The sequence below is a fragment of the Arthrobacter sp. 01T414 genome, assembly GCF_056398965.1.
The window spans coordinates 228895-344237 of record NZ_JBFTQK010000003.1 but is presented as its reverse complement, the minus strand read 5'-3'; the positions used below and the strand labels follow the sequence as shown (position 1 = coordinate 344237).

104 protein-coding genes, 1 tRNA gene, 1 pseudogene and 1 riboswitch (2 of these 107 only partly in view) are annotated in these 115343 nt (G+C 67.9%); of the genes and pseudogenes, 65 read left to right on the top strand and 41 right to left on the bottom strand.

The genetic code is table 11. The annotated features are described in order from the left end of the window. The 7 genes from AC1DK9_RS10000 to AC1DK9_RS09970 all read right to left on the bottom strand — a co-directional run. Positions 1 to 73, bottom strand: partial view of a serine/threonine-protein kinase gene (locus tag AC1DK9_RS10000; RefSeq protein ID WP_476861915.1) — the beginning only. It extends 1220 nt beyond the left edge of the window; only the first 73 of its 1293 coding nucleotides appear in the window; it begins with the start codon at positions 71 to 73; its stop codon lies off the left edge, out of view. A 494-nt stretch (positions 74 to 567) separates the two neighbouring features. Next, complete coding sequence (locus AC1DK9_RS09995; protein WP_476915810.1) at positions 568 to 1860, bottom strand: hypothetical protein; 1293 nt, start codon at positions 1858 to 1860, stop codon at positions 568 to 570. Between the two features lie 115 nt (positions 1861 to 1975). Next, on the bottom strand, positions 1976 to 3046 hold the full coding sequence (locus AC1DK9_RS09990) for a Gfo/Idh/MocA family protein (RefSeq protein WP_476915809.1): 1071 nt from the start codon (positions 3044 to 3046) through the stop codon (positions 1976 to 1978). 98 nt (positions 3047 to 3144) lie between these two features. After that, positions 3145 to 4245, bottom strand: a complete 1101-nt coding sequence (locus AC1DK9_RS09985; RefSeq protein ID WP_476861871.1) for a substrate-binding domain-containing protein — start codon at positions 4243 to 4245, stop codon at positions 3145 to 3147. 64 nt (positions 4246 to 4309) lie between these two features. Then, positions 4310 to 5578, bottom strand: coding sequence for a multiple monosaccharide ABC transporter permease (gene mmsB / locus AC1DK9_RS09980; RefSeq protein ID WP_476861870.1), 1269 nt, complete (start codon positions 5576 to 5578; stop codon positions 4310 to 4312). Positions 5579 to 5623: 45 nt separating this feature from the next. Beyond that, on the bottom strand, positions 5624 to 7180 hold the full coding sequence (gene mmsA, locus AC1DK9_RS09975; protein WP_476861869.1) for a multiple monosaccharide ABC transporter ATP-binding protein: 1557 nt from the start codon (positions 7178 to 7180) through the stop codon (positions 5624 to 5626). 130 nt (positions 7181 to 7310) lie between these two features. Then, positions 7311 to 8501, bottom strand: a complete 1191-nt coding sequence (locus AC1DK9_RS09970; RefSeq protein ID WP_476861868.1) for an ROK family transcriptional regulator — start codon at positions 8499 to 8501, stop codon at positions 7311 to 7313. 332 nt (positions 8502 to 8833) lie between these two features. Here AC1DK9_RS09970 and AC1DK9_RS09965 point away from each other — a divergent pair, with 332 nt between their 5' ends. Next, positions 8834 to 9643, top strand: coding sequence for a nitrilase-related carbon-nitrogen hydrolase (locus AC1DK9_RS09965; RefSeq protein ID WP_476915836.1), 810 nt, complete (start codon positions 8834 to 8836; stop codon positions 9641 to 9643). On the opposite strand, the gene AC1DK9_RS09960 is transcribed toward AC1DK9_RS09965, so the two are convergent. Further along, positions 9622 to 11340 carry a PucR family transcriptional regulator gene (locus AC1DK9_RS09960; RefSeq protein WP_476861867.1) on the bottom strand — a complete coding sequence of 573 codons (1719 nt, stop codon included), beginning with the start codon at positions 11338 to 11340 and terminating at the stop codon, positions 9622 to 9624. The two genes, AC1DK9_RS09965 and AC1DK9_RS09960, sit on opposite strands and share 22 nt — an antisense overlap. Positions 11341 to 11485: 145 nt before the next feature. Between AC1DK9_RS09960 and AC1DK9_RS09955 the strand changes: the two genes are divergently transcribed. Further along, complete coding sequence (locus tag AC1DK9_RS09955) at positions 11486 to 13027, top strand: amino acid permease (RefSeq protein WP_476861866.1); 1542 nt, start codon at positions 11486 to 11488, stop codon at positions 13025 to 13027. Continuing rightward, positions 13024 to 14733 carry a flavin monoamine oxidase family protein gene (locus tag AC1DK9_RS09950; protein ID WP_476861865.1) on the top strand — a complete coding sequence of 570 codons (1710 nt, stop codon included), beginning with the start codon at positions 13024 to 13026 and terminating at the stop codon, positions 14731 to 14733. The genes AC1DK9_RS09955 and AC1DK9_RS09950 overlap by 4 nt, the downstream gene beginning before the upstream one ends. 25 nt (positions 14734 to 14758) lie before the next feature. Here the strand turns inward: AC1DK9_RS09950 and AC1DK9_RS09945 are convergent, their stop codons facing one another. From AC1DK9_RS09945 to purU, 3 genes are all read right to left on the bottom strand, one after another. After that, complete coding sequence (locus AC1DK9_RS09945; protein ID WP_476861864.1) at positions 14759 to 15277, bottom strand: gamma carbonic anhydrase family protein; 519 nt, start codon at positions 15275 to 15277, stop codon at positions 14759 to 14761. Between the two features lie 440 nt (positions 15278 to 15717). After that, positions 15718 to 16131, bottom strand: coding sequence for a methyltransferase domain-containing protein (locus AC1DK9_RS09940; protein WP_476861863.1), 414 nt, complete (start codon positions 16129 to 16131; stop codon positions 15718 to 15720). A gap of 52 nt (positions 16132 to 16183) precedes the next feature. Next, entirely contained in the window at positions 16184 to 17044 is an 861-nt protein-coding gene (gene purU / locus AC1DK9_RS09935) for a formyltetrahydrofolate deformylase (protein WP_476861862.1), read from the bottom strand. Positions 17045 to 17075: 31 nt separating this feature from the next. Beyond that, positions 17076 to 17161: riboswitch (ZMP/ZTP riboswitch) on the top strand. Between the two features lie 171 nt (positions 17162 to 17332). Between purU and glyA the strand changes: the two genes are divergently transcribed. From glyA to AC1DK9_RS09880, 11 genes are all read left to right on the top strand, one after another. Then, positions 17333 to 18634, top strand: a complete 1302-nt coding sequence (gene glyA / locus AC1DK9_RS09930; protein ID WP_476861861.1) for a serine hydroxymethyltransferase — start codon at positions 17333 to 17335, stop codon at positions 18632 to 18634. Positions 18635 to 18638: 4 nt separating this feature from the next. Continuing rightward, on the top strand, positions 18639 to 19583 hold the full coding sequence (locus AC1DK9_RS09925) for a bifunctional methylenetetrahydrofolate dehydrogenase/methenyltetrahydrofolate cyclohydrolase (RefSeq protein WP_476861860.1): 945 nt from the start codon (positions 18639 to 18641) through the stop codon (positions 19581 to 19583). Positions 19584 to 19738: 155 nt separating this feature from the next. After that, positions 19739 to 20707, top strand: coding sequence for an ABC transporter ATP-binding protein (locus AC1DK9_RS09920; protein ID WP_476861913.1), 969 nt, complete (start codon positions 19739 to 19741; stop codon positions 20705 to 20707). 10 nt (positions 20708 to 20717) lie between these two features. After that, positions 20718 to 21584, top strand: a complete 867-nt coding sequence (locus AC1DK9_RS09915; RefSeq protein ID WP_476861859.1) for an ABC transporter permease — start codon at positions 20718 to 20720, stop codon at positions 21582 to 21584. Further along, complete coding sequence (locus AC1DK9_RS09910) at positions 21581 to 22453, top strand: ABC transporter permease (protein WP_476915808.1); 873 nt, start codon at positions 21581 to 21583, stop codon at positions 22451 to 22453. The genes AC1DK9_RS09915 and AC1DK9_RS09910 overlap by 4 nt, the downstream gene beginning before the upstream one ends. A gap of 46 nt (positions 22454 to 22499) precedes the next feature. Beyond that, positions 22500 to 22856, top strand: coding sequence for a VOC family protein (locus AC1DK9_RS09905; RefSeq protein WP_476861857.1), 357 nt, complete (start codon positions 22500 to 22502; stop codon positions 22854 to 22856). 63 nt (positions 22857 to 22919) lie between these two features. Then, entirely contained in the window at positions 22920 to 23492 is a 573-nt protein-coding gene (locus AC1DK9_RS09900) for a hypothetical protein (protein ID WP_476915807.1), read from the top strand. Between the two features lie 10 nt (positions 23493 to 23502). After that, entirely contained in the window at positions 23503 to 24336 is an 834-nt protein-coding gene (locus AC1DK9_RS09895; protein ID WP_476915806.1) for an exodeoxyribonuclease III, read from the top strand. A 20-nt stretch (positions 24337 to 24356) separates the two neighbouring features. After that, positions 24357 to 25400 (top strand): tryptophan--tRNA ligase, encoded by a 1044-nt coding sequence (trpS, locus tag AC1DK9_RS09890; protein WP_476915805.1) that lies wholly within the window; start codon positions 24357 to 24359, stop codon positions 25398 to 25400. A 4-nt stretch (positions 25401 to 25404) separates the two neighbouring features. Continuing rightward, on the top strand, positions 25405 to 26085 hold the full coding sequence (locus AC1DK9_RS09885; protein ID WP_476915804.1) for a 2'-5' RNA ligase family protein: 681 nt from the start codon (positions 25405 to 25407) through the stop codon (positions 26083 to 26085). Further along, positions 26030 to 27193: a YihY/virulence factor BrkB family protein gene (locus tag AC1DK9_RS09880; protein WP_476915835.1), complete on the top strand. Its 1164-nt coding sequence runs from the start codon at positions 26030 to 26032 to the stop codon at positions 27191 to 27193. Before AC1DK9_RS09885 ends, AC1DK9_RS09880 begins: the two co-directional genes overlap by 56 nt. Here the strand turns inward: AC1DK9_RS09880 and AC1DK9_RS09875 are convergent. The 5 genes from AC1DK9_RS09875 to sdhC all read right to left on the bottom strand — a co-directional run bounded on the left by AC1DK9_RS09875 (position 27150) and on the right by sdhC (position 31586). Beyond that, on the bottom strand, positions 27150 to 27920 hold the full coding sequence (locus tag AC1DK9_RS09875) for an alpha/beta hydrolase family protein (protein ID WP_476915803.1): 771 nt from the start codon (positions 27918 to 27920) through the stop codon (positions 27150 to 27152). The two genes, AC1DK9_RS09880 and AC1DK9_RS09875, sit on opposite strands and share 44 nt — an antisense overlap. Before the next feature lie 94 nt (positions 27921 to 28014). Beyond that, on the bottom strand, positions 28015 to 28797 hold the full coding sequence (locus tag AC1DK9_RS09870; RefSeq protein WP_175323589.1) for a succinate dehydrogenase iron-sulfur subunit: 783 nt from the start codon (positions 28795 to 28797) through the stop codon (positions 28015 to 28017). 1 nt (position 28798) lies between these two features. Then, complete coding sequence (sdhA, locus tag AC1DK9_RS09865; RefSeq protein WP_476915802.1) at positions 28799 to 30598, bottom strand: succinate dehydrogenase flavoprotein subunit; 1800 nt, start codon at positions 30596 to 30598, stop codon at positions 28799 to 28801. Positions 30599 to 30719: 121 nt separating this feature from the next. Next, positions 30720 to 31202, bottom strand: a complete 483-nt coding sequence (locus AC1DK9_RS09860; protein ID WP_476861850.1) for a succinate dehydrogenase hydrophobic membrane anchor subunit — start codon at positions 31200 to 31202, stop codon at positions 30720 to 30722. Between the two features lie 3 nt (positions 31203 to 31205). Then, a complete protein-coding gene (sdhC, locus tag AC1DK9_RS09855; protein ID WP_082575171.1) occupies positions 31206 to 31586 on the bottom strand; it encodes a succinate dehydrogenase, cytochrome b556 subunit in 381 nt (126 codons plus the stop codon). Positions 31587 to 31855: 269 nt separating this feature from the next. Here sdhC and AC1DK9_RS09850 point away from each other — a divergent pair, with 269 nt between their 5' ends. From AC1DK9_RS09850 to AC1DK9_RS09730, 25 genes are all read left to right on the top strand, one after another. Next, the gene (locus tag AC1DK9_RS09850) at positions 31856 to 33013 is read left to right on the top strand and encodes a mannose-1-phosphate guanylyltransferase (RefSeq protein WP_476861849.1); all 1158 of its coding nucleotides are present in this window, start codon (positions 31856 to 31858) and stop codon (positions 33011 to 33013) included. 81 nt (positions 33014 to 33094) lie between these two features. Further along, entirely contained in the window at positions 33095 to 34300 is a 1206-nt protein-coding gene (locus AC1DK9_RS09845; RefSeq protein ID WP_476915801.1) for an amidohydrolase, read from the top strand. Between the two features lie 264 nt (positions 34301 to 34564). Beyond that, positions 34565 to 34957, top strand: a complete 393-nt coding sequence (locus AC1DK9_RS09840) for a MarR family winged helix-turn-helix transcriptional regulator (RefSeq protein WP_476861911.1) — start codon at positions 34565 to 34567, stop codon at positions 34955 to 34957. Positions 34958 to 35009: 52 nt separating this feature from the next. Beyond that, entirely contained in the window at positions 35010 to 35441 is a 432-nt protein-coding gene (locus AC1DK9_RS09835; RefSeq protein ID WP_476915800.1) for an organic hydroperoxide resistance protein, read from the top strand. Next, positions 35438 to 36469: an NADP-dependent oxidoreductase gene (locus AC1DK9_RS09830; protein ID WP_476861846.1), complete on the top strand. Its 1032-nt coding sequence runs from the start codon at positions 35438 to 35440 to the stop codon at positions 36467 to 36469. Before AC1DK9_RS09835 ends, AC1DK9_RS09830 begins: the two co-directional genes overlap by 4 nt. A gap of 301 nt (positions 36470 to 36770) precedes the next feature. Then, complete coding sequence (locus AC1DK9_RS09825; protein ID WP_476861845.1) at positions 36771 to 37880, top strand: BMP family lipoprotein; 1110 nt, start codon at positions 36771 to 36773, stop codon at positions 37878 to 37880. Positions 37881 to 38049: 169 nt separating this feature from the next. After that, entirely contained in the window at positions 38050 to 39663 is a 1614-nt protein-coding gene (locus AC1DK9_RS09820) for an ABC transporter ATP-binding protein (RefSeq protein WP_476915799.1), read from the top strand. Next, complete coding sequence (locus AC1DK9_RS09815) at positions 39656 to 41092, top strand: ABC transporter permease (protein WP_476915798.1); 1437 nt, start codon at positions 39656 to 39658, stop codon at positions 41090 to 41092. The genes AC1DK9_RS09820 and AC1DK9_RS09815 overlap by 8 nt, the downstream gene beginning before the upstream one ends. Continuing rightward, on the top strand, positions 41089 to 42429 hold the full coding sequence (locus AC1DK9_RS09810; protein WP_476915797.1) for an ABC transporter permease: 1341 nt from the start codon (positions 41089 to 41091) through the stop codon (positions 42427 to 42429). Before AC1DK9_RS09815 ends, AC1DK9_RS09810 begins: the two co-directional genes overlap by 4 nt. Positions 42430 to 42431: 2 nt before the next feature. Then, positions 42432 to 42872 carry a cytidine deaminase gene (locus AC1DK9_RS09805; RefSeq protein WP_476861841.1) on the top strand — a complete coding sequence of 147 codons (441 nt, stop codon included), beginning with the start codon at positions 42432 to 42434 and terminating at the stop codon, positions 42870 to 42872. Next, positions 42869 to 44191, top strand: a complete 1323-nt coding sequence (locus tag AC1DK9_RS09800) for a thymidine phosphorylase (protein WP_476915796.1) — start codon at positions 42869 to 42871, stop codon at positions 44189 to 44191. Before AC1DK9_RS09805 ends, AC1DK9_RS09800 begins: the two co-directional genes overlap by 4 nt. 149 nt (positions 44192 to 44340) lie before the next feature. Beyond that, positions 44341 to 44958 (top strand): DedA family protein, encoded by a 618-nt coding sequence (locus tag AC1DK9_RS09795; protein WP_476915795.1) that lies wholly within the window; start codon positions 44341 to 44343, stop codon positions 44956 to 44958. A gap of 218 nt (positions 44959 to 45176) precedes the next feature. Then, positions 45177 to 45893 carry a DedA family protein gene (locus AC1DK9_RS09790; protein WP_476915794.1) on the top strand — a complete coding sequence of 239 codons (717 nt, stop codon included), beginning with the start codon at positions 45177 to 45179 and terminating at the stop codon, positions 45891 to 45893. A gap of 32 nt (positions 45894 to 45925) precedes the next feature. Beyond that, positions 45926 to 47089 (top strand): adenosine deaminase, encoded by a 1164-nt coding sequence (locus tag AC1DK9_RS09785; protein ID WP_476915793.1) that lies wholly within the window; start codon positions 45926 to 45928, stop codon positions 47087 to 47089. A gap of 76 nt (positions 47090 to 47165) precedes the next feature. After that, a complete protein-coding gene (locus AC1DK9_RS09780) occupies positions 47166 to 47852 on the top strand; it encodes a MazG nucleotide pyrophosphohydrolase domain-containing protein (RefSeq protein ID WP_476915834.1) in 687 nt (228 codons plus the stop codon). A 128-nt stretch (positions 47853 to 47980) separates the two neighbouring features. Further along, positions 47981 to 49261 carry a phosphopyruvate hydratase gene (gene eno / locus AC1DK9_RS09775; RefSeq protein WP_476915792.1) on the top strand — a complete coding sequence of 427 codons (1281 nt, stop codon included), beginning with the start codon at positions 47981 to 47983 and terminating at the stop codon, positions 49259 to 49261. A gap of 98 nt (positions 49262 to 49359) precedes the next feature. Beyond that, a complete protein-coding gene (locus tag AC1DK9_RS09770; RefSeq protein ID WP_476915791.1) occupies positions 49360 to 50094 on the top strand; it encodes an FtsB family cell division protein in 735 nt (244 codons plus the stop codon). A gap of 93 nt (positions 50095 to 50187) precedes the next feature. After that, positions 50188 to 50913 carry a DUF501 domain-containing protein gene (locus AC1DK9_RS09765; protein WP_476861909.1) on the top strand — a complete coding sequence of 242 codons (726 nt, stop codon included), beginning with the start codon at positions 50188 to 50190 and terminating at the stop codon, positions 50911 to 50913. Further along, entirely contained in the window at positions 50910 to 51860 is a 951-nt protein-coding gene (locus AC1DK9_RS09760; protein ID WP_476915790.1) for a Ppx/GppA phosphatase family protein, read from the top strand. The genes AC1DK9_RS09765 and AC1DK9_RS09760 overlap by 4 nt, the downstream gene beginning before the upstream one ends. A 119-nt stretch (positions 51861 to 51979) precedes the next feature. Next, entirely contained in the window at positions 51980 to 53461 is a 1482-nt protein-coding gene (locus AC1DK9_RS09755) for a S8 family serine peptidase (RefSeq protein ID WP_476915789.1), read from the top strand. Between the two features lie 38 nt (positions 53462 to 53499). Then, positions 53500 to 54957, top strand: coding sequence for an NAD(P)/FAD-dependent oxidoreductase (locus tag AC1DK9_RS09750; protein ID WP_476915788.1), 1458 nt, complete (start codon positions 53500 to 53502; stop codon positions 54955 to 54957). A gap of 137 nt (positions 54958 to 55094) precedes the next feature. Beyond that, positions 55095 to 56072 (top strand): N-acetyltransferase, encoded by a 978-nt coding sequence (locus AC1DK9_RS09745; RefSeq protein WP_476915787.1) that lies wholly within the window; start codon positions 55095 to 55097, stop codon positions 56070 to 56072. Positions 56073 to 56118: 46 nt separating this feature from the next. Continuing rightward, positions 56119 to 56192, top strand: a tRNA-Leu gene (locus AC1DK9_RS09740). A gap of 286 nt (positions 56193 to 56478) precedes the next feature. Then, positions 56479 to 57831 carry an ABC transporter substrate-binding protein gene (locus AC1DK9_RS09735; protein WP_476915786.1) on the top strand — a complete coding sequence of 451 codons (1353 nt, stop codon included), beginning with the start codon at positions 56479 to 56481 and terminating at the stop codon, positions 57829 to 57831. 395 nt (positions 57832 to 58226) lie between these two features. After that, a complete protein-coding gene (locus AC1DK9_RS09730; protein ID WP_476915785.1) occupies positions 58227 to 58472 on the top strand; it encodes a hypothetical protein in 246 nt (81 codons plus the stop codon). Positions 58473 to 58680: 208 nt separating this feature from the next. Here the strand turns inward: AC1DK9_RS09730 and AC1DK9_RS09725 are convergent, their stop codons facing one another. From AC1DK9_RS09725 to AC1DK9_RS09705, 5 genes are all read right to left on the bottom strand, one after another. Beyond that, positions 58681 to 58971 carry a hypothetical protein gene (locus AC1DK9_RS09725; RefSeq protein ID WP_476915784.1) on the bottom strand — a complete coding sequence of 97 codons (291 nt, stop codon included), beginning with the start codon at positions 58969 to 58971 and terminating at the stop codon, positions 58681 to 58683. 253 nt (positions 58972 to 59224) lie between these two features. Beyond that, entirely contained in the window at positions 59225 to 59998 is a 774-nt protein-coding gene (locus AC1DK9_RS09720) for an ABC transporter ATP-binding protein (RefSeq protein WP_476861827.1), read from the bottom strand. Further along, the gene (locus AC1DK9_RS09715; RefSeq protein ID WP_476915783.1) at positions 59995 to 61116 is read right to left on the bottom strand and encodes an ABC transporter ATP-binding protein; all 1122 of its coding nucleotides are present in this window, start codon (positions 61114 to 61116) and stop codon (positions 59995 to 59997) included. The genes AC1DK9_RS09720 and AC1DK9_RS09715 overlap by 4 nt, the downstream gene beginning before the upstream one ends. Continuing rightward, on the bottom strand, positions 61113 to 62081 hold the full coding sequence (locus AC1DK9_RS09710) for a branched-chain amino acid ABC transporter permease (RefSeq protein ID WP_476861825.1): 969 nt from the start codon (positions 62079 to 62081) through the stop codon (positions 61113 to 61115). The genes AC1DK9_RS09715 and AC1DK9_RS09710 overlap by 4 nt, the downstream gene beginning before the upstream one ends. A 9-nt stretch (positions 62082 to 62090) precedes the next feature. Then, positions 62091 to 63386, bottom strand: a complete 1296-nt coding sequence (locus AC1DK9_RS09705; protein WP_476915782.1) for a branched-chain amino acid ABC transporter permease — start codon at positions 63384 to 63386, stop codon at positions 62091 to 62093. A 508-nt stretch (positions 63387 to 63894) separates the two neighbouring features. Here AC1DK9_RS09705 and AC1DK9_RS09700 point away from each other — a divergent pair. Beyond that, positions 63895 to 64749: pseudogene (locus tag AC1DK9_RS09700) on the top strand (Bax inhibitor-1/YccA family protein); the annotation flags it as partial. A 48-nt stretch (positions 64750 to 64797) separates the two neighbouring features. Here AC1DK9_RS09700 and galK read toward each other — a convergent pair. Next, positions 64798 to 65958: a galactokinase gene (gene galK, locus AC1DK9_RS09695; protein ID WP_476915781.1), complete on the bottom strand. Its 1161-nt coding sequence runs from the start codon at positions 65956 to 65958 to the stop codon at positions 64798 to 64800. A gap of 130 nt (positions 65959 to 66088) precedes the next feature. Here galK and AC1DK9_RS09690 point away from each other — a divergent pair, with 130 nt between their 5' ends. The 4 genes from AC1DK9_RS09690 to AC1DK9_RS09675 all read left to right on the top strand — a co-directional run bounded on the left by AC1DK9_RS09690 (position 66089) and on the right by AC1DK9_RS09675 (position 70372). Beyond that, positions 66089 to 67072 (top strand): aldose 1-epimerase family protein, encoded by a 984-nt coding sequence (locus AC1DK9_RS09690; RefSeq protein WP_476915780.1) that lies wholly within the window; start codon positions 66089 to 66091, stop codon positions 67070 to 67072. Positions 67073 to 67182: 110 nt separating this feature from the next. Next, positions 67183 to 68529 carry an AI-2E family transporter gene (locus tag AC1DK9_RS09685; protein ID WP_476915779.1) on the top strand — a complete coding sequence of 449 codons (1347 nt, stop codon included), beginning with the start codon at positions 67183 to 67185 and terminating at the stop codon, positions 68527 to 68529. Positions 68530 to 68532: 3 nt separating this feature from the next. Continuing rightward, positions 68533 to 69771 carry a threonine ammonia-lyase gene (ilvA, locus tag AC1DK9_RS09680; RefSeq protein ID WP_476915778.1) on the top strand — a complete coding sequence of 413 codons (1239 nt, stop codon included), beginning with the start codon at positions 68533 to 68535 and terminating at the stop codon, positions 69769 to 69771. A 10-nt stretch (positions 69772 to 69781) separates the two neighbouring features. Then, on the top strand, positions 69782 to 70372 hold the full coding sequence (locus AC1DK9_RS09675) for a rhomboid family intramembrane serine protease (protein WP_476915777.1): 591 nt from the start codon (positions 69782 to 69784) through the stop codon (positions 70370 to 70372). Positions 70373 to 70432: 60 nt separating this feature from the next. On the opposite strand, the gene greA is transcribed toward AC1DK9_RS09675, so the two are convergent. Both greA and AC1DK9_RS09665 read right to left on the bottom strand, forming a co-directional pair. Then, positions 70433 to 70927 (bottom strand): transcription elongation factor GreA, encoded by a 495-nt coding sequence (greA, locus tag AC1DK9_RS09670; RefSeq protein ID WP_476915776.1) that lies wholly within the window; start codon positions 70925 to 70927, stop codon positions 70433 to 70435. 180 nt (positions 70928 to 71107) lie between these two features. Then, on the bottom strand, positions 71108 to 71566 hold the full coding sequence (locus AC1DK9_RS09665) for a DUF4307 domain-containing protein (RefSeq protein WP_476861816.1): 459 nt from the start codon (positions 71564 to 71566) through the stop codon (positions 71108 to 71110). A 95-nt stretch (positions 71567 to 71661) separates the two neighbouring features. Between AC1DK9_RS09665 and mca the strand changes: the two genes are divergently transcribed. The 4 genes from mca (at position 71662) to AC1DK9_RS09645 (ending at position 75838) form a co-directional block, all read left to right on the top strand. After that, the gene (gene mca / locus AC1DK9_RS09660) at positions 71662 to 72567 is read left to right on the top strand and encodes a mycothiol conjugate amidase Mca (RefSeq protein ID WP_476861815.1); all 906 of its coding nucleotides are present in this window, start codon (positions 71662 to 71664) and stop codon (positions 72565 to 72567) included. Positions 72568 to 72649: 82 nt separating this feature from the next. Next, on the top strand, positions 72650 to 72982 hold the full coding sequence (locus AC1DK9_RS09655; protein WP_476861814.1) for a hypothetical protein: 333 nt from the start codon (positions 72650 to 72652) through the stop codon (positions 72980 to 72982). After that, positions 72960 to 75164 carry a thioredoxin domain-containing protein gene (locus AC1DK9_RS09650; protein ID WP_476915775.1) on the top strand — a complete coding sequence of 735 codons (2205 nt, stop codon included), beginning with the start codon at positions 72960 to 72962 and terminating at the stop codon, positions 75162 to 75164. Before AC1DK9_RS09655 ends, AC1DK9_RS09650 begins: the two co-directional genes overlap by 23 nt. Continuing rightward, on the top strand, positions 75161 to 75838 hold the full coding sequence (locus tag AC1DK9_RS09645; protein ID WP_476915774.1) for an HAD family hydrolase: 678 nt from the start codon (positions 75161 to 75163) through the stop codon (positions 75836 to 75838). The genes AC1DK9_RS09650 and AC1DK9_RS09645 overlap by 4 nt, the downstream gene beginning before the upstream one ends. 128 nt (positions 75839 to 75966) lie before the next feature. Here the strand turns inward: AC1DK9_RS09645 and trhA are convergent, their stop codons facing one another. Then, complete coding sequence (gene trhA, locus AC1DK9_RS09640; RefSeq protein ID WP_476861811.1) at positions 75967 to 76710, bottom strand: PAQR family membrane homeostasis protein TrhA; 744 nt, start codon at positions 76708 to 76710, stop codon at positions 75967 to 75969. A gap of 152 nt (positions 76711 to 76862) precedes the next feature. On the opposite strand from trhA, the gene AC1DK9_RS09635 reads away from it, so the two are divergent. Next, positions 76863 to 77624: an isoprenyl transferase gene (locus tag AC1DK9_RS09635; RefSeq protein ID WP_476861908.1), complete on the top strand. Its 762-nt coding sequence runs from the start codon at positions 76863 to 76865 to the stop codon at positions 77622 to 77624. Between the two features lie 235 nt (positions 77625 to 77859). Continuing rightward, positions 77860 to 79302: a PhoH family protein gene (locus AC1DK9_RS09630; protein WP_476915773.1), complete on the top strand. Its 1443-nt coding sequence runs from the start codon at positions 77860 to 77862 to the stop codon at positions 79300 to 79302. A 506-nt stretch (positions 79303 to 79808) separates the two neighbouring features. On the opposite strand, the gene AC1DK9_RS09625 is transcribed toward AC1DK9_RS09630, so the two are convergent. After that, the gene (locus AC1DK9_RS09625) at positions 79809 to 80456 is read right to left on the bottom strand and encodes a GNAT family N-acetyltransferase (RefSeq protein WP_476915772.1); all 648 of its coding nucleotides are present in this window, start codon (positions 80454 to 80456) and stop codon (positions 79809 to 79811) included. Positions 80457 to 80550: 94 nt separating this feature from the next. Here AC1DK9_RS09625 and AC1DK9_RS09620 point away from each other — a divergent pair, with 94 nt between their 5' ends. Then, positions 80551 to 81075, top strand: coding sequence for a prepilin peptidase (locus AC1DK9_RS09620; protein ID WP_476915771.1), 525 nt, complete (start codon positions 80551 to 80553; stop codon positions 81073 to 81075). Between the two features lie 9 nt (positions 81076 to 81084). Continuing rightward, positions 81085 to 81555: an NUDIX hydrolase gene (locus tag AC1DK9_RS09615; protein ID WP_476915770.1), complete on the top strand. Its 471-nt coding sequence runs from the start codon at positions 81085 to 81087 to the stop codon at positions 81553 to 81555. 109 nt (positions 81556 to 81664) lie between these two features. Here the strand turns inward: AC1DK9_RS09615 and AC1DK9_RS09610 are convergent, their stop codons facing one another. The 5 genes from AC1DK9_RS09610 to AC1DK9_RS09590 all read right to left on the bottom strand — a co-directional run bounded on the left by AC1DK9_RS09610 (position 81665) and on the right by AC1DK9_RS09590 (position 86904). Beyond that, positions 81665 to 83293 (bottom strand): MDR family MFS transporter, encoded by a 1629-nt coding sequence (locus AC1DK9_RS09610; RefSeq protein WP_476915769.1) that lies wholly within the window; start codon positions 83291 to 83293, stop codon positions 81665 to 81667. Next, positions 83290 to 83955, bottom strand: a complete 666-nt coding sequence (locus tag AC1DK9_RS09605; protein ID WP_476915768.1) for a TetR/AcrR family transcriptional regulator — start codon at positions 83953 to 83955, stop codon at positions 83290 to 83292. Before AC1DK9_RS09605 ends, AC1DK9_RS09610 begins: the two co-directional genes overlap by 4 nt. A 121-nt stretch (positions 83956 to 84076) precedes the next feature. Continuing rightward, positions 84077 to 85513, bottom strand: a complete 1437-nt coding sequence (locus AC1DK9_RS09600) for a class II fumarate hydratase (protein ID WP_476915767.1) — start codon at positions 85511 to 85513, stop codon at positions 84077 to 84079. 61 nt (positions 85514 to 85574) lie between these two features. Beyond that, the gene (locus tag AC1DK9_RS09595) at positions 85575 to 86192 is read right to left on the bottom strand and encodes a carbonic anhydrase (RefSeq protein WP_476861805.1); all 618 of its coding nucleotides are present in this window, start codon (positions 86190 to 86192) and stop codon (positions 85575 to 85577) included. A 10-nt stretch (positions 86193 to 86202) separates the two neighbouring features. Further along, positions 86203 to 86904, bottom strand: a complete 702-nt coding sequence (locus AC1DK9_RS09590) for a DUF4245 domain-containing protein (RefSeq protein WP_476915766.1) — start codon at positions 86902 to 86904, stop codon at positions 86203 to 86205. Positions 86905 to 87095: 191 nt separating this feature from the next. Here AC1DK9_RS09590 and glpX point away from each other — a divergent pair, with 191 nt between their 5' ends. Further along, positions 87096 to 88118: a class II fructose-bisphosphatase gene (gene glpX / locus AC1DK9_RS09585; protein WP_476861907.1), complete on the top strand. Its 1023-nt coding sequence runs from the start codon at positions 87096 to 87098 to the stop codon at positions 88116 to 88118. Positions 88119 to 88232: 114 nt separating this feature from the next. Continuing rightward, on the top strand, positions 88233 to 89207 hold the full coding sequence (galE, locus tag AC1DK9_RS09580) for a UDP-glucose 4-epimerase GalE (protein WP_476915765.1): 975 nt from the start codon (positions 88233 to 88235) through the stop codon (positions 89205 to 89207). A gap of 86 nt (positions 89208 to 89293) precedes the next feature. Here the strand turns inward: galE and AC1DK9_RS09575 are convergent, their stop codons facing one another. The 5 genes from AC1DK9_RS09575 to AC1DK9_RS09555 all read right to left on the bottom strand — a co-directional run bounded on the left by AC1DK9_RS09575 (position 89294) and on the right by AC1DK9_RS09555 (position 95058). Next, positions 89294 to 90253: a lipid II:glycine glycyltransferase FemX gene (locus AC1DK9_RS09575; protein WP_476915764.1), complete on the bottom strand. Its 960-nt coding sequence runs from the start codon at positions 90251 to 90253 to the stop codon at positions 89294 to 89296. Positions 90254 to 90256: 3 nt separating this feature from the next. Then, entirely contained in the window at positions 90257 to 91540 is a 1284-nt protein-coding gene (manA, locus tag AC1DK9_RS09570) for a mannose-6-phosphate isomerase, class I (protein ID WP_476915763.1), read from the bottom strand. Positions 91541 to 91609: 69 nt separating this feature from the next. Continuing rightward, the gene (locus AC1DK9_RS09565) at positions 91610 to 93253 is read right to left on the bottom strand and encodes an LCP family protein (protein WP_476915762.1); all 1644 of its coding nucleotides are present in this window, start codon (positions 93251 to 93253) and stop codon (positions 91610 to 91612) included. A gap of 9 nt (positions 93254 to 93262) precedes the next feature. Next, a complete protein-coding gene (gene purE, locus AC1DK9_RS09560; protein WP_476915833.1) occupies positions 93263 to 93787 on the bottom strand; it encodes a 5-(carboxyamino)imidazole ribonucleotide mutase in 525 nt (174 codons plus the stop codon). Positions 93788 to 93861: 74 nt separating this feature from the next. Beyond that, on the bottom strand, positions 93862 to 95058 hold the full coding sequence (locus tag AC1DK9_RS09555) for a 5-(carboxyamino)imidazole ribonucleotide synthase (RefSeq protein ID WP_476915761.1): 1197 nt from the start codon (positions 95056 to 95058) through the stop codon (positions 93862 to 93864). A 225-nt stretch (positions 95059 to 95283) separates the two neighbouring features. Between AC1DK9_RS09555 and AC1DK9_RS09550 the strand changes: the two genes are divergently transcribed. Beyond that, positions 95284 to 95850 (top strand): GtrA family protein, encoded by a 567-nt coding sequence (locus AC1DK9_RS09550; RefSeq protein ID WP_476915760.1) that lies wholly within the window; start codon positions 95284 to 95286, stop codon positions 95848 to 95850. 49 nt (positions 95851 to 95899) lie between these two features. Here AC1DK9_RS09550 and AC1DK9_RS09545 read toward each other — a convergent pair whose 3' ends face one another. Then, positions 95900 to 96628, bottom strand: a complete 729-nt coding sequence (locus tag AC1DK9_RS09545; RefSeq protein ID WP_476915759.1) for a TIGR03089 family protein — start codon at positions 96626 to 96628, stop codon at positions 95900 to 95902. 374 nt (positions 96629 to 97002) lie between these two features. Here AC1DK9_RS09545 and AC1DK9_RS09540 point away from each other — a divergent pair, with 374 nt between their 5' ends. The 3 genes from AC1DK9_RS09540 to AC1DK9_RS09530 are packed head-to-tail and all read left to right on the top strand — an operon-like array spanning position 97003 to position 102756. Then, positions 97003 to 97548: a WhiB family transcriptional regulator gene (locus tag AC1DK9_RS09540; protein WP_476915758.1), complete on the top strand. Its 546-nt coding sequence runs from the start codon at positions 97003 to 97005 to the stop codon at positions 97546 to 97548. Between the two features lie 29 nt (positions 97549 to 97577). Continuing rightward, entirely contained in the window at positions 97578 to 101024 is a 3447-nt protein-coding gene (locus tag AC1DK9_RS09535; RefSeq protein WP_476915757.1) for a glycosyltransferase family 2 protein, read from the top strand. Beyond that, entirely contained in the window at positions 101017 to 102756 is a 1740-nt protein-coding gene (locus AC1DK9_RS09530; RefSeq protein ID WP_476915756.1) for a DUF5719 family protein, read from the top strand. Before AC1DK9_RS09535 ends, AC1DK9_RS09530 begins: the two co-directional genes overlap by 8 nt. Positions 102757 to 102799: 43 nt before the next feature. Here the strand turns inward: AC1DK9_RS09530 and AC1DK9_RS09525 are convergent, their stop codons facing one another. Then, positions 102800 to 103300, bottom strand: a complete 501-nt coding sequence (locus AC1DK9_RS09525) for a metallopeptidase family protein (protein ID WP_476861794.1) — start codon at positions 103298 to 103300, stop codon at positions 102800 to 102802. 101 nt (positions 103301 to 103401) lie between these two features. Here AC1DK9_RS09525 and AC1DK9_RS09520 point away from each other — a divergent pair, with 101 nt between their 5' ends. The 5 genes from AC1DK9_RS09520 to AC1DK9_RS09500 all read left to right on the top strand — a co-directional run bounded on the left by AC1DK9_RS09520 (position 103402) and on the right by AC1DK9_RS09500 (position 108405). Continuing rightward, on the top strand, positions 103402 to 103791 hold the full coding sequence (locus tag AC1DK9_RS09520; protein ID WP_476861793.1) for a DUF3499 domain-containing protein: 390 nt from the start codon (positions 103402 to 103404) through the stop codon (positions 103789 to 103791). An 82-nt stretch (positions 103792 to 103873) separates the two neighbouring features. After that, positions 103874 to 104122: a Trm112 family protein gene (locus AC1DK9_RS09515; RefSeq protein WP_476915755.1), complete on the top strand. Its 249-nt coding sequence runs from the start codon at positions 103874 to 103876 to the stop codon at positions 104120 to 104122. Between the two features lie 111 nt (positions 104123 to 104233). Continuing rightward, positions 104234 to 105712 carry an adenosylhomocysteinase gene (ahcY, locus tag AC1DK9_RS09510; RefSeq protein WP_476861791.1) on the top strand — a complete coding sequence of 493 codons (1479 nt, stop codon included), beginning with the start codon at positions 104234 to 104236 and terminating at the stop codon, positions 105710 to 105712. 153 nt (positions 105713 to 105865) lie between these two features. Next, positions 105866 to 107092 (top strand): L,D-transpeptidase, encoded by a 1227-nt coding sequence (locus AC1DK9_RS09505; protein ID WP_476915754.1) that lies wholly within the window; start codon positions 105866 to 105868, stop codon positions 107090 to 107092. Positions 107093 to 107157: 65 nt separating this feature from the next. After that, positions 107158 to 108405, top strand: coding sequence for a L,D-transpeptidase (locus AC1DK9_RS09500; RefSeq protein ID WP_476915753.1), 1248 nt, complete (start codon positions 107158 to 107160; stop codon positions 108403 to 108405). A 48-nt stretch (positions 108406 to 108453) separates the two neighbouring features. Here the strand turns inward: AC1DK9_RS09500 and AC1DK9_RS09495 are convergent, their stop codons facing one another. Then, positions 108454 to 109260: an RDD family protein gene (locus AC1DK9_RS09495; protein ID WP_476915752.1), complete on the bottom strand. Its 807-nt coding sequence runs from the start codon at positions 109258 to 109260 to the stop codon at positions 108454 to 108456. A gap of 115 nt (positions 109261 to 109375) precedes the next feature. Between AC1DK9_RS09495 and AC1DK9_RS09490 the strand changes: the two genes are divergently transcribed. Continuing rightward, positions 109376 to 110368: a stage II sporulation protein M gene (locus tag AC1DK9_RS09490; RefSeq protein WP_476915751.1), complete on the top strand. Its 993-nt coding sequence runs from the start codon at positions 109376 to 109378 to the stop codon at positions 110366 to 110368. 124 nt (positions 110369 to 110492) lie between these two features. Continuing rightward, positions 110493 to 111893 carry a TIGR01906 family membrane protein gene (locus tag AC1DK9_RS09485; protein ID WP_476915750.1) on the top strand — a complete coding sequence of 467 codons (1401 nt, stop codon included), beginning with the start codon at positions 110493 to 110495 and terminating at the stop codon, positions 111891 to 111893. A gap of 95 nt (positions 111894 to 111988) precedes the next feature. Here the strand turns inward: AC1DK9_RS09485 and AC1DK9_RS09480 are convergent, their stop codons facing one another. Together AC1DK9_RS09480 and AC1DK9_RS09475 are read right to left on the bottom strand one after the other, a co-directional pair. Next, positions 111989 to 113818: an AMP-dependent synthetase/ligase gene (locus AC1DK9_RS09480; protein ID WP_476915749.1), complete on the bottom strand. Its 1830-nt coding sequence runs from the start codon at positions 113816 to 113818 to the stop codon at positions 111989 to 111991. A 62-nt stretch (positions 113819 to 113880) separates the two neighbouring features. Beyond that, positions 113881 to 115343, bottom strand: the 3' portion of a protein-coding gene (locus AC1DK9_RS09475) for a dolichyl-phosphate-mannose--protein mannosyltransferase (protein WP_476915748.1). The gene runs 295 nt beyond the window's last position; the window shows 1463 of its 1758 coding nt (coding positions 296-1758); its start codon lies off the right edge, out of view; the stop codon is at positions 113881 to 113883.

Sequence of the window (115343 nt, the reverse complement as noted above, 5' to 3'; positions counted from 1 at the left end):
CGATGACTTCGCCCAGACGGTAGCGGCCGCTCAGAATCTCGGTCGTGACCTCACTGGGTAAAGCGTCCACGATGTTCCCGTCTTTCGTCCTGGCGCCGCGGTGGCGTCCCTAAAGAATAATACGGGTGCGGGTATCGGGTTCCGGCACGGGGCTAATCGCTCAGCAGTCGTCTGTCGTGGCGCACCAACCTTTCAGGCGGAGGTAAGGGGTGCCGCCGGAGCCTGCGAGGCCGTTGAATCCCCCAGCGGACCCAACGACTTCGCTCCGGCGGCAACAGACCTGGACGGGAGCGGCCACAGCTTACGGTGGCCGTCCCGCGGGCGGCGCTTGGACCGGAACAGGGCGCAGCAGCCGGCTTGGGCATTGCCGCAGGGAAATGCAGCGTGACGGGACCGGGGCGGACGCGGAGTGCGCTGAGACGGCGCGACTAGGCGAAACGTTGGGGCCGGGTACCCGGTCGCGGACGGTGGTGTCCATGGGGAAATCTCCTGAATGACTGGTGGCGGGCGCACGAAGCAACCCAAAGGACCGTGCTCTGCGCAGGAAAATGGCAGAGGACGGCCCTACTAGTCAGGAGAAGACCCGGGATCGGCGGCGACAGCAGGATGGACGTGCTGCAGCGGGCCGCTGATGGGGTCGGTGCCCGTTGGGGGGACGAGGAAGAATGCGTTCGGCGTCCAGGCGGCGGTGCCGGAAGGCGCACTGGACGTGGAACCGCTGCCGGATCCAGATCCGGGGGTCGGGGGGAGGGCAACGGGGGCCGGCAGCCCGGTATCACCGCCGTGGGGGCGTGGCGCGCCGTTGCCGCCGCTGGGCGCCGTGGGTGCGCCTTCGCCGGTCGACCGGGGCGCGGCAGGAGTGCGGCTCCCTGGGGCCAGGACCCCCGGCAGGCTCCCGTGCCACTGGGCTTGGGGCAGTGCCAGAAGCGGTGCGTAGCCGGAGTTGGCCGACACGTAGCCGGCGTCGGCACTGACGCGGGGCGCAGGGGCCGTGGTGCCCGGACCTGCGGCCAGCGCAGGGCTGCCCGCGGTGGGCGCTGCCGGTACGGACTTCACCGGGCGGACACTCGGTGCCGCCGCAGGGATAACTTGCGCCGGGCCGGCCGCCGGACCCGGGACCGGGGGCACCACTACAGGCGTTGCCGGCGGCGTACCGGGAGCTGGCTGCCCCGCGGGCGCCGAAGGATCAGGAGCGGGCTGGATGACCGGCAGGGAGCCGGTGCCCGTGTCCGGATTGCTGACCGGAACCTCCGGGTCAACGGCCGGCGGCACCGGGTTGGGGGCGGGGCTGGGAGAAGGGCTGGGGGCTGGTGCGGGCGAGGGGTCTGTTGGCGGGACGGGGGCCGTCTCAGTGACCGGCGGGACGGGGGCCGTCTCAGTGACCGGCGGAACGGTCGCCGGCTCGGTGACCGGCGTGACCGACACAACTTCAGTCAGCGGCGGGACCGGGGATTCGATGAGTTGCGGGGCCGGTTCCGTTGCGACCGGCACCGGGTCGGGGGCCAGGTCTGCGACGGCTGCCGACGTGACTGGGACTGGAGCCGGGGCGGGGGCCGGAGCCGTGACTGGGACTGGAGCCGGGGCTGGAGCCGGAGCCGGGGCTGGGGCCGGAGCCGGGGCCGGGGCCGGGGCCGGGGCCGGGGCCGGGGAACTGGGGGAGATCGGGTCATCGGCCTTCGGCAGTTGGATCATGGTCGCGATAGCCGAATTGGGGGCGAATGAAACGGCGCTGGAAATCCTGGGTTCGTCGGCATTGGCCGTGGCCGAGGTGAGCGCCAGCCAGGTCAGCCCGGCTCCCAAAGCCAGCAGCCCACGCTGTAGGAAGCGGAGCGCACGGGGCTGGCTGGTTGCAGGCGCCATGCGCAACACACCTCCCCGAAATCTATCGACGATTGGACTACAGGGTAAGTCCGGGGGCCGGGGCGAGTCCATAGCCGACGGCAAATTCCGGCCTTGAAAGCCCGGAAATTCAGGGTCAGTGCGCGTCGTTCGGGTAGCTCACTCCCAACTGGGCCCGGACGCCGTCGAACAGCCTCATGGTGTCGAGGGAGTCCTCCAGCGGCATCACGGGGCTTTCGGTGAGTCCCTGCTGGATGCAGCGGGTGACCTCGCGGAGTTCGTAGCTGTAGCCGCGGCCCACCACACTGAACTGCTCCGTGCGCGGCTCGTCAAAGCCGACCCGCACGAGCAGTTCCTTGGGGTTATTGACCGAGCCCACGCTTTGCAGGAACCCATTGCTCCCGGCCACCGTGGCGGCGCGGGGACCGTGGGCCAGGAGCGAGGAAGTCAGCTGGGCCTGTGCGCCGTGGTGGTAGCCCAGCGTCAGCGCGTTTTGAGCGTCCACGCCGTCGTCGTTGATCCAGCCGGTGGCACTGACCGTCTGCGGGAAGCCCAGCGTGCCCAGCGCCCACAGCAGGGGATAGATGGTGATGTCCAACAAGGCGCCGCCGCCGTCCCTCGGAGCCCAGAGCCGCGAGGTGGGGGAGTAGGGCGCAGGAAAGCCCAGGTCGGCACTGACCCATTTGACCTCGCCGATCTCGCCCGAGGCGGCGATCTCGAAGGCCCGCTGCATGCTGGGCAGGAACCGGCTCCACATCGCTTCCATCAGGAACAAGCCCCGTTCCCGCGCCAGCTCCACAAGCTCGGTGGCCTCCCGGGCGTTCACGGTGAGGGCCTTCTCGCAGAGCACGTGTTTGCCGGCCTGCAGCGCGGCCATTGCGATTTCGTGATGGTGGGCGTGCGGCGTGGCGACATAGATGACGTCGACGGCGTCGTCGGCCAGCAACCGCTCATAGCCGGCCTCGCCGTCGTGATCCCCGTAGGCCCGGGTGAAACCGTAGTCGGCCGCAAACGCGTCGGCGGCGGCCTGGCTGCGCGAGCTGACCGCGTACAGCTCCGCATCGGAGAGCAATTCCAGGTCCCGGGTCACGGCGGCGGCGATCCCGCCGGTGGCGATGACACCCCAGCGCAGGCGGGCGCCCGTGGCGCTCCGCGGGTCCTGGTCGGGTTGATCGGACAGCCAGGGCCTGGCGATGTGGGCGCTCATGCTGCCATCCTCTCACCCGCGCATGAAAAGAGCCCCGGCCCTCCCGCGGTGAACTGGTCACTGCGGAGGAGCCGGGGCCCTAGTGGTGAAGCGTCAGGCTACTTGGTGATCGGTCCGAGTACCGGATCGTCGACGTAGGCCGTCTTGACGTTTTCCTTGGTCACGATGACCGGCTCCAGCAGGTACGCCGGGACGGTCTTGACCTTGTTGTTGTAGGACTTGTCATCGTTGATCTCAGGCGTCTTGCCGGCCTGGATGTCCTTGACCATGGTGATCGCGTGCTCGACGAGCTTGCGGGTGTCCTTGTTGATGGTGGAGTACTGCTCGCCGGCCATGATGGACTTGACGGATTCAACCTCGGAGTCCTGCCCGGTGACAACCGGCAGCGGCTTGCCGGCGGCCTTGACCGAGGTCAGGATGGCGCGGGCCAGCGTGTCGTTCGGGGACAGCACGCCGTCAAGCGTGCCGCTGCCGTAGGTGCCGGCGAGCAGGGTGTCCATACGGCGCTGGGCGTTCTCGGCCTTCCAGCCCTGGGTAACGGCCTGTTCGAAGGACTTCTGGCCCGACTTGACCACAAGGGTGCCGTCGTCGATCTTCGGCTGGAGCACCTTCATGGCGCCGTCGAAGAAGACCTTCGCGTTGGCGTCATCCGGGGAACCGGCGAACAGTTCGATGTTGTACGGGCCCGAGGGCTTCTTGGCCTTCATGCCGTCCAACAGTGCCTGGCCCTGCAGCTCGCCAACCTTGAAGTTGTCGTATGCCACGTAGTAGTCCACGTTGGGGGTGTTCAGGAGCAGACGGTCGTACGCGATGATGGTGGCGCCGGCGTCCTTGGCCTGCTTGAGCTGGGTACCCAGCTGGGCGCCGTCGATGGCACCCACGATGATGACCTTGGCACCCTTGGTGACCATGGCGCTGATCTGGTTCTGCTGTTCCGAGACGCCGCCGTTGGCGAACTGCACATCAGCCTTGAACCCGGCACCCTTGAGGCCGTCGTTGAACAGCTTCTCTGCCAGCACCCAGTTTTCGCTGGTCTTCTGGGGGAGTGCGACGCCGATCGAGGAGTCCTTGGGGAACGCCTCGCCACCGCCGCTCGCGCCACCGGAAGTTCCGCTGTCGGAACGGCCGCAGGCTGTCAGCGCCAGTGCCGCAATAGCAGCGATTGCTGCTGCCTTTCCTGCTTTACCAATCATTTGCATTGCTTGGTTCACTTTCTTTAGATGGTGTTCGGAGATTCAGGGGTTAGGGGAGCCAGTCAGCCGATCAGGCTTCCTTGGCGATGACCTCTTTGGTGGAAGTGGTCTCGTCGGGCTTGATCTCGTTGCCGCGGCCGAAGTTCTTCATCATCATGCCGATGATGGACCGCTTGCCCTGGGACTTGTTGTAGACATCGAAGGCGACGGCGATCAGCAGCACGAGGCCCTTGATGATCTGGGTGAGGTCGGCGCCGACGCCGAGCAGCTGCAGGCCGTTGTTCAGCACAGCCATCACGAGGCCACCGACGATCGAGCCGATCACGGTGCCGACGCCGCCGGTCACAGCGGCGCCGCCGATGAAGACTGCGGCGATGGCGTCAAGTTCCCAGCCGACGCCGTCGAACGGGCCCGATGCGGTGGAGCGGCCGACGAAGATCATGCCGGCCAGGCCGGCCAGGATGGACATGTTCATCATGACCAGGAAGTTGACCTTCTTGGACTGCACGCCGGAGAGTTCGGCCGCGTGGCGGTTGCCGCCGACGGCGTAGATGTGGCGGCCGACGATGGTCTTGGAGGAGATGAAGCCGTAGACCAGGACCAGGACGGCCAGGATCAGGCCCGGGATCGGGAACGAGGTGCCCGGGCGGCCGGTGGCGAACAGGTACGTCGCGTAGAGGATGGCGCCGCAGATCAGGACGAGCTTGGTGATGGACACCCAGGCCTCGGTCACCTCGGCGCCCAGGGCCTTGGCCTTCCGGCGGGAGCGGATCTCGCTGACGATCACGAACGCCACGCCGGCCAGGCCCAGCAGCAGGGTCAGGTTGTTGTAGCCCGTGTTGGGCCCGAACTCAGGCAGGTAGCCGGAACCGATGTACTGGAAGTCGGCGGGAACCGGGATGGTGTTGGACTTGCCCACGAACTGGTTGAAGCCGCGGAAGAGCAGCATGCCGGCCAGGGTGACGATGAAGGCCGGGATGCCGACGTAGGCGGTCCAGAAGCCCTGCCAGGCGCCGATCAGGGCGCCGAGCAGCAGGCCAAACAGGATGCCGAGGTACCACGGGATGCCCCAGTCCTGGATCATCAGGGCGACGCTGACGCCGACGAACGCCGCGACCGAGCCGACCGAGAGGTCGATGTGGCCGGCGATGATCACCAGCACCATGCCGATCGCGAGGATCAGGATGTAGGAGTTGCCGTTGAAGAGGTTGATCACGTTGCCCGGGGTGAGGGTGTTGCCCCCGGTGGCGATCTGGAAGAAGACGATCAGTGCAACCAGGGCGAAGATCATGCCGAATTGGCGGGTATTGCCGCCAAAGAGCTTCTTGAGCGCGTTCATTTTGTCAGTCCTTGTTGTCCGGAATGTTCTGGATGGTCCAGAGGGTCAGGCAGTCTTGCGGGCGGAAGTCATGAGTTTCATGAGGCTCTCCTGGCTGGCGTCCTCTTTGTTCAGCACGCCGGTGATGGCGCCTTCGAAGATGGTGTAGATGCGGTCGGAGAGACCGAGCAGTTCCGGGAGCTCCGAGGAGATCACGATTACGCCCTTGCCCTGGTTGGCCAGTTGCTGGATGATCCCGTAGATCTCGTATTTGGCGCCGACGTCGATCCCTCGGGTCGGTTCGTCCAGGATCAGCAGATCCGGGTCGGTGAACATCCACTTCGCCAGCACCACCTTCTGCTGGTTGCCGCCGGACAACTTGGCCACGCCTTCCTCAACGGACGGCGTCTTGGTGCGCAGCGACTTGCGGTACTGCTCGGCGACGGTGAATTCCTTGTCGGCGTCGACGACGTTGTGCTTGCTGATCTTCTTCAGCGCCGCCGAGACCGTGGTGGCCTTGATGTCGTCGAGCAGGTTCAGGCCCAGGGACTTGCGGTCCTCGGTGACGTAGCCAAGGCCGGCGTCGATCGCCTGCTTGACGGTCTTCAGGTGCAGTTCCTTGCCGTCCTTGTACACCTGGCCGGAGATGAAGCGGCCGTAGGAGCGGCCGAAGAGGGACCGTGCGAGCTCGGTGCGCCCGGCACCCATCAGGCCGGCGAAGCCGACGATCTCGCCGCGGCGGACGAAGAAGTTCGAGTTCTTGCAGACCAGGCGGTCCTGGATCTGCGGGTGCCCCACGTTCCAGTTCTTGACCTCGAAGAACGTCTCGCCGATCTTGGGCTCATGGTCCGGGAATCGGGATTCCAAGGTTCGGCCCACCATGCCCTTGATGATGCGGTCCTCGTCGACGCCGTCGGCCTTGACGTCCAGCGTCTCGATCGACTTGCCGTCGCGGATGATCGTGATGGAGTCGGCGATCTGCTCGATCTCGTTGAGCTTGTGCGAAATGATGATGGAGGTGATGCCCCGGCCCTTGAGGCCCAGAATCAGGTCCAGCAGGTGCTGGGAATCGGATTCGTTCAGCGCCGCGGTGGGCTCGTCCAGGATGAGGAGCTTGACCTTCTTGTTCAGCGCCTTGGCGATTTCGACCAGCTGCTGCTTGCCGACGCCGATCTCCTTGACCGGGGTGTCCGGGTCCTCGCGCAGGCCCACCCGGGCGAGCAGTTCGGTAGAGCGGATCCGTGCCTCGGCCCAGTCGATCACCCCGCGCTTGGTGGGCTCGTTGCCCAGGAAGATGTTCTCCATGATGGAGAGTTCCGGGATGAGCGCCAGCTCCTGGTGGATGATCACGATGCCGGCGTGCTCGCTGGCCCGGATGTCCTTGAACTGCTGGACCTCGCTCTGGTAGACGATGTCGCCGGTGTAGCTGCCGTAGGGGTAAACGCCCGAGAGCACCTTCATGAGGGTGGATTTTCCTGCGCCGTTTTCGCCGCAGATGGCGTGGATCTCGCCGGCCTTCACCCGCAGGTTCACCTCGGACAAAGCTTTAACGCCGGGGAACTCTTTGGTGATGGAGCGCATCTCGAGAATTATCGGATCGCTGTGCGTGTTGAGGGACGTCATCTGCCCTTACGCCTCCAATGCATGACTTCGTTGTCCGCCCCTGCAAACCGCAGGGCCGTCTGATGGAAAAGTAAACTGGATCACGCCGTTGTCGTCAAGTCTTTAACGCAACAGCTGGGTAACGGCTGTTTTAGTTTCGCCTGATTCCGGCGTGTTGGAAGACCAGGGCCGTCGCCCCCAGGGCCTCCGCACGGTCGCCAAGCGAGGACATGGTCAGGACCGTGGTCTCGCCGATGACCGGGACGGCGTGCCGGACCAGGCCGCGGCGGATCGGGTCCAGGAGAAGCTCGCCGAGACCCGCCAGCGGGCCTCCGACGACGATCACTTCCGGGTTGATCAGGTTCGCGACGTTGCCCAGCGCCCGCCCGGCGGCGAGCCCTGCGTCGTCAATCACCCGCATGGTGGCCGAATCGCGGGCGAGGGCCTTCCGGACGATGTCCTCGGCGGTCAGCGGCTTGTCCTCGCCCCGGCTCAGGAGCTCGATCATGGTGGTGGTGGAGGCAATCGTTTCCAGGCAGCCACGGTTGCCGCAGCGGCAGACCAGGCCGTGCTCGTGGATGGTGGCATGGCCGATTTCGCCGGTGATTCCGACGTTCCCGTAGTAGGGCATGCCGTTGAGGATCAGGCCGGCACCGATGCCCGAGCCGATCTTTAGGAAGAGCAGGTTGCTGATGCCCGTGTGCGGGCCCCAGGTCACCTCGGACAGGGCGCCAAGATTGGCGTCGTTATCGACCCAGACCGGGAGATCCAGGGCTTCTTCGAGGCGCTGGAGGATGTTGATGCCCACCCACTCGGGCAGGATGGCGCCTTGCGCCACGGTGCCGGTGCGGCGGTCGATCGGGCCGGGGATGCCGACGCCGGCACCCACCAGCGCGCTGCGTTCGACGCCGCTGTCGGCCAGCAGCCGGTCCAGCACCCCGACGGCGGCCGTGATGCCCTCTTCGGCATGGTGGCCGAGGGGCAGGAGGACCGATTCCTCGGCGATCACGTGGTAGCTGAGCGAGGCCAGGACCACCCGGAGGTGGCGGCGGCCGAAGTCGATGCCCACGGCGACGGCGCCGTTGCTGTTGAGCCGGACGTTCAACGCGCGGCGCCCGGAGCTGGTGGTCGGTTCGGTGGAGGCGAGCCCGGCATCCTGCATGATCTTGACGATGTTGGAGACTGTGGCCGTGGAGAGGCCGGTCTGGCGGGCCAGTTCCGCCTGGGTGGACGGGCCGGCCAGCAGGCATTCGATGATCCGCTGCTGGTTCAGGTGCCGGAGGGCGGACTGTGACCCGGGGTTTTTAGTGCGGCTCCTCGTTGAGCGCGTTGGTGAGGGCATGCAATGAAGAGTGCCCCATCGGCGTCTTGTAGTCAAGAAGTTAACGCAACGGCCCGGGCGCGTCGCCGTCTCCGTTCAGCCTGCGTGCCTTCGCGGAAGGGGCCGTTCGGCCCGGACAGCCCTGCCTGCCGGCGCGATCGCCCCTCGGGCCCGGGACGGGCCCGCTACCGCGTGTGCTGGGCACCAGTCCCGCGTCCGCTGCCGGGACGTTCCGCCCTGCCCGGCCGCCAGCCGGGCCGAATTGCACCGGGCCCGCCGGTGCGGGCCGAGGTTAGGCTGGAAGAAACCCCGCGGCGAGCATGCCGGGGCGTCCAAAGAATCCCAAGGTGGTAATGGTGCTGCTGGCCCTCATGCAAGCGAACTCGGCCGTGCTCGATGTGGCGGCGAACCTGGCCACCGTCGAGGAGGCGGCGCGCGCAGCATCCGCGGCGGGCGCGCAGCTGCTACTGACGCCGGAGCTCTTCCCGGTGGGTTACGCGCCGCGCCGGCTGCGGGCGGCCTGGGATTCCGCCGAGCTTCCGGCGCTCCGAGCGGCCCTCGCCGACGTAGCCCGGCGGCACGACATCGGGCTGGTGTACAGCCTGCCTGACGTGACCCCGGCGGGGGAGTGGCACATCGCGGCGACCCTGGTGGACGAGTCCGGCGACGAGCTGCTCGGCTACCGGAAGGTGCACTTGTTCGGCCCCGATGAGCGGGCTGCGTTTTCGGCCGCCGTCGAGGCCCCGGCCGTCGTCGGGTTCCACGGACTGAGGGTCTCGCTGGTCATCTGCTACGACATCGAGTTCCCCGAGTCTGCCCGGGCCGCAGCCCTGCGCGGCGCCGAACTATTGCTGGTGCCTACGGCCCTCGCCGGCGGATTCAACGCCGTGCCGGAGGTGCTGGTCCGGGCCAGGGCGCTGGAGAACCAGCTGACCGTTGCCTATGCCAACCACACCGGAGTGGAGGTCGGCTGCGAGTTCCGCGGCGGCAGCATCGTGGCCGGCCCCGACGGCGATGTCCTGGCCGCGGCCGGACCCGGCGCGGAATTGGTGTTCGCCGACGTCGGTGTCCCGGCGGTCGCCGCCGCGGACTCCGCTGCGGACGGTGACGTGGCCTACCTGCGTGACCGTCGCCCGGACCTCTACCGTTCCTGGGGAGTCTGAGCGGCGGCGACATCCCCGGCGTCGGTCCGCTCCGGGGCGGCCTGGTACTGGAGTGCGACCCAGAGCTCCGCGCGGGCCTGGGCCCGGTTGAGATCCAGGCCCAGCAGCTCGGCAATGACGCCGACCTGACGGCGGACGCTGTTGCGATGCAGCCCGATGGCCTTCGCGGTGGCGTCCCAGCTGCCGTGCTCGCCGAGCCACGCGCGCAGGATCCCGAGCAAAGCGTCGCGCCGGTCCGGCTCGAGCTCGAGCAGGGGTGCCAGCAGGCGGTCCGCGAGCAGGGTGCCCGCCTCGGGGCCGAGAAGGCCCGTCACGGACCAGGTGACATCGTCCTCCCGAACGCTGCGGCGGCCCGTGAGAACCTGGTTCCGCAACGAGGAGGCCCGGCGGTAGGAGTCAGCCAGACCCTCGAAATCGGTCACCCCGCCAATCACCAGACACCAGCCCAGCCGTTCCACCTCGGCGAGCAGGGCGTCATCGACGCGGAGCCGGGTAATGGCGGCGAAGCCGTAGTCGGTGAGCTCCACCAGCTTGGTGTCAAACAGCCGGCGCCATTCGAGCAGCTCCCGCACCGGGCCTTCACCCGTCCGGCGCGGAGCATCCGAGGGCCGGGCGCTGCCGGCGGGGGTGCCGAGCCGGAGGCCCTGGACGACGCGCAGCTGCCCGGACCGGGTTGAGGAAATGCTCTGGGCCAGCAGGTCCTTCAAGCCGGTGACGTGCCGTGCCGTCCCGGAAACCAGGCTGTCCCGATGCAGCAACAACGCTGTGGCCAGCTGGCTCGGGGCCAGCGAACCGCTGGTGCGCTGGCGGACCAGCAATTCCAGCAGTCCGACGGTGGTGGAGACGACGCTGTTCTGCGCCGGCGTCAGCGGTGCGTCGGTGCCGAGGATGAGCGCGCCAAGGTTGGCGTCCCGGGTGCTGCGCAAGGGATGCCCGAAGACCAGCGAGGAGCCGGCGGCGTCGAACGAATCCATCTCCACCCGGGGGCCGCTGCCGGCGAGCAGCCGGACGAGCAGCGGCTGCAGTGCCGCCGAATCGACGCCCGCTGCGGCGCCCGGGCCACCGGGTCCCGGGCCCGCGGCCCGGGACCCGGTGGAACCGGCTGCGCCGCGGGCACGCACCCGTCCGTCCGCGCCGAACAACACGGCCCAGACGGGGACACGCTGCACGAGGGCCGCGAGGAGTTCATGTTCGGGGCGTGCGGACAGGACCGCGCGCATCAGCTGACGGTTGGTCTCGGCGAGCTGGCGGAAGGTGCGGGCGTTGTCGGATTCCAGGAGCCGGGAGAACTCGAGCCCCAGGGCGGCGAAGGGCAGATTGCCCGGGATGGCCACGAGGGTCAGCCCGTGCCGGCGGCAGGCGCTGACCACGGCCTCCGGGACGGCGTTGAAATAGGGTTCCAGGCCGAAACCGAGGGCCCCCACCCTGGCCCGGACCAGACGCTCCACGTAAGCATCCACCGCGGCCTCGGTGCCGCCGGCGCCCTCGAACGGCAGCCCGGCGGTCAACAGGAACTCGCCGTCGAGCAGGTAAGGGGTGGGGTCGTCGAGCTCGCTCGGTTCAACCCAGCGCAAGCGTTCGTCCGCGTTGCCGGCGTCGTGCAGCACAACCAGGGACGGGAGTTGGCGCAGGAACTGTGCCAGCGTGACGAAGCCTAAGCTCTCGGCGTCGTCAGCGGCCACGGCCGGGGCTTTCATGGAGGCAGTCCGAGGACCCCGGCGCCGGTGCATTACGTCTCATGAATGATGACTATAGGTCATTTTGCACCGCGGTGAGAGGTGGCTCACACGCCTAGGGTAGGTCAGGGGAAACCGACCAACACTGAAGATAAGGACGTCAACGATGACTGCGCCAACTCTGATCGGGGAACGCCCGCCGGCCGCTGCTGCCGGCCGTCCCGGGCTTGCCGCCCAACTCCTGCGCCGCAAGCCGATCGGGCAACTGGTCCGCGAGGCCGAAACCGGACACGGCGGCACCCGGCTGGTCCGCAGCTTCGGTGTGCTGCAGCTGACCATGATCAGCGTCGGCGCCACGCTCGGCACCGGAATCCTGGTGATCCTGGGCGAATCGGTTCCGCTGGCCGGCCCGGCCATCTGGATCTCCTTCGCCATTGCCGGCCTGGCCGCCCTGCTCTCGGCCGTTTCCTACGCCGAGATGGCCGGCCTGGTGCCCGCCGCCGGGTCCAGCTACTCCTACACCTACGCCACCATGGGTGAGGGCATGGCCTGGATCTGCGGCTGGTGCCTGGTGCTCGAATACGCCGTCTCGGTGGCCGCCGTCGCGGTCGGCGCGGGCCAGTACGTCAACGAGGCCCTGGCCGTCTTCGGCGTGGCACTGCCGGACACCATCTCGCAGCCGCCGGGCGCCGGCGGCCTGCTCAACGTCCCGGCGATCGTCATCGTGGTCCTGGCCATGGTGCTCCTGGTCCGCGGCGCCAAGGAAAGCGCCTGGATCAACACCGCGATCGTCCTGGTCAAAGTCGGCATCCTGCTGTTCTTCTGCGCCGTGGCCTTCACCGCGTTCAATGGCGGCCACTTCGAGCCGCTGATGCCCATGGGCGCCGCCGGAGTCTCGGCCGCTGCCTCCCGGGTCTTCTTTTCCTACATCGGCTTCGACGCCGCCTCCACGGCGGGCGAGGAGGCACGCAATCCCAAGCGCGACCTTCCGCGGGCCATCCTGCTCTCCATGCTGATCGTCACCAGCATCTACGTGCTCGTGGCCGTCGCAGCGATCGGCGCCCGGCCCTGGGGCTGGTTTGACGGCACCGAGGCGGCGCTCGTGAAAATCCTCGAGGAAATCACCGGGCAGCCGTGGGTCGGAGTGCTGTTCGCCGTCGGCGCCGTGCTCGCCATCGCCAGCATCGTGCTGACCGTCCTCTACGGACAGACCCGGATCCTGCTGTCGATGTCCCGCGACGGCCTGGTCCCCAAGGTCTTCGGCCGGGTCTCAGCCCGGACCGGAACCCCCGTTGCCGGCACCCTGATCGTGGGCACCGCCGTCGCGCTGACCGCCGGGCTGGTTCCGCTCGGCGCGCTCGCGGACGCCACCAGCATCGGCACCCTGTTCGCGTTCGCACTCGTCAACGTGGCGGTCATCCACCTCCGGCGCACCCGGCCGGAGCTTACCCGCAGCTTCCGCGTCCCGCTGTTTCCATTGACCCCGATCCTTGGCGCCCTCATGTGCGCCTACCTCATGGCCAACCTCGGGGCCGAGACCTGGGCGGTCTTCGGCGCCTGGATGCTCGTGGGCCTCGCCGCCTACTTCGGCTACGGCCGGCGGAATTCCAGGGTGGCAGCCCTGAGCCACGAGGAATACCGTGAACTGTCAGGCCGCCAACCCGCTAACTCCACCCCCACCCAGGAATTGAAGGCAGACATCTCATGACCACCGCCACTGAACTGCCGGCTCCCGGCCCGGATTCCACTCCGGCCCAAGTCCCGGCCGGGACGCCCATCACCATGCTGAACCCGGATTTCCCGTTCAGCTACGACCACTACCTGGCCCACCCCGACGGCCTGGGCTCCGTGCCGCCCGAGCTGTACGGGGCGGAGGTCGCCGTCGTCGGTGCCGGCCTGTCCGGGCTGGTAACCGCCTACGAACTCATGAAGCTGGGACTGCGGCCGGTGGTCTATGAGGCCGACCGGATCGGCGGCCGGCTGAGGACTGCCAGCTTCCCGTCCGCCCCGGGCGTCGTTGCGGACCTGGGCGGCATGCGGTTCCCGGTCTCAGGCAAGGCCTTCTACCACTATGTAGACCTTCTCGGACTGCAGACCCAGGAGTTCCCCAACCCGCTGGCGCCGGCGACGTCCAGCACCGTGATCGAGCTCGCCGGCCAGAAGTATTACGCCGAGACCGCCGCGGACCTGCCCCCGTTCTTCCTTGAGGTGGCGGAGGCATGGAAGGCTGCCGTGAACGACGGCGCCGCGTTCGCCCAGATGCAGGAGGCCATCCGGGCGCGGGACACGGGCCGGATCAAGGAACTGTGGAACGCGCTGCTGCCGGAACTGGACGAACAGACCTTTTACGGGTTCATCGCCGGCAGCGAAGCCTTCAAGAAGGCCGGCTTCGCCCACCGCGAGGCGTTCGGGCAGGTCGGGTTCGGCACCGGAGGCTGGGACACCGACTTCCCCAACTCGATCCTGGAAATCCTGCGGGTGGTCTACACCGACGCCGACGACCAGCACCGGCTCATCACCGGCGGCGCCCAGCGGCTCCCGGAGGCACTGTGGGAACACGCGCCGTCGGGAATGGCCCACTGGCCGGACGGGACCTCCCTCGCCTCGCTGCACGCCGGTGCCCCGCGCGGCGCCGTGGACCGCATCGCCCGCGACGGCGCCGGGGACTTCCGGGTGAGGGAACGCTGGGGGCGCGAAGCCAGCTACCCGGCGGTGGTCACGACGTGCCAGTCCTGGCTGCTGTCGACCCGGATCCACACGCAAGAGTCCCTGTTTCCGGCTGAGCTGTGGACAGCGATCGAACGCTCGCACTACATGCAGTCGTCCAAGACTTTCGTCATGGTCGACCGGCCGTTCTGGAAGGACGTCGACGCCGAGACCGGCCGCGAGGTCCTGTCGATGACACTGACCGACCGGTTGAACCGGGCCACGTACCTGCTGGACAACGGCCCGGACCAGCCGGCCGTGATCCTGCTGTCCTACACCTGGAACGACGACGCGCTGAAGTGGCTGGCCCTCGATGCCGAGCAGCGGGTGGAGCTCATGTTGCACTCGCTGGAGCAGATCTATCCCGGCGTCGACATCGCCAGCCACATCGTTGGCCAGCCGATCACGGTCTCGTGGGAGGCCGACCCCAACTTCATGGGCGCGTTCAAGGCCAACCTGCCTGGGCACTACCGCTATCAGCAGCGGCTCTTCACCCACTTCAAGCAGGACGGGCTGCCCGCCGAACAGCGGGGGATCTTCCTCGCCGGCGACGACGTGTCCTTCACAGCAGGCTGGGCGGAGGGCGCCGTCAGCACCGGCTTGAACGCGGTCTGGGGTGTGGTCAACCATCTCGGTGGCCGGACCCCCGCCGGGAACCCGGGGCCGGGCGAGCTGCTGGACGAGCTGGGCCCCATCCCGCTGGACTGAGAGCGCCGCCTTTGTGGGGCGCGGGTTAGCCGTGCAGTTCGCGGTGGGCGCGGGCAAGCTCCTGGTAGTGGGCAGCGTTGTGCTTGACGCCCTCAAACTCCTCGTCGCTCAGTTCCCGGCGGACCTTGGCCGGCACGCCGGCGACGAGCGACCGGGGCGGCACGACGGTCCCTTCCAGGACGACGGCGCCGGCGGCCACGAGCGAGCCGGCGCCGATCACCGCGCCGTTCAGGATGGTGGCGCTCATCCCGATCAGGCAGTCGTCCTCGACGGTGCAGCCATGCACCACTGCGCTGTGGCCGACGCTGACCCGGGCGCCAATGGTGCAGGGGAAGTCGGGATCCGCGTGCAGCACGACGTTGTCCTGCAGGTTAGTGCCGGCGCCCACGGAAATCGCGGCGGTGTCGGCCCGGACGGAGACGCCGTAGAAGGCGCTGGAGTTCTCTGCCAGCGTGGCCTTGCCGATCACCGAGGCGCTCGGGGCGACGAAAGCGGATTCGTGGACGGCCGGGGTATCACCGGCGAAGGCGTAAACGGGACTCATGCCTCCAGCCTAGAACCCTCCCGCAGATCCGGCGGTCAAATAGCCGACGCTCCCTCAGGTCTGGCGGCCAAAAGGCAGACCCTCCCTCAGGTCTGGTGGTCAGATAGCGAACCCTCCCGCAGTTCCGACGGCTAGCGACCAAACCCTCCCGTCGTTCATGAGGGAGCGTTCGGTGAATCGCTGCGGGACGTGAGGGAGCGTTTGGTGGAGGGATGCCGGATGTGAGGGAGCGTTGGGTGGAAGACGACCGGATGTGAGGGAGGGTTGGGTGGAAGACGACCGGATGTGAGGGAGCGTTGGGTGGGAGGCCGCCGGATGTGAGGGAGCGGCGGGTGGGAGGCCGCCGGATGTGAGGGGGCGTTGGATGAATCGTCGCCGGATGTGAGGGAGCGTCGGGTGGAGGGGTGCCGGATGTGAGGGAGCGTCGGGGGTGGGCGGGATTAGCCGGGGGAGCGGAGGATGGTGAAGCCGCTCCCGGGTTCCGGGTTTCCGCGGTCGGGGAGGACGACGGCGATCGGTGCGCCGGGTTCCGCTACGCGCGTCAGTTCCCGCACGACGTCGTCGGCCGCCTCAGGGGCAAGCCCCGCCAGCGCGTCCACAGCCCAGACGGCGGCAAACGCGGCGTCTGCGAACGGCAGCGCCCGGCCTGCCGCGACCGAGGCGGAGAGCCCCCGGGCCCGGGCAGCATGGATGTTCTCCTCGGACGCGTCCACGCCGGTGAAATGGATGCCCGCGCGGACAAAGAGCAGCCCCTCCGCACCGGATCCGCAGTCCAGGCCCAGCACTCCCCGCCGGCCCTCCGCCTTGAGCAATGCGAGGAAACCGGTGAGCTGGTCCTGCCGCGTTGATCCCATGGCTTCAGTTAAGGGTGGGGCAGGACCGAAGGCAAGCCCTAGCTGAGTGCCCTTAGCTGAAAACAACCGTCCGGTTGCCATCCAGCAGCACCCGGTGCTCGGCGTGCCACTGGACTGCCTGGGCGAGCGTACGGCCTTCGACGTCGCGGCCCATCTGGACAAACTGCTCGGCTGTGCGCCGGTGGTCCACCCGGATGACTTCCTGCTCAATGATCGGGCCCTCGTCCAGGGCCGCGGTGACGTAGTGGGCCGTGGCGCCAATGAGCTTCACGCCGCGGGCGTGGGCTTGGTGGTACGGCTTGGCGCCCTTGAAGGAAGGCAGGAAGGAGTGGTGGATGTTGATGGCCTTGCCGGTGAGCTCGGTGCAGAGTTCGTCGGAGAGGATCTGCATGTACCGGGCCAGTACGGTGAGCTCGATGTCGTGTTCGGCCATGAGCTTCCGCAGGGCGTCCTCGGCCTCGGTTTTGGTGTCCTTGGTGACCGGGATGTGGTGGAACGGGATGCCGTAGAACTCGGCCAGCGACTCGAGGTCCCGGTGATTGGAGACAATGGCCGGGATCTCGATCGGCAGGGTGCCGGAGCGCTGCAGGAACAGCAGGTCGTTCAGGCAATGCGCGGAGGTGCTCGCCATTAGCAGGGTGCGTACCTTACGGCCGGCCGGGTTGAGGCTCCACTGCATCCCAAAGGCCTGGGCCACCGGCTCAAGGGCGGCATGCAGCTCGGCCGGCGGGGCCGCCGTCGTCGCCTCAACCCGCATGAAGAACGTTCCGGTGCCCTGGCTGCCGTACTGCTGCGAGTCCGTAATATTGCAGCCGGCCACGAGGAGGGCACCCGCCACGGCGTGCACGATCCCGGGCCGGTCGGGGCAGGAGAGGGTCAGAACGTAGGAGGCAGTCAGCTGGTCTTCAGTCACGAAAGACAGCCTACCTGCGGCTGGGATAGTCTGGACTCGTCGCAACTGGCGTTGGGTGGCTAACCACCAGGGAGCGGCACGCACGCAGACCACGGATCGTACGCCTGGGCCGAGGGTCATGTTTTTCCGGACGGCAGCCCGCTGCCGTCCCGCCGACGGCACCCCACCAAGGGTGCTGCGCTCGCGGTATGGGTCCCCGTTTCCGGGCCCGTAATTTAGCGGCGCCTCGGCGGGCCAGCCGGTAACCTGACCTTAAAGCAGTGACCGTTGCCAAGCCAGGAGTTCTTCGTGACTACTTCCCTTCGCCTTTCCTCAGCAGCCGTAAGCAACCAGCCGCTCGCTGAACTCGATCCCGAAATCGCCGCCGTCCTGGACCAGGAGCTCGGCCGCCAGCGAGGCACCCTGGAAATGATCGCCTCCGAGAACTTCGCGCCCCGCGCCGTGATGGAGGCCCAGGGTTCCGTCCTGACCAACAAGTACGCAGAGGGCTACCCGGGACGCCGCTACTACGGCGGCTGCGAGTACGTCGACGTCGCCGAGCAGCTCGCGATCGACCGGGTCAAGTCCCTCTTCGGCGCCGAGTTCGCCAACGTCCAGCCGCACTCCGGCGCGCAGGCCAACGCCGCCGCGCTCTCCGCGATGATCACCCCGGGGGACAAGATCCTGGGCCTCTCGCTGGCCCACGGCGGCCACCTCACCCACGGCATGAAGCTGAACTTCTCCGGCAAGCTGTACGAAGTTGCCGCCTACCAGGTCGAGGAAGACAACTTCCGGATCGACATGGACAAGCTGCGCGAACAGGCGCTCGCCGAGAAGCCGCAGGTCATCATCGCCGGCTGGTCCGCGTACCCCCGCCACCTCGATTTCGCCGCCTTCCGCTCCATCGCCGACGAGGTCGGCGCGCTGCTCTGGACCGACATGGCGCACTTCGCCGGCCTCGTCGCCGCCGGGCTGCACCCCAGCCCGGTCCCGCACTCCGACGTCGTCACCTCCACCGTGCACAAGACCCTTGCCGGTCCGCGTTCCGGCGTGATCCTGGCCAAGCAGGAGTGGGCCAAGAAGATCAACTCCAACGTCTTCCCCGGCCAGCAGGGCGGACCGCTGATGCACGTCATCGCCGCCAAGGCCGTGGCGTTCAAGATCGCCGGCACCGAAGAGTTCAAGGAGCGCCAGGAGCGCGTCCTGGAAGGCGCCCGGATCATCGCCGACCGGCTGAACCAGTCGGACCTCTCCGACGCCGGCGTCAGCGTCCTGACCGGCGGCACCGATGTGCACCTGGTCCTGGTGGACCTGCGCAACTCCCAGCTGGACGGCCAGCAGGCCGAAGACCTGTTGCACTCGGTCGGCATCACGGTCAACCGCAACGCCGTCCCGTTCGACCCGCGCCCGCCGATGGTCACCTCCGGCCTGCGGATCGGCACGCCGGCCCTGGCCACCCGCGGCTTCGGAGCCAAGGAATTCACCGAGGTCGCCGAGATCATCGCCACGGCGCTCAAGGCAGGCTCGGCAACCGACGTTGAGGCGCTCCAGACCCGCGTGGACAAGCTTGCCGAGGACTTCCCGCTGTACCCGCAGCACGAGCAGTGGTGATTCGATGACTGCCACTGACTCCGTACGCGAGCACTCCGAAGCCGGGACACAGACCGCCCGGATCCTCGACGGCAAGGCCACCGCGGCCACCATCAAGGCTGAACTGACCGAACGCGTCGCCGCGCTCAAGGCCAAAGGCGTTGTCCCGGGCCTCGGTACCATCCTGGTCGGCTCAGACCCGGGCAGCACCTGGTATGTGGGCGGCAAGCACAAGGACTGCGCCGAGGTTGGCATCACCTCGATCCGCCGCGACCTCCCGGAAGACACCACCCAGGAGGAGCTGCTGGCCGTGGTCCGGGAACTCAACGAGAACCCGGAGTGCACCGGGTACATCGTCCAGCTCCCGCTGCCCAAGCACATCGACCAGGACGTCATCCTGGAGGCGATGGATCCGGAGAAGGACGCCGACGGACTGCATCCGATGAACCTCGGCCGGCTCGTGGCCAACGTCAGCGGACCGATGAAGTCCCCGCTGCCCTGCACGCCCAAGGGCTGCGTGGAGCTGCTGACCCGGCACGGGATCGACCTCAAGGGCAAGCGCGTCCTCGTGGTGGGCCGCGGCGTCACGATCGGCCGGCCGGTGGGCCTGCTGCTCACCCGCAAGGACGTCAACGCCACGGTCATCCTGGCCCACACCGGCACGGTGGACCTCCCCGCCGAACTCCGGCAGGCCGACGTCGTGATCGCCGCCGCCGGCCAGCCGCACATGATCAAGGCGGCGGATCTCAAGCCGGGCGCCATCGTGCTCGACGTCGGCGTCAGCCGCGTCGACGACGGCTCGGGCAAGGCCGTGGTCACCGGTGACGTGGATCCGGCCGCGGCCGATGTCGCCGCCTGGCTCTCGCCGAACCCCGGGGGAGTGGGCCCGATGACCCGCGCCATGCTGCTGGCGAACGTGGTGGAAACTGCGGAACGCCAGCTGGAAAGCGGACACACCTCCGGCCTCTGACCCAACTGACTCGCAGTAGTTGTCGTTTTGAGCCCTCAAAACGACATCTATTGCGAGTTACTTGGGTGGCGGAAGCGGAAAACTCCGAAGTTTTTACGAAAAGACTCTTTCATAGTTTGCGCGGACTGACTACCGTGTTCCGGGTGTCTGAACTTGTGTCGAAAGAATCTCCCGGGAGCAGCCCCGCCGGAAGCAGCGAACCGCAGTACGTCATCACCGCCGAAAACCTCACCAAAAGCTACGGCGACGTCACCGCCGTCGACGGCATTTCCTTCCGCGTGCCCGCCGGCGAAGCCTTCGGCCTGCTCGGCCCGAACGGCGCCGGAAAATCCACCACCATGAAGATGATCGGCGGGGTCTCGCAGCGGACCTCCGGCAGCCTGAGCATCATGGGGCTGGACCCGGAACAGCACGGTCCCGAGGTCCGAGCCCACCTGGGCGTTGTTCCGCAGCAGGACAACCTCGACGAGGAACTCAAGGTCCGCGACAACCTGCTGGTCTACGGCCGCTACTTCGGCCTGCCGATGAGCTACCTCAAGCCCAAGGCGGACGAACTGCTGGAGTTCGCGCAGCTGACGGACAAGGCCAAATCCAAGGTGGATGCGCTTTCCGGCGGCATGAAGCGACGCCTCACGATCGCCAGGTCCCTGATCAACGAGCCGCGGATCCTGCTGCTGGACGAACCCACCACCGGGCTCGACCCGCAGGCCCGCCACATCCTCTGGGACCGGCTGTTCCGGCTCAAGGAACAGGGCGTCACCCTGATCCTCACCACCCATTACATGGACGAGGCCGAGCAGCTCTGCGACCGCCTGATCGTGGTGGACAAGGGAAAGATCATGGCCGAGGGGTCCCCGGCCAGCCTGATCCGCGAGTACTCCACCCGCGAGGTCCTCGAACTGCGCTTCGGCTCCGAACGCAACGCCACCGTCGGCGCGGAGCTGGAAGGGATCGGCGAGCGGATCGAAACCCTGCCCGACCGTGTCCTCATCTACGCCCACGACGGCGAAGCCGCGCTGGAGCAGGTCTCCGCCCGCGGGCTGCACCCGGTCACCTCGCTGGTGCGCCGCTCCTCGCTGGAGGATGTCTTCCTGCGCCTGACCGGTAGGAGCCTTGTTGACTAAGGAAGCAGAGTTGACTGAGTCCATTCAGTCGGCGACGGCGGCGCCCCGCCCGGCCGCGGGCCGGGCGCACTCGCCGGCCGTCTCGGCCGCCCGGGCCCGGCGTTGGGGGGCGTTCTACTACGCCGAACAGGTCCTGCGCGTGATGAAGGGCTACGGCTGGACCATCGTCATGTACGGCGTCGGCCAGCCGGTCGCCTACCTCTTCGCCATGGGCGTGGGCCTCGCCACGCTCGTGGACACCAACTCCACCGCGGCTTTCGGCGGCGTGAGCTACCTGGCCTTCATCGCCCCCGCGCTGCTGATCTCCGCCGCCGTGATGACAGCTGCCAACGAGTTCACCTTCCCGGTGATGGACGGCTTCAAATGGCGCCGGGTCTACTACGGCCCGCACGCCTCGCCGCTGACTCCGGAGCAGATAGCCGCCGGGCAGATCATCGCCGTCACGGTGCGGTTCGTGCTGCAGTCCGCCATCTACTTCGGCGTCGTGGCGCTCTTTGGCGCGTCCCCGAGCGGCTGGGGCTGGGTCTCGATCCTGGTGGCCACGCTGGCCGGCCTGGCCTTCGGACTGCCCTTGATGGCCTACGCCGCGACCATCAAGAACGACAAGGGCCAGTTCGCCATGGTCATGCGCTTCATCGTGATGCCGCTGTTCCTGTTCTCCGGAACGTTCTTCCCGCTGGATACCCTGCCCCTGGCGGTCCGCTGGATCGGCTGGATCTCACCAATCTGGCACGGCACCGAGCTGGGCCGGGTGTTCAGCTACGGCTACCAGGAGGAGCCGCTGCTCACCCTGGTCCACGTTGTTTTCCTCCTCGGCCTCGCGGTTCTCGGCTGGGTCCTCACCCGGCGCCAGTTCGCCAAAAGGATGGCATCATGAGCACGCTCGCCAGCCGCCCCGGCGCCAGCCACCACGACAAACACGACGACGGCGGCCTGAGCGTCACCGACGCCGCCCGGAACCGCCGCTTCGGTCCGCTTTACTCACGCAACGTGCGCGCCGTCGTCGCGCGCGGGCTGATGGCCACCAAGAGCAGCAACTGGATGGTCATGGTCTCCGGTTTCTTCGAACCCGTGCTGTACCTGATCTCGATGGGCGTGGGGCTGGGCGCAATTGTCGGCGCCGTACAGGGCCCCGGCGGCCAGCAGATTTCCTACGCGGCCTACATCGCCCCGGCCCTGCTGGCGGTCTCGGCGATGAACGGCGCCGTGTACGACTCCACCTGGAACGTCTTCTTCAAGATGAACTTCGCCAAGCTCTACCAGGGCATGCTCTACACCTCCCTGGGCCCGATCGACGTCGCGATGGGTGAAATCTTCCTCGCCCTGCTCCGCGGCCTCATGTACGCCACCGGGTTCACCGCGGTGATGGGCGTGATGGGCCTGATCACCACGCCCTGGGCCATCCTGATGATTCCCGCCTCGGTGCTCATCGCGTTCGGTTTCGCGAGCTTCGGCATGGGCATCACCAGCTTCATGAAGACGTTCCAGCAAATGGACTGGATCAACTTCGTGATGCTGCCGATGTTCCTCTTTAGCGCCACCTTCTACCCGTTGAGCGTGTACCCGCAGTGGATCCAGTGGCTCATCCAGGCCATGCCGCTGTGGCACGGCGTGGAGCTGCTGCGCCAAATCAGCGTGGGCGTCTTCACCCCCGCCACCGCGGTGCACATCGGCTACTACCTCGTCATGATCGTGCTCGGCGTCGCCCTCACCACCGGCCGGCTCCGCCGCCTGTTCCTGAAGTAACTGTTCCTGAAGTAACCCCCCCGGACCTAACTCCCCAAGGAGCCCCATGATCGGCAAATGGCATGCCCTCGTCATCGACTGTGAGGACCCGGACCTGCTGGCGGGTTTCTACCAGGAGCTGCTGGGTATGGTCCGGGTGGAGGAGGACCCGGACTGGATCACCATCGGCGACGCCGCGGACCGCCCCGCCGTCGCCTTCCAGCGCGTCGACCGTCTGGTCCGGCCGCTATGGCCGGATGCCGAGCACCCGCAGCAGATGCATATCGACGTCATGGTTCCGGACCTGGACGCCGCCGAAGCCGAGGTGCTGAAGCTTGGTGCCGCCAACCTGAACGCCGGCGGGAAGTCCTTCCGCGTCTACACCGACCCCAGCGGCCACCCTTTCTGTCTGGTGCTGTCCTAGCGCCGCCGTTCGCCCGGGGTGGAAGCGCCGCCCCGGGTCCGGACGGTTTGCGATAATGGGCTCATGCGCTCTCTGGACAACCCTTCTGCCAAGCCGTCCGCGTTCAACGCGGCCACCGGAAAATTCTCGATGTTCCGCATCGGCGGACTCGGGATGACGGTCTTCATCATCGCCTTCCTGGTGGCCGTCATCTTCGCGGCAAACCAGAACGACGTCGTGGGCTGGGTTGTCGCGGTCATCGCCGCCTTCTGGCTCGCACTGGCGTCCTTCGTGGTGTTCAGCATCCAGCGGGCCGCCAAGAAGGCCGGGGCCAAGCTGAATGAGGCGCAGAACGCGTTCAACTCGGCGGTGGGCCGGGCGCCGTCGTCCGGCAGCGCCGACCATGGCGGCACCCGGCTTGTCGGCGACCGCCGCGAAGACGACGAGATCCGCGATATGAAGCTTGACCACTCCTTCAAGATCGTCCAGGTGCAGGTCCGGGTAGTGGAGCAGGAGCGGGCCAAGGGGGACGCATCGGACCAGGACACCATCCGCCGGGCGCTGGAAACCATCGAGATCACTGCCACCAATGCGCGGGACATGCTCAAGTCCGCGGGCGGCACCGACGAACCGGTCCACGGAACCATCATCGACTAGAGTGGAACGGGTGAGCTCGGCATTGAAGAAGGACCACCTTCGCATCGCATCGGTAAACGTCAACGGCCTCCGCGCCGCCTACAAAAAGGGCATGGCGGAATGGCTGGCGCCGCGGGAGGTCGATATCCTCTGCCTGCAGGAAGTGCGCGCCCCTGATGCGATCGTCCGCGAGCTCCTCGGCGAAGGCTGGCACATCCTGCACGCCGAAGCCGAAGCCAAGGGCCGCGCCGGCGTCGCTATCGCCTCCCGCACCGAGCCCGTCGCCACCCGTTCCGGCATCGGCGACGACTACTTTGCGACGGCCGGCCGCTGGGTCGAGGCCGACTACATCGTCCGCGACGCCGCGGGCCAGGCCTCGCAGCTGACCGTCGCAAGCGCCTACGTGCACTCCGGCGAGGCCGGGACCCCGAAGCAGGACGACAAGTTCCGCTTCCTGGATGTGATGTCCACGCGGCTGCCCGAGCTGGCCAAGCACAGCGACCATGCCCTCGTGGTGGGCGACCTTAACGTCGGCCACACCGAGCTGGACATCAAGAACTGGAAGGGCAACGTCAAACGTGCCGGCTTCCTGCCCGAGGAGCGTGCCTACTTTGACCGCTTCTTCGGCGAGGAAATTGGCTGGAAGGATGTTCACAGGGGCCTGGCGGGTACCGTCGACGGCCCCTACACTTGGTGGTCGCAGCGGGGACAGGCCTTCGACAACGACACCGGCTGGCGCATTGATTACCACATGGCCACGCCCGCTCTCGCCGCTGCGGCGGTGTCAGCAGTTGTTGACCGGGCGCCGTCCTGGGACACACGTTTCTCCGACCATGCCCCGCTGGTAGTGGACTACCGGCTCTAAGTTCGAAGGCTTTTATCAACATGACTAGCTCAACCGCTGCTGCACCCAAGAAACGCATCCTCTCCGGTGCCAAGCCGACCGCGGATTCCCTGCATCTGGGCAACTACATCGGTGCCGTGCGCAACTGGGTGGACATGCAGTCCGAATACGACGCCGTATTCTTCATCCCGGACCTGCACGCCATCACCGTCGACTTCGAACCCTCCGAACTGGCCAAGCGGACCCGGGTTGTGGCCGCCCAGTACATTGCGGCCGGGATCGATCCGGACAAGTCCATCTTCTTCGTGCAGTCGCACGTTCCCGAACATGCCCAGTTGGCCTGGGCATTGAACTGCATCACGGGCTTCGGCGAGGCCTCCCGCATGACGCAATTCAAGGACAAGACGCAGAAGTTCGGAGCAGAAGCCGCGACCCTGGGCCTCTTCGCCTACCCGATTCTGATGGCCGCCGACATCCTGCTGTACCAGACGGACCTGGTCCCGGTGGGCGAGGACCAGCGCCAGCACCTGGAGCTGACCCGAAACCTGGCCCAGCGCTTCAACACCCGCTTCGGCGAGACCTTCACGGTCCCAGAGGCCACCATCCTCAAGGCCAGCGCCAAGATCTACGACCTTCAGAACCCGGCGGCCAAGATGTCCAAGACCGGCGAGTCGCCGAACGGGTCGATCCAGCTGCTGGAGGACCCCAAGATCGCCGCCAAGCGCATCAAGTCCGCCGTGACGGATGCCGGGACGGAGATCCGGTTCGATCCGGAGGAAAAGCCGGGCGTGTCCAACCTGCTGACCATCTACTCGACGCTGACTGGCAAAACGGTGGCGGAGCTGGAGACCGAATACCAGGGCAAGATGTACGGGCACCTGAAGACGGACCTGGCCGAGGTGATGGTCGACTTCATCACTCCGCTGCGGAACCGCACCAACGAGCTGATGGCCGATCCCGCGGAGCTGGACAGGCTGCTGGCCCAGGGCGCCGAGCGTGCCCGCGAGATCGCCTCGGTCACGCTGGCCCGGGTATACGAGCGAATGGGGTTCCTGCCGTCGCTCAGCTTGGCCGGAGTCCACTAGCGCAATGTCGTCCTCCGCCAGCAAAGTCACCGCCAACGACACCGGGCGCGCCGTCCACCACGCCGCGCGCAAGGGATCAGGCGCCGCGCGCCACCAGAGCGCGGCGGCCGGCAACGGCCAGACCCCGGACGAGGGCATCAGCATCGGCGTGATCCTGGGTTTCCCGCCGGAAATCGCCGAGGAGCTGCAGCGCTGGCGGGCCTCCTTCGGTGACCCCATGGCCGCGTCCATCCCGGCGCACATCACGCTGGTCACCACCACCATGACGCAGGACTGGGAAGCCACGCGCGACCACGTCCGCGAGGTGGCGCGGCGGCAGGAACCCTTCACCGTGACGATCGCGGGCACCGGTTCCTTCCGGCCGGTGTCGCCGGTGGTCTTCCTGAACGTCGAGGCCGGCTTCGGCGAGTGCGTCAACCTGCACCGGCAGCTCCAGACCGGGCCGCTGGAGCGTGAACTGCCGTTCGCCTACCATCCGCACGTCACCGTGGCCCACGACGTGGCTCCGGAAAGCCTCGATGAGGCCGAAACGGTGCTGAAGGATTACAGGGCCAGCTTCCCGGTGGCTAGCATGGGACTTTACGAGCACGACGACAACGGCATCTGGCAGCTACGGGAAGAGCTTGACTTTGGCACCGAACCTGACGACCACCGAGGCGCGGCCGGCGCAGCAGGCACCCGCTGAACCTCCGCTTCCCACCGACCTGGCCCAGCTGAGGCTGGAAGTCATCCGGAAACGGGTGGACTGGGGCAAGGCACGGCGTTCGTCCGGCGGTCCCTTGGCGGCACCACTTGCCATGGTCCAGTGGCTGCTAGCCCGGCTCAATGCGCTTCGGCCGATGCGATCCTTCCGGCACTACAACCTGCAGCACGGGCCGCTGATGAGCGCCGGCATCGGCTTCAATATGTTCTTTTCGATTACCGGCCTGCTGGCTACCGGCTTTTCCGTGGCGGGTCTGCTGCTGCGCGGCCAGCCGGCCCTGTTGGACAGGGTGATCAGCAGTGTCGCCACCAGTGCCCCGGGACTGCTCAAAGTCGACGGCCGGGAGGGGCTGGTGGATCCGCAGGAGCTGCTGAACCCCAACGGCCTGGGCTGGACGGCGGTGATCGCTGCCGTCGTCACCGTGGTGACCTCGCTGGGCTGGATCGCCGGCCTGCGTGAGGGACTGCGCGGCGTGCTGCGGCTCGGCCCGCTGAAGATCAACCCGGTCCTGCTGAAACTGCACGACGTCGGCACCCTGCTGCTGCTGGGCGTGGCCCTGGTGATCAGTGCCGGCGCCTCGCTGGTGTTTGGTACCGCCGCGGGCTGGGTGGCCGATCAGCTCAACCTCGACCCACTGGTGGCGGGTCCGCTCACCACGTCCATCAAGATCGCGGTGCCGCTGGTGCTGGGCTGGGTCACCGCGCTGATCATGTTCCGGCTTGCCGGCGGCCTCAGGCTCCAGCGCCGGGCATTGCTGGAAGGCACCGTCCTGGCTGCGGTGGGCACCAGCATCCTGCAGATCTTCAGCGCCGAACTCCTGGCCAGCGCCGGCCGGAACCCGATCCTCGCGCCCTTTGCCATCATCATCGGCCTGCTCATCTGGTTCAACCTGGTCAGCCAGGTCTACCTCGTCTCGGCCTCCTGGTCTGCGATCCGGGAAGAGGACCTCACCGCCGCGCCCTCAGCCAAGACTGCCGGCTGGGGAGCCCGCCAGGTCCAGCCGGGGAAGACTCCGGCTGAGCCGCGGGAGCGGCGCCGCCCGGCGGCTAGTTTCCGGCGTCGAGGTACTGATCGGCCCACGCCGAAATAATCTTTGCCGCCCGCGCGGCCTGGCCCTTGCCGGTGAGCAGGTGGTCCGAGCCCTCCAGCGAGACAAAGCTGCGCGGGTGCCGCGCGGTCTGGAAGATGCTGCTGGCGTTGTCAATGCCCACCGTGTTGTCGGTGGGGGAGTGCAGCACCATCAGCGGCTTGTGCAGCCGCCGGATGCAGTCGGTCAGGTCCGCGTTTTCGAGGTCCTCAACGAAGTGCCGGCGGATCTCCACGCGCTTGCCGCCCAGGTCCACCTCGGCGCTGCCCTCGCTCAGGATCCGGTCCAGCGCCGCGTCGAAGACGTGCGCGACGTGCTTGGGCGAGAACGGCGCGCCCACGGTGGCGACGGCGTCGAGTTCCGGGATGCTCCCCGCTGCCGCCAGCACCGCGGCCCCGCCGAAGGAGTGCCCCACGAGCAGCGACACGGCCCGGCCGGAGTCCCGCATGAATTCGGCCGCCTTGACCGTGTCCGCGACCTTGTGGCTGAAGGAGCCCTCGGACCAGAGGCCGGCGGACTCGCCCAGGCCGAGGTTGTCGAAGCGGAGCATGCCCACCCCGTTGTCCGCCAATGCCTTGCACATCCGGGACGCGGACGGGCTGTCCTTGCCCAGCGTGAAGCCGTGCGAGAACACGCCCCAGCCCTTCACCGGCCCCTCCGGGAGGTCGATGATGCCGGACAGCAGTTCGCCGGTGGATCCTTCGAAGGAGACTTTCTCGGAGCGGGACACGGTGTCTTCTTTCAGTTGGTGACAGAGACGACGGCGGCGCCCCCACCGGAGGGTGGGAGGCGCCGTCGTCGTTGGAGCTGTTAGCAGCAGTGCGTTAGATCTTGCGGGCCAGGATGGCCTGCTTCACCTCGGCAATTGCCTGCGTGACCTGGATGCCTCGCGGGCAAGCCTCGGTGCAGTTGAAGGTGGTGCGGCAGCGCCACACGCCTTCCTTGTCGTTGAGGATCTCCAAGCGCATGTCGCCGGCGTCATCTCGGGAATCGAAGATGAAGCGGTGCGCGTTCACGATCGCCGCCGGGCCGAAGTACTGGCCGTCGGTCCAGAACACCGGGCAGGACGAGGTGCACGCGGCGCAGAGGATGCACTTGGTGGTGTCGTCGAACCGTTCGCGGTCCTCGGCGGACTGCAGGCGTTCCTTGGTGGGCTCGTGGCCCCGGTTGATCAGGAAGGGCATGACTTCGCGGAAGGACTGGAAGAACGGCTCCATGTCCACGATCAGGTCCTTTTCCACCGGCAGGCCCTTGATCGGCTCGACCGTGATGGGCTTGGTGGTGTCCAGGTCCTTGAGCAGGGTCTTGCAGGCGAGGCGGTTGCGGCCGTTGATGCGCATGGCATCGGAGCCGCAGACGCCGTGGGCGCAGGACCGGCGGAAGGAGACGCTGCCGTCAATTTCCCACTTGACCTTGTGCAGGGCGTCCAGGACACGGTCCGTGCCGTACATCGTGACGTGGAAGTCGTCCCAGGTGGACTCGTCGGAGACCTCGGGGTTGTAGCGGCGGACGCGCAGGTGCACGTCGAAGGAGGGGATGTCCCCGCCGCCGCCGACGCCGGCGGGCAGTTCGATCTTGGAGGCTGGCTCAGCGAGTTCAGCGGTCATCTTAGTACTTCCTCACCATCGGCTCGTAGCGCGTAAAGACCACCGGTTTGGTGGCAAGCCGGATGCCCGCGATCGCCTCGGCGGAACCGTCCGCCGGTGCGTGGTCATCCTTGTACGCCATGGAGTGCTTCATGAATTTTTCGTCGTCGCGGTCGGGGAAGTCCTCGCGGAAGTGTCCGCCGCGGGATTCCTCGCGGTGCAGGGCCGCCACGGTCATGACCTTGGCGAGTTCGAGCAGGAAGCCCAGTTCCACGGCCTCGAGCAGGTCCAGGTTGAAGCGCTTGCCCTTGTCCTGGACGCTGATGCGCTGGTACCGCTCCTCGAAGGACGCGATGTCCTTCAGGACCTGGTTCAGCGTCTCGGCGGTGCGGAACACCTGCATGTTGGCGTCCATGGTGTCCTGCAGTTCCTTGCGGATCTGGGCCACCTTCTCGGTGCCGTCGGCGGTGCGGACGTGCTCCAGCAGGTTCAGCGTGTACGCCTCGGGATCGGCGGGCAGCTCGACGAAGTCAGCGGTCTTGGCGTATTCGGCGGCGGCGATGCCGGCGCGCTTGCCAAAGACGTTGATGTCCAGCAGCGAGTTGGTGCCCAGGCGGTTGGAGCCGTGCACCGAAACGCAGGCGACCTCGCCGGCGGCGTAGAGGCCCGGGACCACCGTGTCGTTGTCCTGCAGGACCTCGGCGCTGATGTTGGTCGGGATGCCGCCCATGGCGTAGTGCGCCGTCGGGAAGACCGGAACCGGCTCCGTGTACGGCTCGACGCCGAGGTAGGTGCGGGCGAACTCGGTGATGTCCGGGAGCTTGGCGTCGATGTGGGCCGGCTCCAGGTGGGTCAGGTCCAGCAGGACGTAGTCCTTGTTCGGGCCGCAGCCGCGGCCTTCACGGACTTCGTTGGCCATGGAGCGGGCCACGATGTCGCGCGGGGCGAGGTCCTTGATGGTGGGGGCGTAGCGCTCCATGAAGCGCTCACCCTCGGAGTTGCGCAGGATCGCGCCTTCGCCGCGGGCGGCTTCGGAGAGCAGGATGCCCAGGCCGGCCAGGCCGGTCGGGTGGAACTGGAAGAACTCCATGTCCTCCAGCGGGATGCCGCGGCGGAACGCGATGCCCATGCCGTCACCGGTGAGGGTGTGGGCGTTGGAGGTGGTCTTGAAGACCTTGCCGGCGCCGCCGGAGGCGAACACCACGGACTTGGCCTGGAAGACGTGCAGTTCGCCGGAGGCGAGGTCGTAGGAGACGACGCCGGCAACGCGCTTCTGCTTGTACGGGGTGCCGTCCTCGCGGACCGCGTCTTCCTCGACGGTGAGCAGGTCGAGCACGTAGTACTCGTTGTAGAACTCGACGTTGTGCTTGACGCAGTTTTGGTACAGCGTCTGCAGGATCATGTGGCCGGTGCGGTCCGCGGCGTAGCAGGCACGGCGGACCGGAGCCTTGCCGTGGTCGCGGGTGTGGCCGCCGAAGCGGCGCTGGTCGATCCGGCCTTCGGGCGTGCGGTTGAACGGCAGGCCCATCTTCTCAAGGTCCAGGACCGCGTCGATTGCTTCCTTCGCCATGACCTCGGCAGCGTCCTGGTCCACCAGGTAGTCGCCGCCCTTGATGGTGTCGAAGGTGTGCCACTCCCAGTTGTCTTCCTCGACGTTGGCGAGGGCTGCACACATGCCGCCCTGGGCCGCGCCGGTGTGGGAGCGCGTGGGGTAAAGCTTGGTCAGTACTGCTGTTCGCGCACGCTGACCGGACTCGATCGCGGCGCGCATGCCAGCGCCACCGGCACCGACAATGACGACGTCGTACTTATGGACCTGCATACCAGATGCTCTTTCTCTCAAAATTCGCTGTAAAACACCGCCGGCGGAGCCTGCGCAGTGAAATCTTGTGATCCGCTATCCCCGCGGGCAGGCGGGGATGAACGCCCGAAGGCGGGGTCGGCTACGGGGCGGGGCAGAACCCGCCGGGCAGTTGCACGCCGTCTACCACGGGGCACGGGTTGAAGGTGAAGATCACCAGCGTGCCGAGGATGACGATGGCTGCGGCCGCGGCGTAGAGCACAATCTTCAGCCAGAGACGTGTCGCGTCCTTTTCGGCGTAGTCGTTGATGATGGTGCGCACGCCGTTGGTGCCGTGCAGCATCGCGAGCCAGAGCATGGCCAGGTCCCAGACCTGCCAGAACGGGTCGGCCCACTTGCCGGCGACGAAGCCGAAGTCGATCGCGTGGATGCCTTCGCCCACCATCAGGTTCACGAACAGGTGGCCGAAGATGAGGACCACCAGGACGACGCCGGAGAGCCGCATGAACAGCCATGCCAGCATCTCGAAGTTGCCCTTGGACGAACCGCTGCGGCGGTACTGCGGAGCGATCCTGCCGCTGCCCACCTGGGGGCTGCGGGGGCTCTTGATCTCAGTTGCACTCATGGCTTAGTGACCTCCGAGGGCGAGGGACAGGTGGCGGATGGAGAAGCCGACCATGACGACGACCCAGAGGGCCAGGACCGTCCACAGCATCTGGCGCTGGTACTTCGCGCCCTTCTTCCAGAAGTCGACGGCGATGATCCGCAGGCCGTTGAAGGCGTGGAATACGATCGCAGCGACGAGGCCCGTTTCACCCAGGGCCATAAGGGGGTTCTTGTAGGCACCGATCACGGCGGTGTAGGCCTCGGGGGACACACGCACCAATGAGGTGTCCAGCACGTGGACCAACAAGAAGAAAAAGATCACTACACCGGTAACGCGGTGTCCAACCCAGGACCACATGCCTTCACGGCCGCGGTACAAGGTGCCAGCTGGTTTTGTCGGCACTGAATAAACCTCCCTGCAACACAGCGGCGCTGGCATGGGATCCACGCGGGGGGAACGCCTGCTGCGAGAGCACTCGTAAGCTCAAGCCTAAATCTAGGCTTCGCTCTCAGCTTATTCAATTCAGCGGATCGATGGTGACGGCGCCCGGCGCGGTTTTCGACGGGTTTTGAGACGAACGCCACATTCGCGCGCCCCGTCCCCGGCTCCGCTGCCGTGTGCCGCGTGCCAACTCCGGGGTGTTCCGGCGGCGTTCCGCTAAAGTAGCCGTGATGACTACAGACAATATGGACAGCCACGATTCACCCCAGGGCGCTGCGGCGGACTCCCCGCTCAGCCGTTTCATCGCGGTGATTCCGGCAGGCGGTGTGGGGACCCGGCTCTGGCCGCTGTCCCGGGCCGCCGCCCCCAAGTTCCTGCACGACCTCACCGGGTCAGGCAGCACCTTGCTGCGCGCCACCTACGACCGGCTGGAGCCCCTCGCCGGCAGCCGCGTGCTGGTTGTCACCGGAACGGCCCACCGCGACGCCGTGTGCCGCCAGTTGCCCGAGGTGGGCGAGGCGGACCTGGTCCTCGAAAGCGAACCCAAGGATTCGGGGGCGGCGATCGGCCTCGCCGCGGCCATCCTCTTTGAACGCGATCCGGACACCATCATGGGCTCCTTCGCTGCGGACCAGGTCATCAGCCCGGATGCGCTGTTCCAGGACGCCGTCCGCGAGGCCATCCACACCGCCGCCGCCGGCAAGATCGTCACCATCGGCATCAAGCCGACGCACCCTTCCACCGGCTTCGGTTACATCCGCGCCGGCGACCGGCTCAGTGTGCCCGGCGCCCCGAGCGCCCACACGGTCGTCGAATTCGTCGAAAAGCCCAGCGAGGAAGTCGCCCAGCAGTACCTGGACAGCGGCGAATACGTATGGAACGCCGGCATGTTCGTGGCCCCGGTCTCGCTCATGCTCAAGCACCTGGAAGCCAACCAGCCGGAGCTCTTCGCGGGCCTGCAGGAGATCGCCAAGGCCTGGGACACCCCGCTGCGCGACGAGGTCACCGCCCGTGTCTGGCCCACGCTGCCCAAGATAGCCATCGACTACGCCGTGGCCGAGCCGGCCGCGGCCGCCGGGGACGTCGCCGTCGTGCCCGGCACCTTCCGCTGGGACGACGTCGGAGACTTCGCCTCCGTGGGCCGGCTCAACAGCGCCAAGGAAGTCGACGACGTCACCGTGATCGGCGAGGGCGCCCGCGTCTTCACCGAAAACGCCAGCGGCGTGGTGGTCTCCGACACCAAGCGGGTGATCGCCTTGATCGGCATCGAGGACGTGGTGATCGTGGATACCCCGGACGCGCTGCTGGTGATGACGAAGGCGCACTCGCAGCGGGTCAAGGCCGCCGTGGACGCGCTCAAGGCCAGCGGCGACACGGACGTGCTCTAGGCCCGTCCGCGTTCCGGGCGGCCCTGCGTAACCCGCCGACTGCGATGCCGCTATTCATCTGACTCTCGCTAGAGTGATTGTGTGCGCAATTACACTACTGAAGCTGAGCCAACCACCCTGGTCGGGCCGTGGCTGGAGCCACTCCTGCCGGAGCTGATCGCCTTCCGCCGTGACCTGCACGCGCACCCCGAGCTGTCCTTCAAGGAGTTCCGCACCACGGACAAGCTGGCCCAGCGGCTCGAGGCCGCCGGACTGCAGCCGCGCCGCCTCGAGGGCACCGGGCTCACCGTTGATGTGGGCGAAGGTCCCATCGCCACCGCGCTCCGCGGCGACATCGATGCCCTGCCCATCATCGAAGAGACCGGACTGCCGTTCGCGTCCAAGAACCATGGCGTGACGCACGCCTGCGGCCACGACGTGCACACCACCACGATGCTGGGCATCGCGCTGGTCCTGCAGCGGATGCATGAGTCCTCGCCGCTGGGCGGCACCGTCCGGATCATCTTCCAGCCGGCCGAGGAGACCATGCCCGGCGGCGCGCACGCCTGCATCGAGCAGGGCGTGCTGGAGGGGGTGCCGCGGATCCTGGCGCTGCACTGCGACCCCCGGATCGAGGTCGGCAAGATCGGCACCCGGATCGGCGCCATCACCTCGGCCTCGGACACCATCAAGATCGAACTGACCGGCCGCGGCGGACACACCTCCCGCCCGCACCTGACCGAGGAACTCGTCTTCGCCCTGGCCCAGATCGCCGTCAACGTCCCGGCCGTGCTCTCCCGCCGGGTCGACGTGCGCAGCGGCGTGTCCGTGGTCTGGGGACATATCTCGGCCGGCTCGGCGCCGAACGCCATCCCCGCCAGCGGCTACATGGCCGGCACGATGCGCTGCCTGGACCGCGACGCCTGGCACAGCGCGGGGGAGATCCTCGACGAGGTGGTGCAGCAGATCGCGGCGCCCTACGGCGTGGACGTGCACCTGGAGCACACCCGCGGCGTCCCGCCGGTGGTGAACTCGGAGCACGAAACTGCACTGATCGAGGCCTCGGCCCGCGCCGAAATCGGCGAGAGCTCCGTGGTGCTGACGCCGCAATCCATGGGCGGCGAGGACTTCGCCTGGTTCCTGGCCGACCTGCCCGGAGCGATGATGCGGCTGGGTACGAAGACACCCGGCGGCGAGGAGTACGACCTGCACCGCGGCGACTACATCCTGGACGAACGCGCGCTGGGCCTGGGCATCCGCGTCCTCACGGCAGCGGCTCTGCGCACCCTCCGCGACCTCGAGCAGTAGCAGCGGCGCCTCCCCCCACCGCCGAATCTCCCCACCTTTGCCGCCCCGGCGCCGCGACGCGCCGTCGGATCCCACGGACACGCCGCACGACGACGTCGAACGTGGGGAAAGTCCGCGCGGTCACCGCGGTCGTCGCATTAGGTTGTACACAATTGAATTGTGGGCTACGCTTTTGGAGTGGCAAAAACCGATCCCCTCAACGACGCCCGGCCCGATGCGCCCAGGCTTGAGGCCCCCCGCCTCGACCGGCAGGTGTGCTTCGCCATGTATTCGGCGTCCCGTGCCGCCACGGCCGCCTACCGCCCCATGCTGGACGAACTCGGGCTGACCTACCCGCAGTACCTCGTGATGATGGTGCTCTGGGAGGACCAGCCCCGCAGCGTCCGCGAACTGGGCGAGGAACTCGGACTGGACTCGGGCACGCTCTCGCCGCTGCTGAAGCGGCTGGAATCGCTAGGATTCGTGGAACGACGGCGGTCCGCCGAGGACGAACGGCGCGTCGAGGTCTTCCTCACCGAAGCGGGCGCCGCACTCAGCGCCCGCGCCGCCGGAATTCCGCAGCGGCTCGCGGACGCCGCCGGACTTTCCGCCGCGGAACTCGACCAGCTCCGCGAGACACTGGCCCGGCTCACCGCTGCGTTGCACGCTGGGCGCTGAGCGCCGCGCCCGCCCCACGAACTTCCCCGACCCCCAACAGATTGGAAACCCCATGAAGACCCTCTACACGGCCGAGGCACTGGCCTCCGGCGAAGGGCGCGACGGCAACGCCCAGACCAGTGACGGCAAACTCAACGTCACCCTGGCCAGCCCGGTTGAACTGGGTGGCAACGGGGAAGGAACCAACCCGGAGCAGCTCTTTGCCGCCGGCTACGCCGCCTGCTTCCACTCGGCGCTGCGGCTCGTCGGCCGCCAGCAGAAGGCGGACCTCACGGATTCCGCCGTCGCCGCCCGGATCCACCTGGGCGCACTGGACGGCGGCAACGGCTATGGCATCGCCGCGGAACTCGAAATCGCCCTGCCCGCCGTGGACCGCGAAACCGCCGAGTCGCTCGTGGCCAAGGCCCACGAGGTCTGCCCCTACTCCAATGCCACCCGAGGCAACATCACCGTAGACATCAAGATCCTGGAGGTCGCCGCATGAGCACCCACACCGAGAACACCACCCTGCCCGCAGCCACCCGCGAAATCCGGCTCGCCTCCCGGCCGCACGGCCGGCCCGTGCCGGAGAACTTCCAGCTCGCCGAGTCGCCGCTGCCCGAGCTGCAGGAGGGCCAGGTCCTGGTCCGCAACCAGTTCATCTCCGTAGACCCCTACATGCGCGGCCGGATGAACGACGTCAAGTCCTACTCCGCACCTTTCGAGCTGGACCGTGCCATGGAGGGCGGGGCCGTCGGTGAAGTCATTGCGAGCCGCTCGGCGGACCGCAAGGTGGGCGACGCCGTCGTGCACTCCCTGGGCTGGCGCGAATACGCCGTCCTCGACGCCGCCGCGACCTCGCCCATCCGCACCGACCTGGCGCCGGCGTCGGCCTTCCTCGGCGCACTCGGCATGACCGGCCTCACCGCCTGGGCCGGGCTGCTCAAGGTTGCCGAGTTCAAGCCCGGCGAGGTCGTCTTCGTCTCCGGCGCGGCCGGTGCCGTGGGTTCGCTGGTGGGCCAGATTGCCAAGGCCATGGGCGCCTCGCGGGTTATCGGCAGCGCCGGCACCCCGGAGAAGGTCGCACGCCTGCTGGACCTGGGCTTCGACGCCGCATTCAACTACCACGACGGCCCGGTTCGTGAGCTGCTGCAGCAGGCGGCGGGGGAGCGCGGCATCGACGTCTACTTCGACAACGTCGGCGGCGAACACCTCGAAGCTGCCCTGTCGGCGCTCACGGTAGGCGGCCGGGTGGCGATGTGCGGCGCCATTTCCCAGTACAACTCAACCGAACCCACCCCCGCACCGAGGAACCTCATGCAGGCCATCGGCAAGCAACTGACGCTCAAGGGCTTCCTGGTCGGCGGCTACTGGCAGCACATGGGCGAATTTGTCGAGGCCGTGTCCGGCTGGCTGGCAGATGGCACCATCCGCTACGACGAGACCGTGGTTGACGGCCTGGAGAACGCCCCGCAGGCCTTCATGGACCTGCTGGACGGCGCCAACACCGGAAAGATGCTCGTCCGCATCTAACCTGCCCTCGAATACATAGCGCGAAGCTGCCCGTAAGGCCCCGATTTCTCTGATTTCGGGGCCTTACGTGCGCGCTCAGGCAGGCAGGGAGCAGCGGTTGGTAACAAGTTCTCAACAATCTGGGAAACGGCTGTGAAGTGTGTTACTCGACGTGTTCCATGACACTAAAGTAGCTTCCATCAGTGCGCCTCGGCGCAGTGCTGCGAATCCGTCAGTGACAACAGTGTTTCGGGGGAAAACCGGAAGCAGACACTCATTGAACTCCCGTCGTAGCGCCTATCTCTTTCTTCCTGGAGGAACTTTGAAGAACTCACTGCGCGCAACTTTCAAGCGCGGTTCAATGGCCGGCGTCGCCACCGCAGGTGCAGCCGCCCTGATGCTCACCGGTTGCGGGGCTGCCCCGACCGCCAGCAGCACCGCCAGCGCAAGCGCCAGCAACTACACGGGCTGCATCGTGTCCGACTCCGGTGGATTCGATGACCAGTCCTTCAACCAGTCCTCCTACGAGGGTCTGAAGAAGACCGAAAAGGACCTCGGCATCAAGGTCAACCAGGTCGAGTCCAAGACCAACAACGACTTCGAGCCGAACCTGCGCGCCATGGTCACCGCAGGCTGCAACCTGACCATCACGGTCGGCTTCCTGCTCGGAGACGCCACCAAGGCCCAGGCCACGGCGAACCCGGACAAGCACTTCGCGATCATTGACTTCGGCTACGACAAGCCGATCGCCAACGTCAAGCCGATCATCTACGACACGGCCCAGGCAGCCTTCCTGGCCGGTTACCTCGCAGCCGGCACCACCAAGACCGGCACCGTTGCAACCTTCGGCGGCATCAAGATCCCCACCGTCACCATCTTCATGGACGGCTACGCCGACGGCGTGAAGTACTACAACGAAAAGAAGGGCAAGAACGTCAAGGTTCTTGGCTGGGACAAGGCCAAGCAGGACGGCTCCTTCACCGGTGACTTCGAGAAGCAGGACAAGGGCAAGCAGTTCACCCAGAACTTCCTGGACCAGGGTGCGGACATCGTCATGCCCGTCGCCGGTCCGGTCGGCAAGGGTGCAGGCGCAGCCCTGAAGGAAGCGAAGGCGGCCGGCAAGGACGTCAAGCTCATCTGGGTTGACTCCGACGGCTTCCTGACCGCCCCGGATTACAAGGACATCATGCTCTCCTCCGTGATGAAGCAGATGGGCGAGGCCGTTGAGACCGTCGTGAAGGAAGACAAGGACGGCAAGTTCTCCAACACGCCGTACGTCGGCACCCTCGCGAACGACGGCGTGCAGCTGGCTCCGTTCCACGACATGGAGTCCCAGGTTCCGGCCGAGCTCAAGACCGAGCTTGACCAGATCAAGAAGGACATCGCCGACGGCAAGCTGAAGGTCGAATCCGCAGCGAGCCCGAAGGCTTAACTTCCGCCGCCAAGCGCCACGGCCCGGACGGTCCCAGACCGGACGGGCTGTGGCGCTTTTCGTTGCGGCGGCCCCGCCTGCCACGCTGGCGCAGGCACTAGGCTGGTTCTGCAGCCCCATCACCGGCTCCGGGCCCTGACCCGGACACACTTCGAGATTGGTCAGAGTTTTGAAACTTGAACTCAAGGGGATCACTAAACGCTTCGGCTCCCTGGTAGCCAACGACCACATTGACGTGGTGGTTGAACCCGGGCAGATCCACTGTCTGCTTGGCGAGAACGGCGCCGGCAAGTCCACGCTGATGAACGTGCTCTACGGGCTCTACGAACCCACCGAGGGCGAAATCCTCATCGATGACAAACCCGTCAGCTTCCGCGGCCCGGGGGATGCCATGGCCGCCGGAATCGGCATGGTGCACCAGCACTTCATGCTGGTCCCGGTCTTCACGGTCGCCGAAAACGTGGCCCTCGGGGCGGAAGCCACCAAGGCCGGGGGCTTCCTCAACCTCGATGACACCCGCCGGAAGATCCGCGAGATCTCCGACCGCTACGGCTTCGACGTCGACCCCGACGCCCTGATCGAGGACCTGCCGGTAGGCGTCCAGCAGCGCGTGGAAATCATCAAGGCCCTGGTCCGGGACGCAAAGGTGCTCATCCTGGACGAGCCCACCGCAGTGCTGACCCCGCAGGACACCGATGAGCTGCTGGACATCATGCGCCAGCTCAAGAGCCACGGCACCTCGATCGTCTTCATCTCGCACAAGCTGCGCGAGGTCAAGGCCGTCTCTGACACCATCACGGTGATCCGCCGCGGCAAGGTCGTCGGCACGGCCAGCCCCACGGCTTCGACGACGGAACTCGCCTCGATGATGGTGGGCCGCGCCGTCAACCTCACCCTGGACAAGGCACCGGCCAAGCCGCAGGAAACCACGTTCCAGGTCAAGGACCTCACCGTGATCGCGCCCAGCGGCCAGCACGTCGTGGACGGCATCAGCTTCGACATCGCCCGCGGCGAGATCCTCGCCGTCGCCGGCGTCCAGGGCAACGGCCAGACCGAGCTGACCGAGGCCATCCTCGGCCTGCAGGACCGGGTCCACGGCTCCATCCTGCTCGACGGCGAGGAACTCCTCGGCCGCAGCGTCAAGGACGTGCTCAAAGCCGGCGTCGGCTTCGTGCCCGAGGACCGCTCGGTGGACGGCCTGATCGGAACCTTCTCGATCGCCGAGAACCTGATCCTGGACCGCTACGACCAGGAACCGTTTGCCAAGGGCATCAGCATGAGCCCCGCGAAGGTGCTGGAAAATGCCAAGACCAGGATCGACGAGTTCGACGTACGCACCCCTTCCGGCTCGCTCGCCGCGGGCACCCTGTCCGGCGGCAACCAGCAGAAGGTGGTCATGGCCCGCGAGCTCTCGCGACCGCTGCGCCTCTTCATCGCGTCCCAGCCCACCCGCGGCGTGGACGTGGGTTCCATCGAGTTCCTGCACAAGCGGATCGTCGCGGAACGCGACCACGGCACGCCCGTGATGATCGTCTCCACCGAACTCGACGAAGTGATCGAGCTGGCAGACCGGATCGCCGTGCTCTACAAGGGCAGGCTGGTGGGCATCGTGCCGGCCGGCACGGGACGTGACGTCCTGGGCCTCATGATGGCCGGCCTGTCACCCGACGAGGCCCACGCCGACACCACCAAGACCCCGGCAACCGCGGACGCTGCCCMGGCGCCCGCCGCCCAGCACGCGCAGGAGTCCACCTCCGGCGCCGTAGGAGAGCTCCATGACTGAAACCAACCGGCCCCGCCACGCGGCTGAAGCGGATCCGGCGGAAACGCCGGCAACCCAGGAGCCGGCGGCAGCCCCGGCAACGGAAACGCCGAAGACCTCCGACGTCGAAGCCGCCGAAACCGCCGAAACCGCCGACGCCGCCACCGCCACCTCGCTCGACACCGCAGGCGGAGCGATGCGCCCCTCCGCCGTCCCGGTCTCCGGCCAAAGCGGCGTCGTCCCCGGCGGCCCCGATTCCCTGCTGCGCAAGATCTTCACCGGAAGCGGCATGGTCTCCGTACTGGCCGTCCTGCTCGCCCTGATCCTCGGCGGCCTGCTGATCGCCAGCACGGACAAGGACGTCAGCGCCAGCGCGGGCTACCTCTTCGCCCGCCCCAGCGACTTCTTCACCGCCGTCTGGTCCGCCGCGACCCGCTCCTACGTGGCCCTCTTCCAGGGCTCCGTGTTCAACCCGCGCGGCAGCGGCGCGGCCGGGCAGTTCGCCCCGCTGATGGAAACCCTCACCATCGCCACCCCGCTGATCACCGCGGGCCTCGGCGTCGCCCTGGCCTTCCGCGCCGGCCTCTTCAACATCGGTGCGCAGGGCCAGATCATCATGGCCGGCATCCTCGCCTCATGGGTCGGCTTCGCGCTGCACCTGCCGATGGGCCTGCACCTGCTGCTGGTCCTCGTGGCAGGCATCGTCGGCGGCGCCCTCTGGGCCGGGCTGGTCGGCTTCCTCAAGGCCCGCACCGGCGCCCACGAAGTGATCCTGACGATCATGTTCAACTACATCGCGCTGTATTTCCTGCGCTACCTGCTCAACACCCCGGCGTTCCAGCGGCCCGGCGAAACGAACCCGATTTCGCCGATCCTGGACCCCAGCGCCGTCTACCCGCAGATCCTCGGCACCCAGTACCGGCTGCACCTGGGCTTCCTGCTGGCGATCGCCGCGACCGTCTTCGTCTGGTGGGTACTGAACCGCTCTACGATCGGCTTCGAATTCCGGGCCGTCGGCGCCAACCCCAAGGCCGCCCTGACCGCCGGCATCAACGTTCCGCGCGCCACCATCCTGGTGATGGCCATCGCGGGTGCCCTGGCCGGCATGTCCGGCGTCGCCCAGGTAGCCGGCACCGAAAAGGTCCTCACCGATGGCGTCGCCGCCACCTACGGCTTCGACGCCATCACGGTTGCGCTGCTGGGACGCTCGACGCCGTGGGGCACCTTCGCCGCGGGCCTGCTCTTCGGTGCCTTCCGCGCCGGCGCAGTCCAGATGCAGATCCAGACCGGAACCCCGATCGACATTGTGCTGGTGGTCCAGTCGCTGATCGTGCTGTTCATCGCCGCGCCGCCGCTGGTGCGGGCGGTGTTCGGCCTGAACCCGCGCAAAAAGAAGGCCGCCAAGGCCACCAAGTCCAAGACGGCAGCAACCACCGGAGTAGCAGCATGAGCACAACAGCAACGTCGCCCCAGCCGGGGAAGCCGCAGCCTGCCCCCGTCGACGGGGGAGCCCGGCCGGCCGACCACCACCCGACGGCTGTGACCGCCAAGCCCGTGACCTGGAAGCTCCCGGTCACCCTGCTGGTGCTGGCTGTCGTGGCGTTCATCTTCTTCGGATTGATGGGGCCGCACCAGACCGCTAAGTTCGGGATCTCCACCGGCAGCGACTTCTTCCAGCTGCCGGCCCTGGAGGTTCAGGCCTTCCTCGGCGGCATTGTCCTCTCGGTGATCATGCTGGTCCTGGCCGGCTACGCCGTGTTCCTCAAGACCCGGAACCAAAAGGCTCCGGCCTGGCTGACCATCGCCTTCATTGCGCTGTTCGTCGCCGCGTTCCTGATCTGGGTGGTCGGCGGCGCCCGCACCACCAGCATTTCCCTCGCCGGGCTGATCGCAGGCTCCGTCACCCTGGCCGTGCCGCTGGTGTTCGGCTCCCTCTCCGGCGTGCTCTGCGAACGTGTGGGCGTGGTGAACATCGCCATCGAAGGCCAGCTCCTGGGCGGCGCCTTCACGGCGGCGATCATCGCCACCCTGACGCACAACCCCTTCCTGGGCCTGCTCGCGGCGGCCGTCGCCGGCGCGCTCGTGTCCATGGTCCTGGCCCTGTTCAGCATCAAATACGTGGTCAACCAGATCATCGTCGGCGTCGTGCTCAACGTCCTCGTCTCCGGCGTCACTGGCTTCCTGTTCAGCACGGTCATGCAGGCGGACAAGGACAAGTTCAACTCGCCGGCGCACCTGGACCCGATCACCATCCCGGTCCTGGGCGACATCCCGCTGATCGGTCCGATCCTGTTCAAGCAGTCCCTGATCGGCTACCTCATGTACATCGCCGTGATCGTGGTCTGGGTGGGCCTGTTCAAGACCAAGTGGGGCCTGCGCGTCCGCGCCGTCGGCGAACACCCGCAGGCCGCCGACACCATGGGCATCAAGGTCAACGCCACCCGATTCTGGAACGTCACCCTCGGCGGCGCCATCGCGGGCATCGGCGGTTCCTTCTTCACCCTGGTCGCGATCGACAGCTTCACCAAGGAGATCTCCGGCGGCCGCGGCTTCATCGCCCTGGCCGCGCTGATCTTCGGCCGCTGGAACCCGATCGGCGCCTTCTTCGCCGCGCTGCTGTTCGGCTTCGCCGACAACCTGCAAAGCATCGTGACGATCATCGGCACCCCGGTTCCGAGCCAGTTCATGGCAATGCTGCCGTACCTCGTGACGGTGCTCGCCGTCGCCGGACTCGTGGGACGTTCGCGGCCGCCGGCGGCCAGCGGCATCCCGTACGTCAAGGGCTGACCATGGCGGATAACACAGGCAACACAGCCCCGGCCTCCGTCCAGGCCTCCGGCGTCGACTGGGCGGCCCTCGAGGCAGCAGCGGTCGCGGCGATGAAGAACGCCTACGCGCCGTATTCGAAGTTCGCGGTGGGGGCAGCAGCCCTCACCGCGGACGGCCGGATCGTCAGCGGCTGCAACGTCGAAAACGCCAGCTACGGGCTCACGCTGTGCGCCGAATGCGCGCTGGTGGGCAACCTGCACATGACCGGCGGCGGCTCACTCCGTGCCTTCTACTGCGTCGACGCGGACGGCAACGTGCTGATGCCGTGCGGGCGCTGCCGGCAGCTGCTTTACGAATTCCGGGCCCCGGACATGGAGCTCATGACCACGCAGGGCATCAAGACGATGGACCAGGTGCTCCCTGACGCATTTGGCCCCCAACACCTGGAGGAAACCCGGTGACCCACAACACCCAGAACGCAGAAACCTTCGACGCCGTCGACATCATCCGCATCAAGCGGGACAAGGGCGTGCTCAGCGCCGCCCAAATCGACTGGACGATCGACGCCTACACCCGCGGTGCGATCGCCGACGAGCAGATGGCCGCCCTCAACATGGCCATCCTGCTCAACGGGATGGACCGTGCGGAGATTTCGCGCTGGACCGCTGCGATGATCGCCTCCGGCGAGCGGATGGACTTCTCCAGCCTGCGCCGGCCCGACGGCGGCATGAAGGCCACCTCGGACAAGCACTCCACCGGCGGCGTGGGGGACAAGATCACCCTTCCGCTGGCACCCCTGGTGGCCGTCTTCGGCGTCGCCGTCCCGCAGCTCTCGGGCCGCGGCCTGGGCCACACCGGCGGCACCCTGGACAAGCTTGAGTCCATCCCCGGCTGGCGCGCGGAGCTGAGCAACGAGGAAATGCTGGCCCAGCTGCAGGACGTGGGCGCGRTCATCTGCGCCGCCGGCACCGGACTGGCCCCGGCGGACAAGAAGCTCTACGCGCTGCGCGACGTGACCGGGACGGTCGAGGCCATCCCGCTGATCGCCTCCTCGATCATGAGCAAGAAGATCGCCGAAGGCACCGGATCGCTGGTCCTGGACGTCAAGGTGGGCAGCGGCGCGTTCATGAAGGACGAGGCGCGCGCCCGAGAACTGGCAGAGACCATGGTGGCCCTGGGCAAGGACGCCGGGGTCAACACCGTGGCGCTGCTGACCAACATGAACACCCCCCTGGGCCTCACCGCGGGCAACGCGATCGAGGTCGAGGAATCCGTGGAGGTGCTCGCCGGCGGCGGCCCGGAGGACGTCGTCGAACTCACCGTCCGCCTGGCCGAGGAGATGCTGGCCTGCGCCGGCGTGCACGACGCCGATCCGCGCGCCGCGCTCAAGGACGGCCGCGCGATGGACGTTTGGAACCGGATGATCGAGGCCCAGGGCGGCGACCCGCGCGCCAAGCTTCCGGTGGCCAAGGAATCCGAGACCATCTACGCGCCGGCTGACGGCGTGCTGGTGGAACTTGACGCGATGGCCGTGGGCGTTGCGGCCTGGCGCCTCGGCGCCGGACGCGCCCGCAAGGAGGACCAGGTCCAGGCCGGCGCCGGTGTGCGGATGCACGCCAAGCCCGGCGCCACGGTCCGCGCCGGGGAGCCGCTGATGACCCTGCTGACGGACACCCCGGAGAAGTTCGAGCGTGCCAAGGAAGCACTCGAGCACGCCGCGGTGATCGCCCCGGAGGGCTCGCGCCCGGCCCAGCAACTCATCATCGACCGCATCGCCTAGGTCCCACCCCCCGTTGCTCTCTCACTTGTGGCCCTCAAACCCTGGGTTTAGGGACCATGAGTGAGAGAGCAACCGGGGCCGGGACCCGGCAGTACACTGGCACCACAGAATTCCGGGAGAAACCGGGCACCGCCGTGCGTTAGGAAACCGTGCAGGCAATCAACGACTTCATCCTTGCCGCCGCAGGCCAACCCTGGGTCCTGTTCCTCGTGTTCGCCTGCTGCCTGATTGACGGCTTCTTTCCTCCGGTTCCGAGTGAATCGGTGGTGGTGGGCCTGGCCGCCGTTGCCGCGGCGGCGGACGTGCCCAACCCGCTCCTGCTGGCGGTCGTGGCAGCCGCAGGGGCTTTCTCCGGGGACAACATCGCGTACTTGATCGGGCGGGCCACCGGAACCGGACGCTGGGCGTGGATGCGCGGGTACCGGGCGCAACGGGCCTTCCTGTGGGCCGGCGGCGAACTCCGGAAGCGGCCCGCCTCGCTGATCATGGTCGCCCGCTTTGTCCCGATCGGCCGGGTGGCTGTCAACCTGACCGCCGGCGCCACCAACTATGCGCAATCCCGCTTCGTCGGCCTGACGGTGCTGTCCGCGCTGCTGTGGTCCGGGTATTCCGTGGGCATCGGCATGTTCTTCGGGCAATGGTTTGAAGACAACCACCTGCTCGGCGCCACCATCGCGATCATCTGCGCGATCATCCTCGGCATTGCCATCGATCTCATGCTCAGCAAGCTCCGCGGCCGGGTGCCGGGGGGGACTGCTGGCGGATGATCGGGACCAGTCCGCACCGCCGGCCGACGGCTAGGCCCCGCGCCGGGAGGGCCTTGCGCCATGGGCGGAATCATCGCTGCAGTGCGTAGCGCTGGATGGCCGGCCCGTGGGACACTTAGGTGCGATTCGCGTCACGTCTGTGCCGCGGCCGCTCATCCGTCACTCTTGTCCGTCCCGGGTACGTCCCCACCCCTGAAGTTTCTAGGAGCACAGCCCGCGTGGAGTTCATTAATGAAGCCGTGCTCCATGCAGCCGGCCAGTGGTGGATCTATCCGCTCCTGCTGGTGTTCTTCTTCGTCGACGGCTTCGCCATGGTGGTCCCCAGCGAGACGCTGATTGTGGCCCTCGCGGCGTACTCCCGGCACAGCGGAGAGCCCAACCTGTGGATTTTGGGCCTCACCGCCCTTGTCGGCGCCATCGCCGGCGACAATATGGCCTACCTGCTGGGAAGCAAGATCGGCCTCGAACGGTTCCGCTGGATGCGCAAGCCCAAGGTCCAGCGGGTCTTCGCCTGGGCCCGCTACGAACTTGAAAAGCGGGGCGCGGTGCTGATCTTCACCGCCCGGTACATCCCCTGGGGCCGCGTGGCCGTCAACTACGTCGCCGGCACCACCGGATTCCCGCACCGCAGGTTCTTCCTCCTGGACGCGTTCGCCTGCGTCACCTGGGTCATCTACTCCATCGGGATCGGCCTCCTGGCCAGTTCCTTCCCCTGGCTGCACCACAATCCGCTCCTGAGCGCCGGGATCGCCGTCGTCTTCGCGATTGTCCTCGGCGTGGCTGTGGACCACGCACTGCGCTGGTGGCACAAACGCCTCGCCCGGCACGACGAGCCGTCCGCCGAAGAGGCCGCGCCGGCTAACGAAGCGGCGGTCCCAGGGACCGAGCCGGCGCTGGCCGCCCGGTCGGAAGAATCCGGCGCTTCCCGCAAGTAGCGCACCGGGCCGTCCGACCCTAAGGTTGGAACGTGACTGAGACTATTCTTGACGCTGCCCCTGACCTCGAATTCGACCTGAAGGGCCTTCCCAAGGTTTCCCTTCACGACCACCTGGACGGCGGACTGCGTCCGGCCACCATCATTGAACTTGCCGAAGCTGTCGGCCACACCCTGCCCTCCACCGACCCGGTCGCCCTGGGGGAGTGGTTCCGCGAGTCGGCGGACTCCGGCTCGCTGGTCCGGTACCTCGAAACGTTTGACCACACCATCGCCGTCATGCAGACCAAGGAAGGCCTGGTCCGCGTCGCCAAGGAGTTCGTCGAGGACCTCGCGGACGACGGCGTTGTGTACGGCGAGGTGCGCTGGGCCCCTGAGCAGCACCTGCAGCAGGGGCTGTCCCTGGACGACGTCGTTGAAGCTGTCCAGGCCGGACTCGATGCAGGCGTCGACGCCGTTGCCGAGACCGGCCGGGAGATCCAGGTGGGCCAGCTGATCACGGCCATGCGCCATGCCGACCGCGGCCAGGAAATCGCCGAACTCGCCGTCCGCCACCGCTACAAGGGCGCCGTCGGCTTCGACATCGCCGGCGCCGAGGACGGCTTCCTGCCGTCCCGCTTCAAGGACGCCTTCACCTACCTCGCCCAGCACAACTTCCCTGCCACGATCCACGCCGGCGAGGCCGCCGGGCTGGAGAGCATCCAGTCCGCACTGGTGGACGGCCGGGCACTGCGCCTGGGCCACGGCGTGCGGATCGCCGAAGATGTCAGCGTCGAGTTTGAAAAGGCCGACGCCTCGGACGTCGACCCGGACAGCGACGAAGTCGACGACAACATCGGCCTCGTGACGCTGGGGGAGCTTGCCAGCTGGGTCCGGGACCGCGGCATCGCCCTCGAAATCTGCCCCTCCTCCAACCTGCAGACCGGCGCCATTGCCGGTTTCGGCGAGGGCATCGAAAGCCACCCGGTGGACATGCTCTACCAGCTGGGCTTCAACGTCACGATCAACACGGACAATCGGCTGATGAGCGGCGTGACCCTGACCGATGAGTTCGAACTGCTCGTCGAGACCTTCGACTACGACCTGGATGACCTGCTCGAGCTGACCCTGAACGCCGCCGAAGCCGCGTTCCTGCCGCTGGAGGAGAAGGAAGCCCTGGTCGAATACATCAACGAGGCCTACGCCGACCTTGGCTAAGGACTCCAACCCGGTGGACGCGCCGCTCGGGGACTTGTTGCGAACCATCGCCGAGTTGCGCGTCCACTGCCCCTGGATGGGCGCCCTCAGCCACGAGTCCCTCGTGGAATACCTCCTCGAGGAGGCCCACGAGGTGGCCGAAACCATCGAGTCCGGCGGCGGTGACGCCGAGTTGCGCGAGGAACTCGGCGACGTCCTGCTGCAGGTGGTGCTGCACGCCCGGCTCGCCGAGGAGCGCGGCGCCTTCGACTTCGACGACGTCGCGCGCGGCTTGCGGGACAAGATGGTCCGGCGCAATCCGCACGTCTTTCGTCCCGACGGCTCCCTGCAGGATTCCTTCCCGGCCACGGTGCAGGAGATCGTGCTGAAGTGGGATGCCGTCAAGAAGGCCGAGAAAGCCGGCCGAGGCCACGCCTTCGACGGGGTCCCCGCGGCGCTGCCCGCGCTGGCCCGCGCGCAGAAGCTGCTGGACCGGGCCGAACGCGCCGGCCTGGCCACCGTGCTGCCGCCCGCTGACGGGACACCCGCCGTCGTCCCCGCTGCCGGAGCGCCCGCTGAGATGGCGCCCGCCCCGGTGCCCACGGCTCCGGCGACCGAAGAGGAGCTCGGAGAACTGCTGTTTGGCATCGTCGCGGCCGCCCGCCGTGAGGGCCTGGACGCCGAACGCGCCCTCCGCGCGGCCAACCGCCGCTTCCAGGACAGCCAGTCCGGCGGCAGCGGCGCCGGAGCCGGGACCGGAGTACAGCGTCCGGGGACTGGATAGCTTTCCGTAACTTAGCCCACTCTGGACTAGGCTAGGGGCGACGAGGACGTCGGTTTCCAGCTTGATCCACCGCTAGATTTCCAGCAGTCAGAATCCCAGCAGACCGCTTCACCCAAAGGAGCATATCCATGGCGCTTATCGATGCCATCCACGCCCGCGAGATCCTCGATTCACGTGGCAACCCGACCGTAGAAGTTGAAGTCCTGCTCTCCGACGGCCAGATCGGCCGCGCAGCAGTTCCCTCCGGCGCCTCCACCGGCGAGCACGAGGCCGTAGAACTCCGCGACGGCGACAAGGGCCGGTACCTCGGCAAGGGCGTCCAGAAGGCCGTCGACGCCGTCATCGACCAGATCGCCCCGGCCCTGATCGGCTTCGACGCGACCGACCAGCGCAGCATTGACCAGGCGATGATCGACCTGGACGGCACCGCCAACAAGAGCAAGCTGGGCGCCAACGCGATCCTGGGCGTCTCCCTCGCCGTCGCCAACGCCGCGGCCGCCTCCGCTGACCTGCCCCTCTACAAGTACCTGGGCGGCCCCAACGCGCACGTGCTGCCGGTGCCCCTGATGAACATCCTCAACGGCGGCTCGCACGCCGACTCCGACGTGGACATCCAGGAATTCATGGTTGTCCCGCTGGGCGCCGAGACCTTCTCTGAAGGCCTGCGCTGGGGCGTCGAGGTCTACCACGCGCTCAAGGCCGTGCTGCAGTCCAAGGGCCTGGCTACCGGCCTGGGCGACGAGGGCGGCTTCGCCCCGAACCTGCGGTCCAACCGCGCGGCGCTGGACCTGATCCAGGAAGCCATCAAGAACGCCGGCTACACCCCGGGCAAGGACATCGCCCTGGCCCTCGACGTCGCCTCCTCCGAGTTCTTCAAGGACGGCTCCTACCAGTTCGAAGGCAAGACCCTCAGCTCCGCCGAGATGAGCGCCTACTACGCCGAACTCGTGGCCGACTACCCGCTGGTTTCCATCGAGGATCCGCTGGACGAGAACGACTGGGACGGCTGGAAGACGCTGACCGACTCGATCGGCGACAAGGTCCAGATCGTGGGCGACGACCTGTTCGTCACGAACCCGGAGCGCCTCCAGACCGGCATCGACTCGAAGACTGCCAACTCGCTGCTGGTCAAGGTCAACCAGATCGGTTCGCTGACCGAGACGCTCGACGCCGTGTCCCTCGCCCAGCGCGCCGGTTACACGACCATCACCTCGCACCGCTCCGGCGAAACCGAGGACACCACCATTGCTGACATCGCGGTTGCCACCAACGCGGGCCAGATCAAGACCGGTGCCCCGGCCCGCTCCGAGCGCGTCGCCAAGTACAACCAGCTGCTGCGCATCGAAGAGGAACTCGACGACGCCGCACGCTACGCCGGACGCAGCGCGTTCCCGCGTTTCAAGGGCTAGTACCCGCGAAAACCAGATACCGGTGGCTATGGTGGAATGACCATGGCCACCGGTTCTGTTTTGACCGGTCTCTGTTCTGGCCTGTTTGAAGGAGTGACATGGCAACCCGCCGTCCCAAGGTTCCACGGGCCGCTGCTGCGGCCCCGAAGTCTTCGGCCACCGGCCGGGTGGAGGCCGACGGCGGCGACCTCATCAGGGCCGACTTCGGCGGACCCTGGCACGGCACCGAACCGGCCGGCCACGCACCCGCACGCAACGCCGGAGCAGCCGCCCCTGACGCGCCGGGCGCCGGAAAATCCAGCCCCGCAGGGCATTCCGCTGCTCCCGCGAAGACCGGATCCGGGAAGACCGGCGCACGCGGGGACAGCCCGGCCTCGCCGGCCGCCGGCGGGGGAGCGGGCCAGAAAACCGGACATTCCGGGCAAACCGAGGCGCTCGACCCCGTCCCGGCCAAGGCCTTCTCCGGACGCCTGTTGGCCCTCGGCGTCGTGATGATTGCCATCACCATCATGCTGGCGCCCACGGTCCGGATCTTCCTGGAAAAACGCGCCGAGATAGCCGCGCTTCAGGCCGACATTTCGGCGCAGCAGGCGAAGCAGGCCGACCTCAAGCGCGAAGTCTCGCGCTGGCATGACCCGAACTACGTGAAGCAGCAAGCACGCGACCGCATTAACATGGTTATGCCCGGCGAAACCGGCTACTGGGTCTACGGCAGCGATCTTCCTGTCGCAACCTCCGGTGCCGGCGCCGCAGCAGGAACAGCCACAGACCCGGCCAATCTGCCGTGGGTGGATTCCCTCTGGGAGTCCATCAGGCGATCGGCAACAGACTAGGAGCGGCGCCCGCCGCCGGATTACCGCAGGCCGGTAATTCCAACAGGGCAGGAAGGTGCCGCGCCAGTGGACGAGAACCAAGCGGTCGATTCCCTGTCAGGGAACCCCACCGAAGCGACCCCCAAGAACGCGACGCCGGCGCCGGAGGATTCACGCCAGCCGTCGGCCCGCGACCTCGACGTGCTCAGCCGCCAGCTTGGGCGGCCGGTGCGCGACGTCGTCGAGATCCCCGCGCGGTGCGTCTGTGGAAACCCGCTGGTGGCGGCCACCTCGCCGCGGCTGAGCAACGGGACACCGTTCCCCACCACCTTCTACCTGACCCACCCGGTCATCACTTCGGCCGTGTCGCGGCTGGAAGCAGCCGGGCTGATGAACGAGATGAACGACCGGCTCGGCGCCGATGAGGCCTTGGCGGCGGACTACCGTGCCGCGCACGAAGCGTACCTGCAGTCCCGCGCAGAGATCGGCGCCCGCTCCGGCATCGGCGCCGTGCCGGAGATCGACGGGATCTCCGCCGGCGGCATGCCCACCCGCGTAAAGTGCCTGCACGTCCTCGTGGGGCATTCGCTCGCCGCGGGGCCCGGCGTAAACCCGCTCGGAGACGAAGCGATCGCCGGCATCAGCGAGTGGTGGACCCGGGACCGTTGCTACTGCGACGGCGCGTGGGACACCGGCGGAGAAGCCCCCTCCCGGGACCTGAGCCGGCACGGGCCCCAGGGCCTCCCGGAAATCGTTGGCCGGCCTGCCCCGGTGCGGAAGTCGCGCACCGCCGACGCCGCAGGCGAGGATGCAGCCGCCGACGCCGGAGCCGGCCAGTGAGCCGCGTGGCCGCGATCGATTGCGGCACCAACTCCATCCGCCTCCTGATCGCCGACGTGGCGGACGGCGGCGGCGCCTCGCCCAAACTCACCGACGTCGTGCGTGAAATGCGCGTCGTCCGACTCGGCCAGGGCGTCGACGCCACCGGGGAGTTCGCCCAGGACGCGCTGGACCGCACCCTCGAGGCCACACGCGACTACGCGGAACTGATCCGCCGCCACGGCGCCGGGAAGGTCCGTTTCGTGGCGACCTCGGCCACCCGGGACGCCCGGAACCGGCAGGTCTTCATCGACGGAGTCCGGGAGCTGCTCGGCGTCGAGCCCGAAGTGATCAGCGGCGACGAGGAAGCCGCGCTGTCCTTTGCCGGCGCCAGCAGCGTGCTGCCGTCCCGCGGCAAGGACCCTGTGCTCGTGGTGGACCTGGGCGGCGGCAGCACCGAATTCGTGCTTGGCGACGCCGACGGCGTCATCGCCGCCAAATCGGTCGACGTCGGCTGCGTCCGGATGACCGAACGGCACCTGCAGGACGATCCGCCCACGGCGGAGCAGGTCGCCGCGGCGGAGACCGACGTCGACGCCGCCATCAGCCACGCGGCACTGACCGTCCCGCTGGACCAGGCCACCGCCGTCATCGGCGTCGCGGGATCCGTCACCACGATCACCGCCCACGCGCTGAAGCTGCCGGAGTACTCGCCGGCGGCCATCCACGGCACGGAACTGGACCTGGACACCGTCCGCGAAGCGTGCACCTCGTTGCTCGAAATGACCCGGGACGCGCGGGCCGCCCTGCCCTACATGCACCCGGGACGGGTGGACGTAATTGGCGCCGGCGGCCTCGTCTGGCGGCGCGTGCTGGAACGCATGGCGGACGTCACAGAGGGCCGGATCACGACGGCCGTGACGAGCGAACACGATATTCTTGACGGAATTGCCCTGAGCATCAGCTAGCTCCGCGCCCGCCCGAGCCCACCGGCCCTGTCCGGCCGCCCACGGCGCCGGCCAGCCGCCACCCGCCGCCGCAGCCCGAGAGCCGCCGCAGCCGCAGACATACCGCCGATTGGACCCGAATGACCAGAGCAACAGCCCGGTACCGCCGGACCGCCTCCGTGCTGATGGCCCTCGCCCTCGCCGGCGGCAGCGTCGCGGGAGCGCTGTCGACGGCCCCCGCCGCGCAGGCCGACGCCACCCGCGACAAGGAGTACTGGCTCACCGAGTCCGGCATCAAGAAGGCCTGGCAGGTCTCCAAGGGCGCCAACGTCAAGGTCGCAGTCATCGACAGCGGCGTGGACGGCAAGCATCCGGACCTCAAGGGCGTGCTGACCGGAGGCACGGACGTGTCCGGCGCGGGCGCCGCCGACGGGCGGAAAAGCATCGGCGCCAAACCCGAGCACGGCACCCTCGTGGCGACCATGCTCGCCGGCCGCGGGCACCAGCCCAAGAAATCGGGAAAATCCACTGCCAGCCCCTCCGCCGCAGCCGGCGTGGGCCCTGACGGGATCGTCGGCGTTGCCCCCGAAGCAGAGATCCTGTCCGTCTCCACCTGGCTCGGATCGGCCAATCCGGGCGGAAAGAGTGACCAGGACCAGATTCCCGCCGCGGTCCGTTGGGCCGTCGACAACGGCGCCCGCGTCATCAACATCTCGCTCGGCAGCACCTCCCCGGAGTGGCCGCAAAGCTGGGACGCGGCGTTCCTGTACGCCGAACAGAAGGACGTGGTCATTGTCGCCGCCGCCGGCAACCGGGTGGGCGGCAACATCCAGGTCGGCGCCCCGGCAACCATCCCCGGCGTGCTGACCGTGGCCGGACTGGACCGCAAGGGCGCCGCCAGCATTGACTCCTCGTCCCAGGGCATCAGCATCGGCGTGGCGGCGCCGGCCGAAGACCTGGTCGGCGGCCTGCCCGGCGGCGGCTACGCCGAATGGGCCGGCACGTCCGGCGCGACCCCCATCGTTGCCGGCGTCGCCGCCCTGATCCGCTCGAAGTGGCCGGAGATGTCCGCCAACCAGGTCATCAACCGGATTGTCAGCACCGCGAAGGATGCCGGGGCTCCCGGCAAGGACCCGCTCTACGGCTTCGGTGTGTTGAACGCCGAGGCTGCCCTCAAGGCCGACGTTCCCGAAGTCACGGGCAATCCGTTGGGGTCGATCTCCGATTGGATCCGCGTCCACCGGCGGGGAAACCCGGTGCGGCCCGCACCCGCCGTCGTGCCCAGCCCCTCGAGCGCGGCGCCCACGCTGCCCAAGGCCACCGTCCCGGTCGCGGAAGCCCCCTCACCGGCTGACAGTGCCGTCCCCGCGATGGTGGTGCTCGGCTTCGGCGCGCTGTTCATCTGCATCATCGCCGCAGCCGCCATCCAGCTGCGGCGGGCCGTACGCGGACCCGGCGCCGCAACTGCCCCTGACTCGGACGCCGCCCCAAGTGCCGACCCGGGCCCTGAGGAGGGCGCGGGGGCCGTCCCCGCTCCAGGCTCCGTTCCAGGACCCGTTCCAGGACCCGGGGAGCAGGGGGCCGAGGCGCGCGATTCCGCGAGGACCAAAGCCCCGGAGTAGTTAGTGAAGTTTTTCACAAACTACGGTATTCTGGATCCATGGCATCCACTCCTCAGCTCCAGGACCGTCCCAGGGTACTCGTCGTCGGCGGCGGGTACGTCGGCCTGTACGTAGCCCTCAAACTGCAGAAGAAGATCGCGAACGCCGGTGGCATCGTCACCGTCGTTGATCCGCTGCCCTACATGACCTACCAGCCCTTCCTCCCCGAGGTAGCCGGCGGCAACATCGAGGCGCGTCACGCCGTGGTCTCGCACCGCCAGCACCTGAAGCAGACCGAACTGATCGAGGGCCGCGTCCTCTCGATCGACCACGAGAACCGCACGGCCGTGGTGGCACCGACCGACGGCGGGGAAAACTTCGAGATCCCCTACTTCGACGTCGTGCTGGCCGCCGGTGCGATCACCCGCACGTTCCCGATCAAGGGCCTCGCGGAGAAGGGCATCGGCCTCAAGACGATCGAGGAAGCCGTCGCCCTGCGCAACGGTGTCCTTGAGCGCATCGAGACCGGTTCGCTCATGACCGACCCGGTCGAACGCGCCCGCGCCCTGACTTTCGTCGTCGTCGGCGGCGGCTTCGCCGGCATCGAGTGCATCACCGAAATGGAAGACCTGGCCCGCGCCGCGGTCAAGAACAACCCGCGCGTCAAGCAGGAGGAAGTCCGCTTCGTCCTGGTTGAAGCCATGGGCCGCATCATGCCCGAGGTCACGGCCAAGCAGGCCGAGTGGGTCGTCGAGCACCTGCGCAGCCGCGGCATCGAGGTGCTGCTGAACACCTCGCTGGACAGCGCCGAGGGTTCGCTCAAGCTCATCAACCTGCCGGACAAGACCCCGGCGCAGGAATTCGAATCCGACACCCTGGTCTGGACTGCCGGCGTGCAGGCCAACCCGATGGTCCGCTCCACCGACTTCCCGCTCGAACCCCGCGGCCGTGTCCGCGTCCTCCCGGACCTGCGCATCTCCGGCGACGAAGGCATCGTCGAGAACGCCTGGGCTGCCGGCGACATCGCGGCCGTGCCGGACCTCACCGGCAGCGGCCTGCCGGACGGCACCTGCGTCCCGAATGCCCAGCACGCGCTGCGCCAGGCCAAGCGGCTCGCCAAGAACCTGTGGGCCTCCCGCTGGGACAAGGAGCTCAAGGACTACAAGCACAAGAACCTGGGCGCCGTCGCCGGCTTCGGTGAATGGAAGGGCGTCGCCAACATCAACCTGGTCGGCCGCATCGGCCTCAAGGGCCCGCTCGCCTGGCTCGCGCACCGCGGTTACCACGGCCTGGCCATGCCGACGGTCGAGCGCAAGATCCGCGTGATCTCCGGCTGGTTCTGGCAGCTCTTCCTGGGCCGCGACACCACCCAGCTGATGGACCTGGACAACCCCCGCGGCGCCTTCGTGGCCGCGGCGACGCCCGCCCCGAAGCCCGCAGCGGCTCCGGCCGCTCCGGCTGTCGAAAAGCCGGCCGAGGCACCCGCTAAGGAAGCTGCCCCGGTTAACTCCAAGTAGCGCACAGCAGCACGACGACGGCGGCCGTTCCCCTCGCAGGGGAGCGGCCGCCGTCGTCGTTGGTGCCGCCGCTGGCTGCTGCCTGGAATGTTGGGCGGATTGGCCGGATGGCTGGCCGACCTGCCTAGACTGGGCCCATGACTCCCGCCGAAAAGGACCTGCTCACGCTGCTCGCGACCATGCGGCCGGTGATCCGCGAGGGCGAATACGTCTACGCGCTGTGGCCGCACGGCAAACCCCTGGCCGGACACATTGCGGCCGCGGTCCGTGAAGCCGAGGGGCTGACCGTGGTGCTGCCGCGGGCCGATGCCGATGACCTGGGCCTCAAGTACGACTTCGTGGCCGCGTGGATCACCCTGCAGGTGCACTCACCGCTTGAAGTCATCGGGCTGACGGCTGCGGTCAGTGCCGCCCTGACCGAGGCCAAGATCAGCTGCAATGTGCTGGCCGGTTTCCACCACGACCACCTGTTGGTCCCGGTGGCCGACGCCGAGCGTGCGCTCGAGGTGCTCCACGAACTTTCCGCCGAGAGCCGCACCGCCAACGGCGGTGGGCCGTCGCCCGCGCCCACGCTGGTGCTGCGGAGCGAACAGCCGGTGGACCGGCCGGCGCTCCTGGCCCTGACCGCGGCGGCGTTCGCCATCTCGCCGGTGACCGGCGAGCGGGTTGAGGGGGAGCCGGAAGAAGTGGAGCTTCTGGCCCGGCTTTTCGAGTGCGGGGAGTACCTGCCGGACTTCAGCATCGTCGCCGAGCTCGACGGCGAGGTGGTGGGACACGTCATCAGCACCCGGGGCTGGGCGGGGGAGCTGGAGCTCCTGGGCCTCGGCCCGATCGGGGTGCTGCCACGGCTGCAGCGGCATGGAATCGGATCGGCGCTGATGAAGGAAACCATCGACCGGGCGAATGCTGCGGGGGAGCGGGGCATCGCACTGCTCGGCAGCCCGGAGTACTACGCACGGTTTGGCTTCGTGCCCTCCACGTCGCTCGGCGTGCAGGCACCGGATCCGTCCTGGGGCGAGCACTTCCAGCTGCTGCCCCTGGCGCTCTGGCCGGGCGGGGTCAGCGGCACGTTCCGGTATGCCAAGCCCTTCGACGCCCCGGCCGCCGCGTCCTAGGGGCCCTCCGGCGGAACAACCTCCGGCGGGATACCATGTAGCGGGCGCCCCAGTAGCCCAATTGGCAGAGGCAGCGGACTTAAAATCCGCGTGTTCAGGGTTCGAGTCCCTGCTGGGGCACTTCATAATTGCCGCGCCGCGCGCCACAATTGCCGTCCGCGGCCCCGGGGAACGCCGCGCGCCCCAGGGCAGTGGTAGCCGCCAAAGTGGCCTCCCGGCCCGCCGTGGCGCCAATCACACCGTCCTGGCCACAGGCTGATTTCCTCTATGCAACGAGTGTTATAAGGATGTGACCGTAGTCACTTATGTTCGGGCGGAAATTGCATTAGCTTGAATCTAAATCAGGAACACCTGATCTTTCGCATCAAAGGCCGTTCGCACACCTTTAGATCGAGGAGATTTCTCTATGACTTCACTCCCCCAGGCGGCGCCGCGCATTGCTAAGCTCACAGTGCTTAGCCTCGGCGTCGCCCTTCTGGCTACGGCTTGTGGCGGTTCGTCCACCGCGCCGGCGTCCAGCGGATCGGCATCCGCCCAGGCCGCAGGCATCGCGTGCCCGGCCCCGAGCGCAACCGGCGGCGCCACCAGCTCGGCCAGCGCGGCTGGCTCCGTGCCCGCGTCCTCGACCACCACGGACACCCCGCTCAAGATCGGCTCGCTGCTGCCGACGACCGGTTCCCTGGCCTTCCTCGGCCCGCCCGAAATCGCGGGCGTGAACCTGGGCATCAAGGAAGTCAACGACGCCGGGGGCGTCCTGGGCAAGCCCGTCCAGGTCATCCACCGCGACTCCGGTGACACCAAGACGGACATCGCGACGCAGTCCACCACCGCTTTGCTCGGCCAGGGCGTCAGCGCCATCATCGGTGCCGCCTCTTCGGGCGTCTCCAAGACCGTGATCAACCAGATCACGGGCGCCGGTGTCATCCAGTTCTCGCCGGCCAACACCTCGCCGGACTTCACCACCTGGGATGACAAGGGCCTCTACTGGCGTACCGCTCCGTCGGACGTCCTGCAGGGCAAGGTTCTCGGCAACTACATGGCTACCTGTGGCGCCCAGACCGTTGGCATGATCGTATTGAACGACGCTTACGGCACGGGTCTCGCCAAGAACATCAAGTCCTCGGTGGAGGCCGCCGGCGGCAAGGTTGTCGCGGAAGAGCTCTTCAACGAAGGCGATTCCCAGTTCAGCAGCCAGGTGGACAAGGTCCTCGCGGCCAAGCCGGATGCCATCGCCCTGATCACCTTTGACCAGGCCAAGAGCATCGTTCCGCTCATGACGGGCAAGGGCGTCAAGCCCACCCAGATCTTCATGGTGGACGGCAACATGTCCGACTACAGCAAGGACTTCAAGCCTGGCACCCTGAAGGGCGCCCAGGGCACCATCCCGGGCACCTTCGCCAAGGATGACTTCAAGAAGAAGCTCCTCGCGATCGATCCGGCGCTCAAGGATTACAGCTACGCAGGCGAGTCCTACGACGCCGTGAACCTGATCGCACTCGCGGCTGAGGAAGCCAAGAGCACCAAGGGCGTGGACATCGCCAAGCACCTCAAGGATGTCTCTGAGGGCGGCGAGAAGTGCAACAACTTCGCCTCCTGCGTCACCCTGCTCCGCAATGGCAAGGACATCGACTACGACGGCCAGTCCGGCCCCGTAACGTTCTCCGACGCCGGCGACCCGACGGAAGCCTACATCGGCATCTACGAGTACCAGGATGACAACAGCTACAAGCCCGTCAAGGAAGAATTCGGCAAGCTCTAAAGGCCGCTTCCCAGACAATCAAGAGACCCCCGTCCGTTCCGGACGGGGGTCTCTTGCGTTGAGGGCCTCGGCCGCGTCCGGTTGAGCATCGATCGCCATCGGCTGCACGGCCCCTACCGATGAGAAAAATATGCTCGACAAGGTGGCCGCCGATGCCGAATAATTTGAAGTGGGCCGGGCGGATGGTCCCCCAATACAGCCGCCCGGCCCTTCCATGTCCAGCGCTGGAGTGGCCGTCCCTAGGCTGGCCGAAGCGCCGACGGGGGGTGACGCGACCCCGCTGTTCAAACGTTGCCTGCGACACCCGACAGAGACCCATCTTCGGCTGGGCGGTCCACGAACCACCTCCAAAGGCCTTGCCCGGCTGTGGGCGTGCCTGTCAGGGAGGGGCTTCGATGCAGGAGAATGATCAACAGGCTTTGACCGCCGCAGTAGTGAAGGAACTGGGGATCAACCCCCTGGTCCTGTGGATCCACTTCGTCAGCCTGGGCGGAAGAGCCGAGCTCACCTCGGTCCTGAAGTATCTGGCGGATGCGGGACCCCTTCCGGAGCGGGAACGGGACGTGCTGTCTTCGGCCGCCAACGACTTTACCTTGCAGCCTCCAGGCCGGGCCCGGGCGCCGCATTCCCACGAGGACTGACCGCGCCTCCGGGCACCGCCCCCGAGTCGGCGGACGAGCGCAGGCTCCTGAGGCCGGGTATGCCGCGGGTATGGCCCACCCCCAATGCGTCTTTTCGTGTGGGCCATCCCCGCGGTAGCTTATGGGTTTCCGCGCCGCATAACGCCGTTTCCAACAGCGGGGCAGAGCGCAGATGGCGGGCGATGTGGCGCGGCGACCATGCGGCCGCTCACGCCGCCAATCGCGGTTCGCGGCAGCGGGCGGCCGTGCTGAAGGCCCCGGGTGCGTCGGCGGTCAGTACCGCAGCGCTTTGCCGCAGAAGGTGGAGGGCATCCGGGGCCGCTGAGCGCAAGTGCTCGAGGTCCAGCCGGACGGTGAAGTCGGGGAGCGCGCGTTCGGCCCGGTCGACGACGGCCAGCAGGCCTCCGACGTTTTGGCTGTTGAGCGGGCCGGCCACGCGGATGGTGACGGAGGTGAGATCCAAATCTACGGCGACGGTGACGGAGAGCTTAGTGGTCACAGAAGTCTTCCTCTAAGAGCGATGAAGAAGGCCGTCTGCATGACCTCACAAACAAGGATAAAACTCCGGGCAGCGGGCGATCAACTTAAATGTGATCTGTGTTACTCCAGGTTGACGGGTGGCCGAAGTGGCTCCGAAGGCTGCGCGGCCGTCCGGAGCGGGGAGCCCGGATGACCTCAAACCCAGCCGTGCCCGGGCACGCAGAAGGGCCGCCACCGGTGTGGTGACGGCCCTTCAAGGCAACGCTGGGGGACTACTCGACCGTGTCGGCCAGGGTGCCCAGGTACAGCTGGATGACCTTGGGATCCTTCATGAGTTCCCGGCCGGTTCCCGTGTACGCATCTTTGCCCTGGTCCAGGACGTAGCCGCGGTCGCAGATCTGCAGGCAGCGGCGTGCGTTCTGCTCCACCATGATCACCGAGACGCCGGCGCGGTTGATCTCGTGCACCCGCAGGAAGGTTTCGTCCTGCTTGACGGGGGAGAGGCCCGCGGAGGGCTCGTCCAGCAGCAGCACTGCCGGGTCCATCATCAGGGCACGTCCCATGGCGACCATCTGGCGTTCGCCGCCGGAAAGCGATCCGGCGCGCTGGGCCCGTCGCTTGGCCAACTCCGGGAACAGCTCCGCGACGAAGTCGAACCTCTCGGCGAAGTCCTTCGGCCGCTGGAACATCCCCATCTGGAGGTTTTCCTCGATGGTCAGGGCCGCAAAGACGTTGTTGGTCTGCGGGACGAAGCCGACGCCCCGGCTGACCAGCTTGTTCGCCTTCAGCCCGGTGATGTCCTGGCCGCGGACCACCACGGAGCCGGAGTGGACCTTGACGAGGCCGAACATGGCCTTCAGCAGGGTCGACTTGCCGGCGCCGTTGGGACCGATGATGCCGATCAGCTCACCCTTGCGGGCCTCGATGCTGCAGCCGTTGAGGATGTTCACACCCGGGATGTACCCGGCTACGAGGTCGGTGACCTTGACGACCGAATCGCCCTCGTATGCGTTCTTGGCGGCGGCTGCCGCACTCGTGGCGCTCATTCTGTGTCCTTCTCTGTCCGGTTCGGCTCAACGCGGTTCGGCTCAGCGCGGTGCGGCTCCTCGGCGCTGCGCCGGCCGTGCGCCGCACCGTTGGCGGTCTCGGTCCCGGACGTCTCAGCCGCGATGACGTCGGTGGAGATGATGCCGGCGTTCTCGGTGCCGATGATTGATTCCTCGTCGGCCTCAAGCTCGGCGGCGAGCACCTTGATGCCCTCCGAGTCTCCAAGGTCCACGTCGTGGTGGGCGCCCAGGTAGGCGTCGATCACGGCCGGGTTCTTCATGACTTCGGCGGGCGGCCCTTCGGCCACGATCTTGCCCTCGGCCATCACCACGACCCAGTCGGCGATGTGGCGGACCATGTGCATGTCGTGCTCGACGAACAACACGGTCATGCCCTCGGCCTTGAGGTTCTTGATGTGGTCCAGCAGGGACTGGGTGAGCGCCGGGTTGACGCCTGCCATCGGTTCGTCCAGCATCACGAGCTTCGGCCGGACCATCAGCGAACGCGCCATCTCGAGGAGCTTGCGCTGGCCGCCGGAGAGGGACGCTGCGTAGTCGTCCTTCTTGGCGTCGAGCTTGAACTTCTCCAGCAGCACGTTGGCTTCTTCGGTGATCTTCTTTTCCTGGCCGCCCCAGATGCCCCTGAACAAGGCCTTGGAGAGCTTCTCGCCGGACTGGTTCGAGGCACCCAGGCGCATGTTTTCCATGACGGTGAGCTTGCCCATGACCTTGGTCAGCTGGAAGGTGCGGACCATGCCCATGCGGGCCACCTTGTAGGAAGAGACGCCGGCAAGGCTGTTCCCTTCGAACTGCCATTTGCCCGTGTTGGGCGTATCGAAACCCGTCAGCAGGTTGAACAGGGTGGTCTTGCCGGCACCGTTGGGGCCGATCAGGGCCGTGATCTTGTGCCGCGGGATCTCGAGGTATTCGACGTCGACGGCATTGATGCCGCCGAAGCTGCGCGTGACGTTCTCCGCCACCACAATCGGGTCGCGCTTCTTACAGCCGGGAGCAATCTCCCCGGCCGCAATCGGACGGGTGTCGGTCATGTAGTCGATGGTGTCCGCGGCCCCGGTGGTGCCGGCGCCGGTTGTGGGTTCTTCGCTGTGCATGCTCATGCGAACGCCAGCTCCTTCTTATTGCCGAAGACGCCCTGAGGCCTGAAGATCATCAGCAGCATCAGCGCGATGCCGACCAGGATGTAGCGCAACTGGCCGGCCTGGACCGTGTTCAGCCACGTGACGGCGCCCGATTCGATCAGGCCGTACAGCACACCCTGGGTCAGGGACAGCACGACCCAGAAGATCATCGCCCCGACGACCGGACCCAGCACCGTACCAAGGCCGCCGAGCAGCAGGCAGGTGTAGAGGAAGAACGTCAGCTCCGTGCCGTAGTTGGCCGGCTGCACCGCACCGCGGGGGAGGGTGAAGACCATGCCCGCGAGGGCACCGAGCACCCCGCCGATCACGAGGGCCTGCATCTTGTAGGAGTAGACGTTCTTGCCGAGCGAGCGGACCGCGTTCTCGTCCTCGCGGATGCCCTTCAGGACGCGGCCCCACGGGCTGCGCATCAGGAGCCAGACCAGCAGGCAGCAGACCGCAACCAGGGCCCAGCCGACCACGCGGATGAAGAAGTCGCGGTTGTTCATCCCGAAGTAGGACCCTTCGGGGAACGGGTTCATGGCATAGAAGTCGCCTTCGAAGGCGGCCAGGCCGTTGGCGGAACCGGTCACCGAGGTGAGCTGGTTGGTGGTGACGATGTAGCGGACGATTTCCGCGGCCGCGATCGTCACGATGGCGAGGTAGTCGGCCCGCAGCCGGAGCGTGGGGATGCCCAGCAGCAAGGCGAAGATCGCCGAGCAGACGACGGCGATCAGCAGGCCTACGAAGAACGGCACGTGCAACGTCAGGGTGGAGATGGCGAAGCCGTAGGCTCCCACCGCCATGAAGCCGGCCTGGCCGAAGTTCAGCAGGCCCGAGTAGCCGAAGTGGACCGCCAGGCCGAGTGCGGCAAGCGCGTACGCCGCCGTCGTCGGGCTGAACAGCTCACCGGCAGCGCTGGAAAGAATAAATCCGAAGTCCATGTCTGTCTCCTAACCCACGCGCTCGCGGCGGCCCAGGATGCCCTGAGGCCGGAACAAGAGGACAACGATCATGATGAACAGTGCTCCCACGTACTTGAGGTCGGCCGCGAGGCCGAAGACGGTGGTCAGCTCCACGAAGATGCCGACAATGATGGATCCGAACAGGGCGCCCCAGACCGTGCCGAGGCCGCCAAGGGTCACGCCGGCGAAGATGAGCAGCAGGATCTGCGAACCCATGTCGAAGGTGACGCCGGGACGGTAGTACGCCCAGAGAATGCCGCCGAGCGAGGCGAGCATGCCGCCGGTGACCCAGACGATCCTGATGACCGAATCGACGTCGATGCCGGAGGCCGCAGCCAGTGCCGGGTTATCGGCGACCGCGCGGGTTGCCTTGCCCAGCCGGGTCTTGAGCAGCACGACGCCGAGGACGGCGATGACAACGACGCTGATGAGCAGGGACCAGAGGTTGTTGGGCGAGATGGAGACGGGCCCGATCTGGATTTCCGCGCTCTGGGCGTAGGGCAGCTGCTGGGTGGCGCCGCCGAAGTAGAACTGGATCACGTAGCGGACGGCGAGGGCGAGGCCGATGCTCACGATCATCATCGGGACCAGGCCGGTGCCGCGGCGCCGCAGCGGCTTCCACAGCCCGGCGTCCTGGACGTAGCCGAAGAGACCGCCGCCTAGGAGCGCGAGGATGATGGAGAGCCAGAACGGCAGGTTCATGGCGTTGAAGCCGAAGACCAGCACGGCGCCGAGCGTGACCATCTCGCCGTGCGCGAAGTTGGTCAGGCCGGTGGTGCCGAAGATCAGCGACAGTCCCACCGACGCGAGGGCCAGCAGCAGGCCGAAGCTCAGTCCCGCGACCAGGCGGTTAAGCAGGTTCTGGCCGAAGTCTTCCTGCTGGACCACGATGCCTTTGCCGAAGGCGAAGATCACCGAGAGGTTGGACGTCTGGCTGAAGGTGACCTTGCGGGGGTTTTCCTGGCCCTCGGCAAGCTTGATGCCCTCGGGCAGGGTCTTCACGTCCAGTTCGACCTCGTACGTCCCCTGGGTGGGGACGCCGATGTTCCAGGAACCGTTGGGACCCGACTTGGTAGTTCCAGTGAAGTCGCCGCTCTTGGCGGTGATGGTGACGCCGGCGAGCGGGGCGCGGTCATCGCCGCGCAGGAAGCCGCTGATGCTGTTTTGGAACGAGGTGCTCGACGGGGATGGTGTCGGCGAGGGGGTCGCGGCCTGGGATGCCGGGGCGACGATGAGCAGAAGGGCGGCCACGGCGGCGAAAAGGGCCCCCACAGCTTTCAGCATTCTGCCGCGCCGTCTCTGCGACTGGCCTCTCGGTGTGCTTCTCAAATTGAAAACCTCCACATGGGGGTGGTCTGGGTTGCGCCGTTGCAACCGCTGCGAACGGTCAGGGGACGGGATAGAGCGGATACTGCGATGCGATAGAGCGGTTCGTACTTGTGATGTTCGTCACCCTGTTGGGCCAATGTTACAGGCCGGGAGGGGTAACTAATGCCGCTGCGAGCAGGGAGAACGTCGCGATCGCGTAACAACCGTGAAGCCGGCGTCGTGGACTGATTTAGCCAAGCTAAAGAAAACTTTTGTTGATCCCGAGGATTCCTAAACAGTTCCCGGACAGCCGGTCCCGCCGGGGCTGACACCGGCCGGCGGCCGCGCGAGGTCACGGTTTCGTTGCGGCCGGATCCCGCGGGGAACTATCCCTGCCCGCCGGGCGTGGGAATTGGTAGCGTGAGTCTTAACGATCCGCATGTTCGATCATCATCTACCCCCCTTAATTTGGAGGACACCAGCAATGGCACTTGGCGGAAACCCGATCTTCAACGGAAAGAACTTCCGTGGAGCCACCCAGGCACCGCCTGCCCCGCACGCGCCCTACGGGCAGGGCTACGGCCAAGGCCAATTCGGCCAGCCCCAATACGGACAGCCCCAGTATGGCCAGCCCCAGGCGGGCTGGAACCCGGCGCAGCAGGCGATGAGCAGCGACCAGCTGCAGGACATGTACAACCGCCCTGCCGCCGGACCGGCCGACAGCGGCCGGATGACCTTTGACGACGTCATCATGAAGACGGCCGCCTGCCTCGCCGCCGTGATCGCCGGCGCGGCCGTCACCCTCGTGGTGGCGCAGGGCCTGGCCTCCATGCTGATGATTGTCGGTGCGCTGGGCGGCTTTGTGCTGGCCATGGTCAACACCTTCAAGAAGCAGCCCTCGCCCGCGCTGATCCTGGCCTACGCCGCCCTCGAGGGCTTCTTCCTCGGCGGCCTGACCCGGATCCTCGACGGGATGTTCCCGGGCGTCGGACTCCAGGCTGTGATCGGGACGCTCTCCGTCTTCGCCGTCACCCTGGTGCTGTTCAAGAGCGGCAAGGTCCGGGCCACCCCCAAGGCCATGCGCTTCTTCATGATCGCCCTAATCGGTTACGCCGTCTTCGCGCTCATCAACATGGTGATGATGTGGACCGGTGCCGTGCAGTCCCCGTTCGGGCTGCGTACCCAGGTGGAAATCTTCGGGATCCCGCTGGGTGTCTTCATCGGCCTGCTGGCGATCGGCCTGGCCGCGTTCTCCCTGATCATGGACTTCACCAGCATCGAGGCCGGCGTCCGCAGCGGCGCTCCGCAGCGCTTCTCCTGGACCGCGGCGTTCGGCCTCCTGCCGGAAGGCAGGGCCCGCTTCGTGCGTTCCGCCAAATTCCGGCCGTTAGGCCAGCCGCATTGCTCCCGCCGCCGGCCGGACCGAAAAGATGTCCGGAGCCGCGTAGCCGGCGCGTGCGAAAGCCCGGGAGACATCGGCGCGAACCTGCTGCTCCGCTTCCGCCGGGGTAAGGGCGATGGCCGAGCCGCCGAAACCGCCGCCGGTCATCCGTGCGCCGATGGCCCCGCCGGCACGGGCTTTGTCCACCGCGAGGTTCAATTCGTCGCAGGAGATGTCGAAGTCGTCCCGCATCGAGGCATGGGAGGCGTCCAGCAGGGCGCCGATGGCCTGCGGTCCGGCGCTCTCGAGGAGTTCCACGGTCTGCAGCACACGTTCGTTTTCGGTGACGACGTGCCGCACCCGGTGGAACGTTTCCGTATCCAGCAGACCGGCAGCTTCCTCAAGGTCGCCGACCCCGACGTCGCGGAGCGCCCGGACGCCAAGGACGTCGGCGCCCAGTTCGCAGGAGGCACGCCGGGCCGCGTAGCCGCCGTCGGCGTGCGAGTGCGCGACCTTGGTGTCGATCACCAGCAGGACCAGGCCGGCTGCCTCGGCGTCGAACGGCACCAGCCGGACGCTCTGGTCGCGGCAGTCGAGGAACACTGCCCGGCCCGCGGCGCCCCGGAGCGAGGCCGACTGGTCCATGATCCCGGTGGGGGCGCCGACGAAATCGTTCTCCGCGCGCTGGGTGGCAAGGACCATGTCCTCGGCGCCGAGCCCGGCACCGGTCAGATCGTTGACGGCCGTGATGACGGCGCATTCGATGGCATGCGAGGAGGACAGCCCGGCTCCACGCGGCACATCGGAATCCAGCAGGAGGTCCATACCGGGGACTGTGAGTCCACGTTGTTCCAGGGCCCAGAGCACGCCCAGCGGATATTTGGTCCAGCCCCTGGCCGTGGCCGGGTCCAGGGCGGCTGCGTCGGCCGAGGTCAGCCCCTGGTTTCCGAAGGTGGACAGCATCCGTACCGTGGAGTCGGGCCGGACCCGGACGGCCACCCGGGCGGTCCGGTCGATCGCGAAGGGCAGTACGAACCCCTCGTTGTAGTCCGTGTGTTCGCCGATCAGGTTGACCCGGCCCGGGGCCTGCCAGACGCCGTCGGGGGCGGCTCCGAAAGCCTCCTCGAACCGCGACCGAAGCTCAGCGGTGCCCAGTGGGATGTTCATGGTCGGCCGGCGGCAAGGGTGCCGCGGGTGGTCCTGTTGGCGCGCATCCCATCATTCGATCAGACTTCACGAGTTTCCGGCAAAGCCCCGCCGTGTACGGGCGGGTGCGCTGTTCGGTACCGTGGTGCCCATGGACCTCCCAGCTACCGCCGCTTCCCCTTCCGCCGCCGTCGCCTCCGAAGCCGACGGCGTGGCGTCCTCCGCCCGCCGTTACGCGAGCGGCAGGCAATACGAACTGCGCCGGGGCGACGCCCTGGCCGTGGTGACCGAACTTGCCGCCGGCCTCCGGCTTTACAGCCGCGCGGGCACCCAGCTGACCGAGAGCTACGGGGACGCCGACATCCCGCCCGGCGCCACGGGCATCACCCTGGTGCCCTGGGCAAACCGCGTGGAGGACGGCGTCTGGTACCTCAAGGGGAAGAAGCAGCAGCTCGACATCACCGAGGTGTCCAGAAACAACGCCAGCCACGGGTTGCTGCGGAACGCTGCCTACGAGCTGGTGGACGAATCGGAATTTTCCGTGACCCTTGAAGCGGCTGTGTTTCCGCAGCACGGCTACCCGTTCCTGTTGCGGCACCGGGTGCGCTATGAACTGGATGAAGCCCTGGGGCTCACCGTGCAACAGACGCTGGTTAACGACTCCCAGGAACCGGCCCCGTTCGTCCTCGGCGCACACCCGTACCTGCGGCTGGGGGAGGTGCCGAGCGAGGAGCTCACCGTAAGCGTCAGCGGCCGCACCCGGCTGGTGACCGACGAGCGCCTGATTCCGCGCAGCACCGAACCGGTCTCCGGTGAATTCGATCTCCGGGCGGGCTCGCTGGCCGGCGACCTGGACCTGGACTGCGCGTACACGGACCTGGATTTCGACGGCGGCAAGGCGAGCAGCACGTTGCGCGCCGCGGACGGCCGCAGCGTGAGCCTGTGGCAGGACGAGCACTGCCGCTACGTCCACGTGTTCGTCACCGACAAGTTCCCTGGCCGGGCCACGGCCGTGGCGCTCGAGCCGATGACGGGACCGGCCAATGCCTTCAACAGCGGCGACGGCCTGCGCTGGCTGCAGGCAGGGGAGTCGTTCACCATGAGCTGGGGGATCACCGCCGAACTGGGCTCCTAGCGCCACGCCGACCAGCGGCCCCCGCAGCGGTCACGACGACGGCGGGAGGCGGGGGAACCGCAGCTGTGTCCCCGTTTCCTTTCCTAGCCAAGCTAGGGAATTATGGGGTAATGACGCCAGCTGATGACGCCCGCTCCGACCAGGCCGTGCCCGACGCCACCCTGCCGGGCTACGCCGACCCCGAACTCTCCGCCCCGCCCGCCGGGCAGTCTTCCCCGGCGGCCGACCAGGCTGCGCTCCGTGAACGGGCCGGAGGGACGGCCACCCGTCCCCGCAGCGACCGGGAACTGGACGAGGACATCCCCTACGGCGTGCGGATCGCGGCGTCCTGGGCGTGGCGGATCGGCCTGATCCTGCTGGTCACCGGGGCGCTCGTGTGGCTGCTGAGCAAGATCAGTTTCCTGATCATCCCGGTCATGGTGGCCGCGCTGCTGGCCGGCCTGCTCAGCCCCGTCACGCGCTGGCTGCGCAGGCGCCGGGTCCCCAACGGCGCGGCGGTGGCCATCACCCTGCTGGGCTTCATCGGCGTGATCGTCGGCGCGCTCGCCCTGGTCGGCCGCCAGCTCACCGCAGGCTTCGGCGAGCTTTGGAGTCAGGCGCTCACCGGCGTCCAGCAGGTCCAGACCTGGCTCGCCGACGGCCCGCTGCACCTCACGGCCGCCCAGATCGACACCTACATCCAGGACGCCACCGCAGCGCTGCAGAAAAACAGCAGCAGCATCCTCAGCGGTGCCCTGACCTTCGGCAGCACCGCCGGTCACTTCGCCGCGGGACTTCTGATCGCCCTGTTCGTCACAATCTTCTTCCTGCTCGAAGGCGAACGGATCTGGAAGTTCCTGGTCCGGCTGATGCCCCGCAAGGCCCGGCCCGCCGTCAACGGCGCCGGCCGGCGCGGCTGGACCTCAATGGTCAGCTACACCCGGATCCAGATGTTCGTCGCGTTCGTTGATGCCCTCGGCATCGGCGTCGGCGCCGCGATCATCGGCGTCCCGCTCGCCCTGCCGCTCGGCGTACTGGTCTTCATCGGCTCGTTCATTCCCCTGGTCGGCGCCCTCGTAACCGGCGCCATCGCGGTGCTGCTGGCCCTGGTGGCCAACGGCCTGGTCAACGCGCTCATCATGGTGGGCATCGTGCTGCTGGTCCAGCAGCTCGAGGGCCACATCCTGCAGCCCCTGGTGATGGGCAAGGCTGTTTCGCTCCACCCCGTCGCCGTCATCCTGTCCGTGGCCGCCGGTTCCTACCTGGCCGGCATCCCGGGGGCCCTGTTCTCCGTCCCGATCCTCGCCGTAGCAAACTCGGCCATTCGCTACATTGCGGGCAGAACGTGGGAACATGATGGAGAGCTGGCAGCCGCGAGCACGCAGGGAGCCCCTGCGCTTGCCGGCGCCGGTGAGGACCCGGGTGCCAGGGAGGTCCACCTTCCGGGCGCCGACGCCGGAACCCCCAAAGGAGACTAGTTCGTGAATACCCTCGAGAGCCTGCCCGTCACGCTGGACGATGTCCTGGAGGCGCAGAAGCTGCTCGACGGGATTATTACGCGGACCCCGGTGGAATCATCCCGGGCCCTTGGCGGCCTCGCCGGCGGCGAGGTCTACTTCAAGTGCGAGAACCTGCAGCGCGCCGGCTCGTTCAAGGTCCGTGGCGCCTACGTCCGGATGGCCAAGCTCTCCGCCGAAGAGAAGAAGCGCGGCGTCGTCGCGGCCTCGGCCGGCAACCACGCCCAGGGCGTGGCCGTGGCCGCGAAGGCCCTCGGCATCAAAGCCCGTATCTACATGCCACTGGGCGTGGCCCTGCCCAAGCTCGCTGCGACGCGCAGCCACGGCGCCGAAGTGGTGCTGCACGGCCACAACGTCGACGAGGCGCTCGCCGAGGCCAAACGCTACGCGGACGAAACGGGCGCCGTCTTCGTGCACCCCTTCGACGACGTCGACGTCGTGGCCGGCCAGGGCACCGTGGGACTGGAAATCCTCGAGCAGATCCCGCACGTTGACACCATCCTGATGGGCGTCGGCGGCGGCGGGCTGCTGGCCGGCGTCGCCGTGGCCGTGAAGGCACGGGCCAAGGAACTCGGCCGGGAGATCCGGATCATCGGCGTGCAGGCCGAAAATGCCGCCGCCTACCCGCCCTCGCTCGCCGCGGATGCCCTGGTGCCGCTCAAGCGCGTCTCCACCATGGCGGACGGCATCGCCGTCGGCCGGCCGGGGCAGCTTCCCTTCAGCATCATCCGCGAACTCGTCGACGACGTCGTCACGGTCAGCGAGGACGCCCTGGCCCGGGCACTGATCTTCCTGCTGGAACGGGCCAAGATGGTGGTCGAACCGGCCGGCGCCGTGGGTGTGGCAGCCCTGATGGAAGGCAAGATCGAGAACCCCGGGACCACCGCCGTCGTGCTCTCCGGCGGCAACATCGACCCCATGCTGATGCTCAAGGTCATCCAGCGCGGCCTCTCCGCCGCCGGGCGCTACATGACCGTGCGGATGATGCTCGATGACCGGCCCGGCTCGCTCGCGACCATCGCCCGGATCATCGCCGAAAACGATGCCAACGTCACCGGACTGGACCACACCCGGGTGGGCGGCTCGATCAGCATGGGCGATGTCTCCATCACCGTTAACCTGGAAACCAAGGGCCACGAGCACTGCGAGCAGGTCCTTGGCGCGCTCCGGGCCGAGGGATTCCAGCCGATCGTGGTGCACTAGGGACGCCGCAGTGCTCGAAGCATCCGAGCAGGAGCGCCGCGATACGCCCGCCATCCGGGCCCGCCGGGGGCTGCTGGTGGTGGGCTCCTTCGTGCTGCTGCTCTACGCGATCGAGATCGTCAACTCCCTGACGATGCACTCGCTGAACGCGACCTTCGGGCTGCGGCCGCGCTCTGCCGACGGCTTGCTGGACATCCTGACGTTTCCGTTGCTGCACGCCAGCCTGGCGCATCTACTCTCCAACACCCTTCCGCTGATCATCTTCGGGTTCCTGGTGTTCCTGTCCGGAGTGCGCGTGTTCGCCACGGCGCTGGCCTCCAGTTGGGCGGGCTCGGGAGCGCTGGTGTGGCTGATCGGCGGGCACAACATCACGGTGGGAGCGTCCGGGCTGGTCTTCGGGCTCTTCGCCTTCCTGCTGGTACGGGGATTCTTCAACCGCCACTGGGGCCAGATCCTGCTCTCGGTGGTGCTCTTTTTGGCCTACGGCGGCATCCTCTTTGGCATGCTCCCCTTCGTGGCCGGCTACGTCTCCTGGCAGGCGCACCTGGGCGGGGCCGCCGGCGGCGTCATCGCGGCCCTGCTGCTCAGCCGGCGCCGCTAAGTTAAACGACGACGCCGGCCGCCCCATTGCAGGGGAGGCCGGCGTCGGGCGCTGGTGCTATTAGCCGACGTACGGCTTGGCGGAGATGATCTCCACCGCAATGTCCTTGCCGTTCGGAGCGGTGTAGCTGAGCTTGTCGCCCTCCTTGTGCCCGACGATGGCGGACCCCAGCGGGGACTTCTCGCTGAACACGTCCAGGTCCGAGTCGCCGGCTATTTCGCGCGAGCCCAGCAGGAACGTCTCTTCGTCCCCGGCGATCTTCGCGACCACAAGCATGCCCGGCTCGACGATTCCGTCGTCGGCGGGCGCCTCGCCCACGTGCGCGTCGCGCAGCAGCACGGTCAGCTGGCGGATGCGGGCCTCGATCTTGCCCTGTTCTTCCTTGGCCGCGTGGTAGCCGCCGTTCTCCTTGAGGTCGCCTTCCTGGCGGGCAGCTTCGATCTTCTGAACGATGTCTGCACGGCCGGCGCCGGAGAGGTGGTCCAGCTCTGCCTTCAGGCGGTCAAAAGCTTCCTGGGTAAGCCAAGCTGCAGTTGCGCTGTTGGTGGTCGACACGGACTTCTCCTTTTGATGGTCAAACAAGCTGGTCAAACAAGCAAAGACCCCGCCACGGTGGCCACTTTTGGATCTCAGCAACCAGCTCAGCGGGGTAGAGGTATTGATCCATTGTAGTCAATGCTGTGGATAAACCCAAGAACCGCTGCGGCGCAGATCACACCGTGTTACGTGCGGTGGCTACTTCGAGGCGTCCGGAATCCAGCAGTTGTCGACGACCGCTGACACAGACTGGGACTCGGTGCGGATCGTGACACGGTGCACGGTGGTGCGGCCGCCGTCGGCGCCAGCATCGGCGGCGTTGGGGCCGACGTCGACCACTTTCCAGCCGACGACGGCAAACTTGGAGTCCAATGCCTTGACCGCGCACTTGGCGGCCGTGGCCGGGTTCTTGGTGACCTGGAAATCGGCCTCGGCCACGGTGGCGTCGGTGGTGCTGTAGCCGATGTCCTTGAAGCTGACGGATTCGGTGGCCGCCGAGGTCGAGATCCAGGCCATGAAGCCGATTCCGGCCGCCAGGGCAGCGATCAGGATGTTCCGCTTGGTCTTGCCGCCCAGCGCGTGCTTTTGGCCGCCGTAGCGATTGGCTAGGCTGGTAGGTGCCGGCGTGGGCGCGGCAGGCTGCTCCTCGGAAGTCACCAGTCCAGTTTAGTGTGGATCGGGCAGGGGAATTTCCGCGCCGCCGTTCCGTCCCCCAGCACCGACCCCGGAGAAGAAAGAGGAGCCGTCCAACGATGACAGCGTCCCCCAGCCCGTCAGCCAAGCTTCGGCTGCTCGCCGTCCACGCGCACCCCGACGACGAGTCCAGCAAGGGTGCCGCGACGATGGCCATGTACGCCGCCTCCGGCGTGGAGGTCATGGTGGCCACCTGCACCGACGGCTCCCGCGGCGACATCCAGAACCCGGCGATGGAGAGTGCGCCGCAYCCCAAGCGGGACATGGCGGGCGCCCGGCGGCTGGAGATGGACAACGCGGCCAAGGTTCTCGGTATCCGCCAGCGCTGGCTGGGGTTCGTCGACTCCGGCCTGCCCGAGGGCGACCCGTTGCCGCCGCTTCCGGTCGGTTCCTTCGCCACGCTGCCGCTTGAGCGGGCCGCCGCCCCGCTGGTCCGGCTGGTCCGCGCCTTCAAACCCCAGGTCATCCTGAGCTATGACGAGAATGGCGGCTATCCGCACCCGGACCACATCATGGCCCACAAGGTCGCCGTCGAGGCCTTCGAAGCCGCCGGGGATCCGGCACGCTATCCCGGAACCGGCGAGGCTTGGGAACCGAGCAAGCTCTACTACGACCGCGCCTTCAGCCCCGAACGCTTCCGCGCCCTGCACTACGCCCTGGAGGAAGCCGGGCTGCAGTCGCCGTATGCCGAGCGGCTCGCGGCCTGGCTTGAGGCCGACGCCGAGGGCCATACCCCGCCCGCGCCCACGCACCCCACCACCACCCAGATTGAGTGCGGTGACTTCTTCGAGGCCCGCGACGACGCCCTGCGCTCGCACCGGACGCAGATCGACCCGGAGGGCTTCTTCTTCGCCGTGTCCCCGGCGATGCAGCGGCAGACCTGGCCGTGGGAAGACTACTCGCTGATCCAGTCCCGGGTCCCCGCCGACGTGCCCGAATCGGACTTCTTCGCCGGGCTAAGATAGTTCCAGCAGGGATTTCTATGCCGCGTAGAAGAGTGGCAGCGGAAGACCCGCAATAGACGCTCCCCACAGAAGGTTTTCCACCGTGCATTCCTTGCTCATCGCCCTGGCGACTTCCCCGGCGCCCACCCCGACGCCGTCGCTGCGCCCGGGACTCGACCAGGACCAGGTCACCCCGGGCCTGCTGGGCTTCCTGCTCACCGCGTTCATCGTGGTGCTCACGGCGCTGCTGATTGTGGATATGGTGCGCCGGATCCGCCGGGTCCGGTACCGGGCACAGGTGGAGGAAGAGCGCGCCGCCGCCGAGGAAGCCGGCCTGGACGACGCCGGCCAGTGGAGCGGCATGGACCGGCCGGCCGGTGAGGGCACGGACCTGCGCCCGGAAGCTAACGGTGATGCAGGACCCGGAAACCGCTGACCGCGGCCCCTCCGATGCCTCACCCGGGGCGGCCAACGCCCTGGGCGGGGAGCCCTCTGCCTACCTCCGCCAGCACGCCGGCAACCCCGTGCACTGGCAACCCTTCGGCGATGAAGCGTTCGCCTTCGCCGAGGCCCGGGACGTCCCGGTGTTCCTGTCGATCGGTTACGCAGCCTGCCACTGGTGCCATGTCATGGCCGGCGAATCCTTTGAGGACAAAAACACCGCGGATTACCTGAACGCCCATTTCGTCCCGGTAAAGGTGGACCGGGAGGAACGCCCCGACGTCGACGCCGTCTACATGGCCGCGACGCAGGCGATCAGCGGCGAGGGCGGCTGGCCGATGTCCGTCTTCCTGCTGCCGGACGGCCGGGCCTTCCACGCCGGCACCTACTATCCGCCCCGCCCGATGCCCGGCAGGCCCTCCTTCCGCCAGGTGCTGGAAGCGGTCAATGAGGCCTGGCTGGAACGCCGCGGCGCCGTCGAACAGAACGCCGCCACACTGGCGCGCGGCGTCGCCGCCGCGCAGTCCGCGTCCGCTGTCCGGCTGGATGCGCCCGCGCCCGTCCTGGAGGCGTCCCTGCTTTCTGCGGCCGTGCGCGCGCTGGCCCGCTCGGAAGACGCCGACGGCGGCTTTGGCACCGCCCCCAAGTTCCCGCCGTCGGCCGTCCTGGAGTTCCTGATCCGTCATGCCGCCGTCGCGTCCGACACCGCGGAGGCGGCCCGGGACCTGGCCGGCCGCACGCTCGCTGCGATGTCACGTTCGGCCTTGTTCGACCAGCTCGACGGCGGTTTTGCGCGGTACTCCGTGACGCGCGACTGGTCCGTGCCGCACTTCGAAAAAATGCTCTACGACAACGCCCAGCTGCTGCGCGTCTACGCCCACTGGGTCCGGCTCGGCGGAACGGACGGCTACCCGGCCGCGGAAGCCGCCGCCGTCGCCGGCAGCACCGCGGACTGGATGATCGACGCGTTGGGACTGGGCGGCGCCGTGGGCCGGGAACCTGCGGGTGCCGCCGGTGGTGCCGCCGGCGCTTCAGTGGCGCTGGCATCGTCGCTGGACGCGGACACCGTGGTGGACGGAGTACATTCTGAGGGCGCCAGTTACCTGTGGACCCCCGCGGAACTTGCTGCGCTCCTGGGACCTGCGGACGGCGCGGCGGTGGCCGGCCTGATGAATGTCCGTGCCGCGGGCACCGTGTCCGAGGCCGGTTCACCGCTGCATCCCGGTCGCACGCTGAACGGCCCGGAGGTCGGTCTGTGGCAGCGGGTTCGCCCGGTGCTGCGCCGGGCACGGGCGGCGCGGCCGCAACCTGCCCGGGATGACAAGGTGGTGGCCGGATGGAACGGGCTGGCCGTCGCAGCCTTGGCCGAGGCCAGCGCCGTGTTGGAGCGTCCCGACTTCCTCGACGCGGCGGAGCGGATCGCAGGCTACCTGGAGCGGGTGCACTGGAGCCCCGGCCGGGACGGGGAGCCCGGCCGGCTGCTCCGGGTATCCCATGACGGCACGGCCCGCGGGATCGGCGGCCTGCTGGAGGACTACGCCTTTTGCGCGGAGGGCCTCTTTGCGCTTTACGCCGTCAGCGGCCGGACCCGCTGGTATGCCCTCGCCGAGGCGATCCTGGCCGCCGCCTGTGCACGGTTCGCCGCCGACGGGACGCTGCGCGACGCGGCCGGGGAGTCGGCCCAGGTCCTCAAGGCCCAGGGCGGCCGCGCCGGAATGGATCCCTTCGACAACGCCACCCCCAGCGGTGCCGCCGCGTTTGCCGGGGCCCTGCTGTCCTCTGCCGCGCTGGGCGGATCCGCGGAGCGCCGCGCGATGGCCGGAAACATCCTGTCCCTGCTGCCGCCCCTGGCTGCCAACGCGCCCCGGGTGGCCGGCTGGCTGCTAGCCACGGCGGAGGCCGCGCTGGCGGGCCCGGTGGAAGCCGCCGTCGTCGGGGCAGACACGCCGCAGCGGGCCGCGCTGCACCGAGCGCTGCTGCACTCGCCCAGCCCGGGGCTGGTGGTTGCCCTCCAAGACCAGGAAGCTGCGCCTGCCGATGCCGTTCCGCTGCTGCAGGGGCGCGGCCTGGCGGCGGACGGCGGACCACTGGTCTACCTGTGCCGCGGCATGGTCTGCGATCTTCCGGCGGGTTCCGTCGCGGAGCTCCGGGCCCGGCTGGCTACCATGGCTGAATGACTTTTACTCCGGCGGACCGGGATTCCTTCGAACTGGTGGTTTTTGACTGCGACGGCGTCCTGGTGGATTCCGAGGTGATCGCCGTCCAGATCGACCAGCGGGTGCTCGCCGACCTCGGCTGGGAACTGGAGCGCGAGGAAATCATCGAGCGCTTCGTCGGCAAAAGCGAGGCCAACTTCATCGCCGGCATCGAAAAACATCTGGGCATCGAGCTGGGGGAGGGCTGGGACCGGAAATACCAGCACTGGTACCACGAGGCCCTTGAGCGGGACCTCACGGCCGTCGACGGCGTGGAGGAGGCCCTGGACCGGATCCGGCTTCCGCACTGCGTGGCCTCAAGCGGCAGCCACGCGAAAATGCAGCGGACCCTGGGCAAAACCGGGCTGCTGCAGCGCTTCGCCGGCCGCATCTTCAGCGCCACGGAGGTTGCCAACGGCAAGCCCGCCCCCGATCTTTTCCTGCATGCTGCCGGGACGCTTGGGACGGCGCCGGAGGCCTGCGCCGTCGTCGAGGACAGCGCCTATGGAGTGCAGGCTGCGCGGGCAGCGGGGATGCACGTCTTCGCCTACGCGGGCGGGGTCACCCCGGCGGAACGGCTGGCGGGCCCCGGAACCACGGTCTTCCACGACATGCGTCTGCTGCCGGAACTGATCGCCGCCGGCCGGCCGGGCTGAGCGGTAGCGCCGGCCGCACGAATTTCCCCAACTTCGACGACGGCGCCAGGCGTGTCGCGCCGGACGCCCGGTGAGTCCCGGCGTCGGGCATTCAAAAGTGGGGAGAGTCGGGGCCGCCCGACGACGGGTCAGCCCAGGACGGCAATCGCGATGGCGATGTAGTGCGCGGCGAAGGCGAACACCGTGAAGGCGTGGAAAAGCTCGTGGAAGCCGAAGTGCTCGTAGCTGAAATTCGGCTTCTTCAGTGCGTAAAACACGGCGCCGGCAATGTAGAGGGCTCCGCCCACGCAGACCAGCACCGCGGCCGGGACGCTGGCGGCGAAGAAATCGGGCAAATAGAACAGGGCGCCGCAGCCCAGCGCGATGTAGATCGGCACGTAGAGCCAGCGCGGGGCGTTGGTCCAGAGCAGGCGAAAGAGCACCCCAAGTACGGCGCCCGACCAGATCACCCACAGCAGCAGCACGGCCTTGGGCCGGTCCAGAAGGGCCCACGCAAGCGGCGTGTAGCTGCCGGCGATCACCAGCATGATGTTGGTGTGGTCCAGCCGTTTGAGCACCATCTTGACGCCGGGGGACCAGTTCCCGCGGTGGTAGACGGCGCTGACGCCAAAGAGCAGCACGCCCGTGATGGCGTACACCGCCGAGGCGGTTTTCAGCTCGGCTGTCGGCGCCAGCAGAACCAGGACCAGGCCCGCGGCAAACGCCAGCGGCGCCGTGACGGTGTGGATCCAGCCCCGCCATTTCGGCTTGATCATCAGAAGCTCAGCGATCCTGATGGCGGCATCGTCCACCGGACTGTTCTCCCGGCCCGTCGGGGTGTTTCCGCCCTGCGCGGGCCGCTCGGAACCGGGATCCGGACTGGTGCTCTCCATGCCGCCATAATAACTTACGGTCCGGTAAGTTACTGGCGGGTAACAGGGCTGCGGAGGAAATCGCAACCACGGTGCGCGCGGTACCGGCCCTCCGGCGGGTAGCCTAGGAATGCACTGCCGTCAGACCCCAAGGAAGCCAGGTGAATCTCCGGATGGAACTGCCCGGGTTCCTGTATGGCTTCTACGAGCGCAGCCTCCAGCGGTCCCTGGACCCGGAGCGGGTCCCCAGGCACATCGGCGTCATGGTCGACGGGAACCGGCGCTGGGCCAAGCAGTTCAACGCGCCAACGAGCCAGGGACACCAGGCCGGCGCCGACAAGATCCATGAATTCCTCGGCTGGTGCCAGGAGCTGGGGATTAAAGTCGTCACGCTCTACATGCTCTCCACGGACAACATGAACCGCTCCGGCGAAGAGYTGGACCTGCTGATGGGCATCATCGCCAACACCCTGGACCGCCTCGACGAGGACGCCGACATCTCCGTGCACGCCATGGGCGCTCCGGAACTGCTGCCGGACTACCTCGCCGAGAGGCTCAACAAACTCACGGCCCGAACCCCCGTGCACGAAAAGATCCACGTCAATGTCGCCGTCGGCTACGGCGGCCGGCGGGAAATCGTCGACGCCGTCCGCGAACTCCTGCACGACGCCGTCGCCCGCGGCGCCGACATCGGCAAGCTGGCCGACGAGCTCAGCGTCGACGACATCTCGCGCTTCCTGTACACCCGGGGCCAGCCCGACCCCGATCTCGTGATCCGCACTTCCGGGGAGCAGCGGCTCTCCGGCTTCCTGATGTGGCAGAGCGCCTACAGCGAGTTCTACTTCTGCGAGGCCCTCTGGCCCGCGTTCCGCAAGGTGGACTTCCTCCGCGCGCTGCGCGACTACGCCGGCCGGCAGCGCCGCTTCGGTTCCTGACCCGGTTCATCTTGCCTTCACCTGATGGCAAGAAGAATCGCCGAGAAATAGACCGGCAATGCACGGGCCGTGGACGTACGTTAATCCCATCGGCAGGCAATCGGCCGGCCGATCGGGGAGGCCAGTACATGGAGCGGAAGTTCGCACCGGATGTATGGGAGGCCGCGCCCGGCCTCAAGGCCGAGCCGCCTCACCAATAACAATTCCGGGCCAGCGGCCCGGGGCTGGAGTCGATGTGGCTATTTCTGCAGAACTGCCCGGCGTCATTTCCGACCAGGGCAAGAAAGCTACCTCTCGCGCCAAGCGAGCCCCCGCCAAGACCGGCGCAGCGCATTCGGACGCTGCCGCCGGTCTTGCTGTTTCCGGGGAAGGAACAGCAAGCCGGGAGAGCGCCCGAAGCTACGTAATCGACACCTCCGTGCTGCTCTCGGACCCGCGCGCGCTGCTGCGGTTCGCCGAGCACGAAGTGATCGTGCCGATCGTCGTCATCACCGAGCTGGAAAGCAAGCGGCACGACCCGGAACTGGGCTACTTCGCCCGGAAGGCCCTGCGCCTGCTCGACGATCTCCGGGTGGAGCACGGCGGCCTTGACCGTGCCATCCCGCTCGGCAACGACGGCGGCACCCTGATGGTCGAGATGAACCACATCTCCGCCGAGGTGCTGCCGGCCGGCTTCCGCGGCGGCGACAACGACAGCCGGATCCTCGCCGTCGCCAAGAACCTCGCCAACGAGGGACGCGACGTGACCGTGGTGTCCAAGGACCTGCCGATGCGGGTCAAGGCCTCCGCCATGGGCCTGCTTGCCGACGAATACCGCAACGAACTCGTCAAGGACTCCGGCTGGACCGGCATCGCCGAGATCGAGGCCGCCGAGGACGAGGTTGCCACGCTCTACGGCCACGAGCCTGTCTTCATCCCGGATGCTGCCGAAATGCCGGTGAACACGGGCCTGGTGCTGCTCTCCAGCCGAGGCTCCGCCCTGGGCCGGGTCGGAGCAGACAAGCAGGTCCGCCTGGTCAAGGGGGACCGGGACGTSTTCGGCCTGCACGGACGCTCGGCCGAGCAGCGGCTGGCGATCGACCTGCTGATGGACCCGTCCGTGGGCATCGTGTCCCTCGGCGGCCGCGCCGGCACCGGCAAGTCGGCGCTGGCCCTGTGCGCCGGCCTCGAAGCCGTGCTGGAACGCCGTGAGCACCGCAAGGTGATCGTGTTCCGGCCGCTCTACGCCGTCGGCGGCCAGGAACTCGGCTACCTGCCCGGCTCCGAGTCCGAGAAGATGAACCCCTGGGCCCAGGCCGTCTTCGACACGCTCGGCGCGCTGGTCAGCCAGGAAGTCGTGGAGGAGGTCATGGACCGCGGCATGCTCGAAGTCATGCCGCTCACGCACATCCGCGGCCGCTCCCTCCACGACGCCTTCGTAATCGTGGACGAGGCGCAATCCCTCGAGAAGAACGTGCTGCTCACCGTGATGAGCCGGATCGGCCAGAACTCCAAGATCGTGCTGACCCACGACGTCGCCCAGCGCGACAACCTTCGGGTCGGACGGCACGACGGCGTGGCCGCCGTCGTCGAAACCCTCAAGGGCCACCCGCTCTTCGGCCACATCACCCTCACCCGCTCCGAGCGCTCGCCGATCGCCGCGCTGGTGACGGACATGCTCGAGGGGGCGGAGATCTAGGTCTGTCTTTCGACTCGCCTCGGCGAGGGGCCGTGGTTGGGTTCGCCGGGCCGCGGCCCCTTCCGTTTGGGCCGTGGTTGGGTTCGCCGTGGTTGGGTTCGCCGGGCCGCGGGCCCTTCGCCGTCGCTTAGACACGTCCCATCGGCCCCCGTCGGTCGCTGGGCGACCTCTGGGGGCCGATGTGCCGCGATGCGCGACTACGCGAAGGACCCGCGGCGCGGCTTGCAGGCCCCCACCTTGGGTGCGCTTTCACGCGAAGGGCCCGCGGGGAGGCTTGGGTCCGTTTCGCGAGGTCCCTGCCGCAGCGCTTGAGAGGCGGCCACCTACGCGGGGCTGCGGTGGACCGCTAAGGAGCGCATCGCCGACCAGAGCGAAGCGAAGGTCGCCCAGCGACCGCAGTGCAGCGACGGGAGGTGTCTAAGCGACGGCGGTGCGCCGCCGCCCCGCAACGGAGCGTGCCCGCCACAGCCAGCCCGTCACACGACGTGATTTGGGCGGGTTGGGTCCTACAGAATGCCGAGGTACTTAGCCGTGGGGTTGTGGCCTTGGACTTCGAGGGTCCAGTCGGGGCGTTTGAAGGTGGCGGGGGTGAGGCGGACGCGTTGGGAGTCCTGGAGCTTGCCGCCCCAGTTGGCGCGGGTGACGCCGTTGAGCTCGTAGCCGAGGGAGCGGGAGACGCCCAGGGACTGCTGGTTCCAGGCTGCAGCCTCGGACTCGGCGACCTCGGCGCCGAGCCAGTCGAAGGCGTAGAGGGCGACGGCGGCCCGCATTTCCTTGCCGAGCCCGCGGCCGTGGACGCTGCGCCTGAGCCAGGAGCCGGTGCCGACCGTCTTCAAGGTGGCGAAATCCTTTGCCTCGATGTCCTGGCAACCGATGAACTCGCCGTCGTGCCAGATGCCGAGTAGCAGGGTCCATTCCTGCGGCGACATATTTCCGCGGCAGCGCCAGTACCACTGCGCCATATCCGGGCCGAGCTTCTCGGCGGGGGATTCCGCCCACGGCCGGCTGAACGGGCTGCGGCCGGGTTCGTGGACGCCGCTGAGGGCCGCGTCGACCGCTGCCGGGATGTCCTCGTCCCGGATGGGCCGCAGGGTCAGGCGCGGTGTGGCCAGCGAAAGGGCGAACGGGGGCCAATAGGAGTCCGGTGCAGTCATCCCGGAAGCCTAGCGGCGCGGACCGGCGGCCGCCAGTCACGCCCATGGGTGCCGGAAGCGGCGCGTTCGGGTCAATATCCAGTAGCATCCGAGGGTGATCCAACGTCTCGGCGAACTCGGGGGAGCCGCCCCGCTGGCCTTTTGGCTGGTGCTCCTGGCCTGCGCGTACTTCGCCGTTATGGCCGCGCGCCTGACCGTCATCGACGTGCGGCACCATTTATTGCCCAACCGGATCATCTTCCCTTCCTACGCGGTGGCCGGCGCCCTGTTGCTCTGCGCGGCGGCGGCCGGCGGCGGCGCCGGGCTGGCCGGGGTGCCCGGACTCCGGGTGGTGGCGGGCGGCGCGGCACTCTGGCTGTTCTACTTCCTGCTGCGCGCCGTGTACCCGCCCGGGATGGGGTTCGGCGACGTGAAGCTCGCCGGCGTCCTCGGCATGTACCTGGGCTTCCTTGGCTGGGGGCATGTTTTTGCCGGGACCTTCGCGGCGTTCCTGTTCGGCGGCCTGTGGAGCGTGGCCCTGCTGGCCACCCGGCGCGGGACCCTGAAGTCCGATATCCCGTTCGGCCCCTTTATGCTGGCGGGCACCGCGGCGGCACTCCTGCTGTTGCCGGCGGGCTAGGCTGGCCGGATGGCCACTCCTGAATTCATCCTGGCGCTGCGCGAAAAGATCGGCCACGACCCCCTCTGGATTCCCGGCGCCTGCGCCGTGGTGTTCAACGACGACGGCCGGGTGCTGCTCGGCCAGCGGGCGGACACCGGCCGGTGGGGCCTGATCACGGGGATCCTGGAACCCGGTGAGGAACCGGCGCCGGGACTGTTGCGCGAGGTCCTGGAGGAGACCGGCGTCGTAGCCGCTGCGGAGCGGCTGGTCTCGGTCGACGCCGTCGGGACCACCACCTACCCCAACGGGGACGTCTGCCACTTCCTGACGCTCGTGTTCCGCTGCCGCTACGTCTCCGGCGAAGCGCGCGTCAACGACGACGAATCCCTCGCAGTGGGCTGGTTCGGGCCGGGGGAGTTTCCCGACCTGCCTCCGGCGCACCTGCGGGCGATCGAACGGGCCGCCGATCCCGACGGCGCGGCACTCTTCCACAGCTGACAGATTGCTCGTTCCGCGCAAGAGTCTGCCGCCGGATTGACCGGCCCCGGACGCAGCAGGGGCGCCGCAACCCCCAAAGATTGCGGCGCCCCTGCTGTAGCCGGGAAAGTCAGTTGCGCAGGCGCGCCAGATTGTCAGCGGCCCGTTCAGCCTCAAGCCGCTCGGCTTCCTCGCCGCCCACCGCCTCGCCCCGGGCCACCATCCCGGCCGTGTCGGAGAGCGGGATCTGCTTCAGGGTCAAGGCCAGGAGGAGCGCGACGCCGAGGAAGGGCAGCAGGTACCAGAAGACCGGAGCGAGCGAATTCGCGTAGGCGTTGACGATCGCGTCCTTGAGCTGGGCCGGAAGCTGGCTGAGGGACTGCGGATCCAAAGTCTTCGTGGCCTGCGACGCGTCAGCGCTGGATGCCCCGGCACCCGTGAAGGCCTTGGTCAGCGACTCAGACAGCCGGGAAGTGAAGATCGAGCCGAACACCGCGACACCCAGGGATGCTCCGACCTCGCGGAAGTAGTTGTTGGTGCTGGTGGCGGTGCCGATCTGTTCGGCCGGCACGGAGTTCTGTACCACCAGGACGATCACCTGCATGATCGAGCCGAGGCCTGCGCCAAAGATGAACAACTGGATGCAGATCACCCAGATGGGAGTCGCCGCCGTCAGTGTCGTCAGCCACAGCATGGCGGCGATCGTGAGGACCCCGCCGAGGATCGGGAACATCTTGTACTTGCCGGTCTTGGAAATCCGAATGCCGGAGAAGATGGCCATGCCCATCAGGCCCACCATCATGGGCAGCATCAGCAGGCCGGACTCCGCGGCAGACGTTCCGGAGGACATCTGCAGGAAGGTCGGGACGAAGGCGATCGCGGCAAACATTCCGAGGCCGAGCGTGAACCCGATAGCCGTCGCATTGACGAAAATCGGATTCTTGAACAGGCTCAGCGGGATGATGGGGTCCTCGGCCCGGCGCTCCACCAGGACAAAGGCCGCGGCGCTGAGGACGACGCCGGCGCCGAAGGCCCAGGTAACCGGTGAGTCCCAGCCCTGGTCCTTTTTGCCGCCGAAGTCGGTGAAGAAGATCAGGCACGTGGTGGCGGCGGAGAGCAGCAGCACGCCCAGGATGTCGATCCGCTTTTCGGCCTTTTTGTTCGGCAGCGTCAGGGTGAACCAGGCGATGGTGAACGCGGCAATGCCGATGGGGATGTTGATGTAGAAGGCCCATTCCCAGGTCAGGTGGTCCACGAAGAAACCGCCAAGCAGCGGGCCGGCGACGGCGGAAAGTCCAAAGATCGCGCCGAGCGGACCCATGTATTTGCCGCGGTCCTTGGCGGGCACGATGTCCGCGATGATGGCCTGCGAGAGGATCATCAGGCCGCCGCCGCCGAGGCCCTGGACGGCGCGGAAGATGACGAAGCCCCAGAAATCGGTGGCGAAGGCGCAACCGACCGAGGCCAGGGTGAACAGGGCTATCGCGACCAGGAAGAGGTTCCGGCGGCCGAGGATGTCGCCGAACTTCCCGTAGATCGGCATCACGATGGTGGTGGCCAGCAGGTAGGCCGTGGTGATCCAGGCCTGGTGCTCGACGCCGCCGAGCTTGCCGACGATGGTTGGCATGGCCGTGGACACGATGGTCTGGTCGAGGCTGGAGAGCAACATTCCCGCGATGAGGGCGGAGAAGATGATCCAGATGCGTTTTTGGGTCAGCAGCAGCGGGGCACCCGCTTTGGTGCCGGGGGCGGTGGTCATGGGCGTCCTTTTGCGGATATGGGTTCTGTGAAGTTCTGCGTGAAGAGCTGCCGGGCAGCCGAAATGTTGGCGAGCAGGAGCTCCGCGTACGGGCGGGTATTGCCCTCAGAGAAAAATGCCATGCTGGTTTTCCGGGCGATATTGGAGAGCAGCACGATCGCCATCTGGACCACCGGGTGGTCCGGGGCCACGCCTTCGCGGCGGGCGAGCACGGCAGCGAATTCCCGCTCGCGGTCGTCAGTGGCGCCAATGATTTTCAGTATGAGCTGGGGTTCCTTCTTGATCACCCCGATCAGCTGACGTGTTTCCTCCGGGGAGGCCGCCATGTTTTCTGACAGCTTTAGGGAAAGCCCGATGAGGTCCTCGAACAGGTTGGGCGAGATTTCACCGGGCGCGGATGACTCGCCGCCGCGGATGAAGTCCGCCAGGACGTCGGCGGGAATCTCGTCGTCGGCATGGCCGATGATCGCGTCTTCCTTGGTGGGGAAGTAGTTGAAAAACGTCCGGCGTGAAATCTCCGCGCGCTCACAGACTTCTTCCACGGTGTACCCGCTCAGGCCATGGACGGCGGTCAGGGAACGCGCAACGGCGGTAATGGCGGCTCGGGTGGCGGCCCGCTTGCGCTCGCGGAGGCCGCCCTCGATTGGTGCACTATCTATCACAAAGTAAATTTTTGCACTCTCGTTTGCTTAGTGCAAACAATTCCAATGTGGCGTTAAACACCAGCGGCGGCCGGCGACCTTCGCTGGGAAGGTGCCGGCCGCCGTCGTACTTGGCGGGAAATTAGGCCTTGTGCGGCGGCCGAGTCATGGACATGACGTTCAGGGCGGTGTCGAGCTGCTCTTCGGTCAGCTCGCCGCGCTCGAGGAAGCCCATTGCCACGACGGTCTCCCGGATGGTCAGGCCCTCGGCGACGGCCTTCTTGGCGATCTTGGCGGCGTTCTCGTAACCGATGAACTTGTTCAGCGGCGTGACGATCGACGGCGAGGCCTCGGCGAGGAAGCGGGCACGCTCGACATTGGCGGTGATCCCGTCGATCATCTTGTCCGCCATGACGCGGCTGGTGTTGGCCAGCAGGCGCACGGATTCGAGCAGGTTGGCCGCCATCACCGGGATGCCGACGTTCAGTTCGAACGCGCCGTTGGTGCCGGACCAGGCGATGGCGGTGTCGTTGCCGATGACCTGGGCGCAGACCATGATGGAGGCTTCGCAGATGACCGGGTTGACCTTGCCGGGCATGATCGAGGATCCGGGCTGCAGGTCCGGGATCGCGATTTCGCCGAGGCCGGTGTTGGGGCCGGAGCCCATCCAGCGCAGGTCGTTGTTGATCTTCATGAAGGAGATCGCAATGTTCCGCAGCTGGCTGGAGGCCTCGATCAGGCCGTCGCGGTTGGCCTGGGCCTCGAAGTGGTCGCGGGCCTCGGTCAGCGGCAGGCCGGTGTCGGCGGCGAGGAGTTCGATGACGCGCTCCGGGAAGCCTGCCGGGGTGTTGATGCCGGTGCCGACGGCGGTGCCGCCGAGCGGGACCTCGGCGACGCGGGGGAGGGAGGCGTTGATGCGCTCGATGCCGTAGCGGACCTGCGCAGCGTAGCCGCCGAACTCCTGGCCGAGGGTGACCGGGGTGGCGTCCATCAGGTGCGTGCGGCCGGACTTCACGACGTCCTTGAACTCGGCTGCCTTACGTTCCAGGGACTCCGCGAGGTAGCCCAGGGCCGGGATCAGGTCGTTGATCAGGGCGGACGTGGCCGCGACGTGGACCGAGGTCGGGAAGACGTCGTTGGAGGACTGCGAGGCGTTGACGTGGTCGTTCGGGTGGACCACCTTGTCGCTGCCGGCGGCCTTGAGCGCACGGGAGGCGAGCTCGGCCAGGACCTCGTTGGTGTTCATGTTCGAGGACGTTCCGGAGCCGGTCTGGAAGACGTCGATCGGGAAGTCGCCGTCGTACTTGCCGGCGGCAACCTCGTCGGCGGCGTCGGCAATTGCCTGGGCCAGCTCACCGTCGAGCACCCCCAGCTCTGCGTTGGCCTGCGCGGCAGCCTTCTTGACCCGGGCGAGGGCCTCGATGTGGGCGCGCTCCAGGGTCTTGCCGGAGATCGGGAAGTTTTCGACCGCACGCTGCGTCTGGGCACGGTACAGCGCGTTCACTGGAACGCGGACTTCGCCCATCGTGTCGTGTTCAATGCGGAACTCTTCAGTGTTCAAATCTGCTGTGGAAGTCATGGGGCCAGCTTATTCGGCCCGAGCGTCCCACCGAAAACCATGAACCGGCGCCGAAGCGGAGCTACTGGAGCTCGCCGATGCCCGAAACTAGGTCCGCGCGGCCCTCCGCGAGCCGGTAGGCAAGGCCGATCACGGCGGTGCGGCCGCTCGCCACGGCGTCGGAAATCACCCGGGAGCTGTCCACCAGGCGCTGCGAGGTCTGCTTGACGTTCTCGACCACCATGTCATTGACGTCCGGCTGCTCGTTGCGCATCGAGGTCAGCACAGCGGGCGTGATGCGTTCGACCAGGCTGCGGATGAAGCCCGTCGGCATCTGGCCGGTCTCCACCGCGTCCTTGGTGGCGATGACCGCACCGCAGCTGTCGTGGCCCAGGACCACGATCAGCGGCACGCCCAGGACGCCGATGCTGTACTCGAGCGAGCCGAGCACCGCGTCATCGATCACCTGTCCGGCGGTACGGACGACGAACGCGTCGCCGAGGCCGAGGTCGAAGATGATCTCGGCGGCGAGGCGTGAGTCGGCACAGCCAAAGATGACGGCAAAGGGGTTCTGGGTTTCCACCAGCGAGGACCGCCGCGAGGCGTCCTGGTTGGGGTGGGAGGATTCACCGGCGACGAAGCGTTCGTTGCCTTCGCGCAAGCGGCGCCAGGCCAGGGCAGGAGTCAGCGTAGTAGTCACCCTGCTTACTTTACGGCGCCGGAGTGGCCTTCGCGGAACTTGTTGCCGCCGGATTACGCTCCAACGACGCCACCACGGCCGCGGCCAGCGTGGAGAACTCCTCCAGCGACGCGGGCCCGGACAGGATGACGGTGGTCCCACGGTAATCGAGCACCATGCTCTTCTCGCCCTTGCCGGTGTCGCGGAGCTGCCAGTCGCGTCCGCCGGCGTTCCGCGTTCCGGTGACCGGCGCATTCTTGGTCTGCTGCAGCAGCCAGGTCGGGTTGGCCTGCCGGGTCTGAACCAGGCCGATGAAGGACTCCTTGGGCGTGAGGTACCCGACCTCCCAGGTCGCCACGCCGCTGCCGGTGCCGGACTCCCAGCGGGCGTAATTAGGTCGGAATGTGTCGCCGGTTTCCGGGGCCACCGGCGTGAATCCCGCCACACCTGCGGCGTTATTCGCGATGGCACTGACGTTGATGTCCGGGCGGTACCCGTCGCTCTTCGGCGAAGGGTTCATCAGGACGACCGGTAGGAACGCTCCGATGCTCAGGACCAGGGCGATGATCATGCCGATCACCGACGCGTTGGCACGCTTTGCCGCGGCGGCGCGGATGACGGGCTTGACGGGCGGCTGGCCGGCGGCACTGTCCGTGGCTGCCCCGCCGGCCGGAGATTCGGGCGCCCCGGGCGACGTGTCCTGCAATTCATTCACCCCTCTATAGTCGCCCATTTCGGCCCGATCTCACATTCGGCGGGAGGCTCCCGCGGAATCCCGGCGGCTTCACGGTTTGGTCATCCATGACCGATGGAGGCCGCCGCGACTATGATCAGTAGCAGACGAATCACCGCGGTGGCCGAGAGCGGACGCCGCGGGTTCAATGATCGCCACTCGAAGAAGAGGTTCACGTGTCACCAGCGTCCATGACCCAGAAGTACTCCACGCTTTCCCCGTCGCTCGCCGTCGGCATTGACGAGCCTGACCGCAACCTTGCCCTGGAACTGGTCCGCGTCACCGAAGCCGCAGCCATTGCCGGCGGCCACTGGGTCGGCTTCGGCGACAAGAACAAGGCCGACGGCGCCGCCGTCGATGCCATGCGCTCCTTCCTGCAGACTGTCCACTTCAACGGCGTTGTGGTCATCGGCGAAGGCGAAAAAGACGAAGCCCCCATGCTGTTCAACGGCGAGCGTGTCGGCGACGGCACCGGTCCCGAGTGCGACGTCGCCGTCGACCCGATCGACGGAACCCGGCTGACCGCCCTTGGTATCAACAACGCCCTCGCCGTTCTGGCCGTTGCCGAGCGCGGCTCCATGTTCGACCCCTCCGCCGTGTTCTACATGGAGAAGCTTGTCACCGGCCCGGAGGCCGCGGACATGGTGGACCTGCGCCTGCCGGTGAAGCAGAACCTGCACCTCATCGCAAAGGCCAAGGGCGTCAAGGTCAACCAGCTCAACGTCATGATCCTGGACCGCGACCGGCACCGCCCGCTGGTGGAGGAAATCCGCGAGGCTGGCGCCCGCACCAAATTCATCATGGACGGCGACGTCGCCGGCGCTATCGCCGCCGCCCGGGCCGGAACCGGTGTGGACGCACTGATGGGCATCGGCGGAACGCCGGAAGGCATCGTCGCCGCCTGCGCCATCAAGTCCCTCGGCGGCGTCATCCAGGGCCGGCTCTGGCCCACCAGCGACGAGGAGAAGCAGAAGGCTATCGACGCCGGACACGACCTGGACCGGGTGCTCTCCACCAACGACCTGGTCTCCAGCGACAACTGCTACTTCGCGGCTACCGGCATCACCGACGGCGACCTGCTCAAGGGTGTCCGCTATTCCAAGGACAAGGTCCTCACCCAGTCCATCGTGATGCGCTCCAAGTCGGGCACTATCCGGTTCGTGGAGGGCGAGCACCAGGCCAGCAAGTGGGAAGGCTACGCCCGCAAGAGCTAGCAGCAGCCAGACTCAAGAGATCCCGGGACGCGCCCTGCGTCCCGGGATCTCTTGTTTGGGGAGCATTCGACGTGGCCGTAACGTGCTCCCGCCGGCATTGGATAGGGTGGAGCCATGACTTGGCTTGTTACTGGCGGCGCAGGATATATCGGTTCCCATGTAGTCGCGGCGTTGCGCGCGGCGTCGATGCCCTCGGTGGTGGTGGATTCACTGTCCAGCGGGCACCGGGAATTCGTCCCGGATGACGTGCCCTTTGTGCACGGGAACATCCTCGATGCCGAGCTGATGGCCCGCACCATGCTCGACCACGTTGTGACCGGGGTGATCCATCTCGCGGGCTTCAAGTATGCGGGTGTCTCCGTGCAGGAACCGCTGCTCACCTACGAGCAGAACGTCACCGGTACCGCGCAGCTGCTCAAGGCGATGGAGCTCGCCGGCGTGGACAAGCTCGTCTTCTCCTCCTCCGCAGCCACCTACGGCACGCCGACCGGAGACATCGTCACGGAGGACACGCCGACCCGGCCGGAATCCCCCTACGGCGAGAGCAAACTGATCGGCGAGTGGCTGATTCGCGACCAGGGACGGGCCCGCGGCCTGCAGCACACCTCGCTGCGCTACTTCAACGTCGTCGGTTCCGGCTCGCCCGAGCTGTACGACACCAGCCCGCACAACCTTTTCCCGATCGTGCTCCGCGCACTGACGTCCGGGCAGACACCCAGGATCAACGGCATCGACTACAACACGGAGGACGGCACCTGCGTGCGCGACTACGTCCATGTAGCAGACCTGGCGACCTCCCACGTGGCGGCCGCCAAGGCCCTCGCCGCGGGCCGGAAGCTGGAGCCGGTCTATAACCTGGGTTCCGGCGACGGGCTCTCCGTCCGGCAGATCATGACAGCCATGGCTCAGGTCACCGGCATCGACTTCGAGCCGGAAATCGGACCCCGCCGGCCAGGGGATCCTGACCGGATTGTCGCCGACGGCACCTTGGCAGCCCGCGACCTGGACTGGCAGATGCGTCACTCCGTCGACGACATGGTCGCCAGCGCCTACGCGGCGCAGAAGCGCGCGGCTTCGGCCGGAAACTAGGCCCCGAGCCCGGCGGCGACTCGCCGCCGGCGGGGGACTCGTCGGCGGCAGTGCCCGCCGACGACCCGCCGCCGGCGGACCCGTCCCTACTTACGTAGCTTGGCGCGCAGCCCCTTGAGGAGCTGGGCGCCCTTGCGGGCAAGCTGGTAGGCCCCGTAGCGAAGTTTCTTCACCGGCAGGTCCCAGGTTCCGGGGTACGCAATTTCACGGCCCCCGAAGGATTTCTTGAACGCCGTGAAGCCGGCCCACTTATGGCTGGGCTGGTCCGCGGGCGCCACTCCCCAGAGATCCACGTGCGCCAGGCCCTTTTCCTTGGCGTCGGCCATCAGCGTGACCAGCAGCGGAATGCCCGCGCTGAGCTTCCGGTGCGTGTCGTCCAGCGCGGCGTGCGCATAGGTGCGGGTGTCCGCGGAGTCGTAGGCAAGGGCGGCTGCGATTGGCGTGCCCTCGAGCTCGGCGATGAACAGCGTTGCGGCGCCGGCCGGCATCAGCGTCCGGGCCACCTGGCTCAGGTACTCGTCACTTTGCGGTTTGAAGCCGTTGCGGGCCGCGGTCAGGTGCAGGAACTTCAGCAGCACGGAGATCTCCGCGGGATCCTGGCTGGACCGGAACGTCACGCCCTTCTTGTGGATATTGCGGTACAGGTTCCGGTTGGCCGGCTTCATGTCCGCCAGCACTTCCTTGAAGTCCCGGTCGAGGTCCACGATCCAGCTCAGCTCCGGCTGCAGGTTCGCCGGCGCGGGCCGCAGGCGGCGGCTCCGCAGCACGGTGCCGGCGTCGGCGGCCGCAAAGCCGGCGCTGACCGGTTCCAGGCGGACGCAGACCGCCCCGATCCGGCGCGCAAGCGCCGTCAGGGATTCCAGCGCGGCGTCGAAGGCCTCGAGGGACTCGGCAAGCGGCCCGTACGGGGCGTAGAGCACCTTCCCGGCGGGGTTGCTTTCCTCCACTGCGAGGAAACGCCAGCCCTCCCCGGCCTGTTCGTGGACGGTGCGGCCCAGGCCGCGCTGGACATCGGCCCAGTGCGGGCCTTGCAGGAAGTAATCCACGGTTCAGGCCTTCATTCCGGTAGTGACGGCAAAGGCCACGGCGGGCCCGGTGGCACCGGTGACGGGGTGCACGTTAACCGGCGCCTCGGCGGCCGGGAGGAACGCGGACGCGCCCCGTTCCAGCTGCAGATCGCCCTTGGGGGAGTCCAGCAGTACTGCGCCGGAAACCACGATGATGACCGCGGCCCCGGACTGCGCCAGCGGAACCGGTTCCGCGCCGGGGCGCAGTTCCACCCGCTGCAGCGCGAATTCCTGGAACGGCGGCCGGTAGAGTTCCTGGCCCAGCATCGTCGTCTCGGCGCTGAGGGTAGGCACTCCGACGGCCTCGAACGCGATCGTCTTCAGCAGCTCCGGCACATCGACGAATTTCGGTGTCAGGCCGCCGCGGAGCACGTTGTCGGAGGACGCCATCACCTCGATGCCCAGTCCGTGCAGGTAGGCGTGCACGTTGCCGGCCGGGAGGTACACCGCCTCGCCGGGGGCGAGGGAGATCCGGTTCAGGAGCAGCGAGATCAGCACGCCGGGATCCCCGGGGTAGTCGTGGTTGAGGTTCACCACCGTGGTCAGCTCCGGCACGTGCGATGCCATCGGCGCGCCGGAAACCAGCGCCTCGACGATGGCGGCGGTCGCCGCGGAGACGTCTTCGCCGCCGGCGATCAGCCGCTCGAAGGCGGAACGCAGGGCTGAGCGCTCCTCGGACTGGGACAGGTCCTCGAGCAGCCGGGGGAGCAGGGCAGGGACGTCCAGGCCCATAAGTTCAAAGCACTGAACCAGTTGCAGGAACACGGCCCTGGACTCGGCGGCGGGCCGGAACCCGCAGAGCGCCTCGAACCGGGTCAGGGCGAAGATCATTTCCGGCTTGTGATTGTCGTCCTTGTAGTTCCGCTCCGCGGCGGCACGGTCGACGCCGGCAGCCTCCTCGCGGGCGAACCCGGCCCGGGCCTGTTCCAGCGTCGGGTGCACCTGCAGGGACAGCGGGCGCTCGGCGGCCAGGACCTTGAGCAGGAACGGCAGGCGCGGACCAAAGCGGTCCACGCTGTCATTGCCGAGATGGTGTTGCGGGTCGCCGGCGATCAGCTCATCCAGGGCCAGCCGGCCGCCGTCGTCTCCGTCCCCGCGGGGCGCGGAAACGTCGGCGGAGGTGACAACCAGCGACGGGGAGTCCGGATGGGCCCCGATCCACAGTTCGGCCTCCGGGCCGCCGGAAGCAGGACGGCCGAGCAGGCCGGCAATCGCGGTGCTCGATCCCCAGGCGTAGGGCCGAAGGACGTTCTCAAGTTCGTACACGGGAAACCTATCTGCTCGTGGCGAGCTGGTGGCGGGAGCCGGCGGTAGGGACGGAACGGACGCCGGGACCTAGAGCGGCGCGCACTGGCCGTTGGTTGCCACCAGGTTGCGGATGGACTGCTCGTCACCGTTGCGCTTGAAATCATTAAGCATCTTCTCGGTGATCGGCTCGCCCTCCGGCGTCGTGGTCACCGGAGTGAAGTCAGAGGACGACGGCGACGGTGCGGGCTTCGTGCCGGGCTCGGCCCGGGAGACCCCGCCGGCCGCGGAAAGCGGCCCCGGAACCAGGGAAGGCTGGCGGATGGAGTCGTCGGCCGCCCCCGCCGCGGGAGCAGGGCCGAGCAGCTTGTCGACTGCCCGGTGGATCTTGTTGAAGTCCGGAACCGTGGAGAAGGTGGCGTCGAAGTCCGGCGGCCCGATCGTCAGCCGGCTCACCGGCTGACCCTTGGACTTCATCGCGAGGTCCACGAAACTGCCGAGTTGGCTGGCGGAAATATTGGAGTCGACCACCTTGGTGCCGGCCTTGACGATGTCTTCGAACTTCGAGAGCAGGGTGGCTGGATCCATCTGCTTGAGCATTGCCTGCTGGACGCATTGCTGGCGGGCAATACGGGCGTAGTCGTCGACGAACTCGCGGGAGCGGCCGTACCAAAGGGCGTGGAAGCCGTCCAGTTTGTTGTCGCCGGCCGGGATCCAGCCCAGCGGCATGCCGTGGATTCCATGGGCTTCGTCGATGGTGGGTCCGCTGATCGGAACCCAGCCGCCGGCCTTGATCCGGATGCCGCCCATGGCGTCGATGAGTTTGGCGAAGCCATCCATGTCCACGAGGACGTAGGCCTGCACCTTTATACCGAGGGTTCCCGAGACCGCCTCGAGGGTGGCTTGGGCGCCTGGATCCTGAACGCCGGGGTAAAGCTTCTTGTACTTGTTGGTGACCTCGGTATTGATGGCGTTGATGAGGCACTCATCGCCGCAGTCGTAGCCGTCCGGGTAGATCTTCCGCATCGGTGAGCCCTCGCTGAACTGTGCGTTCTGGAGGTTGCGCGGGATTGAGATGATCGCCGCCTTGCCGGTCTTGGCGTCCACACTGATCACGGAAAGGCTGTCCGGGCGGCGGCCGGTGCGGTCTGCCCCGGCGTCGCCGCCCATCATCAGGAAGTTGTAACGGCCCTCGGACGGCTCCATCGCCGGGCCGTTGGCGAAGATCGTTCCGATTGCGTCCCGGCCGACGTTCAGGAGGTAGGCCGCGTAGCCCAGGCTGCCGCTGCTGAGCAGCATCGCCAGCACCAGGGTGATCACGACGGCGGCGCGCGTCCCCGGCTGGAGCAGCACCGGGCGGATCAGGCGCAGCGTGTTGAGGAACAGGACCGCCCAGCCGAGGGCGAGCAGCGCAAGCACGATGACCAGCACGAGCGAGGTGGCTGGATTGGCGATGAAATTAATCAACGTCGGCCGCGACACCATGAGCAGGACGAGGGCCGCAATGATCAGGACCCAGGCGGTGAGCGTTATACGCAACGCTAACCGGCCCAGCCGGCGGTTGCCGGCGACGGTCTGGGCGCTGCCCGGGACCAGCAGTGTCATCAGGATCAGCAGGAAGGCACGCCGAGCCAGGACCGGCGACGCGGCTCCGGAAGGGTAGCGGACCGGGTCCGTCAGGGCACCGCGTGGCGGCTGCGTCTTTTCCTGCGCGGCGGCGAATCCTTTGCTCATGTGCGGACCCTACCGGCCGCTCCGCGTGATGCTGTTTTCGTCGGAGAAGACTTCGGCCACCTTGCTGCGCAGGTTAGCGCCCTTGCGGGTGGCGGCGTCGTTGAGGTCCTGGGCGAACCGCACCAGTTCGGACCGCAGCTGGGCCGCAAGCTCATCCGTCCCCGAGGCCAGCATCCGCACCGCGAGCAACCCGGCGTTACGGGCGCCGGCGATCGAGACCGTGGCCACCGGCACGCCGGCGGGCATCTGCACGATGGAGAGCAGCGAATCCATCCCGTCCAGGGTTTTCAGCGGCACGGGCACGCCAATCACCGGCAGGGGAGTCACGGACGCGAGCATGCCGGGGAGGTGTGCTGCGCCTCCGGCGCCGGCGATGATGACGCGCAGGCCTCGTTCATGAGCGGTCTGCCCGTAGCGGATCATCTCGGTGGGCATCCGGTGGGCGGAGACGACGTCGGCTTCGAACGGGATGCCGAATTCGGCCAACGCCTCAGCGGCAGCCTCCATCACGGGCCAGTCGGAGTCGGAGCCCATCACGAGCCCGACGATCGGGGCCGCCCCGTTTCCGGAGTTCCGGGAAGCGGAGTCTTGGGCTTCGGTGCTGGCGTTCACGCGTTCTCCTCGGGGTGCACCGGAGCGGCGCCGGCATGCGCCCGGCCGTCCCGGATGATGTTGGCGACGGTCGCGGCACGCTGCCGGACGGAATCGACGTCGGCGGCAGAGGTTCCGACCAGGTTGACGTGCCCGATCTTCCGGCCCGGCCGCACGGCCTTTCCGTAGCAGTGGACCTTGGCGGCCGGCTCGCTGGCGAGGGCCGCGGGGTAGGCGGAGAACAGGTTCTGGTTCGCGCCGCCGAGGAAGTTCTTCATCACCACGACGGGGCCCAGCAGGTCGGTGGCGCCCAGCGGCAGGTCCAGGATGGCGCGCAGGTGCTGTTCGAACTGGCTTGTCACCGAGCCGTCCTGCGTCCAGTGGCCGGTGTTGTGCGGGCGCATGGCGAGTTCGTTAATCAGGAAGCCGGAACCCACGCCGGGGGTTTCGAACATTTCCACGGCCATGACGCCCGTGACGCCGAGTTCGTTGGCGATCCGGACGGCGGCGTCCTCGGCCGCGGCGGCAACCTCCAGCGGGATGTCCAGGGCGGGGGCGATGACCTCGTCACAGACACCGTCGACCTGGACGGTGTGCACCACCGGCCAGGCCCGGGATTCGCCGCCGGGCGTACGCGCCACCATGGCCGAGAGCTCGCGGCTGAACTCCACCTTGGCTTCGGCCAGGAGCGGGGACATGGCTTCGAACCAGTCGGCCGACTCCGCGGCGTCCTCTGCTGAGGCGACGATCCGCACGCCCTTGCCGTCGTAGCCGCCCCGGGGCGTCTTGAGCACCACCGGCCAGCCGGCGTCATCCCCGAAGGCCACGAGTTCGTCGACACCGGCCACGGCGGCCCAGCGCGGATTCGGCAGCTCCAGCCGGTCGATCGCGGCGCGCATCACCAGCTTGTCCTGCGCGTTGACCAAAGCATCGGGGCCCGGGTGGACGTTGACACCGGCGTCGATCAGGGCGCGGAGGTGCCCGGTGGGGACGTGCTCGTGGTCAAAGGTCAGCACGTCCAAGCCGCGGGAGAACTCCAGCAGGTGGTCAAGGTCCGTGTAGTCGCCGACCGGAGCCTTGGCCACGGCCGCGACGGCGGAAACGTCCTCAGCCTCGGCGAGGACACGGAGTTCGAAGCCGAGGGCGGTCGCGGCAGGGGCCATCATGCGGGCAAGTTGGCCGCCGCCAACCACGCCGATTACAGGAAAAGTCACATCTCCCAGCCTACCGAAAACCTCCGCGGAACCGGCCCTCGCGCGCTCGGACCGCGCAAACAAGCGTTTTTTGGCTCCCGGATTGAGCCCCGGATCAGAGTTGGATTGCCGGGCGGCGGGCCGGATTGACGACGGCCGGGGGCGCGCACCCGGGAAACGGCGCTAAAATGGGCCGTTGGCCATGTGGCCGCCAGCTTCCCCAGATACAAATGCCCACGGAGGGTCATGATTAACACACTTGCAGATCGTGCGCGCGGGCTTGCCTCGCTCTTCTGGCGTGAAGTGGCCAAGTTCGGCGCCGTCGGCGGTGTCGCCTTCATCATCGACAACGGTTTGACGTATTACCTGATGCACGGCCCCATGTCCGACAGCGAGGCGAAGGCCCGCTTCGTCGGCGCGACCGTCGCCACGATCTTCTCCTGGATCGCGAACCGCTTCTGGACGTTCCGCCACCGGCGCCAGGAGAACGTGCTGCGCGAATTTGCCATGTTCGTCCTCATCAACGGCATCGGCATCGGCATCTCCACCGGCCTCACCGCCCTCGCCAAGTACGGCATGGGCATCACGGACAAGAACATGCTCTTCTTCGCCGGCGTCGTGGGCATCCTCGTCGCCACGGTGGTGCGGTTCTTCGCCTACCGCTTTCTCGTCTTCAACAAGGAACTCGACGACGAGCCGGAGTTCTCCCACGACCACGAGATCATCGAACGGCAGCCGCACGGCCACGACGCCGCGCGGGTCCCGGGGCATGCCGTCCAGGATGAGGACGTTCCCGGCGGCGACAACCGCTGAGCCGGCCCCGACTCTGAGCTGGCCCCGCCCCTGAGGTGGGCCGGCAGGGTCAGCTTCGGCTGATCCGCTCGTCACTTAGCAGCCGCTCGGTCACCGCAACGTCCGGGTGTACCAGCACCACGGAGCCATCCTGCTGCCATGCCCCGAGGGACTGCGCCAGCACCGACTCCAGGCCCTCGGCGGCACGGACCAGCAACCGCTCCCCGCCCTCCGCGGACGCCGCGGGGGAGTCCTTCGCCGGGGCCGCGAAACCCTGCAGCAGCTCGTCATGGCTGTACGCGTCCCCGTCCGCGCCCTGCACGGCCCGGCGGCCGGCTTCGGGATCGACATGCGGCATGAAGAAGTCGCCATGGGAGCGCACCTCGGCGGCATAGTCCACGGCGCCGGAGGGCAGCTCGCCCGGCCAGCGCATCGCCAGCGCCGGCAGCGCAACGGCCACGACGGCGTCGAACGCGCCTTCAGCGGCCGCCGGACCCGGCTCCGCCGTGGCGAGCAGCTCGGCCTCCGCGGCATCGAGTACCACCTCCATGCCCAGCTGCCAGGCGGCCAGGGCAAGCACCACGGACTTCCAGTGCGCCGGCAGGTCCAGCCGTAGCCGCGTTCCCGGTTCCGCATCCAGCTCGTCCTGCAGGAAATTGCTGGTCTTGGCCACCCAGTTATCCAGCACCCGGCCGGAGAGTTCCACACGCTCGGCGTCCGGGCCGTACCAGGTCAAACGGGGAGAGGTCGACTGGCCGGACCGCAGGGCTGTCATCAGTTGGAATGCCGGGATGCTCATGCCCTCATCTTGCCACGGCCGGGTTTGCTGTGATCTCGGTCACGACCATACGTCCGAGGCGGCGGCTGTGGCCCCGGGGCGGTGGAGGGCGGCGGCCGAAAACCAGCGCAATCACAGGAGAATCCCAGGAAAAAGGCCGGGAAATGCTCAGTATGCTGTCAAATCCGCGCCGATAAGCGCCCGAGCCGCTAAAACTCCCGGGCGTGGCGTGTCCGGAGATTCTCACGGAAATTGATTATTATCTCCGCTGCGGCTTGACTCCCGGATACTTACACACGTGTAATTAGGTATCGAAAGCCACTGCGCATCAGGCGGCACACAACCGAGTGTCCGAGGGTCAGGCAGGGGCTGCAAAAATCAGAGAGGGAACGCCAATGGGGCTTGCAGAGCGTATCCATGAAGATGAAATTGTCGCCGGCCAGGCGACGGCGAAATACCGTTCACGCGGGGTGCCGAGCGACTGGTACGTAGACCCGGCCGATCCGGACGCCGCGGAGCGGTACAACGAACACACCCAGGATTCGCTGCAGGACCAGGCCACTGCCTTCCTCGCAGCCCATGAAGCACTTCTGGCGGGAAACCCGGAGCAGGACAACGATCCGCTCGACCCGCCAATGGAACTGCAGACCCTGCACTCCGGAACCACCGCCCAGCCGGTGTGGATCGGGTTGCCGTCCCGGCAGGACTTCGATGATGAAGGCGAGCTCGGATGGCAGACAGATGCGCTCTGCGCGCAGACCGACCCGGAGGCCTTCTTCCCTGAAAAGGGAGGCTCCACGCGGGACGCCAAAAAGGTCTGCGGTGCATGCAATGTACGTTCACAGTGCCTCGAGTACGCCTTGTCCAACGACGAGCGCTTCGGCATCTGGGGCGGCCTCTCCGAGCGGGAACGCCGCCGGCTTAGGAAGCGGGCAGTCTAATTCTTCAAGAAGTACGAGTCACCGCCGTTGTGGTAGCCCACAACGGCGGTGACTATCTCCCCAGGACCCTGGCGGCATTGGCGGCTCAGACCCGTCCGGCGGACGCGGCCATCGGAGTTGACACCGGTTCCCGTGACCACTCGGCGGCCCTGCTCGAGCAGGCGCTCGGCAAGGCCAACGTCACCGTCTTCGACCAGTCCCGGAGCGGCATGGGCGGGGCCGTCCAGGCGGGCCTGAACGCACTCGCGCCCTGGCGCGGGGACTCCGGACAGGCCAGCTCCGACTGGATCTGGCTGCTCCATGACGACGCCGCACCGGCCCCCGAGGCCCTTGCCGAGCTGTTGCATGCCGTGGAGCGGGCGCCCTCGGTCACGGTGGCCGGCTGCAAACAACTGGACTGGCATGCCGGTCGGCGGCTGATCGACGTGGGACTCTCCATCAGCCGATGGGCCGAGCGCCTGACACTGATCGAGGCCGACGAGCTCGACCAGGGCCAGTATGACGGCCGCAGCGACACCTTCGCCGTGAACTCGGCCGGCATGCTGGTGCGCCGCGACGTCTGGGAGGACCTCCGCGGCTTTGACCCGGCCCTTCCGGGCAGCGGCGACGACGTCGACTTTTGCTGGCGCAACCGGCTCGCCGGCCACCGCGTCGTCGTGGTTCCGAGCGCCCGGATCTTCCACGTTTCGCACCGGCCGCAAGCCCTGGGCAACGCAGCCGCCGCCCGCAAGGCACAGGTCCATCTGCGGCTCAAGCACGCCGCGCTCTGGAAAGTTCCGCTGCACGCCGTCGGCGCCCTCCTGGGTAGCCTCTTCAAACTTGTCCTCAGCATCGCCGTCAAGGACCCCGGCCACGGGTTCTCCCAGCTGCTGGCAACCCTTGGCGCACTCGGAAGGCCCGCAGCCGTGTACCGCGGCCGGCGCAATGCGGCCCGCACGCGCCGCATCCGGCGTTCTGTCATCAAGGGGCTGCAGACGCCGCGGCGGGAGGTCTGGGCGCACCGGCGGTCGCTGATGGAGGCCCTCGGATCCGACGAAACCGACGCGCTTTCCCAGCGCGATCCGCTCGCCGAACAACCCAGCGGGGACTCCGCCGACGACTTCGCCGCGCTGGGCACCACCGAGCGCGGCTGGGTGGGAAACGGCGCCCTGCTGGCCCTGCTGCTCACCGCTGCGGCCTCCCTGGTCGGCCTGCTGAGCCTCTTCCGCGCCGACGCCGTCACCGGCGGCGCGCTGATCCCGGCTTCGGCACGGCTGGACGAGATCTGGAACCACGCCTCCGGTTGGTGGATTGCGCTGGGCGCCGGGCTGCCGGGCCACGGCGACCCATTCGGCTACCTGCTCTGGGTCCTCGGCGTCCTCGGCGCCGGCAACGCCAGCGGCGCTGTGGCATGGCTGCTGGTCCTGGCCATGCCGTTGTCTGCACTGGGCGCCTGGTTCGCCGCCGGGGCGCTGACACGCCGGCGCCGGCTGCGGCTCGCCGCCGCGCTCGTCTGGGCCGGAGCTCCCGCCCTTCAGGTCGCGCTCAACCAGGGCCGTCTCGGCGCGCTCATTGCACACGTGATGTTCCCGTTGCTCGTCCTGGCCCTGCTCCGCGCCACCGGCTCCGTTCCCGGTCGCGGACGCTTTGCCGTCCCGCTGCCGGGCGAGCGGCGCTTCACCGAAATGCCCCCGGCCAAGCCCGGTATCAACGGCACCCCATCCTGGACCGCGGCAGCCGCGGCAGGACTGGCGCTGGCAGTCGTGACCGCGGCGGCGCCGTCGTTACTGCTGCCGTCCTTCGCCGTCGTCATACTGTGCGGCGTGCTGCTGCGGGGCCGCGGGCGCACGCTCTGGTGGTCGCTTCTTCCCAGCGCTGCCCTGTTCCTTCCCTTTGCAATCTCTGCCCTCGACCGGCCGCGCGCCCTGCTGGCCGATCCGGGACTGCCGCTTGGCTTTGACGCCGCGCCGCTCTGGCAACAGGCGCTGGGCCAGCCGCTGCGCTTCGAGTCAGGCGCCGGCTTGGCCGGACTGTCGGTCTTCGGTCCGGGAGCCGTGCCGTGGGCGCTGTTGCTGGCGCTGCTGCTTGGCCTGCCCGTCCTTTTGCTGGCCCTTGCCGCGCTCTTCCTCCCGGGCCGGCGCGGAACCGGCCGTCGGCCACGGCTGGCCCGGAGCTTCTGGGCCGCCGGGGTAGTGATGCTGGCGGGCGGCTGGCTGGCCGGGCACGTTGCCACCGGCGCCAGCGCCGAGGTATTGGTCACGCCGTTCACCGGGCCTGCGGTATCGGCAGCGGCGTTCGCGCTGCTGGGCGCGGCGCTGCTCGGCGCCGATGCCCTGCTCGACGCTGCCGACGCCACTGCCGTGGCCGCGCCGGGACGCAGGTTCCTGGCTCACAAAATCCTCGTCCGCGGAACGGCCGTCATCGCAACCGTGCTCCTGCTTGCCGGTCCGCTCGCCGGGCTCACCGCGTGGGCCGCACACAACGTGCTGCAGTCCGACCCGCCCGCGGCCTCAGCGGATAGCGACGCCGCACCGGGTAACGACGCCGCGCCGGACGCCGCCGGCACCGCCGGCAGCATCCCCGGGGCAGATGCGGGCACCGACGCCAGCCAAGGCAATGCTCCGCTCGGCACCCGTCGGCTGGTGCAGGCCAGCAAAGCCCGCACGCTCCCCGCGACGGCCATCGACCGGGGGGAGGGGCCCGAACAGACCCGGACCCTGGTCATCTCCGCCAAGGACGACGGATCGTTCGCGGCAGCACTCATGCGCGGCGACGGCACCAGGCTGGACGAGCTGTCCGCCGTGGCCACCGCCCGTCCGGTAACGGGTGATCCCGGGAAAGAGAAAGTCCGGGACGACGACGCCGTGGCAGCATCCCTGCGCAGCGTGGTGGCGACAATCGCCGCGGGCCAGGGCGTGGACCCACGCCGGCAGCTGGAACAGCTCGGAGTCGGTTTCGTCGTACTGGAGGCCAGCGACAGCTCGGCGGAACTGACGGCCAGCCGGATCGATGCCGTACCCGGCCTCGTGGCGGTCGGCCGGACTGACGTCGGCTGGCTCTGGCGGATCAGCCCGTTGAACGAGACGGCAGCCAAAGCCGCCGACGTCGCGCACCGCGTCCGGATTGTCAACGCTGCCGGCGCCACTGTCGGACTGTTGCCGGCAGGTGTGGTCTCCGCCGACGCGTCCGTGCCGGCCGGACCGGAAGGCCGGCTGGTGGTCCTCGCAGACCGGGCCGATCCGGGCTGGAGCGCCTGGCTCGACGGCCGGCGCCTGACCGCCACCAGCTCGGACTGGGCGCAGGCGTTTACCCTGCCGGCCCAGGGCGGCCAGCTCAGCATCCGCTACGACAACCCGTGGGCTCTCTGGACCGGCATTGTCCAGGCCGTCGTGATCGGCCTGACGATCCTGCTGGCCATTCCGATGCCCGCCCGCCGTCCGAACACCGGGCTCTCCAGGGACGAAGGCTCCCTGCGTAAGGAACATCAGCATGCATGACGACCACGACGGCGTAACGCCGGCCAAGCAGCCTGAACCGGCCAAGCAGCCCGCGGCCCCGGCCGCCGAGAGTAAGCGGGACCGAAGCGCGCGGGGCGCCAACCCGCGTCCCGCCGCGGGGGTTCCCGCGCTGGCCCGGCTGAAGAGCCTCTCCGGCGCCATCGGGGGAGTCCTGTCCGCGGCAGTGCTTGTGGCTGCCGGCGGCGGCTTGGTCGCGGCGGCCGCGCTCGCCCCGCAGGCTCCCGGCAGCCGGCCGCTCAAGGCGCCACTGGCCGCGGTTCCGGCCGGCAGCAGCGTGGGCGTCTGCCCGGGACCGGCACGGCTGCTCCAAGGCACCCCTGTCGGCACGGACCCCCAGTTCAGCCCCGAATCGGCGACCGCCAAAAGTGCGGTCAACGCCGTCGTCATCAGCTCCAGCGCCGGCGACCTTCCAGGCAGCCGGCTGGCCACGCTCACCGGCAGCCCGCTCGTGGAACTCGCCAAAGCCACTCCCACCGCCGCGGCTCCGACGAAGACCCCGGCCCCGGGTGCGCCGGCGACTGCCCTGCGTGCCGGCGTCGTGCCGCAGCGCGGTGTCGACGCCGTCACCGTGCTCAGCGCGGATCCGCACGGCAACCAGCAATCCTCGGCCGGGGCCGTAATGAGCTATACGGCCGCGGACGGGGACCTCCGCGGCGCGGCCGCCGCCGCCTGCCAGGATCCGGCCAACGACCTTTGGCTGGTCGGGGCGAACACCGCACTCGGCCGGACCGCCGTACTGAATCTCAGCAACGCCTCCGGGACGCCGGCGACCGTCAGCCTGGACCTCTTCGGCGCCAAGGGCCCCATCCAGGCACCGGGCAGCCGCGGCCTGCTGGTCGCGCCGGGCAGCACCCGCTCGATCATTCTTGCCGGCCTGGCACCCGGGCAGGAGCAATTGAGCGTGCGGGTACGCAGCACCGGCGGCCCGGTAGCGGCCGTCATACAGCAGAGCGTGCTCCGCGGGCTGACCCCCGGCGGGGTTGATTTCATTTCGCCGGGAACGGCCCCCGCGACCCGGCAGGTCATCTCCGGCATCGACATCCAGAGCCCGGACGCGCTGGCGGCACTGGGCGCGAAGACCGGATTCGCCGACGCCAAACCCGCCTTGCAGATCACCGTCCCCGGCGCAGCCGACGCCGTGGTGGAAGTGAAACTTTCCGGGCACGACGGGCAAAAACCGCTGCCCGGCGGCGGTGTGGTCACCGCCAAGGCAGGCGCGGTTACCGAGGTCTCCCTCGCGGGCGTACCCGCGGGGCACTACACCGTCAGCGCCAGCTCGGACGTTTCGTTCGCCGCCGCAGCCCGGGTCACCCGCGGGCTCAAGGCCGAGGCTGCCGCCGACTTTGCCTGGGCGCCGTCCGCCGCGAGGCTCGGAAGCCAGCACGTGGTCCCGGTGCCCCGTTCGGGGGAGCGCTTCCTGACGTTTGGCGCACCAGACGGCCGCGCCACGATCAGCTACACGCCGATTACGGCCGACGGCAAGGTCCGGGCCGCGGCCACGGTAGACATTGCCGGCGGAACCACCGCTTCCATCAATGTTCCGGGGGACGTGGGTGGCTCGCCGCTGGTGGGCTACCTGGTCTCGGCGTCGGGGGATGCGGCCTACGGGGCCGTGCTGCTGGAGCAGGGCGGCAAGTCCGACATTGCCAGCGTCCCGGTTACCCCCGGCGCGGCCGGCCAGGAGCAGCTTCCGGTCACCCTCGGGTACTAGTCCCGGCTGTTAGCCGGAGCGGCCTGCGCGTTGCACCGGGCGCCTAGTAGCGGCGGCGGTACACCGGGTCCAGCGACTCGGGCGGGACGCCGAGCATCTCGGCCGTACGCTCCACGACTACGTCATGCACCAGGTCCTGGAGTTCTTCGCGGCTGCCGCAGGCCTGCTCCACAACCCGCCGGTACAGCGTGATCACGGGGCCCTCCTCCGCCGTTGCCGGAACGTAGGAGCCCATCGGCGCGGGCGTGCCGTCAGCGACAAGTTTCTCGAGCCCGGGCGGGATTTCCTCGACCGCGAAACGGACGCCGTCCAGCGGTTTGCCCCAGATGTCGTGCAGGCGCTGCGCCGAATCCAGGACAAAGTCATCAAAGCGGTCCGACCGTGTCCGGTATCCGGGCAGGGTGGGAAGCATCAACTCGCCGCGCAGGCCGCGGCCGTGCCGGTTCCTGCGGCGCTGCCGAAAGCTCTTCCCCTTGGCGGCGACGCCGTCGCCGGGGTCAGCCAACCGGACCGTAAAGCCGGGATCATGGTGCGATGACTGCATACCTTGACTCTAAACCCGGCGCCTGATTTCTGCGATATGGCGGACGGGAGGCGCGTTTCAATGCGCGGGAGCAGGGGACGAGGGGAGTAGTCTGTGATGTCGTGGGTGCAATTCGTCAGTGTTCAAGGTCCGCCTGCCGCAATTCGGCGGTGGCCACTTTGACGTACGTCTATGCCGACTCAACGGCCGTCCTCGGCCCGCTGGCCACCTACGCCGAACCCCACTGTTACGACCTCTGCGAACAGCACGCCAATACCCTGACCGTTCCGCGGGGCTGGGAAGTCCTGAGGCTCGCGATGCCGGCAACCCCGGCCGGTCCCGGCCCGGACGACCTGCTGGCCCTCGCCCACGCGGTCCGCGAGGCCGCTGCCCGGCCCGGGCCCGCGGAACCCGCCCAGAGCCAGCGCGCCGCGCATCCGGCCCTCGAAGCCCCTGCTGCTGCCGACGGCACCCGCCGGGGGCATCTGCGCGTCCTGCGCGAACCCTCCTGAGCCGCGAACTGGCGGTAGGCTGGGAACAGAAATTTCCGTACGCCATCGGCGCCACCGGCGTCGCCCCCAGGGAGCCTTCACCATGCCACTTATCAGTCCCGAACTGTTGTCTGTCCTGCGCTGCCCCGTGACCGGCTCGGCCCTGGTGCAGGAAGGCGAAGAGCTCGTCGCCGTTTCCCCCGACGCCAACGGCCAGCAGCTTCGCTACAGGATTGAGGACGGCATCCCGCTGCTGCTCCCGCCGGAACTGCTGGCCGCCGCCACCGCGGCGTCCTCGGATCAGCACGACGGCGGCCGGAACGACCGCGTGCCCCGCCACGCAGCAGAGTAGCCCGCCCCGGACGGCGGCGGGAAATTCCGCGGCCGGCCCATCGGAGGGCGTCCCGGCGCCGAACCACCTGCAATTACTTCAGCTTCATTCCGGCTATCACAAAGGATCCCCATGACCTTCGATTACAAAATTGCCGACATTTCACTGGCCGAGGCCGGCCGGCACCAGATTCGCCTGGCAGAGCACGAGATGCCGGGGCTGATGGCCCTGCGCGAGGAATTCGGTGCAAGCCAGCCGCTGAAGGGCGCCCGGATCGCCGGTTCGCTGCACATGACGGTTCAGACCGCCGTGCTGATCGAAACCCTCACCGCCCTCGGCGCCGAAGTCCGCTGGGCGTCCTGCAACATCTTCTCCACCCAGAACGAGGCAGCCGCAGCCGTTGTGGTCGGCCAGGGCACGGTCGAGGACCCGCAGGGCGTCCCCGTGTTCGCCTGGAAGGGCGAGACGCTCGAGGAATACTGGTGGACGGCAGAGCAGATCCTGACCTGGCCCGGCGCGGACGCCAACCCGGACCTGGGCCCGAACATGATCCTCGACGACGGCGGCGACGCCACCATGCTGGTGCACAAGGGCGCGGAGTTCGAAGCCCTCGGTGCCGTGCCAGCAGCCGGCGATGACGAGTCCGAGGAAGGCCGCGTCTTCCTCGATGTGCTCCGCGCCTCGCTGGAGAAGGACCCGCAGAAGTGGACCCGGATCGGCTCGCGCCTGCTCGGCGTGACCGAGGAGACCACCACGGGCGTCCACCGCCTCTACCAGCTCGCCGAGCAGGGCAAGCTGCTGTTCCCGGCGATCAACGTCAACGACTCCGTCACCAAGAGCAAGTTCGACAACAAGTACGGCATCCGCCACTCGCTGCCGGACGGCATCAACCGCGCCACCGACGTGCTGATGGGCGGCAAGGTCGCCGTCGTCTGCGGCTACGGCGACGTCGGCAAGGGCGCCGCGGAAGCGTTCCGCGGCCAGGGCTCGCGCGTGATCGTCACCGAGATCGACCCGATCTGCGCGCTGCAGGCGGCGATGGACGGTTACCAGGTGGCCACCCTCGAGAGCGTCCTGGCCGAGGGCCACATCTTCATCACCACCACGGGCAACAAGGACGTCATCATGGCCGAGCACATGGCCGGGATGCGCGACAAGGCGATCGTGGGCAACATCGGCCACTTCGACAACGAAATCGACATGGCCGGCCTGGCCCGGATTCCCGGCATCAAGAAGGTCGAGATCAAGCCGCAGGTGCACGAATGGGTCTTTGACTCCGGCACGGAGGAGCAGCGCTCCATCATCGTCCTGTCCGAAGGCCGCCTGCTGAACCTCGGCAACGCCACCGGCCACCCGTCCTTCGTGATGAGCAACTCCTTCGCGAACCAGACCATCGCGCAGATCGAACTGTTCACCAAGGCAGGCCAGCCCGAGGGCGAACGCGAGTACGAAAAGCAGGTGTACGTGCTGCCGAAGATCCTCGACGAGAAGGTGGCCCGTCTGCACCTCGACGCCCTCGGTGCGCAGCTGACCGAGCTGACTAAGGAACAGGCCGCCTACCTGGATCTCGACGCCGCCGGCCCCTACAAGCCGGAGCACTACCGCTACTAAACACCGGCTGTAGACGGCACACATGCCAGCTAAGAGGGGCCCCGGACTGCCGTCCGGGGCCCTTTTGTGACCGTATCGTGGCGCAAACCAGGGCGGGGCGCACCGGAAACTCACTTATGCTTTCAAGGTAACGTCTGGAAGGACCCGAGTATCGTGATCGTCCCGAAAACCTGGAGCACCGGCCGAAAAGCCGCCGTCCTGGCGGCGGTGTGTGCCCTGGCAGCGGGCGGCGGAGTCTTCGCCGCGGCAGGTCCGCTGGCCCACCCGTCCTTTGCCTCCGAATCAGGCTCGCCGGAGCGATCCACCCAGGGCCTGGCTTTCCCGGTCGTGCCGCCGCTCCAGCTGGCCGCTGCGCCGGCCGACGCCGCCAGCCAGGTCAACCCGGCTGCGCCCGTGACCTTGAAAGTCGCTAACGGCAAGATTGAGCGCGCGGCCCTGACCAGCGAATCGGGCCAAGCCGTGGACGGAACGCTCAGCGCCGACGGCACCAGCTGGTCCGCCGCGGGACCGCTCGAATTCAATACCCAGTACACCTACAGCTACTCCGTGGTTGACGGCGCGGGACGCACCACCGACAACACGCGCAGCTTCACCACGGTCACCACCGCCAACGAAGCCGACGCGGCCATTTATCCGCTGGACGGCATGAAGGTCGGGGTCGCGCAGCCGCTCCAGCTCACCTTCAGCGAGCCGGTGCTGAACCGCGCCGCCGTCGAAAAAGCCATCAAGATCAGCTCCACCTCGGGGCAGGTCGGGGACTTCCACTGGTACTCCAACTCCATGGTCCGGTACCGGCCGCAGAATTTTTGGGCGGCCAACAGCACCATCACCATGGACATCAAGCTTTTCGGTGTGAACCTGGGCCGGGGCCAGATCGGCAACTTCAATAAAAAGGTGACGGTCCACATCGGGGACAAGAAGGTCGCCGTGGCCGACGCCAAGGCCCACACGTTCACGGCCTCGATCAACGGCCGGCAAGTCGGGAAGTGGCCCGCCACCATGGGTGACACCCGATTCCCGTCGGCGCGCGGCTACCTTGTGCTGATGGAAAAGTACCGGGTGGAGCACATGGACGCCTCCACCATCGGGCTCAAACCAGGCGATCCGGCTTACTACGGCCAGCTCGACGTCAATTACGCCACACGCCTGACCCCCAGCGGCGAGTTCATCCACCAGGCCACGGCCTCGGCGATGCCCTACATCGGCAAGGTGAACCTCTCACATGGCTGCGTCGGCCTCGGCCCGGCGGGCGCCAAGTGGGTCTTCGACAACATGACCACCGGTGACGTGGTTCAGGTGGTCAACACCGACGGGGATTACGCTGCGTACGACGACGGCTTCGGGGACTGGAACATCCCCTGGGCCAAATACGCGAACTAAGCCCGGGCCCCGGGGAACTTGTGCCGGGAACTTGCAGCGGGGGATATGCAGTTGGGGGATGCAGGATGGACAAGACGGTAAGGCCGCGCACGCGGGGTAGAAATACCGGCAAGATGCTGGCCGTGGCCGGAATCTGCCTGGCCATCGGTGCCGGCGGAATCGGCGTCGCCACAGGCCCGGTCTGGGCGGACAGCGATCTGCCCTCGGAATCGGCGTCTCCGATGCGCAACGTCTCCGGCCTGGTGGCACCGGTCGTGAAGGCGGTCGAACTGGGGGTGACGCCGACCGACGGCGCCCGGGACGTCAACCCGGCCGCGCTGCCCTCGGTCAAGGCCGTCAACGGGGTGGTCAAGGACGTGGTGCTGCAGCCCGAATCAGGCGGCGCGCCTGTCCCCGGCACCACGAGCGCGGACGGTGCCACCTGGACCGCTGCGGATCCCTTGGAGTTCGACACCCGTTACCGGTACAGCTTCACGATCGTGGACCTCGCCGGCCGGGAGACCAAGAAAGTCCAGAGCTTCTCGACCGTCGCCACGGCCAACGAAGCCGACGCCGCGGTCTACCCACTCAACGGCAGTACCATCGGTGCCGGCCAGCCTATTGAGATCGTGTTCAGCGAGCCGGTCATCAACAAGGCAGCCATGGAGAAGGCCGTAAAGGTCACCGTCTCCTCCCGCCAGGCCGTCGCCTGGCGCTGGTACTCCGACCGGCGCGTCCGGATCCGGCCGCAGAACTTCTGGGCCGCCAACAGCCGGATCAGTGTGGACCTGAAATTGTTCGGCGTCGATTTCGGCAACGGCATGGTCGGCAATTCCGATGTCCCGGTGTCCTACAAGGTGGGCCCGCAGCGACTCGCCGTCGTGGACGACATCACGAAGACCATGAAGGTCTACTTCGACGGACGGCTGGTCAGGACCGCCCCGGTCACCCTTGGCGGGGAGGACTGGCTTTCCCCGTCCGGCTACGCCGTGATCATGGAGCAGGAGCGCCGCTCCAAGTTCAACGCCGGCAGCATCGGCCTCAAGCCCGGCGACAAGGGCTACTATCCGCCGCTGACGGTGGAGTACGCCAACCGGCTGACGACGTCGGGCGTCTACGTCCACCAGGCGCTGGAATCCGCGTGGGGTGCGGTGGGCCGGTTCAACGTCTCGCACGGCTGCGTCGGGCTGCTCCCGGCGGACGCCGAGTGGTTCTTCACCAACATGAAGACCGGCGACGTGGTGCAGACGCTGAACACCGGCGCGGCGCCGGTGGAGCCGCTGGAAGGCTTTGGCGACTGGAACATCCCCTGGGCCCAGTACGCCAAACGCTGAGCCGCTGCGGCAAACGCTGAGCCGCTGCGGCCGGCAACGGCCCCGCGGTCAGCGGGCCCGCTGGTGCGGCAACCTGCTCAGCCGGGCGCCGAGGCGAGCGCTGCGTTCCCGGCTGAGCCGCAGCCGGTCCAGTTCACGGCGGCTCCGCTCGCCCAGCACCGCGGCCAGGTATTCCTCCGGTCCGGTTCCGGCTGGCGGCGGGGGAGCGACGTGCGCCGCCAGCTCGGTGGCCAGCGACTGCGCCATCGCCACCCTGGAACCGGGGGCCATGCGGTGGGCCTGGCGGATGAAGAGCGAGGCGCGGCGGGCCGCGGCGTCCGGGATCCGGCCGATGTCCGCGAGTGAAACCCAGGGCTGCAGCGGGTACGGCACGCTGTGCAGGATCGGGGCTTCGGCCCGGACCCGGCGCCGCAGCGCGTAGGTTCCGGCCACCAGGTCGCCGAGCCGCTTGGACTTGCCGTTGAAGAGCGCGACGGCGATCGCCAGACCGCCCACCGTCGCGTAAATCTCGACGAAACCTACCAGCCCCCGGATCAGGGCATGCCGGAAACGGATCGCACCGCCGTCGTCGCGCACAATCCGCAGCCCGGTGGCCAGTTTTCCCAGGGACAGGCCGCGGCTGAGGGTTTCCACCGTGACGGGCAGCACCACGAAACAGAAGACGACCGCGACGGTGACCAGGGCTCCCATGGCGGCGGGGTCCAGCTCGGGCGCGGCAGCACCGACCACCACCATCAGGCCCCAGAGCACGGCGGCGTGTGCCAGTACGTCCAGCAGCAGGCCCAGCGCCCGGGCCGCAAACGACGCCGGCCGCAGCTCAAGGACCACGCCCTCGCCTGTGATGATGGAACTCAAACCGGACCCCCGCTTCTCTGCCAATCAGGCACAGTCTAACCACCGTCCGGCGCGGTTCTGGGCGGGAACGGGCGCGCGGGCACAACTGGGGGTCCGCGGGCGTTAGGGTGGTGCCGTGGACATCGAGGCGTTCTCCCTGGTGAACGGGGACAAATGGGCGCGGCTGCACGCGCTGGCGCACCAACGCAGGCTTAGCGGGGCCGACTCCGACGAGCTGCTGCGGCTCTACCAGGGCGCATCGGCCGACCTCTCGCTGCTGCGCTCTGTCGCGCCCGAGAGCGGTCTCTCCGAGGCACTGTCAGCTAGCCTCGCCCAGGCCCGCACCAGGTTCACCGGTGCGCGATCGAACTTTATGGAGGACCTCGCGCAGTTCTTCGTCGTGGCGCTGCCCGCCGCGCTGTACCGGATCCGCTGGCTGACGGTCTGGTGCGGGCTCGCGTTCTGCCTCGTCGCCGCCGCCTACGCCCTCTGGATCGGCAACTCCCCGGACGCCTTGCGGGCCTTGGGCTCGGATGCCGAGGTCCGCCGCTACGTGGAGCAGGACTTCATCAACTACTACTCAGAGAATCCTGCCGCGTCCTTCGCCGGCCTGGTGTGGACCAATAACGCGTGGATCGCCGCCCAGGCCGTGGCGCTGGGGATCACCGGGTTCTGGGTCCCGATGATCCTGATCGGCAACGCCCAGAGCGTCGGCGTCGCCGCGGGGGTCTTCGCCGGCGCCGGGAAGCTGGACGTGTTCTTCAGCTACATCCTGCCGCACGGCCTGATGGAACTGACGGCCGTCTTTGTGGCCGGCGCGGCCGGGCTGCGTATCTTCTGGGCAGTAGTGGCTCCCGGGCCGCGCCGTCGTTCGCAGGCGCTCGCCGCGGAAGGCCGCTCGCTCATCACGGTGGCTCTCGGGCTGGTCCTGGTGCTGCTGGTTTCGGGCGTGGTTGAAGGGTTTGTGACGCCCAGCGAGCTGCCGGTGTGGGCCAAGATCGCGATCGGCGCCGCCGTCCTGGCGTCGTACTGGGCGTACGTGCTGGTGGTGGGCGGGCGGGCACACCGCTCCGGCGCCACCGGTGACCTCGGCAGCCGGGACGCCGGCTACGCCGAAATTTCCGCCTGAATCGGCCCGGCCACGGGGTGGCACCTCGTCGGGGCTGAGGCCCGGACGGTAGGCTCGGTGTCAGATATGTGGCGTTGCCGGACCGAGGCCCGGCGGCGCGGAACCCTACGGAAGCGAAGCTGCAGTGACCGAAAAAAGTCCCACCCCTCCGAATCGGCAGGATCCGCACCTGGATCCGGCCGACGACGCCGGCGAGCCTGCCTTCGAGTGGATGAAGCCGGCCGGCACGGGCAAGCGGGCCGACGCCGCCTCCGGAACTCCCGAGACCGAGCGGACCGCCGCTGCGCCGCAGACTGAGCGGACCACCGCGGCACCGGCCGCTGAGCGGACCGCCGCTGCGCCGGCCGCTGAGCGGACTACCGCGGCACCCGAGGCGGAGCGGACCGCCGCTTCGCCGGTCCCGGGGGAACCGGCCCGGGCCAGCGCCGGGGGCGAACGCCAGGGCCGACGCGCCGAGCGGAGGGCCGCCGAGGACACAGCGGCCGGCGCAACGTCCGCCGGCGCAGCCGAAGCCACGCCGGCCGCAGCCACGCCTGCCGCCACCGGGGACGGAGCTTTCAACGAGCCGCTGCCCACATCTGCGCTGCAGGTCCGGCCGCCGCGCGAAGAAGTGGACCGCCGCAACGCCGAGCGAGAACAGGCCGCCAACGCCAAGCCTGTCGCCCCCCGGGTGATGCAGGTGCTGCTTGCGGTCTGCTACCCGGTCATCCTGTTGGTGCTGGCCGTCCGCGCGGTGACCAGCCCGCTGTTCCTCTGGGTGGAGTACAACCGACCGGGGTTCCCGGGAGACGGCTACGGCTTCAACACCGACGACCGGATGACCTACGGCTCCTACGCCGTCGACTACCTGAGCAACTGGTCCGGCCCCCGCTACCTCGGCCAGCTCGTCAACCGCTCCGGAGAACCGCTCTTCAAGGACGGCGAGGTCAGCCACATGGCCGACGTCAAGCTCGTCATCCTTTCCGCCTTCGGCGCCGGCGCCCTGCTGGTGCTGCTCAGCCTGGTGGCCATCCTGTACCTGCGCCGGCGCAGCACCGGGGGAGTGCGCCGCGGACTGTTCGCCGGCTCGATCGCGACGCTGGTGATCATCATCGGGCTGGGCGTCCTCGCGTTCCTGGGGTGGGAGCAGTTCTTCACCGATTTCCACCGCATCTTCTTCGCCAACGGCAGCTGGACGTTCTCCCTGGAGGACACCCTGATCCGGCTGTTCCCGGCCCAGTTCTGGGTCGACGCCGGGATCGTGATCGGCGTGCTTGTCCTGCTCGCCGCCCTCGTCACCCTGATCCTCACCTGGCCGACCCGCAAGCGCCGCGGGCTCCCGCCCCGGACCCGTACTGCCTCCGCCGCCGAGGAAGCCGGGGACAACGCCGCGGATCCGGCCGAACTCAAGGGCCGCCGCTTCAAGCGCAGCCGGAACGGCGACGCCGGGATCCCGGCCGGAACCCCGGCCGGCGAGGATGGGGCCACCGTGTCCGAGGCGGCCAGCCGCGAGGAGGCGGCCTCCCGCCGCGAGGGCGCTTCCTAAGCCTGGGAAACCCCGAATAAAAAACCCGAATAACAAAGCGGCCGGCACGAAAGTGCCGGCCGCTTTTGTGTGCGCCGCGACGGGCGCATCGGGTCCTAGCCGTAGATCCGGTTGATGTGCGCCGAAAAGTCGCGCACGACGGCGGAACGCTTGAGCTTAAGCGACGGCGTGAGGTGTCCGGATTCCACCGTGAAATCGGTGTCCAGCACCACGAAGGTGCGGATCGACTCCGCCTTGGAGACCAGCGTGTTGGCGTCGTCGACGGCGGCCTGGATGGCGGCGCGGACCTGGTCGTTCGCCGCTGCCTCGGCGGTACCCATGACGGGAATGCGCTGCGCGGCGCACCAGTTTTCCAGGCCTTCCGGGTCTAGGTTCACCAGGGCTGAGACGAACGGCCGCCCGTCCCCGACCACCACCGCCTGGGCCACGAGCTGGTGCTCGCGGATTTTTTCCTCCAGCGGCCCGGGCGCCACGTTTTTTCCGCCGGCGGTGACCAGCAGGTCCTTCTTCCGGCCGGTGATGGTCAGGAAGCCGTCCGCGTCCAGGGAGCCCAGGTCGCCGGTGCGGAAGAAGCCGTCCACGAACGCCTCGGCGTTGGCCGCCTCGTTGGCGTGGTAGCCCTTGAAGACGCCGATGCCCTTGACGAGGATCTCGCCGTCGTCGGCGATCCGGATCGTGGTGCCCGGGATCGGAATGCCGACGGTACCCACCTTGGTGCGCGACGGGATATTGGCCGTGCACGGCGCCGTCGTCTCCGTCAGCCCGTAGCCTTCGAGCACCGGCACGCCGGCGCCCCGGAAGAAGTGCGCGTCGTGGGCGCTCAGCGGGCTCGCCCCGGAGACGCTGTAGCCAAGGCTGCCGCCGAACGCCTGGCGGAGCTTGGGATAGAGCAAACGGTCGAAGAGGCGGTGCTTGGCGCGCAGCCCCCAGCCGGGGCCGGGTCCCTCGCCGCGGGCGGCGGCGTCAAGGGCCTGCGAATACCCGATCGCGACGGCGGCGGCCGCGCCGAAGAGGCGTTCCTTGCCGGCCTGGGCCGCCTTCTGGGCGGCGCCTGCGTAGACCTTTTCGAAGATCCGGGGCACCACCAGCAGGAACGTGGGCTTGAACGTGCCCAGGTCCTCGAGCAGTTCCTTGGCGCTGGAGGTGTGGCCCAGCGTGGTGCCGGCGCTGAGGCAGACGACCTGAACGGCGCGGGCCAGGACGTGGGCCAGCGGCAGGAACATCAGCGTCCGGGTCCGGTCCTGCAGCAGGATTTCCTGCAGGAACAGGACAATGTTCTTCGCGACGAGGGCGAAATTGCCGTGCGTGATCTCGCAGCCCTTGGGCCGGCCCGTGGTGCCGGAGGTGTAGACCAAGGAGGCGACGTCGTCGAGCCCGGCCGTGCGGCGCTGCCGCTCCAGCTCGGCGTCGCTGACGCCGCTGCCGGCAGCCGCGAGGCTGGCCAGGTTGGGGGCGGCGCCGTCGTAGTCCATCCGGACGACGCCAAGCACCCGGCCCGCGAGCAGCCCGGAGCCGTCCAGGACGCCCCGGACCAGCGTGGCCTTCACCTGGTCTTCGACGAAGACCAGGCGCGCGCCGGAGTCGTGCAGGATCCACTCGACCTGGCTGGGGGAAGACGTCTCGTAAATGGGGACGGTCACCCCGCCGGCGAACCAGATGGCGAAATCCACCACGGTCCATTCGTAGCGGGTGGCGGACATGACGGCGACCGTCTCGCCCGGGGCAAGCCCGCCGGCGATCAGCCCCTTGGCAAGGGCCCTGACCTGTTCCAAGAACTGCTGGGCCGGAATGTCCGTCCAGCCGGATGGGTCCTTCCGGGAGTAAAGCGCATGTACCGGGTCCTTGGCGTGCTGCTCCAGCAGCAGGTCCGTCACATTGCTTTCCGGATCCAGCTCGACGAGCAGTCCGGTGCTAGCTTCTCTCACAACCCATGTCTCCCGTTCCCGACAGCGGCCCGGCGGACGCGGGCTCCGCTAGTAATCCTGCCCTAGATCCAGGACGGCATCCACATTCGCAACCGCCAGTCCTGGTAGGTAATCAGTTCCGCGGTCCATACCGGGTAGAAGAACGCCGAGAGCAGTACGGCCGCAATGACGAACAACGCGACGAGGTAGAAGCCGGAGCGCCGCCGCCAGAGCGGGTCGGTGCGTCGGCCCAGGACCAGCCCCAGGCAGTAGACGAGGGCCAGCACCAGGAACGGTTCGAAGGACACCGCGTAGAAGAAGAACATGGTGCGTTCCGGGTACATGAACCACGGCAGGTAGCCGGCACCCACGGCGGCCAGGATGGCCCCGGCGCGCCAGTCGCGCCGGCCCGCCCACCAGAACAGCAGGATGCCGAGGCAGACCGCCGCGCTCCACCAGATCAGCGGGTTGCCGACCGAGAGGATGGCCGAGGTGCAGCTGGGCAGCTCGCAGCCGGCGGTTCCCTGCTTGGATGACTCATAGAAGAACGACGTCGGCCGGCCCATCACCAGCCAGCTCCAGGCGCTGGCCTCGTAGGGATGTTCCGCACTGAGGCCCTGATGGAACTTGTAGGCCTCGAGGTGGTAGTGGGCAAGCGAGCGGAGCGAATCGGGCAGCCAGCCCCACTGCTCCGAGGGGTTGGTCTCGGCCCAGTGCCGGAAGTACGCGTTGCTGGAGCGGAACCAGCCGGTCCAGGTGGCCGTGTAGACCAGCGCCGCCACCGGCACAATGCTCAGGAACGCGCCGATCCCGTCCTTCAGGATGCCGCCGGTGATCCAGCCGTGCACGCCGGCGATCCGGCGCGCGCTGAGGTCCCACAGGACCGTCATCAGCCCGAAGCCGGCCATGAAGAACAGGCCGGACCATTTGGTGCCGACCGCCAGGCCAAGGCAGGCACCGGCGGCCAGCCGCCACCAGCGGATCCCCAGCCACGGTCCGGCGGCAAGCTGCAGCCGGGAGGGACGGCCATCCGCGGAGGCCGCGGCCTGGCCGGCGAGCCGGGCCGCGAGCCGCCGGCGGCCGTCGTCGCGGTCCATCAGGAGCGCGCCGAAGGCAGCAAGGATCCAGAACATCAGGAAGATGTCCAGCAGCGAGGTGCGCGACATCACCAGGTGGTGGCCGTCCACCGCCAGCAGCACCCCGGCCACGGCGCCCAGGGTGAGCGAGCGGAAGAGCTTCTGCGCGATCAGGGCGAGCAGGAAGATCGAGAGGGTGCCGGTCAGGGCCGCCGCGAAGCGCCAGCCGAACGGGTTGTCCGGTCCGAAGAGCCACATCCCGGCGGCGATCATCCACTTGCCCACCGGCGGATGGACCACGTACTCGGGGCTGTCCAGCAGCACCCCGGGGTTGCCGGCGATGAAGGAGTCATTGGCCTTGTCCGGCCACGCGCGCTCGTAACCGCTGACCAGGAGGGAGTAGCCGTCCTTGACGTAGTAGGTCTCGTCGAACACCAGGTTGTGCGGGGTGTCCAGCCGGACGAAGCGCA

Excerpts from the sequence above, each read along its gene's own strand:
- AC1DK9_RS09650 (WP_476915775.1), top strand. The coding sequence starts at position 72,960 with ATGCAGGACCCGGAAACCGCTGACCGCGGCCCCTCCGATGCCTCACCC.
- AC1DK9_RS09985 (WP_476861871.1), bottom strand. The coding sequence starts at position 4,245 with ATGCAAATGATTGGTAAAGCAGGAAAGGCAGCAGCAATCGCTGCTATT.
- AC1DK9_RS09945 (WP_476861864.1), bottom strand. The coding sequence starts at position 15,277 with ATGAGTCCCGTTTACGCCTTCGCCGGTGATACCCCGGCCGTCCACGAA.
- AC1DK9_RS09540 (WP_476915758.1), top strand. The coding sequence starts at position 97,003 with ATGGGGCTTGCAGAGCGTATCCATGAAGATGAAATTGTCGCCGGCCAG.
- AC1DK9_RS09545 (WP_476915759.1), bottom strand. The coding sequence starts at position 96,628 with ATGAGCATCCCGGCATTCCAACTGATGACAGCCCTGCGGTCCGGCCAG.
- AC1DK9_RS09905 (WP_476861857.1), top strand. The coding sequence starts at position 22,500 with ATGATCGGCAAATGGCATGCCCTCGTCATCGACTGTGAGGACCCGGAC.
- AC1DK9_RS09525 (WP_476861794.1), bottom strand. The coding sequence starts at position 103,300 with ATGCAGTCATCGCACCATGATCCCGGCTTTACGGTCCGGTTGGCTGAC.
- AC1DK9_RS09730 (WP_476915785.1), top strand. The coding sequence starts at position 58,227 with ATGCAGGAGAATGATCAACAGGCTTTGACCGCCGCAGTAGTGAAGGAA.
- AC1DK9_RS09925 (WP_476861860.1), top strand. The coding sequence starts at position 18,639 with ATGACTGCCACTGACTCCGTACGCGAGCACTCCGAAGCCGGGACACAG.
- AC1DK9_RS09710 (WP_476861825.1), bottom strand. The coding sequence starts at position 62,081 with ATGGACTTCGGATTTATTCTTTCCAGCGCTGCCGGTGAGCTGTTCAGC.
- AC1DK9_RS09835 (WP_476915800.1), top strand. The coding sequence starts at position 35,010 with ATGAAGACCCTCTACACGGCCGAGGCACTGGCCTCCGGCGAAGGGCGC.
- purE (WP_476915833.1), bottom strand. The coding sequence starts at position 93,787 with ATGGGCTCCGACTCCGACTGGCCCGTGATGGAGGCTGCCGCTGAGGCG.
- AC1DK9_RS09965 (WP_476915836.1), top strand. The coding sequence starts at position 8,834 with ATGGTGCTGCTGGCCCTCATGCAAGCGAACTCGGCCGTGCTCGATGTG.
- AC1DK9_RS09500 (WP_476915753.1), top strand. The coding sequence starts at position 107,158 with ATGGACAAGACGGTAAGGCCGCGCACGCGGGGTAGAAATACCGGCAAG.
- AC1DK9_RS09755 (WP_476915789.1), top strand. The coding sequence starts at position 51,980 with ATGACCAGAGCAACAGCCCGGTACCGCCGGACCGCCTCCGTGCTGATG.
- AC1DK9_RS09745 (WP_476915787.1), top strand. The coding sequence starts at position 55,095 with ATGACTCCCGCCGAAAAGGACCTGCTCACGCTGCTCGCGACCATGCGG.
- AC1DK9_RS09715 (WP_476915783.1), bottom strand. The coding sequence starts at position 61,116 with ATGAGCATGCACAGCGAAGAACCCACAACCGGCGCCGGCACCACCGGG.
- AC1DK9_RS09770 (WP_476915791.1), top strand. The coding sequence starts at position 49,360 with ATGGCAACCCGCCGTCCCAAGGTTCCACGGGCCGCTGCTGCGGCCCCG.
- mmsB (WP_476861870.1), bottom strand. The coding sequence starts at position 5,578 with ATGAACGCGCTCAAGAAGCTCTTTGGCGGCAATACCCGCCAATTCGGC.
- AC1DK9_RS09750 (WP_476915788.1), top strand. The coding sequence starts at position 53,500 with ATGGCATCCACTCCTCAGCTCCAGGACCGTCCCAGGGTACTCGTCGTC.
- AC1DK9_RS09565 (WP_476915762.1), bottom strand. The coding sequence starts at position 93,253 with ATGAGCAAAGGATTCGCCGCCGCGCAGGAAAAGACGCAGCCGCCACGC.
- AC1DK9_RS09815 (WP_476915798.1), top strand. The coding sequence starts at position 39,656 with ATGACTGAAACCAACCGGCCCCGCCACGCGGCTGAAGCGGATCCGGCG.
- AC1DK9_RS09995 (WP_476915810.1), bottom strand. The coding sequence starts at position 1,860 with ATGGCGCCTGCAACCAGCCAGCCCCGTGCGCTCCGCTTCCTACAGCGT.
- AC1DK9_RS09690 (WP_476915780.1), top strand. The coding sequence starts at position 66,089 with ATGGACCTCCCAGCTACCGCCGCTTCCCCTTCCGCCGCCGTCGCCTCC.
- AC1DK9_RS09610 (WP_476915769.1), bottom strand. The coding sequence starts at position 83,293 with ATGACCACCGCCCCCGGCACCAAAGCGGGTGCCCCGCTGCTGCTGACC.
- galE (WP_476915765.1), top strand. The coding sequence starts at position 88,233 with ATGACTTGGCTTGTTACTGGCGGCGCAGGATATATCGGTTCCCATGTA.
- AC1DK9_RS09950 (WP_476861865.1), top strand. The coding sequence starts at position 13,024 with ATGACCACCGCCACTGAACTGCCGGCTCCCGGCCCGGATTCCACTCCG.
- sdhA (WP_476915802.1), bottom strand. The coding sequence starts at position 30,598 with ATGCAGGTCCATAAGTACGACGTCGTCATTGTCGGTGCCGGTGGCGCT.
- AC1DK9_RS09870 (WP_175323589.1), bottom strand. The coding sequence starts at position 28,797 with ATGACCGCTGAACTCGCTGAGCCAGCCTCCAAGATCGAACTGCCCGCC.
- AC1DK9_RS09900 (WP_476915807.1), top strand. The coding sequence starts at position 22,920 with ATGCGCTCTCTGGACAACCCTTCTGCCAAGCCGTCCGCGTTCAACGCG.
- AC1DK9_RS09830 (WP_476861846.1), top strand. The coding sequence starts at position 35,438 with ATGAGCACCCACACCGAGAACACCACCCTGCCCGCAGCCACCCGCGAA.
- glpX (WP_476861907.1), top strand. The coding sequence starts at position 87,096 with ATGACCCAGAAGTACTCCACGCTTTCCCCGTCGCTCGCCGTCGGCATT.
- AC1DK9_RS09840 (WP_476861911.1), top strand. The coding sequence starts at position 34,565 with ATGTATTCGGCGTCCCGTGCCGCCACGGCCGCCTACCGCCCCATGCTG.
- AC1DK9_RS09970 (WP_476861868.1), bottom strand. The coding sequence starts at position 8,501 with ATGCCCTCACCAACGCGCTCAACGAGGAGCCGCACTAAAAACCCCGGG.
- AC1DK9_RS09685 (WP_476915779.1), top strand. The coding sequence starts at position 67,183 with ATGACGCCAGCTGATGACGCCCGCTCCGACCAGGCCGTGCCCGACGCC.
- AC1DK9_RS09590 (WP_476915766.1), bottom strand. The coding sequence starts at position 86,904 with ATGGGCGACTATAGAGGGGTGAATGAATTGCAGGACACGTCGCCCGGG.
- AC1DK9_RS09810 (WP_476915797.1), top strand. The coding sequence starts at position 41,089 with ATGAGCACAACAGCAACGTCGCCCCAGCCGGGGAAGCCGCAGCCTGCC.
- AC1DK9_RS09960 (WP_476861867.1), bottom strand. The coding sequence starts at position 11,340 with ATGAAAGCCCCGGCCGTGGCCGCTGACGACGCCGAGAGCTTAGGCTTC.
- AC1DK9_RS09850 (WP_476861849.1), top strand. The coding sequence starts at position 31,856 with ATGACTACAGACAATATGGACAGCCACGATTCACCCCAGGGCGCTGCG.
- AC1DK9_RS09990 (WP_476915809.1), bottom strand. The coding sequence starts at position 3,046 with ATGAGCGCCCACATCGCCAGGCCCTGGCTGTCCGATCAACCCGACCAG.
- AC1DK9_RS09530 (WP_476915756.1), top strand. The coding sequence starts at position 101,017 with ATGCATGACGACCACGACGGCGTAACGCCGGCCAAGCAGCCTGAACCG.
- AC1DK9_RS09940 (WP_476861863.1), bottom strand. The coding sequence starts at position 16,131 with ATGGGATCAACGCGGCAGGACCAGCTCACCGGTTTCCTCGCATTGCTC.
- AC1DK9_RS09885 (WP_476915804.1), top strand. The coding sequence starts at position 25,405 with ATGTCGTCCTCCGCCAGCAAAGTCACCGCCAACGACACCGGGCGCGCC.
- AC1DK9_RS09515 (WP_476915755.1), top strand. The coding sequence starts at position 103,874 with ATGCCACTTATCAGTCCCGAACTGTTGTCTGTCCTGCGCTGCCCCGTG.
- AC1DK9_RS09805 (WP_476861841.1), top strand. The coding sequence starts at position 42,432 with ATGGCGGATAACACAGGCAACACAGCCCCGGCCTCCGTCCAGGCCTCC.
- trpS (WP_476915805.1), top strand. The coding sequence starts at position 24,357 with ATGACTAGCTCAACCGCTGCTGCACCCAAGAAACGCATCCTCTCCGGT.
- trhA (WP_476861811.1), bottom strand. The coding sequence starts at position 76,710 with ATGGAGAGCACCAGTCCGGATCCCGGTTCCGAGCGGCCCGCGCAGGGC.
- AC1DK9_RS09600 (WP_476915767.1), bottom strand. The coding sequence starts at position 85,513 with ATGACTTCCACAGCAGATTTGAACACTGAAGAGTTCCGCATTGAACAC.
- AC1DK9_RS09910 (WP_476915808.1), top strand. The coding sequence starts at position 21,581 with ATGAGCACGCTCGCCAGCCGCCCCGGCGCCAGCCACCACGACAAACAC.
- AC1DK9_RS09955 (WP_476861866.1), top strand. The coding sequence starts at position 11,486 with ATGACTGCGCCAACTCTGATCGGGGAACGCCCGCCGGCCGCTGCTGCC.
- AC1DK9_RS09645 (WP_476915774.1), top strand. The coding sequence starts at position 75,161 with ATGACTTTTACTCCGGCGGACCGGGATTCCTTCGAACTGGTGGTTTTT.
- ahcY (WP_476861791.1), top strand. The coding sequence starts at position 104,234 with ATGACCTTCGATTACAAAATTGCCGACATTTCACTGGCCGAGGCCGGC.
- galK (WP_476915781.1), bottom strand. The coding sequence starts at position 65,958 with ATGAACATCCCACTGGGCACCGCTGAGCTTCGGTCGCGGTTCGAGGAG.
- AC1DK9_RS09625 (WP_476915772.1), bottom strand. The coding sequence starts at position 80,456 with ATGACTGCACCGGACTCCTATTGGCCCCCGTTCGCCCTTTCGCTGGCC.
- AC1DK9_RS09780 (WP_476915834.1), top strand. The coding sequence starts at position 47,166 with ATGGGCGCCCTCAGCCACGAGTCCCTCGTGGAATACCTCCTCGAGGAG.
- AC1DK9_RS09735 (WP_476915786.1), top strand. The coding sequence starts at position 56,479 with ATGACTTCACTCCCCCAGGCGGCGCCGCGCATTGCTAAGCTCACAGTG.
- AC1DK9_RS09615 (WP_476915770.1), top strand. The coding sequence starts at position 81,085 with ATGGCCACTCCTGAATTCATCCTGGCGCTGCGCGAAAAGATCGGCCAC.
- AC1DK9_RS09860 (WP_476861850.1), bottom strand. The coding sequence starts at position 31,202 with ATGAGTGCAACTGAGATCAAGAGCCCCCGCAGCCCCCAGGTGGGCAGC.
- AC1DK9_RS09550 (WP_476915760.1), top strand. The coding sequence starts at position 95,284 with ATGATTAACACACTTGCAGATCGTGCGCGCGGGCTTGCCTCGCTCTTC.
- mmsA (WP_476861869.1), bottom strand. The coding sequence starts at position 7,180 with ATGACGTCCCTCAACACGCACAGCGATCCGATAATTCTCGAGATGCGC.
- AC1DK9_RS09705 (WP_476915782.1), bottom strand. The coding sequence starts at position 63,386 with ATGCTGAAAGCTGTGGGGGCCCTTTTCGCCGCCGTGGCCGCCCTTCTG.
- eno (WP_476915792.1), top strand. The coding sequence starts at position 47,981 with ATGGCGCTTATCGATGCCATCCACGCCCGCGAGATCCTCGATTCACGT.
- AC1DK9_RS09720 (WP_476861827.1), bottom strand. The coding sequence starts at position 59,998 with ATGAGCGCCACGAGTGCGGCAGCCGCCGCCAAGAACGCATACGAGGGC.